Origin of the sequence: Lolliginicoccus lacisalsi (assembly GCF_014841105.1) — a bacterium.
Lineage (GTDB): Bacteria > Actinomycetota > Actinomycetes > Mycobacteriales > Mycobacteriaceae > Lolliginicoccus > Lolliginicoccus lacisalsi.
Genome location: NZ_JACYWE010000006.1, coordinates 57,672 through 152,008, shown reverse-complemented (window position 1 = coordinate 152,008; position 94,337 = coordinate 57,672). Strand labels below are relative to the sequence as shown.

Sequence of the window (94,337 nt, the reverse complement as noted above, 5' to 3'; positions counted from 1 at the left end):
CGCGCCCAGCTCGAGGACTTCATCAGCAACTGATGCCGCGCCGGCGCAAGCTGGCCCAGCATGATCAGTGCCCCGGGAACCTCCATGGTTCCCGGGGCACTGCCGTTCCAGGGCCCCGGAAGCATGTTTGGATCCTGGACCCGCGGGGCATACCTTTCCTGACTCGATCTCGAGCTCATGGGAAGGACGATCATGAACAAGGACGCTCCACGCGACCCCGCAGACATCACCGGTGGGGATCAGATCGCCACGACACCAGAGGACGCGCGAGAGAACGTGGAGGCCGAGAGGCTCGCCTCTGACGACAGCACCGTTCCCGGCGAGGAGCAGCCACCCGCGGGCAGCCCCGAGGCCGCCGGCCAGTCCGCGTCGCAGCCCGCGGAGAGCGACGAGGCCGCGGACGAGGACGAGGACAGCGATGCCGCGGAATCGGACGAAGATTCCGTGATGGGGCAGCCCAGCGTGATGCCTGGAACCAACGGCGCCGTGGCCGGCACCGCCTTCTCGGACTACGTCGAGAATGACGAGACAGCCAACCGCAACCCTGCCGTCGCGAAGCAGCGCGAGACGAAGAAAGAGGAGTTCCGGTAGGCCACGCCCCTTACTCCCCCGCTTGCTCGACCTCGGCCGACACGCGTAGGGCAGCCTCGTCGGCGACCTGGCGCGAGAGCATCCCGGACTGCGCCATGTGATGGAGCTCCTCCACGATAGCGATTCGGCTGAGGGCCTTGGCCTGCCGTCGGCGCAGCACCCGCTCGTCGAGCGCGCTGCTAGTGCCCATGTCCTCGAGGGTCTCGCTGGCCCGCTCCTCCCAGTGGATGAAGAGATCCTTGGCGGCGTCGACATTGGCGACCTCGACGTTGGGCAACGTCTTGAACAGCTCTAGCTCCTCTGCCGCCTTGTGGGCGGCGAGGCGGCGAGCAGAGATCTCGATGTAGCTCACCTCGTGGAGGTCCTCGCCGAGCGGGGGCGGGAGCTTGCCAAGAGACCAGCGGTGCAGGCGCGCGTACCACGGCAGGCGGGCGCGCCGCGCATCGTCGATGCGCAGGCTCCCGCTATCGCCCTCCTCGATCTCGTCGTCGATCTCCTGCATGAGAGTGCGGGTGGCGATGGGCGGGAGGAGGCCAGCGTCGCTGAGGTTCTGGTAGGTCTCGCGCTCGATATGCAGGCCACGCAGCATGAGCACGTTGATCTGTTCCTCCCCGCTGAGATCGGTGCGGTTGAGCTGATCGCGGGCATCGGCCTCGGCGACATCGAGGTGGGCGGCGACGAGATCATCGTGGAAGTTGAGGTCGTCGAGCTTGTCGCGGGCCGCGCGGACGCCCACCATGCGGCCGAGCGATTCGAGGTACTCGTCGGTGCGGCTGGGCTTGTCGAGGCCGAGCGCGTGCACGACGAACGAGATCGTTGTGGCGTTGACCAGCAGCGTGGCCAGGACCACGCCACCGGTCATGGCGATGAACTCATCGCGCCATTCGAGCTCTCCGGGCAACGAGAGGGCGAGCGCGAGAGCGACGCCACCGCGCAGCCCGCCCCAGACCACGACCGCGGAATTGCGGTTGCCGACCTTGGGGATGCGGGCGAGCCGCTCGAGGGTGATGACGACCGGGATGACCCCGAGGGGCCGGGAGATGAGCACGGCGGCGAGGCCGACGAGGATCGCTAGGAGGTTCTCGCGGAGGATGTCGAAGTCGAGAGCGATGCCAATGAAGAGGAAGAGCAGCGCGTTGGCCATGTACCCGAGCGATTCCCACAGCTCGCGGAGCAGATCGCGGGCGGCATGCTGGGCCCGGCTCTCCAGGAGTCCACCGACGGTGATTCCCGCGGCGACCGCCGCCATGACACCGGACGCCTCGAGAATGGCCTCGGCGAAGACGAAGGAGCCGTAGGCGACCGCGATGGACATGGCGGCCGCGGCAAGCCGGTCGAGGAAGGGCAGCAGCATCACCGCGAGCGTGCCGACGATGGCGCCGGTGAGGATGCCGCCAGCCACCACGATGACGAAGTCGGTGATACCGGCACCAACGGAGAGCGTGCCGGTTACCGCCGCCACGGCGAGGATGTTGTAGAGCACGATGGCGACGCCGTCGTTGAGCAGGCTCTCGCCCTCGACGAGGGTGAGCAGCCGCTTGGGGACGCCGAGCTCGCGGAAGATCGCGACGACCGCGACGGGATCCGTGGCGGAGATGAGCACGCCGAAGAGCAACGCGGCGAGGATCGGCGTGCCGAGCACCGCGGTGAGGCTGAGCCCGACCACCGTCGCGGAGATGACGAGCGCGGCCGAGGCGAGGGCACTGATCGCGAGCAGGTTTCGCATGAACTCGCGGGTGGAGAGCCCGAGCGCCGCCTCGAAGATCAGGATCGGCAGGAACAGGTTGATGAGCAGTTCCTTGAACCCATCGCCGGTGAGGAAGTCGGAGACTACCAGGTCGGCGCCCATCTCCGTGGCGAGGAGTCCCGCGACGGCGAGGACGATGGTGAGCTGGATATGCGCTCGCCGGGTGACCAGGCTGATCAGTACAGCGGCGCCGAGGAGGAGCGACACCTCAAGGAGCGCGGTGGGGAGATTCTCGACCAGCTCATGGGGCATGGTTCACCTCGGGTTACGCCGTTGTTGATCTAACGGTGCTCCTCAAGATCATCCGGTGTCAATACCGGAAGCTCTGGACGAGGTGCCATGGGCGCCGCCACGCCACCACGGCGAGGAACACCCCACAGCGGGCACCACGAACCAGGAGAATGCCACCATGGGGCTGCGCTACGGCGTGACCGCTGCCACACTAGATTCCATGCAGCGACCGATACGCATTGGCGTGCAGCTCCAGCCCCAGCACGCGCCCGATTACGCGCTCATCCGCGATGCCGTCCTGCGCGTGGAGGACGCCGGTGCCGACGTCGTGTTCAACTGGGACCACTTCTTCCCGCTCTACGGCGACCGCGATGGACCGCACTTCGAATGCTGGACCATGCTCGCCGCCTGGGCCGAGCAGACCGAGGCCATCGAGTTCGGCGCGCTAGTGACCTGCAACAGCTACCGCAACCCCGAGCTGCTCGCCGACATGGCTCGCACCGTCGATCACGTCTCGGGCGGGCGCCTCATCCTCGGCATCGGCTCCGGCTGGTTCGAGCGCGACTACACAGAGTACGGATACGACTTCGGCACCAAGGGGTCCCGCCTCAAGGACCTCGCGGCAAGCCTCCCGCGCATCGAGAAGCGCCTCGCCCGGCTCAATCCTGCGCCGACCCGCGACATCCCTATGCTGATCGGCGGCGGTGGAGTGCGCAAGACCCTTCGCCTCGTTGCCCAGCATGCGGGGATCTGGCACTCGTTCGGGGACGCCGAGACCTTCGCCCGCAAGTCGGGGGTGCTGGCCGAGCATTGCGCTGACGTCGGCCGCGACCCCGCCGAGATCGAGCGCTCCATCCAGCTGCCCGAGGACATCAACGATGCCCGCGAGTACGTCGACGCTGGCGCCTCGCTGTTCACCATCCCGGTCAACGGCCCCGACTATGACCTCACGCCCGTGATCAAGGCGATCGCCTGGCGGGACAGCATCAACGGCTAGCGGCCGAGGCCGGGGCACACGCGCGGCCGAGGCCGGGGCACGCTACCCGCGCGAACTGCCCTCGAGCAGGATCCTGCTGATCTCGCGGGGATCATCGATCATGGGAACGTGCCCCGCCCAGGGCAGCACGATGAGCCGCGCCTCGGGGAAGACCTTCCGCACGCCAGCTATCTCGTAGATCGGCAGCATGAGGTCCCCCCCGCCCCACTCCACGGTGATCGGGATGGCGTGATCCACCGGCGGGGTGATGCTCCAGTCCGCGCCCTGGATCGCATCGATCATGGTGTTGGTCTTCAGTGATTCCAGGTCCCGCGCCGCTTCCAGCGGGTTGATGCGCCAGGGCCTGCCGAAGAAGACCCCGAGCGCGGCGCTGCGGACAAGCGGGGTGCGCAGCGCCGGGGCGCCGACCGGGCCGATCACGCGGGCGGCGGCGCGGAGTCCGAGGAAAGTCCGCGTCGCGCGCTCCTGGTCGAGGTCGTTGACGAAGAACCCGCCGGGCGAGAGCGCGGTGGCGGAGGCCACGACACCCCGCGCGGCCAGCTCCAGCGAGAGCCATCCACCGAGGGAGTTGCCGGCCACGTGGACCTTCTCCCCCGCCGGGGCAATGGAGGGCAGGAAGTCCTCCACCACATCCGCGAGGGTCTGCAGAATGCGATCCGAGGCAGGGAGCTGCGGCGAATCGCCGTGGCTCGGCAGGTCCACGGTGACCACGCGGCGCTCGCGGGCGAGCCGGTCCACCAAGGGATTCCAGGCGCGCCGGTTGTGGACGATTCCGTGCAGGAGCACCAGGGTGGGGCCGGAACCTGTGACGCGATATGCGAGATCCATTTCTCGATTATCCCTGTGACGTGAAGGCAGCGGGCGCTGGGTCCGCGAGGCGGCGCCATTTCCGGTAGGCGGTGAGGAAAAGAGTGGCGCAGACGAGCAGGAGCAAGGACGGACCGAGCCCGGTCTCGCCCTGGACAATCCCGACGATAGTGCTGATCAGGGTGATGGCGGTGAAGAATCCGGTGAAGCCCAGCATGATCTCGAGGCGCTGGCGGAGGGCGATCGGGTGCATCAGTTCTTGACCCCGCCGGCGGTGAGGCCAGAGACGATGCGCCGCTGGAAGATCAGGACCATGATGACGAGCGGAATGGTCACGAGCGTTCCGGCGGCCATGATCGCGGCGTAGGGCTGCACGAAGGGATCGTCGCCGCCGAAGCGCGCGATCGCCACGGTGACAGGCTCGGTGGCGCGGTTGGAGAGCAGGCTGGCGAGGAGGAACTCGTTCCAGGTGATGATGAACGCGAGGATCGCCGAGGTGAATAGTGCTGGCGCGGCGAGCGGCAGGATGACGATGCGGAACGCTTGCGCGCGGGTGGCGCCGTCGACGCGCGCTGCTTCCTCGAGCTCCCAGGGCAGGTCCCCGAAGAACGAGGTGAGGGTGTAGACGGTGAGGGGCAGCACGAAGGAGATGTTGGGGATCACGAGCGCCTGGTAGGTGCCGATCCAACGGAGGTCCGTGAAGAGCTGGAACAGTGGTGTCACCAGCGCGACGACGGGAAACATGGAGGCGCCGAGGATGACCCCGGTGACGATGTACTTGCCGCGGAACTCGAGGCGGGCGAGCGCATAGGCGGTGAAGATGCCGAGCCCGAGGGCGATCAGCGTGGTGGCGGTGCCGATGATGAGGCTGTTGATGATCGCGCCAAGGAAGTCGTTGCCGGCCCGGGTGGAGAGCGCGTTGCGGAAGTTCTCGAGGGTCAGGTTCGTGGGCCACGGGGTGGTGCTGAAGGTGAACCGGAGGTCGCGGAAGGCGGTGACCATCATCCAGTAGAACGGCGCGAGCCCCCACACGAGGATGACAGCGACTCCGGCATAGGTGCGCAGGGACTGCGAGCGGCGCCGGCGCGCGGCTGTTGCCCGGGAGGACACGACGGCCTCGCTGGAGCGTGGCATCATGTCCCCTTCCGCTGGGTTTCCTGAGTGCGGATGGCATTGGCGCCCAGCCATTTCACCATGATGAACGCGACGGCGAAGATCATGAGGAACACGAGCGTGGATAGCGCGGAGGCACTGTTGAAGCTGCCTTGCCGGATGTCGGCCACCACCAGGATGGATACGGTGGTCGTCGGCGAGGCGCCGCCCGCGCCGTGGAGGATGGCAGGCAGGTCATACATGCGCAGGACGTCGAGCGTGCGGAAGAGGACCGCGACCATCAGCGCGGGCCTGACCAGGGGCAGCGTGATCTGGGTGAAGCGTTGCCAGGTGTTGGCGCCGTCGACCTTGGCTGCCTCGTAGACGTCCTTGGGGATCATCTGCAGGCCGGCGAGGATGAGCAACGCCACGAATGGGGTGGTCTTCCACACGTCGGAGATGATGACGGCGAAACGGGCGGGCCAGTCCTCGGTGAGCCAACCGATGCGGCGGCCCAGGATCTGGTTGGCGATGCCCTGGTCGGCGAAGATGAAGAACCAGAGCTTGGCGGTGACGGCGGTGGGGATGGCCCACGGGATGAGCACGCTGGCACGCAGGAGCGAGCGGCCCGCGAAGGTCCGCGCCATGATGATGGCCATCCAGAAGCCCAGCACCACCTCGATCGTCACTGTGACAATGGCGAAGAAGAAGGTGATGCCGACCGATTCCCAGAAGTTGGAGCACAGGGTGCCGGGCGGGCACGCGATCGTCTCGCCGAGGGAGTTGGTGGTCTGCTGCAGGATCCACTTCGTATAGTGCGCGAATCCCGCGAAGCCCCCATCGACGAAGCGGCCGGTCGCCTGATCGAATCCCTGGTCCGCCTGGAATGACAGGTAGATGGCCCGGATCACAGGGTAGGCGATGACGATGGCAAGGATCGCCATGGTGGGGGCGATCAGGTAGACCGGTCGCCAGTCCCGCTTCCTCCGTGCCGGCGCCCCCGGAGCAGGCTTGCTGCGCCGCGAACCAGCCAGCACGGGGCCGGGAACATCGTCCCCGGCCCCTGCTGATCGAGCCAATCCCTTGTCTCCTTGGGCGTCGGGGGTCAGCGGCCCGCGGCGTCGATCGCGGCCTGCATGTTGGCGATGGCCTCGTCGACGGTGGCGTCACCGTTGATCGCTGCATAGGCGTTGTCGCGCACTGCCTTCGAGATCGCCTCGTAGAACGGGGTCACCGGACGCGGCTTGGCGTTCTCGAGGGATTCCTTGAGCACCGGGAGGTAGGGGTACTCCTCGGCGAGCGCGGAATCATCGTAGATGGAAGCGAGCACTGGAGGGAACGCCGCCTCCATGAACTGCCGCTGGCTCTCCTCGTTCTGGATGTACGCGATGAAGTCCCGCGCGGTGGCCTTGTTCTCGGAGAACACGTTGATGGCGTTGTTGTAGCCACCGAGCGTCGAGGTGCCGATGCCATCCTCGCCGGGCAGCGGCGCGATGCCGAAGCTATCGGCGACGTTGGATTCTTCCGCGGCCGCGTTGGCATACATGTAGGGCCAGTTGCGGGCGTACAGGGCGTCGCCCTCGACGAAGTTGAGGTTGGTCTCTTCCTCGGTGAAGCCGGTGGCGCGCTTGGGGATCACGCCGTTGTTGAACGCGTCGACGAGGGTCTGGAGGGCGGCGCGCACCTCGGGAGTGTCCACTGCCGGGGTCTGGCCGTCGTCGCCAACGATGTCGCCACCGAAGGCGTTGATCGCCTCGGAAGCGTTGACCGTGAGCCCCTCGTAGTTGCTGAACTGGCCGATGTAGCAGTCGATGCCGGCGTCGAACGCGGCACCGCAGGAATCGGACATCTCGGCCCAGGTGGTGGGGGCCTGATCGACGAGGTCGGTGCGGTAGTACAGCAGCGCGCCGTTGGTGTTCTGCGGGCCAGCGTAGAGGGTATCGCGGTAGGTGGCGCTCTCCACCGTCGCGGGCAGCAGCCCGGAGGTGTCGAGCTCGAGCTCGTCCACGAGCGGCTGCGCCCAGCCGTTGGCAGCGAACTCGGCGGTCCACACCACATCGAGGGCCATCACGTCATACTGGCCGTCCTGCGCCTGGAGGCTCTGGACCAGGGCGTTGCGCTGATCGTCCGCGGAGCCGGGCAGTTCCGCGAAGGTCACTTCCTCCTCGGGGTTCTCGGCGTTCCAGCGCTCGATCACCTCGAGGACGACGGCGGCGTCGTGCTTGCCCATCGCGAAGGTGATCGGGCCACGCCCGTCGAGGTTCTGCTCCGCGGCCTGGTCCGCGCTCAATGGGTTGGAGCAACCGGTCAGCACCAAGGCTCCGGCCGCTGCGGCGGCAAGTAGCGCGCGCGGGATGTAGGACATCTACTACTCCAGTTCTGCGACGCCCGATCAGCGGGGCGTGTTCCGTCACGTTCGTGTTGCTGGCGCCCCACGTCGAAGGGGACCAGCACCGTCGGGAACAGTGTGCCTGCTCCTCGCGCGCAAACCTGGCATTTCGATCTCGAATCGGCGTCGATGCGGGTTGCGATTGCAACACGCGCCCCTTTCGCTCGACTTGCCCGAATAGCCCTTGCGAGCCGTTTACCTGCTGTTCCGGGGGCTTCGGCCGCCATGCAGCGATGCTTGGCCAGCGTTCGCCGGACGTTCATCGCCACCCTGCCTGCCGCTCACCTCGTGTCCCTAGCGTCCCAGTGGAGTAGCCCTCAGGAACGTCACGCCAGCCCTGCCTCAAGGAGACCCGTAGTGAAGCTCCAGCCCTTGTCCCTCTTCGTCAAGCATGATGGGCAGTCCGCCCGCTCCCACGCGACCTGCGTCTACCGGTGCGGTGACGCATGTTCCCAAGAGGTCCCCAACACCTCCGGCAACGAGTACTTCGGCGACGTGGTGCGCGCGGCGGTGACCCGCCGCCGGGTGCTGCACGGTGGCGCGGTCGCCGCCCTCGGCATCGGCGCCAGCACCGTCCTCGCCGCCTGCGGCACCAGTGATTCCGCGACGGGCGCGCAGGCCAGCGCCTCCCCCACCAGTAGCGGTGGCTCCGAGCTGCCGCCTCCGCCCCGCGGCCTCGACTTCGAGCCCGTGCCCCCGAACACCGAGGATGCGGTGCGCGTGCCCAGCGGATACTCCAGCGATGTGGTGATCCGCTGGGGCGATCCCGTGCTCGACGGCGCGCCCGCGTGGGACTTCTCCAACCAGAACGCCGAGGCGCAGGAGCAGCAGTTCGGCTACAACAACGATTTCGCTGGCCTGCTGCCCATCGAGGGCTCCCCCAACGACCATCTGCTCGTCGTCAGCCACGAGTACACCAACGAGCCGGCCATGTTCCCCGGCTACGACGAGGAGAACCCCACCGAGGAGCAGGTCCGCACCGCTTGGGCCGCGCACGGCATCTCTGTGGTCAAGGTCCGGGGCAACGCCGGCGACGGCCGCCTCGTCCCAGCTGGCTCGGAGTACAACCGGCGCCTGACCGTCACCTCCGAGTTCCGGCTCGTGGGTCCCGCAGCGGGCAGCGACCTCGTGCGCACCAGTGCCGACCCCTCCGGAACGATCGTGCGCGGCACGCTGAACAACTGCGCGGGCGGCGTCACCCCATGGGGCACCATCCTGTCCGGCGAGGAGAACTTCAACCAGTATTTTGGCAACTCCGACCAGGTAGCCGAGGAGCCCGCGGCAACTCGCCTCGCGCGCTACGGCATGCCCGAGGGCGCATCGCGCCGCGCCTGGGAGCGATTCGACTCGCGCTTCGATGTCCCCAGCGAGCCGAACGAGCCCAACCGCTTCGGCTACATCGTCGAGATCAACCCGTGGGATCCCGCGTCCACCCCGGTCAAGCACACCGCGATGGGCCGGTTCAAGCATGAGGGCGCCACCATCCATGTCACCGACGACGGCTCGGTGATCGCCTACATGGGCGATGACGAGCGCTTCGACTACATCTACAAGTTCGTCTCGGCGAAGAAGATCCAGCAGGGCAACGGCGCCGCAGCGATGCGCCACAACATGACCATCCTCGACGAGGGCACCCTCTACGTCGCTCGCTTCGACGGCAACTCCCCAGCCAGCGAGATCGACGGGTCCGGCTCGCTGCCCGGCGACGGCGCCTTCGACGGAACCGGCACCTGGATCCCGCTGCTCCGCGCCACTGCTGACGGTGCCGAATCGCTCATCGATGGCTTCACTGCCGACGAGGTCGCGGTGTTCACCCGCCTCGCCGCGGACGAGGCCGGCGCGACCAAGATGGACCGTCCCGAGGACATCGAGGCAAGCCCCCGCACTGGCAAGGTGTACTGCGCCCTGACGAACAACTCACGGCGCGGCGTCGATGACAATCCCCGTGTGGATGAGGCCAATCCGCGCAACGAGAACAAGAACGGCCAGATCATCGAGATCACCGACGACCACACCGGCACCAGCCTCACGTGGAACCTGCTGCTGGTGTGCGGCGATCCCGCGACCGCCGATACCTACTACGGTGGGTTCGACAAGGAGCAGGTCTCCCCCATCTCCTGCCCCGACAACGTCGCGTTCGATCCGGACGGCAACCTGTGGATCTCCACCGACGGCAACGCGCTCGGCGCCAACGACGGACTGTTCTCCGTGGTGCTCGATGGCCCGCGCCGCGGTGAGACGCGCCAGTTCCTGTCGGTGCCGGTCGGCGCGGAGACCTGCGGACCCATTATCACCGAGAACCGCTACATCGTGTGCGTGCAGCATCCCGGCGAGCTCGATGACGCGACGATCGAGAATCCCGCCTCGCACTGGCCCGAGGGCGGCGACGCGCAGCCTCGCTCGGCAGTCGTGGTGGCCTGGAAGGCCTAGCCGCTGTTCGTGGTGTGCCCGGGTGGCGAGTGTGCCTGGGTGGCGAGTGTGCGATATACGACAGCTTTCGTCGCTAGACCTGTCGTTCCTCGCACACTCGCCGGGCCGCTAGACCACGGGCCGCCTATTGCGGGCCCCGGGTCTCCGTGGCGAGCTGCTGGTGGATGGGCAGCCATCCGCTCTCCCCGAAGCAGGTGGCGAACGAGGGCATGCCCACGGGCATCCACGGCCCCTCCACCCGCACGGTGGTGAACCCGTGGCTGCTGCCACCGAACTGCGGGAACACCTCGCGCACGCAGTCCATGACGAGCCGGTGCTCACCGAACCCCTCGAAGCACAGCGACAGGCCCGCGACCCCCATGGGAAGCTGGTTGCAGTTCACGGGCTGGGCCGATGCCGTTCCCGCGCCAGCGGCTAGCGCGGCCGCAGTGAGGGCCGCACCGCATGTCGCGGTCGCGAGAACACGCTTGATCCCGTTCATCAGTATTCACACCTTCCGGGTGTCATCGAAGCTTTGGCGTCCCGCGCGATTTCCGGGGACGCGTTGATCGTGGCATACCACCTGCGCCCCGCCACCTGGGATTTGCCGGACTGTGACCTGCTGCCGGACTAGCTGCCGAGCACGAGCGGGGCGAGCTCGTCGAATACGTCGCCCGGGCCCGGATTGCCGGAGCAAGCACGGCCGCCGAGCTGCCGCTGCACGGCCCACACCGCATTCAGCGCGGTCGTGACGGCGCCCTCGGCCCACCCGGCGGTGAATGAGATGTCGTCCCCGGCCAAGTAGATGCCTCGATGCTGCGGCGCGATGGAGTCCTGCATGAAATGCGTGAACAACCGCTGCTGGTAGCGGTAGTGGCCGGGCAGGTTGTTCTTGAACGCTCCCATGAAGTTGGGGTCGCTCTCCCAGGAGACGGTGATCGGCTCTCCCCGGATGTGGGCGGCGATATCGACATCGGGATAGATCATGCGTAGCGAGTGCAGCATGAGGCGCACCCGCTCGGCCGGATCGAGCGCCAGCCACTTGAGCGCGTCATCGTTCCAGGTGTAGCTCAGGCAGATCGTGGCGGGACCGTTCGGCTGGTCCTCGAGGAGGGAGGTGGCGCGAGTGAGTCGATCGGTGAGGGTCATGCTCATCGCGTGCTGCCCCGTCCCCGGGTGGATGTCGCGCCAGAAGGGGCGATCGACGGTCACGAAGGTCTTGGAGGATTGCATGTAGTGGCTGCGTTCCATCGCGGACCACAAGTCGTGGTGGAAGAGGCCCTCGTCGCAGTCGATGCGCGCGGACAGCAGCCAGGTCTGGCAGGTCACGATCACGGCCGCGTAAGACGCTGTGTTGCCCAGCATGTCGGTGACAGCGATCTCGCCGCGCGCGTCGCGGTGGATGCGCCGTGCCCCCATCCGTGGTCCGCCGGGATGCACTGTCGCCACCGAGGTTCCCGCTGGCCAGTGGGCGGATTCGCCGAGCGGAAGCCGCCAGATGGCCCGGGGCAGCGCATCGGCTCCGGCGACTATGCGATGGTGGTCCTCGTCGGCCCCGGTGAGGACGACGCGCAGTACCTCGAGGATGGAGTTGGGGAAGTCGGTGTCCCATCCGCCGGTGCCGAATCCCACCTGGCCAAACATTTCCCGGTAGCGGAATGGCTGCTCGGCGAATCCTGGCGCGCGGGCGAGGAACCCGTAGAAGGACTCGTCGTCGAGCCGCGCCACCATCGGGTTCCACAGGTCCTTGATGGCGTGGTGGTCACGCTGCGCTATCGCCGCGCGCAGCGCGTCCCCATTGGCGGCGCGAAGGCATTGCTCCCAGCAGCGCGAGACCTCGTGGAACAGGGGCGGCAGGTCGGCGGCGGTCCGCGCATAGTGCCGCTCTCCCCCGAGCTCGATCACGGTGCTGGGCGTCGCGGGAGCGAGGGGGTTCGGAAAGGGTGCTGTGCGCAGTCCAGCTTGGTCGATGTAGTGGAACAGCGCACGACTGGACCGGGGGAAGCGCATGGCCCCGAGGTCCGCGGGCGGCGCTGGGGAGTCCGGGAACCGGGCGGTGCGCATGCGGCCCCCGAGGGCCGCGGACTCGTAGACCACAGGACGCGCGCCGAGCTTGAGCAGCTCGTGGGCACAGATGACTCCCGCGAGCCCGCCCCCGATGATCGCCACCGGCGTGCCGTGAGCGTCGGCAGGCAGGCTTCCGAGGCCTGCCGGGTGCGCAAGATAGGTGTCATACGAGAAGGGGAAGTCAGGCACCAGCATCGACATGCTCATGGGAGGTCCTGCAGGTAGGTGTTGATCGCGCGCCCAGCACGTGCCGCGGCGATGTCGATGGCGTGCACCGCGAGCACTGGCTCCGTCCCGGCACGCATCAGGGTGCCGAGCGGTCCGGTGACCGTGCTCTGCCCGATGTATTCGGGGCGGGCATAGTTCGCGTAGGCGATATGCATTTGATTCTCGATCGACCGGGCAGGAACGATCACCTTGGGCACCTGTTCGGACACCTGACCGGTCACTCCTTCGGTCAGGGCAGTGGGCACGCACATGAGGTCGGCTCCCGCGCGAGCTGCTGCGCGAGCGAGCGCGGGGAACTCGATCTCGTAGCAGAGGGCAAGCCCGATCCGCGCACCAGCGAGCTCTACCACGCCCGTGGGCTCGCTACCCGCCTCGAAGCTCGCCGCCTCTGCCGCGCCAAAGAGGATTCGCTTGCGGTGATGCATCAGGGCCTGGCCCCCAGCGAGCAATGTCACTGTGATGAATCGGCGTCCGTCCGCGAGCTCGGGCGTGGATACCACGAGCGCGACCCCAGCATCCGCGCTGATCCGGGCGGCGGCCTCCCTCAGCCACTCCCCCTCGGCCGCATGGCGCGCGGCCCACGCCGGCTCGTAACGGGTAAGCATCAGCTCGGGCGTCACCAGGATGTCCGCATGGAGGCGGGCAGCCTGCTCCGCCAGCGACCGAAGCATCGCGACATTCAGATCCAGCTCAGCGCTCAACGCCGACGCGGCAACCTGCGCGATCCCGACTCGCATGCGGCACCTCCCTATCTATTGTCGGTGATCCGCCCAGCGATCGCGCGGGAACCCGCCGTCATCATGCGCTCGAGCGGTCCCCTTCCCGCCCAGCGTGACCACGCGACTGCCACCACCACCGGCACGATCAGGAACAGTGCGAACTGGGTCATGTCCAGTGTCAGCACGCCCAGCACCATCAACAGACCGATAGCGAGGATATGCCCGACATAGATGGTCAACGGCATTCGCCCGACCGCCGCGATGGGCGCGACGACGCGCGGGAGCCAGCGGGCCACCAGCAAGGACGCCCCAATGAGCAGCACCGCCACTCCCCCGCTGCCGACGATCTCGAAGCTCGTGCCCGAGTGCGGATCGTCCACGAGCAGCCAGCGCCAATCAGTGGCGTAGACCGCGCCGGGAAAGCCAGTGCGCGCCAGCTCATCGAGCATGCCCGCGCCCATGCCCGGGCTCGTCTCCTCCATCGCAGCGATGAGCGCGTCACGCGCGCCCGCCGTCAGGGCGAGCGCCGAGCCTCCATAGCCGATCGTGGCGAGTGCAGCGCCCGCGAGGAAGAGCTTCCAGCCGGCATCCCGCCGATCCAATCCCCATCGACCCAATGCCAGGCCCAGCAGCAGGAAGGGGACCCACGTCAATACCGGGTAGGTGCCGTCGATGAATGTCATCCGCAGGCCCGCCACCAACGAGCCTGGATCAAGCAGATCCAGCGCGGTCAGGGTGCCGCCCAGCGTGTCGGTCTCTGGCAGGATAGCGCCACGCAGGACGAAGGAGATGACGGGCGCGACCAGCGCCCACGCCAGCGCGGTCCCGGCAAGGCGGCGCCAGCTCCACGCCAGCACGGGCAGCGCCAGCAGGAAAAGCACCGCGTAGGTGATCAGGATGACCAGGACGTGGCTCGGAACGACCGCGAGCAGCATGCCCAGAACCAGGAGCATCCCCCCGCGCACCGCGATCGATACCCGGTCGCGGCGCAATCGCGTGCCCACGTGGATCCGCTGGCCGCCCGAGAGCAGAGCCAGTGACACGCCCGCGAGTACCGCGAACAGGATCGATGACCTGCCACTGAACAACGCGTTCACGTCCGGGCTGACCGCGAACATGCCCGTATGCACCACGATCATGCCCAGGACGGCGAGGCCTCGCGCGAGATCGATCCCGGTCAGGCGCGGGAGGACATCACCACCTAATCCAGGTGGCACGGTGGGTTCTGGAGCGCGCGTCGGTGGCTCGTCATATCGGTAGCGTGGCATGCGTGCAACGCTAGGGAAAGTCGGACCTGGCCTCATCGGACCACGGACGGAATCCCGCATCAGACCACGGGAGGACATCTGTCCCGCTGGCCCCGCTGTGCTTGCTGGGCAATTCCAGCGGATAGCCTGTAGGCATGCCGACTGCATTGATCACTGGAGCGAGCCGTGGCCTTGGTGCCGCGATCGCCCAGGAGCTCGAGTCCACGCACCGGATCCTGCTGGGCGGTCGCGATGAGGCAGCACTACAGCCGCTCGCCGACCACCTGCCCGACGCGGACCCGTGGACCGTCGACCTCACCGACCGTGCCGCGGTCTCCGAGGCAGCGAGCACCGTGAAGTCGCTCGACGTGCTGGTGCACAACGCGGGCATGGCCGAGATCGGCAGCATCCGCGACACTCCCCTGTCGGTGTGGGAGAGCACGCTCGAGGTGAACCTGCTGGCGATCGTGCACCTGACGCGAGAGCTATTGCCAGCGCTACGGCTGGCTGGCGGGCATGTCGTGCTCATCAACTCGGGTGCTGGCCTGCGCGCCAATGCAGGCTGGTCCGCTTATGCCGCGTCCAAGTTCGCGCTGCGCGCCTTCGCTGATGCCTTGCGGCTCGAGGAGCCCGCGCTGCGGGTCACGTCCATCTTCCCCGGCCGGATCGATACCGATATGCAGCGGTCGATCGTCGCGACCGAGGGCCGCGAGTACGAGCCCGACGAGTTCCTCCGCCCCGCAACGGTCGCGCAGGCCGTGGCCCACGCGATCCGGATGCCTCGGGATGGTCATCCCACCGAGGTCGTGCTGCGGCCCAAGCGCACATAGGGCGCTGGCGGCACGGCGGGGTGCACGGGTCAGAAGAGCGGGGTCAGCCCGATCCCGCTGTGCACGTCGACGGGCCCGCTGGTCCCGGGCACGCACACGACCGTGACGCCACCCGCGCCCTCGATCAACGGTGGCAGCAGGATCTTCGGGATGATCGTCCACGGTCCTACCGGGAGTCCCTGCGGGGCCGTGCGGCAGAACTGGCCAGGCGCGTTGACCTCGACCGCGGTGGCAATTCCCAGGTCCCAGGCGGTGACCGCGGGGCTCGCGGTCGCGGCGGACGTGCCGAGCAGGGCCAGCGGGAGGGCGAGGGCCATCGTGCCGGCCGCGCGCGCGAGGATCGTTCTCATCGGGCTGCCATTCGCATGCGGGATGCCCTGGCGGCGCCGATGATTCGACGCGCACAGGGGTGACATGGATCACTCTATCCGACGGCGGTGGGCGGTCAGGACCACTCGGCCATCATGCTCCCGGCACCGATCCGGCTAGAGCACCACGTTGACCATCTTGCCGGGGATGACGATGACCTTCCTCGGTTGCTTGTCCTGCAGGGCAGCCACGATGCGTGGTGCGGCGAGGGCCGCCGCCTCCACCGTGGCGCGGTCAGCATCCGCGGCGACGGTGATGCGATCCCGGACCTTGCCGTTCACCTGGATGGGGTACTCGACTGAATCGTCGATCAACCACTGCTCATCGGCGACCGGGAACGGGCCATGCGCGAGCGAATCGCCATGGCCGAGCCGGTGCCAGAGCTCCTCCGCGACGTGCGGCGCGAGGGGGGCCAGCATCAGGACCAGGGGCTCGACGGCGGCGCGCGGCGGTGCATCCGGGCAGTGCTTGGTCAGATGGTTGGTGAGCTCGATGAGCTTCGCCCCAGCGGTGTTCATGCGCAGCGAGCCGTAGTCATCGGACACTCCCGCGATGGTGCGGTGCAGGATGCGCAAGGTCTCCTCGTCCGGCTCGGTGGCCGTCGTCTTGATGCCACCGGTGCTCTCGTCGATGACGAGCCGCCAGACACGCTGCAGGAACCGGTGCGCGCCCACGACATCCTTGGTCGCCCAGGGCCGCGATGCGTCGAGCGGACCCATCGACATCTCGTACATGCGGAGGGTGTCGGCGCCGAAGTCCTCGGCGATCTCATCCGGGGTGACGGAGTTGCGGAGGCTCTTGCCCATCTTGCCGTACTCCTGATGGACGGCAATGGTCTCGCCCGCCGGGTTGGTCCAGGAGAAGCCACCCTCTGATTCAGTGACCTCCTCGGCCGGCACATAGACGCCGCGATCATCGGTGTAGGCGAATGCCTGGATGTAGCCCTGGTTGAACAGTCTCCGGTACGGCTCGCTGGACGTGACGTGGCCGAGGTCATGGAGCACCTTGTGCCAGAAGCGCGCGTAGAGCAGGTGCAGCACCGCATGCTCGACACCACCGACGTAGAGATCCACGCCACCGGGATCGCGGGGCCCATGGTGCTCCGGCCGCGGACCAACCCAGTACTGCTCGTTGTCCTTCGCGCAGAACTCGACCTCGTTGGTGGGATCGATATAGCGCAGCTGGTACCAGGAGCTGCCCGCCCATTGCGGCATGACGTTGGTGTCCCGCCGGTAGCGCTTGGGGCCGTCGCCGAGGTCAAGCTCCACGTTGACCCAGTCGACAGCCTTGGCCAGCGGCGGCGACGGCTCGGAGCTGGCATCGTCGGGGTCGAAGGTGACGGGCGCGTAGTCAGTCAGGTCAGGCAGCTCGACAGGCAGCATCGACTCCGGCAGCGCATGGGTGACGCCATCCTCGTCATAGACGATGGGGAATGGCTCTCCCCAGTAGCGCTGCCGGGCGAAGAGCCAGTCACGCAGCTTGTACTGCACGGTGCCCCGGCCCATTCCCTTGGCCTCGAGCCATGTGATGGTGGCTGCCTTCGCGTCCGCGACGGCGAGGCCATTGATGTCGAGGCCGGAGTCGTTGGCCGAGTTGATCGCCTCGCCATCGCCGGTGAACGCTTCCCCCTCGGGGGCCTGCCCCTCCCCTCGCGGAGCGACCACGGGGATGATGTCGAGCCCGAGCACGGTCGCGAACTCGTGGTCGCGGTCATCGTGGGCGGGCACCGCCATGATCGCCCCGGTGCCGTAGCCGGTGAGCACGTAGTCGGCGATGAACACCGGGATGCGGTGGCCGTTGACGGGGTTGATCGCGTGGGCGCCGAGGAAGACGCCCGTCTTTTCCTTGCTCTCCTGGCGCTCGAGGTCGGACTTCGAGGCGATGGAGGCGCGGTACGCGTCGACGGCCTCGCGAGGGCTCCCCGCTCCCCCGGTCCAGCGCGGATCAGTACCGGCGGGCCAGGCATCGGCGACCAGGGCCTCGACGAGGGCATGCTCGGGCGCGAGCACCATGTAGGTCGCGCCGAACAGCGTGTCAGGCCGGGTGGTGAAGACCTCGATCGTGGCATCGCCCTCGGTGGCGAAGTGGACGCTGGCGCCGCGCGAGCGCCCGATCCAGTTGCGCTGCATCGTCTTGACCTTCTCGGGCCAGTCGAGGTCATCGAGGTCATCGAGCAGGCGGTCGGCGTAGGAGGTGATGCGCATCATCCACTGGCTGAGGTGCTTGCGGAACACGGGGTAGTTGCCGCGTTCGCTCCGGCCATCAGCGGTGACCTCCTCGTTGGCGAGGACGGTGCCCAGCCCGGGGCACCAGTTGACCATCGCGTTCGAGTGGTACACCAGCCGGTACTGCTCGAGCACCTGCTCGCGGTCACCCTGAGACATCTCTGACCAGGCCTGATCACCGGGCACCTGCCGGGCACCTGACTCGAACTCGGCGATCAGCTCGTCGATCCGGCGGGCGCGCCCGAGCTCGGGGTCGAACCAGGCGTTGTAGATCTGCAGGAAGATCCACTGGGTCCACTTGTAAAAGCTCGCATCGGTCGTCGCGACGCGTCGCCGCTCGTCGTGCCCGAGGCCGAGCCGACGGATCTGCGCGAGGTAGCGCTCGATGTTCGCCTCGGTGGTGGTGCGGGGGTGGGTGCCTGTTTGCACGGCGTACTGCTCGGCAGGCAGGCCGAAGCTGTCGAATCCCATGGTGTGCAGGACGTTATGCCCCTGCATGCGGTGGAACCGGGCGTAGACATCGGTGGCGATGAACCCGAGGGGGTGCCCTACGTGCAGGCCCGCGCCGGAGGGGTACGGGAACATGTCGAGGACGAAGAGCTTGTCATCGGGCACGTCGCCCGCGAGCGGACCCGGGGGGTTCGGTGCATCGAAGGTGCCCTTGGTGGTCCATTCGTTCTGCCAGCGGCGCTCTAGCTCGCCCGCGAGGTCCGCCGTGTAGCGGTGCTGGGGCGTCTTGTCTCCTGTGGCGGTGGACGACTGAGTCACGGTGGGCTTCTACCTCATTGTTCGACGTGAGTGCGAGATGGGTCGGCGCAGGGCGTCCCGGGGCGCGCCGACAGGTATCCAGGATAATTGCTACCGGGACCGATTCATCGGGGGCGCTCCACAAACGTATGCTAGTTACCGTGCTCGTAGTTGCCCTAATCCTGGTCATGTTCGCGGCGTTGCTCATGCTGGCGGGAATCGCTGGCGTGGCTGGCCGTCTCCCCCGCAACCGGTTCCTTGGCGTCCGGTCCCCGGAGACGCTCCGTGACGATGAGTCCTTCGCGCTCGCCAATCGCGTCGCGGGCCCGACGATGATCGCCGCGTCGGTGATCGTCCTTGCCGGGTCGGCCGCCGCGGCCGTGCTGGGCTGGTGGATCGGGGCCGCGGTTGCCGCGCTGACCGTGGTGGGCGCGATCCTGGTCGCGGGCATGGGTGCCTCGCTGGGGATCGAGGCGTCCGCGTCGCGCCCGGCCGCGGACGCCTGTTCCTCGTGCAGCGGATGCTCGCTCGCCCAGGCCTGCCAGCCGGAACCTGAGCACTGAAAGTGCTCATCCCCGGTCCTGCCCGGCCTGCTGACCGATGACCTGTCCGGACAGGTGATCGTCGCCTCGGTGTGGGTGATCACTGCTGGTAGCGGGGTGATCGCGGTCATGTTCGGTTGTAGCGCATAGCGGGCACCACCAGGCCAAGAAGACGGACGGCCTGGCATTTTCGTCAAGTGACGATAGTGCCGGCTGGTAGTCCCAGAACCCTAGCTTGAGGCATCCATTCATGAAGCGACTCGCGAGATACGGCATCGATGGCTTCATCATCGCGATCCTCATCGCAGCCGTCATCGGCGTCCTCGCCCCAGCCACCGGCGTCGGCGCAGAGATCATCACGTGGCTCACTCGCATTGGCATCGCCGTGCTGTTCTTCCTCTACGGCACCCGCATCACGCCGCAGGACGCGCTGCGCGGCCTCGCGCACTGGCGATTGCACCTGACCATCCTCACCATCACCTTCATCCTGTTCCCGGTCATCGGCCTCCTGATCGGACAGCTGCCCGGGCGCCTGCTCGCTCCCGAGCTCTACGCGGGAATCCTCTTCCTCACGCTGCTCCCCTCAACCGTGCAGGCCTCCATCGCATTCACGTCGATCGCTCGTGGCAACGTCGCTGCGGCCATCGTGAGCGCGTCGGCGTCCAACCTGCTCGGCGTACTGATCACCCCCCTGCTCGTGATCATGCTCATGAACTCGACCGGACATGCCCAGGTCGGTTCCGGCGCGATCCTCGCGATCTGCGTCCAGCTCCTGCTCCCGTTCATGCTCGGACAGCTTGCCCGCCGCTGGCTTGCGGTTTTCCTCGCCGAGCACCCCCGCACGACGCGGCTCGCCGACCGGGGCGCCATCGTCCTGGTGGTCTATGCCGCCTTCAGCGAGAGTGCCCGCGAGCATGTCTGGGACCGGGTGACCGCAGCAGACATAGCCGTGATCGTCGGGTTCAGCATCGTGCTGCTCGCGGTCGTCCTCGGTCTCAGCCACGGCATCGGCAGGGTGCTCGGATTCGACAACGCCGATCGATCGGTCATTCTTTTCGCCGGATCGAAGAAGTCTCTCGCTAGTGGCCTGCCCATGGCCGCGGTCATGTTCAGCGGTCCCTCGCTAGGCATGATCGTGCTGCCCGTAATGATCTTCCACCAGATCCAGTTGATCGTCTGCGCGATCATTGCCAATCGCCTTGGCCATGCTTATGAACAGCGGGAACCCCAAGCGAACAGGTGACGGTCACCCCCATGGCCATGTCCTCGGTCAGGTAGTGCCCGACAAATCGAGCACCTGTCCGATCCGTCCTACCATGGAGGGATGGTGGCCCCGCGGGAAGTCCATCGCATGCTCGGGCGGTCCATCCTCACCGACGGGCTCGACCTTGTCCTGGACCTCGAACGCTCGCACGGCACCTGGCTGGTCGACGCGCGCGACGGAACCACGTACCTCGACATGTTTGGCTTCTTCGCCTCGAGCACGCTCGGCATGAACCATCCGGGCCTCGTCCGTGACGAAGCCTTCCGGGAGCGCCTGCTCTCCGCGGCGATCAACAAGCCCACGAACTCGGATGTCTATACGACGGCCTACGCCGATTTCGTGGATACCTTCGCGCGCGTGCTCGGGGATCCCCGGCTACCGCACCTGTTCTTCATCGATGGGGGAGCCAACGCCGTGGAGAACGCGCTCAAGGCGGCTTTCGACTGGAAATCGCGGCACAACGAGCGGCATGGGCGGCGGCCCCAGCGGCCGCTATCGATCATGCACCTCACCGATGCGTTCCACGGCCGCACCGGCTACACGATGTCGCTCACCAACACCGATCCGATCAAGACCGCCAGGTTCCCGGTGTTCGACTGGCCTCGGATCCGTTCTCCCTACCCGGGCACAGACCGCATCGGGCATGCCCGGAACACCTCTGAACTGGTTCGACAGTCCCTCGGGCAGGCCCGGTCAGCGTTCCGCGAGCGCCCTCATTCCATTGCCGCGTTCATCGCGGAGCCCATCCAGGGGGAGGGGGGTGATCACCACCTGCCCGCAATCTTCCTCCAGCAGATGCAGCAGCTCTGCCACGCCCACGACGCCCTGCTCATCCTCGACGAGGTCCAGACCGGAGCGGGCGCGACCGGAACGCCCTGGGCATACCAGCAACTCGGGCTCGAGCCTGACATCGTCGCGTTCGGCAAGAAGACCCACGTCTGCGGGATCATGGCCGGCGGACGGATCGACGAGTTAACGCACAACGTCTTCACCGTTCCCTCCCGCATCAACTCCACCTTCGGGGGAAACCTCACCGACATGGTGCGGTGCCAGCGCATCCTGGAGATCGTCGAGGCCGAGGGCCTCATCGCAGCGGCCCGCGACAAGGGCAAGCTCCTCCTGGCCGAGCTCGAGGACCTCGCCACCCGCTGCTCAGCGATCACTGACCCCCGCGGGCGGGGGCTGATCTGTGCGGTCACCCTTCCGGGCACCCCGTTCAGGGATGCCACCATCGCGGCTCTCCGCGAGGACCGCCACGTTCTCGTTCTTGGCTGCGGAGAGCGATCATTGCGATTCCGCCCGCCGCTGACGGCCAGCATCGACGAGCTCCACGGGGCCGTAACCGCGCTCGGAGCAGTGGTCGACGATCAATTGCGATCCACGTCGATCGGATGAGTCGCCAGCATGGAATAGCGAGCCGACTGGCGCCGCAGCACCTGCCCCCATAAGTCGATGCGGGCAGGGGCGAGCACGTCCGCGGGCAGGCTCGGGAACATCATCCAGTCGTCGCGCGCAAGCTCGCTCCCGAGCTGCCCGCCGGACCAGCCCGCATAGCCGACGAACACCCGGATGCCAGCCAGCAGGGGAGCGAGGTACTCCGGATCGGCATCAAGATCGACCATCACGGTCCTGCCCTCGACCTGCTTGAGACCCTCCACACCATCAGCGGACAGCCCTGGCCGGACAGTGCCCAGGCATACCGCGGACTCCCGGCTGACGGGTCCGCCGATGAACAGCGCCTGCGGCTTGGCCACGAGGGGAGCCCACTGCGGGAACACGTCATGCACCGCCGTCTCGCTCGGACGATTGAGCACGACTCCCAGCGTGCCGGAGGCATCATGATCGATCAGGTACACCACGGTCCGGCGGAACGTGGGCTCGTAGAGCTCCGTCGAGGCAATCAGCAGCGCGCCCGGAAAGGGAGCACGAACAGACCGAGCGTGCTCCTCCTCGGGCTCATCCCAGGTCGACACACTCACTATCATGGCATCACACCACGCGAGGAACACCGTGATCGACTGGCTTCCCCGCGACCGTCCACGCGCGAACCACCGTAAGGATCCAGGTTGATAAGGCGCATCCGCGCATTCGCCGAGGCCGTGCGGGACCGGCCGCCTCTGCTGCGCCTCGCGGTCGTCAGGTGGCTCAACCAGTTCGCCGATGGGTTCTTCCAGGCAGCGCTCGGGGGCGCGATCCTGTTCAATCCCGAGCGCAACGCCGATCCGCGGGCGATCGCCGCAGGCTTCGTGCTGCTCCTCCTGCCGTACTCGATCATCGGTCCGTTCGTCGGGGTGCTCCTCGACCGCTGGGACCGGCGCTGGGTCCTCGTATGGGCGATGATCGCGCGCATGGTGCTCACCGTCGCCGCTGGCTACGTGCTGCTGGCGTCGATCCCGGGGCCCGCTTTGATCCTTATCGCGCTGGCTGCCATCGGCACGAGCCGGTTCATGTTCGCGGGCATGTCCGCGGCCCTGCCGAACACCATCCCGAGCACCATGCTGGTGCCCGTCAACTCGATCCTCGTGACCGTGGGAGCTGCCCTGGCGGCGCTGGGCGCCACGGCGTCGATCTCCATCGCGACCCTCGCGGGGGCGGGGGACCGGGGCTCTGGCACGACCGTGCTGATCACCTTCGCGCCCCTTGCTCTTGGGGTGTTCCTGGCGTGGGGGTTCCCGGCCCGGCTGCTCGGCCCGCATGGCGGTCGCGCGGGGGAGCGGGTGGGCGTCGTCCGAGAAGCGCGGGCGATAGCGTCAGGCCTCGCGACGAGCGCGCGTGCCGCCTGGCGCTCGAAAGGCGTGACGTCCGCGCTGCTGGCGCTCGCGGCCCACCGCGCTGTCTTTGGCATCAACACGTTGATCATGGTGCTGGTGCTCAGATCGCCCGACCCGGGATCGATGCTCCCCGGCGGGCTCGCCGGATTCGGCCTCGCCGTCGCGGTCACCGCCGGGGGCATGCTCGTCGGCGCGGTGCTCGCGCCGCTTATCGTGCCCTGGCTAGGGCGGACCCGGACCATCGTGGCAGCGGTGCTGCTCGCGGCGGTCACCCAGGTCATGATCGTGAGCATGCTCGGTCATGATGCGCTGGTCGTGGCGGCGTTCCTGCTGGGCGTGGCGGGGCAGATGATCAAGCTATCGGGCGACGCGGCGATGCAGATCGAGATCGCTGACCGGGAGCGGGGGAGCGTGTTCGCCCTCCAGGACATGCTGTTCAATGCGTTGTTCGTCGGAGCTATGGCTGCCGCATCCATCGGAATCGCTGCCGATGGGCGATCACTATCGATCGTGATGGTCGGCGCAGGAGCGTATGTGCTCGCGATAGCCCTGATCGCCCTCAACGAGACGCGGGCGACCCCTCCGCGCACCACCACCGAGCGCGCGCGGGAACTACTGCGCCTGTGGGCGAGGCGGCTACCCTTCCACTGAGCGCTGCTGCCACCATGCGAGCAGCGCGGCCCCGGCCTCGTCCCGATCCAGCGGCCCGCGGTCGAGTCGTAGCTCCTTGAGGAAGTTCCATGCCTGCCCGACCTCCGGGCCGGGCCGGATGCCGAGCAGCTCCATGATCGCGTTTCCATCGAGATCCGGGCGCACCCGCGCGAGGTCCTCCTGCTCCTGCAACTCGACGATCCGGCGCTCGAGATCGTCGTACGCGCGCTGCAGGGCGTTGGCCCTGCGCTTGTTGCGCGTGGTGCAGTCGGCGCGGACGAGCTTGTTCAGCCGGTCGAGCAGGGGACCGGCATCGGTGACGTAGCGGCGCACTGCCGAATCGGTCCACTGGCCCTTGCCGTAGCCGTGGAACCGCAGGTGCAGGTACACCAGCTTCGAGACGTCCTCGATCATGCTCTTCGAGTACTTGAGGGCGCGCATGCGGCGGCGGGTCATCTTGGCACCCACGACCTCGTGGTGGTGGAAGCTCACGCCACCGGCCGGCTCGTTGCGCTTGGTGGCGGGCTTGCCGATGTCATGGAGCAGCGCCGCCCACCGCAGGACGAGATCAGGACCGTCGTCCTCGCGGTCGATCGCCTGGCCGAGAACGGTGAGCGAGTGCCGGTAGACGTCCTTGTGCTGGTGATGCTCGTCGATCTCGAGCTGCATGGCGGGGATCTCGGGGAGCACATGGTCCGCGAGGCCCGTGGAGACCAGGATCTCGATGCCCGCGATGGGGTCGGCGCCGAGCATCAGCTTGTCGAGCTCGGTGCGTACTCGCTCAACGGTCACCCGCGCGATCTGGTCAGCCATGCCGCGCATCGCATCGACCACCCGGGGCGCGACCTCGACGCGCAACTGCGCGGCAAAGCGTGCCGCGCGCAGCATGCGCAAGGGGTCGTCATGGAACGATGTTTCCGGCGCGGCGGGGGTGTCGAGCCGCCGCGCCACGACATCGGCGAGGCCGTCGAGCGGATCGATGAACTCTCCGACTCCAGCGGGGGAGATCCGGACCGCCATCGCGTTGAGCCGGAAGTCCCGCCGTACGAGATCACCGTCGAGGCTCTCGCCGAAGACAACCTCAGGGTTGCGGGAGCTGCCATCGTAGGTATCGGAACGGAAGGTCGTGATCTCGATCTGCGTGCCATGCTTGACGGCGCTGATCGTCCCGAACTCGATACCGGTGTCCCACTGCCGCTCGACGCAGCCGCGCAGGATCGCTTGCACTGCTGCTGGCCGCGCGTCGGTGGTGAAGTCGAGGTCGTTGCCCAGCCTCCCGAGCACGGCATCGCGCACCGAGCCGCCCACGAGGTACAGCTCATGGCCTTGCGCATGGAATCGCGAGCCAAGCTCGCGCAGCATCGTATCGTGCGGTCGCAGGGCTATCACCGCGGCCGCGAGCGCGCGCGCGTGCTGGTCGTTCTGGGACTGTGGCACCACGGCATGACACCCTACCGGTCGGTGCGCTGTGCGCCGCATCCGTGCTACCGGCCCTGATCTGCTCCATAGTGCATGGCTGCGTCATGCCGGTGCACCCGGTGCTTACCGGTACCATGGCTAAGTGTCTCCTGACGAACGTGTACCACAGCGGCGCCGGCGCCCGCGGCCGCAAGGTGGTCAGCCACGCCAGGGGGGCGCGGCCCAGCCCCGGCCAGTGGACGGAGCACCCGCACCAATACAGCGGACCCCACGGGATGCCGCCCGCCAGCCGCACCACATCAAGCCAGCCCCGTCCCAGGACCGCCAGGACAACCACGATGGCCCGCGCTCCGGCCAAGGGCACGGCAGCACCAAGGACCAGGGACGATCAGCACGGGGCTCGGCACGGGGCGGACGGCGCAACCGCAACCAGGTCCAGGGCAATGAGAAGCTGCCCCGCAAGCGCCGGCTCCGCACCGTGCGGGAGACCTCGGCCGGAGGGCTTGTCATCACCGGATGGGAAGGTGGCCGCGAGATGCTGCGGGCAGCCCTGATCGGTCGGCTCGATCGGCGGGGCAGGTTGCTGTGGTCGCTGCCGAAGGGCCACATCGAGCTAGGGGAGACCGCCGAGGAGACGGCGATGCGCGAGGTCGCCGAGGAAACGGGCATCCAGGGTCGTGTCCTCGCGTCGCTCGGCAGCATCGACTACTGGTTCGTCACCGAGGGGCGCCGCGTGCACAAGACCGTGCATCACTACCTGCTGCGGTTCCTTGGCGGGGAGCTGTCCGATGCCGACATGGAAGTGACCGAGGTCGCCTGGGTTCCCTTGTCCGAGCTGGACTCGCGGCTCGCGTACGCTGATGAGCGCAAGCTCGCGCGCATGGCCAGCGAGCTGATCGCCAGCATGAAGGACTTCGTCGATGCCAGCATCGAGGCGGTCACCGAGGACAAGGCGGCGACTCCACAGCCCGGCAGCGCCCCGAGCAGCACAAGGGATTCCACGACGTCATGAGGTTCTGGCGCGCTGGCGCACCTGCCCGGATCCTGCTTGTCCTGCTCGCGAGCGCACTGGTGATGATCGTCGCGCCGCCCGTGATCAGCAGCGCGCAGCCAGCGCCCGATCAGGGCCCGGGCATGTCCGGGCCGCTCGCGGTGCGACTGGACTCGATCACCCCATCCGTCGTCACGGGAACTACCGGCCCCGACCTCACGGTGACCGGCACCATCACCAACACCTCGAGCTCGGCGGCAGCTGGGCTCGCCGTACGGCTCCAGCGCGCGGCGCGGGTGTCGACCGAATCGCAACTGCTGTCAACCGCGTTGCTCGCCGAGCCGGACTATCCGATCTTCACGCCGAGCATCCCGGTTGCGGACACGCTCGAGCCGGGGGAGAGCCAGTCATTCACCGCTTCGTTCCCGCTGCTACCCGAGGAGGGCGACTCCCTCTACGTGCGCGAGACTGGAATCTTCCCGATCCTCGTGAATGTCACCGCGCAGCATGAGGGCTTCGGCATCCGGGACCATTCAGCACGATTCCTTCTGCCGGTGCTCGAGCTCCCACCGGGCGAGGCGCCCGACGACGTGCCTGCCCGGAGCGGGGACGACGAGCGCGCGGAGGCCGGCACGGAAGCCCCCGCCCGTGATCCGGTTCCCCTCACCATGCTGTGGCCGCTAGTCGACGAGCCGAGCATCGCGCCCGGCAGCTCCGCGGGGGAGGACGGGCCCACCCTCTCCACCGATGCGCTCGCCGGAGCTCTCGCGCCGGGGGGACGGCTCGATGTCCTGCTAGCCGTGGCGGGGCGCGCGATCGCTCCCACGGCCCCGGGCAGCGCGCTCGTCTCTTCCTCGCTCTGCCTGCTCATCGATCCCGACCTTCTCTCGACGATCAACGCGATGGGATCCGGCTACCAGGTTTCCCTCGCCGGTGGCGGGACCGCGCCCGGGAACGGGGCAGGGATCGCGGGGCGATGGCTCGATCGGCTCCGTGCCCTCGCCCAGGAGGTGTGCATCGTTGCCGCGCCCGCCGCCCAGGCCGACCTCGAGGCCCTGGCCCGGCTGCAGCTCCCCGGCCTGACCGAGCGATCGCTCACCCGTGGCACGGATGTCCTCGCGACCATTCTCGGGGCGCAGCCCGTCCAAGGAGTCACCATTCCCGATGAGGCGGTCATCAGCGCTCAGGCCGCGGACATGCTCGCGGGCACCCCAGCGGACGCCGTGGTGATCAGCGACGATGCCGCGCTGGTCGATGCCCGGCCTCCGCGGGGGGAGCGGTTCGCCGCCCTGTCAACACCGGGAAGCGGCTCCCTGCCCGCGATGCTCCTCGATGGCGGCCAGGCCCAGCTCCTCGCGGCGATGGGGGAGGAGCCTTCGGTCCCGGTGTTCGCCGAGCAAGCGGGAACGGATCCCGCGAGCAAGGATCGGCTCGCCCGCCTCCAGGACACGATCGCAGCGGTCGCCTGGCCCAGCCTCGCCGAACGCGGCGACGGCGCCCCGGCAGCGCCCTCCGCGACCCTGCTGCTCCCGCCGCGCGAATGGACGATCAGTGCCGCGGAGGGCGATGCGCTGATGTCCTCCATAGCTACCTTGATGCTCACCAACAAGGCGATACCGGCCCCGTTCGGCGCGATCGCCGATGAGGCTCGCCAGCCCGGGGCGGGCCATCCCCCCGGGACCGTGCAGTACCCGCAGCGCCATGAGGATGTACGGGTACCCGATAGCGTGCTCGAGGACGTGCTGAGCGCCTCGCGCTCGGTAGAGCAGCTCGCCTCCGCGCTCGTGACCGACCCCACTCTTCCGCTGACCCCCGACGCGTTCCTCGCGCCCCTGCGCGACGATCTCGTCCGCGCGCTCACCACCGCCGGCAGGGCCGACCCCGGGACGGCCAGCCGTGCCGCCGCGCGGCGAGCCGAATCCGTCAGCCAGGCCATCGCGCGAATGCACGACCAGATCACGATCCTCAATCCCGGCGGCGTCCAGACCCTTGCCTCCGCTCAGAGCCCGCTGCTGCTCATTGCCCGCAATGACCTGCCGGTGCCCGTTCGCGTGCGCATCGTGGCAACGGCCCCGCCCGGCGTGGCCTTCGAGGAGCTCGGAACCCAGCAGCTGCCGCCGCGCGGGTCGCGGCAACTGTCGATCCCGACGAGGGTGACGAACAATCGCCCGTTCGCCGTGGATCTCCGGCTCAGCACGCCCGATGGCGATCTGCTCGGGGAGTCCATCCGCATTTCAGTCCGTTCGACTGCGTACGGGCGGATAATGACGATCCTCACCGGTACCGCTGGTGCCTTGCTGCTCCTCCTCGCGGGACGCCGGCTCTGGCACCGGTTCCGCGGACAACCCGATCCAGCTGACGAAGGCCACGAGCACACATGACGGATGGCACGCACCCCCCTGACGGATCCAGCCCCGGGCAGGAACGGCCCCGCTCGCCGCGGGCGCCGTGGGAGCGCTTTCCCGAATCGCTGCATCGCTCGCGAAGCACCAGCCCGCGAGGGTCCGCCGGGCGCCCCGCCGCGGCCGGGCGCAGCCTCCCGCCCCTGCCCGTGGACATGACCGGCAAATCCCCGATAGTGTCCGCAGCACCTGACCAAGCCGAATCCACGCAGGACAGCGGCATGTCCGCGAAGGTGACCGGTACCGAAGGCGGGCAGCCGGCCGGGCCCAGCAAGGAACCGTCGCGGCATGATCAGGCCGACACGACCATGATGCGCAATACCGGGTCGATGGCCGTGCCGACGATGATCAGCCGCGCCACCGGGTTCCTGCGCACCGTGCTGATCGCCGCGGTGCTCGGTACTTTTGTTGGTGACGCTTTCACCATCGCCAACGTGTTGCCGAACCTCGTCGAGCAGCTCGTGCTCGGCGCGGTGCTCGCCGCAGTGGTCGTGCCCATGCTCGTCCGGGCGGAGCACGAGGACAGCGATGGGGGAGAGCGGTTCACCCGGCAATTGCTGACCCTCGCTACGACGATCCTGCTCGGGGCAACGGTCGTCGCCATGGCCCCCGCGCCGTTCCTCGTCTCGCTCATGCTCAACCGCGGTGGCTCCGTCGTGGATCGTGGGCTGACCGAGGCGCTCGCGTACCTCTTGCTGCCGCAGATCCTCTTCTACGGCCTCACCGCCGTGTTCGCCGCGATGCTCAATACGCGCGGGGTCTTCGCGCCTGGCGCGTGGGCGCCGGTGGCCAACAACATCATCGCCATTGCGACCCTGGGGGGCTTCTACCTCATCTGGCGGGATCCGACCGATATGTCGACCGCTTCCGTCTTGTTCCTCGGCATTGGCACCACGCTGGGCGTGGTCGCCCAGGCAATGGTCCTCATCCCGAGCATTCGCCGCGCCAAGGTTCCCATCCGCCCGCTCTGGGGGCTGGATCCGCGGTTCAAGAAGTTCGGCAGCATGGCCGCGGCGATCGTCGTGTACGTGGCGATCAGCCAGATCGGCTTCGTGGTCACCTACAACGTGGCCTCCGGGTCGAGCGAGGGTGCCGCGCTGATCTACAACATCGTTTGGCTGCTGCTCCAGGTCCCCTACGGCGTGCTCGGGGTGGCCGTCCTCACGGCGATCATGCCCCGCATGAGCCGCAGCGCAGCCCAGCAGGACCACCAGGCGGTCATCTCCGACCTGACCATGGCCACCCGCATGACCATGGTCGCGATGATCCCGGTGATCGCCGTGATGACGGTGGCGAGCACGCCGATCTCCATCGTCCTGTTCCAGTACGGGAACTTCGGCACCGACGATGCCGCCATGCTGGCCGGCACCTTGTCCCTTGCCGCGTTCTCGCTCGTGCCGTACGCCCTGGTGCTGCTGCACCTGCGCGTCTTCTACGCCAGCAGCGACGGCTGGACGCCCACCTGGATCATCATCGGCATCACCACCGTCAAGGTCGTGCTCTCCCTGCTCGCGCCGCGCTTGGCGAACGATCCCAGCCAGGTCGTGGCATTCCTGCATTTCGCGAACGGGGCTGGATTCGTCGCGGGCGCCGTCGTCGGCGCGGTGCTGCTGCGCCGACGGCTCGGCCCGCTCCGCCTGCGCTACACCTTCAGCTCGATGTTCATGGTGTTCGCGGCATCGGTGGCCGGTGCCGCGGCGTACTTCGGGTACCTGATACTCCGTAGGTTCGTCGTTCCCCTGGAGTTCCTGGGGCGCTTCAACGCCTGGATCGATCTGCTCGCTGCCACCGTGCTGATCCTGGGCGTCTCCTACACGATCCTCTACAAGCTGGGCGTGCCCGAGGTTGCTGTGGTATTCGGCGCGCTCGGCCGGGTCGCGGGCAAGCTACAGCGGGGGAGGGGCACCGCGAAGGCCCTCCGCGGAGGCGCTACCGAGGAAGAATCGCCGGACGCTCCGCAGCAGCACGCCGGGATTGCCGCCAACCTGTCGTACTCTGGCCCTGAGCACTCTGTTTCGCATGGGCACCGCGACGCAACCGGCGACGTGTCACCTGGTGTGACTGAAGGAAAGAGAATGAACGACGCCTCGGAAACCTTGACCGATCCCGGGACCGGCAGTCACGACGATGCAGGATCCGGCCCCTCCCACGGCAGGCGGCCCCGGCTCACGCCCGGCACGATCGTCGCCGGTGGCCGATACCGGCTCATTGAGGAGCATGGCCGCGCGCGCGGCCTCTTCTTCTGGCAGGCGCAGGACCTCAAGCTCGAGCGTGATGTCGCGCTGACCTTTGTGATGGCTCCGTCTGCCGAGGAGGCGGGTGCCGACGAGGCCGAGAGCCATGACGCGCTGCTGGCACGCACGCTGCGCCTCGCGCGCATCGACTCGCCCGGCGTCGCCCGGGTGCTCGATGTGGTCAAGGGCCGGGCGGGTGGCATCGTCATCTCGGAATGGACACTGGGCCAGCCCCTGCGGGAGATCGCGGACAGCAAGCCTGCCGCTGTGGGTGCCGCGCGCGCGGTGCGCGCGCTCGCCTCCGCCGCGGAGGCGGCGCACCGATCAGGCACGGCGCTGTCCATCGATCATCCCGATCGCATCCGCATCAATACGGCGGGCGACGCCGTGCTCGCGTTCCCGGGCACGGCGGCCGATGCTGATCAGACGCGCGATGTCCATGGCCTCGGCGCTGCGCTGTACGCGCTCGTCACGGGGTTCTGGCCGCTCGCCGAGCCCGGCGATGCCCTGGTCGATCGCGGCCGTGCCACAGGGGCAGAATTCGCGCGGCCCGGCACGAGCATCGGCGGTCTCCCGGCGCCGGAGCTTGATAGCGAGGGGAACCCCACGGATCCGCGCAGCATCCGTGCAGGGGTTCCGTACGAGATCTCCGCGGTCGCGCTGCGGGCGCTGCACCCGAGCAGCGGGATCCGCACAGCCGCTACGGTGCACCAGATCCTTGACCAGGCAACCATGGCGGACCAATCCACCGACATGATCCCGGTCATCCGTGCCACGCAGGCCAACGTGCGGCCCCGCTCGGTCCGGATCAAGCCCCAGTCGATCCTGATGACCCCGGAAGAGCGGCGCAAGCGGTCCCGCCGCGTCGTGCTGGTGCTGTCGCTCCTCGCCATCGTGACCGTGGTGATCCTGTCGATCGCCGCGACGCAGCTGACCAAGGCGCTGATGGATGGCACCAACACGCCTGTCCAGCGCCAGCCGCTCGGGTTCACCGCCGAGCCACGCGTTCCCGGGCTGGACCAATCCGGCGGAGGGCGTGCTGTGGATTTCGCCGTCACGCCGAACGAAGCCACGGTGTACTCGCCGCAGCAGCAACCGGACAACCCCGGTACCGCGAGCAACGCCATCGACGGCGACCCGGGTACATCGTGGTCGACGTCCCAGTACTTCCAGCAGTTCCCGGCGTTCAAGAATGGCGTTGGCCTGATCCTGACGTTCAACGACGAGTATGGGTTCTCCGAGGTCGAGATCGAGACGACTCGTCCCGGGTCGCGGATCGAGATCCGGGTCGCGGACGAGCCGGAGCCCGCGCTCGATGACACCGTCGTCGTGGGCACCGCCGAGCTCGGGGATGGTTCGACCACGATCGCGCTCGATCCGGGCGCTCGCGGCCAGTACCTCCTGGTGTGGATCGATCAGCTCAGCGACGCCGAGGGACGTTTGCAAGCCGACATCAGCGAGATCGAAGTGACTGCGCAGCAATAGTTCACGCGAGTACTGCTCGGGCCCTTCCTCCGGGAGGGCCCGAGCGCGTTCCCGGGCCTGCCCTGCTCGACTCGTGCATGGCCCCGCTTCGCGATATCCTGGTGTGGTGCGACACACAAGGGGGGTCGCCACATCCGCGATGTCGGATAGGGAATTGATTGCCGCACACGTGTCGGGGGACACGCAGGCTTTCGCTGAACTTATCCATCGTCATCAGCGGTACTTGTGGCGAGTGGCAAAGAGAACCAGCTATTGCGACGAGGACGCGGCCGACGCGTTGCAGGAGGCCATGCTCTCGGCTTTCCGCATGGCCGAGGGGTACCGCGCCGACGCTGCCGTGCGCAGCTGGCTGCACCGCATCGTGGTCAATTCCTGCCTCGATCGGATGCGTCGGAACCGAGTACGTCCTGCGATCTCGCTGAACGCATCGATCGCGGAGCAGGTGGCATCGCTTGCCTGCCCGGATCCCGGTGATGACATCGCCGACGCGATCGACCGGGCGTTGATGCTGCTTCCGGCGGAGCAGCGCGCGGCGGTGGTCGCCGTGGACGTGGAGGGGTATCCGGTGGCCGAGGCCGCAGAGGTGCTCGGGGTCCCCGTGGGCACGGTGAAGAGCCGCTGCGCCCGTGGGAGGGTGAAGCTTGCGGAAATTCTTGCGGAGTTTCATCCGGGACGGAACCGATCGGCGTTCCCGCGCGTCATTACCTAGTGTGCTGAACAACAACCAGGCATGCCCAGCCTTGCCACCGGAAGGAGCCGCTGTGCCACCCCGGACACAACGGGAGCCAGCTCTTCCCGAGCCGCCCTATGACCGGCAGCTCCTCAGCGAGCTGCACGCGGGCACGTTGCCGGGCGCTACCGCGGCGCACATCCGGGACCGGCTGCACCTCGATTCCGCTGCCGGGGCTTTCCTCGGCGAGCTCGATGAAGTCCAGCGGAGGCTCGCCCGACTCTCGGCGGAGCACCCCGGGAACCAGGGGAGGGGCGACGACCTGCCCGTGCACCTGACCGAGCAGCTCGACGCGATGCTGGCCGGAGCAGCACGGGAGCGCGCTGAGGCAGCCTGGGATACCCGGCGCGCACGTCGCCGTGGTTCCCACCGCTATGTGGTCGCTGCGGTTGCTTGTGCCGCTGCGCTCGCGGGGCTGCTCGTTCTCTCGCCCCGGCTCGTGGATCTTGTTGGCGCTTCCAGCGACGCCTCGCTGCCGCCAGGCAGCGCCACGCAGCCCTGGGGGTTCGAGGCGGGACGGTCCGACGAGGGAGCCGGACCACTCGATCCGCAACGCCTGCAGGAGTGCCTGGATGCGGCGGGCATGCCCGGCGGGACCGAGATCATTGGTGTCGAGCCAATGCGCACCGAGGACCTGCCACGTGCCCGGTTCCGGGTGATCGTGGCCGCCCCCTCGGGCCCGGGCATGCTCGTCCTGACCATTGGCAATGGTTGCGGCCCCGGCGAGGCGGGCATCCTCGATAGGCGGGCGATCGGAGCACCAGGGGAGTAGCCGCGGGAAGCGGGACGCGAAATGTCCCCCGAACTGGGGGCACGCCTTCGGAACTTTCGGACTTGTCCGGTACTTTGTGAGGTGTGGCACAACACGCCGAGGAAAACGTTGGTCCAGTCCCGACGGAGCCGACCGCCGGTGGTCGCCGCCGGCGCGGACGCCCCGCAATGGTGACCAGCGAGCAGATCACCGCCGCCGCGCTGGAGCTAGGCGTTGCCACGATCACCATGACCTCCGTCGCCCAGCGCCTCGGTGTCAATCACGCCACCCTCTACCGATACGTCACCGGTCGCGACGATCTCGTCCGCAACGCCATCGACCGCGCCGTGATCCTGACAGAGTTCCCGCAGCCCAGAGATGACTGGCAATCCTTCCTCCGTGACACCGCGAATGCCTTGTTCGACATGTGCGACACCTACCCGGGCGTTGCCACCGAGCTCGCGGGCGGCACGTACTCGCCCATGATCCTGCAGCGCGGGGCCACCCTCATGGCCTGCCTCGCGAGGATGGACTTCGGCCCGACCGATGCCGTGCTCGCCCTCGATCTCGTGACAGGGCTGGTCATCGACCACTGCCGCCGCGCGGAGCAGATGGACGGCCGGGTGCCCTCGACCTCGATGCCGTCACGATCGGAGCTTGCGAGTTCCTGGCCGCGAGGGGAGCCGGAGAATACTGATTCCATGCAGGAAACGCTCGAGGCGGGGCAGCAGGCCATCGCGCAGGGTCCCCGCGACTGGTTCGATCGCAAGCTCAGGATCGCCCTCGCTGGCATTGCCGCCGAGCTAGCGCCCCATTGAAACGGCCAATGCTGCAGGTTGATGCCCTCATCCGGGAACAACCCCGATCAACCTTGTGTTGTCACACAGCAGAAGGGGTTCATCGTGGGCACGCCACGATGGACGCGATCAGGGAAGGCCCGAATGACTACAGCCGAAGCCAGCGCACAGACTACTGACAGCGACGTGCGGGACGTGATCATCGTCGGATCCGGACCAGCCGGATACACCGCTGCCGTCTACACCGCCCGGGCCCAGCTCGCGCCCCTGCAGTTCGAGGGCACCCAGTTCGGTGGCGCCCTGATGACCACCACCGAGGTCGAGAACTTCCCTGGGTTCCGCGACGGGATCATGGGACCCAGCCTGATGGACGAGATGCGTGAGCAGGCCAAGCGCTTTGGCACCGATATCCGCAGCGAGGACGTCTCGGAGATCGATCTCGACGGCGAGATCAAGACCGTCACCGCTGGGGGAGTGGAGTACAAGGCCCGCTCGATCATCCTCGCCATGGGGGCTGCTGCCCGCTATCTCGGCGTGCCCGGCGAGGAGCGGCTGCTCGGCCGAGGCGGCAGCTCCTGCGCGACATGCGACGGCTTCTTCTTCCGCGACCAGGACATCGCTGTCATCGGCGGAGGGGATTCCGCGATGGAGGAGGCCACCTTCCTCACGCGCTTCGCGCGGAGCGTGACCGTGGTGCACCGGCGCGAGGAATTCCGTGCCTCCCGGATCATGCTCGAGCGTGCCCGGGACAACGACAAGATCACCTTCGTCACCAATGCCCGCGTCGACGAGATGCTCGGGGACAAGAGCGTGAGCGGGCTGCGCCTGACGGATACCGTGACGGGCGAGCAGCGTGACCTGCCGGTCACCGGTGTCTTCGTCGCGATCGGGCATGATCCGCGCAGCGAGCTCGTGCGTGGGCAGGTCGCGCTCGACGACGCTGGCTATGTCTCCGTCTCGTACCCATCCACCGCGACCTCGGTCCCGGGCGTCTTCGCCGCCGGAGACCTCGTCGACCACACCTATCGGCAAGCGATCACCGCTGCGGGCACCGGATGCGCCGCTGCGATCGACGCCGAGCGCTGGCTTGCCGAGCATGCCCCATCCACCACTGCCTCCGCTGTCGCCGCCACGTAGGAACAGGAAAGGTCTTCCATGTCCACTATCACCGTCACTGACTCATCGTTCGCCGATGACGTCCTCAACAGCGACAAGCCTGTGCTCGTCGACTTCTGGGCAACCTGGTGCGGGCCCTGCCGAATGGTCGCGCCGGTCCTCGAAGAGATCTCCCGCGAGAAGGACGAGCAGCTCACGATCGCCAAGGTCGATATCGATGCGAACCAGGCCGTGGCACGCGACTTCCAGATCCTGTCGATTCCCACGATGATCCTGTTCAAGGATGGCAAGCCCGTCTCCACGATCGTGGGCGCGAAGTCAAAGGCCGCCCTGCTCAAGGAGATCGAAAACCACCTGTAGTTTCTCTGCCGGGAGCATTGACCAAGTAGGATGATTCGTGGGGGCGCTGCTGTGCCCCCACGAATCGCTGCTGACCGTGTGCTGGGTTGCCGCCGCGAGGACTCCCGTGCAATAGCCACTGGCCGTGGTGCCGGGCTTCGCGTCGCCGCCTAGCGCGCTCCCGAGAAAGAGGCCCGCGGTATGCACAATCTTCGGCTTGGAGATTCAGGTCCAGCTGTGGCCGAGGCTCGTTTGCGCCTGGTGAGCCTGGGCTTCCTGCACGATGATGGTGATCTGGAAGAGGCACGGTCGGTCTTCGATTCCGTACTCGATACCGCGGTCCGTGCGTTCCAGCAGCAACGCGGACTGCTTGTGGATGGGATCGTCGGCAAGGCGACCTCGCGAGCTCTCCAGGAGGCTGGCTACCGGCTCGGTGCGCGGATCCTCGCCTACCACGTCTCCGCTCCCCAGTTCGGCGATGACGTTGCCGCGCTTCAGACGCGCCTGCAGGATCTCGGCTTCTACACCGACATGATCGACGGCTACTTCGGACCAGGGACGCACAGCGCCCTGAGCTCCTACCAGCGGGAGTTCGGACTCGTTGTCGATGGCATCTGCGGGCCCGAGACGCTGCGCTCCCTCGAGATGCTCGGTGCTCGGGTTACGGGCGGCTCGCCGCACGCGATCCTCGCCGAGGAGGTCGTGCGGCAGTCGGGCCCGAAGCTGCGCAACAAGCGCATCATCATCGATCCAGGCCTCGGCGGCGAAACGACGGGCATCACAGTCGAGGGGCCCCGTGGCTCGCTGACGGAGGCGGAGATCCTCTGGGATCTCGCCAACCGGATCGAGGGCCGCATGGGCGCGACCGGCATGGAGACCTTCCTCAGCAGGCCGCGCGGCAAATGCCCGTCGGTGATGGACCGGGCGGAGATGGCGAACAGCTTGAACGCTGATCTGATCATCTCGCTGCAATGCGCCCACAGTGACTCCTCCACCGCAAAGGGCGTTGCCACGTTCCACTACGGGGTTCCCAATGGCTCGGAGTCAACGATCGGTGCGGTCCTGGCGGGCTTCCTGCAGCGCGAGATCGTGGCACGGACGGGGATGCTGGATTGCCGCTCGCACGGGCGGAGCTGGGACATCCTTCGCTTGACCCGCATGCCGGCCGTGCAGATCGATGTTGGCTATGTCACGAGCCCCGAGGATGTCGCGATGCTGGCCGATCCCCGGATGCGCGACGTCATCGCCGAGGCGGTGGTGGTCGCGGTCAAGCGGCTGTACCTGCTGGGCAAGGATGACCAACCGACAGGCACGTTTACTTTCGCCGAGCTTCTCGCGCACGAGCTCGCGGTGGAGGGCCGCAGCGAGTAGTCGTGGGCGGCTCCCGCTATGAATCGGGCGGGCTACTCCTGTTGCAGGGAGTAGCCCGCCCGATTCGTTCTCGGGCCCATCGGTCTAGGCGACGGGCGCAGGGGACGGAAACGTGATCGTCGAGGTCTCGATGAGCCGCATGAGGGCTGCCTCGACATCGGCCTTCCACCCCAGATCGCTGTCGAGCTCGTAGCGGAACCTGGGGTACTCCGGATGCGGAGCAACCTCGATGAAGCGTGACTCGCGCAGCAGCGAGGCAGGGATCATGCAGGTCGCGGGCAAGCAATCACCGGGCCGCTTGTGCACCTTGTGCTGCTCCTGCCAACTGATCGTTGCGGCGTGCTCGTGGCCGAATGCTTCGATGGCGCGCACGCCGCGGCGAACGAGCTCGCTGATCACCGCTTGCACCAGGGTCTCCTGATGGCCCTCGGTGAGCGCGAGCTCGCTGACATACAGCGTGGTGAGAAGCACTGCATCGGCGCTGACCGGCGATGTGGGGAACGAGGAGGCCCGTGGCACGCTGCTCGGGGGCGCGTAGAGCGCGCATCCCGCCACGTGCTCCTCCGATGAGCCGCCCGGGGCGGAGTAGAGCAGGAGTCCGCAGGAGCCCCAGCTCAGCGTGACGGAGGAGATCCATGCTTCCTTCTCGAACTCAGGATCACATTGGGCGTGCGCCGTCGTGGTTTCGCCTGGCTCCATCTCCCAGAACAAGCATCGGCGGGCATGATCGGGAAGATCAGCCAGGGATCCCAGGGTGAGGGGCTGGACCCGTGTCGTCACGTTGCTGGCCGTCCTCCGTGCCGGGACTTGCGCTGGATCGCAAGCGGTGATTGGGGAGTGCTTCCTCGTTCGTCTCGACCAGGATACCGGCTGGCCGCCTGCTCAGGATGGTGCCTGCATCAACCCGACGATGCGCTCGAGGTCCTCGACCGATCCGAACTCGACGACGAGCTTTCCTTTCCTCTTGCCGAGGCTGACCGTGACCTTGGTGTCGAAGTCATCGGAAAGCTTGTTGGCGAGGTCGGTGATCTGCGGTGGCGGGGGAGGGGTGGCGCGGCGGGCCTTGTTCTCCTGCGCGGCGGGCCCGGCCTGGTTGAGCATCGTCACGGCTTCCTCGGTTGCCCGCACCGACAGTCCTTCGGCCACGATGCGCGCCGCCAGTTGCTCCTGCGCTCCCGCGCCCACCGTCAGGGCGAGCAGTGCTCGTGCGTGCCCCGCGGAAAGCACGCCGGCTGCGACGCGCCGCTGGACGGCGATCGGAAGCTTGAGCAACCTGATCATGTTGGTCACCATCGGCCGCGATCGACCGATCCGTGCCGCTAGCTCGTCGTGGGTCACGCCGAACTCCTCGAGGAGCTGCTGGTATGCCGCCGCCTCCTCGAGCGGGTTGAGCTGCACGCGGTGGATGTTCTCGAGCAGCGCGTCGCGCAGCATCGCTTCATCAGCAGTCTGTCGCACGATCGCTGGGATGGCCTTCATGCCCAGGCCGAGCGCGGCACGCCACCGGCGCTCGCCCATGACGAGCTGGTACCGATCGTCGATCTCGCGCACGACGATCGGCTGCATCATGCCGAACTCTCGGATCGAGTGAACGAGCTCGTCCAGGGATTCATCATCGAATACCTGGCGTGGCTGCCGGGGATTCGCATCGATCGAGCTGGGATCGATCTCGCGGTACACCGCAGCGGCGTCATCCGTGGCCTGCCGTCGTGCAGCCTGCTCGACCGTCTCAGCCGCAGCCGGTGGCATGGTCCGTGTCGGCTCGTGCTCGACCGATGGATCGCGTCCGATCACGACGTCCGCAGCAGCCGATCCAAGCTGCGGAGCATTGGTCGGCCCGGTAGGAATGAGCGCCGCGAGCCCTCGCCCTAGTCCACCGCGCTTGTTCTGGTTCACCTGCGTTGCCCTATCCACGCGAACTCCTCACCGTATCCCGTACTCGGTTCGCGATCTCTCGCCCAGCATCAAGGTAGCTCATGGCACCGCGGGATCCAGCATCGTACTCAATGACACTCATTCCATAGCCGGGCGCCTCGGAGACCTTCACGCTACGCGGGATGACCGTTCGAAGAACTACCTCGCCGAAGTGCCCGCGAACCTCGTTGGCCACCTGCTCCGCGAGCTTGGTGCGTGCGTCGTACATCGTGAGCAGGATCGTGGAGATGCTCAGCCGCGGATTCAGGTGTGCTCGAACGAGCTCGATGTTGTTGAGCAGCTGGCCGACGCCTTCAAGCGCGTAGTACTCGCACTGGATGGGGATCAGCACCTCTGTCGCCGCCACCATAGCGTTGAGCGTAAGGAGTCCGAGCGACGGTGGGCAGTCGATGAAGATGTAGTCGAAGCCTCGCCGCTGGATCTGCGGAGAGGAGAGCACTTGCTTGAGCTTGTGCTCACGACCTTCGAGCATGACCAGCTCGATCTCGGCGCCCGCGAGGTCGATCGTCGCGGGAACGACATGCAGGTTCTCGCTCGCTGTTGCCCGCTGGATCGCCTCCGCCGGCTCGATGTCGCCGAGGATCAGTTCATAGCTCGAAGGGGTGCCCGATCCGTGTTCGGCGCCGAGGGCGGTGCTGGCGTTGCCCTGGGGGTCAAGGTCGATGACGAGCACATTCAAGCCATGGACCGCGAGGGCTACGGCGAGATTCACGGTCGTGGTCGTCTTGCCGACACCGCCCTTCTGGTTCGCGACGGTGAACACGCGGGGCTGAGGGGGTCGGGGGAGGGGATCGCCTGTGCGGTGATGAAAGCTCGTCGCGCGCTGAGCGGCGGCCGCGATGGGGGAGTCGGCGAGAATGCCCTCGATGAGTCCGTCCATCTCCGCGTCGGCAACTGACTTTGGCGTTGTCTCGCGTGAAGTTTCACGTGAAACACTGGTTCTCAGGTCGTCCGACATGATCAGTTCCTGTTCTGCTCGGTTCGACGCCGTTGTCGATTGGCCTTGCGGATGCGCACTACTGTCGTCGGAGTTTCCAGGATGTCGGAGCCGCACTGCTGGACCTCGCCATCGACGACTCCGAGCTTTTTGAATCCCTTTGCATCCCTTGCGATCTCATCATGGACACTAGCGCCCTTGATGGCAATGACCTCGCCGCCCGGGCGGACCAGCGGCAGGGACCATCGCAGTAGTTTCAGCAGGGGAGCCACCGCGCGCGAGGTAGCGACATCCGCCCCTCCGGCCTGCTTGAGCACGTTCGCGTCCTCCGCGCGGCCTCGCACGATCCGGATCGCGAGTCCTGATTCTTGCTGGCACTCCTCCATGAACTCGGTTCGTCTCAGCATCGGCTCGACAAGGGTGACCGACAGATCGGGGCGAGCGATCGCTAGCGGGATGCCCGGTAGTCCACCGCCACTGCCCACATCGACTACCGTCATGGAGTCATCGATCACGGATTCGATGGCCGCGCTATTGAGGATGTGTCGCTCCCAGAGCCGATCGACCTCGCGTGGTCCGACCACTCCACGCTCGACCCCGGCGGTCGCGAGGAAATCATGATACTGCTGAGCCAGGGGTTCCCTGACCGCAAATAGTGATTGAACAGCGTCGCGGAACTCATCCGGGACTTGTTTCACGTGAAACATCCACTTCTTCAGGGAGCTCGAACACAAGGCACCCAACGGCACTCGCACGGTGCGCTAGGACGCTCACTAGTATGACAAAAACGATCGCATGCCGGCCGACGACACCGCGAGGACCGACGCAACCGACCCAAAGTTCCGGGCCGAGGCCGGCAAGACGATGCACTAAACCCCGGTCGCTGTAACGTCATGTGACGAAATAGCGGCCGGGGTGTTCGTTCCACGCTCTCGCCGCAGCAGGAGCTCAACAGGGTCGGTTGCCAGGCAATGCCTCAGTCCGGGAGCACAACCACGTGACGGTCGGCGTCCTGGCCTTCGCTCTCGCTATGGACGCCCTCGATCGTAGCGACCGCATCATGCACGATCTTTCGCTCGAACGGGGTCATCGGCCTCAGCGACTCCGGCACGCCTGTGTTCTTGACGCGTTGCCCCACCTTGCTGCCAAGCGCCGAGAGCTCGCTGCGCCGTCCCGCGCGCCAGCCAGCGATATCCAGCATGAGCCGACTACGCGCTCCAGTGGACTGCTGGACCGCGAGCCGGGTGAGCTCCTGCAGCGCGTCCAGGACTTCACCATGCTTGCCCACGAGCTTGTTGAGGTCGTCGCCACCGTCAATGGCGACGATGGCACGATCGCCCTCTACATCGAGATCGATATCCCCGTCGTAGTCAAGGATGTCGAGCAACTGCTCCAGGTAGTCGCCAGCATGCTCGCCTTCTTCGACAAGGCGTTCTTCGAGATCGTCGGTCGACTGGTTTCCAGCCGGGTTTGCCACGGTCACGTCAATACTCTCCTAGCAATTGGACAGCGAGAAAGTCATCGGGGGAGCGGTCAGCGTCGCCGCTGCTTTCGCTTCTTCGCCTTGGAGTTGCGCGGACGGGCTGATCGCGCTGGTCGGGCTCCCGGCTGGGGCGAGGCAGGACGCGGGGGAGTGGGGGCGCCGCCAGCTTCCTCGCCGCTCTCTGGCTGCTCCGGATTTGCTCCGGAGCGCTTGTCCACAGCGGGCCGGGCACCCGGGCGCGGGGCGTAGCTGTCACGGCGCTCGATAGCCTCCAGCCGCTTCGCCTCTTCCTCCTTGTCGATCTGCGTGTAGACGAGCTTCTGCTGGAAGAGGGTCCAAGCGTTGTTGCTCACCCAGTACAGCAGCACCGCGACCGGGAGGAACGGACCACCAACCAGCACACCAAAGGGGAAGATGTAGAGGGCTAGGCGGTTCATCACCGCTGTCTGCGGCTGGTCCGCGATCTCCGCGGTCTGGCGCGAGATCGAATGACGCGCGTTCAGGTGGGTCGCGATCGAGGCGATGATCATCAGCGGAACCGAGATCAACGCGACAGCAGTCCGGCTAGGAATGCCGTTCTGGAGCTCAGGCACGTCGAAGGCGAGATACAGCTCCTCGGCGTGCGCGATCGCTGCGGAGAGAGGGGCACCAAAGAGCCGGGCGTCGAGGAAGGACTGGACGTCCTGGACGCTGAACACGTAGTTCGGCTCGTTGACGTTCTCCTCGGGAGTCATGCTGAGGCGTCCCGGGCCAATGCCACCGGTCCTGTTGAAGGACATCAGAACGTGGTAGAGACCAATGAACACGGGAACCTGCGCGAAGATCGGAAGGCATCCGAGCAAGGGGTTGAACCCGTGCTCGCGCTGCAGCTTCTGCATCTCGAGCGCCATGCGCTGCCGGTCCTTGGAGTACTTCTTGCGCAGCGCCTTGATCTGCGGCTGCAGCTCTTGCATCTTGCGCGTCGTGCGGACCTGCTTGACGAATGGCTTGTAGAGCAGCGCGCGAATGGTGAAGACGAGGAAGACCACTGACAGTGCCCAGGTCACGCCGTGATCTGGCCCGAGGAACGGCAGCAGCCCGAAGACCTTGTGCCAGAACCACAAGATTCCAGAGACCGGGTAGTAGATGAAGTTGAGCACAGCTCTAGGAACTCCTGTTCACATTGTCACTCGCCGTCGAGGCATTCTCGCACGCTTCGTCATGCCGATGCCGACGTTCCGGTACCGGATCCCAGCCCCCGGGGTGCCATGGCCCGCACTTGGCCAGCCTGATCAAGGCGAGAGCCACGCCCTTGGCCGCTCCGTGCTCCTGAACGGCCTCGGTCGCGTACTCGCTGCACGTGGGCATGAACCGGCAGGTCGGCAGCCGATAGGGCGAGATCCACGTGCGATAGAAGCGGACCAGCCCCAGCACCACCCGAGCCGGCATGGATCTGAGTGTTGCGACTGGTCCGCTGGTCATCGCAGGCTGCCTCGGTGGCTCACGATCGCGATCCCCCTGCGAATCTGCTCGGCTAGAGCGGCCGTGGTGGCTGAGCCCGCGCTGGGCAGAGCCCGGATAACGACGTCGGCATCAAGGTCAAGATTCGTGGTGTCAAAGAGAAAAGCGTGCCGCAACATGCGCGACACGCGATGCCTGCCCACAGCATTGCCCACGGACTTGCTAACGATCAAACCCACCCGAGGACCGTGGATCATGGTCGTCTCGCTGTCGCGGGGATGAGCGTAGAGAACGAGGTCACGCTGCTTGGTCTTGGTGCCGCGACGCACCACAACCGAGAAATCGTGGGAACTGCGAAGGCGATACCGCTGGGGCAGCACTCTTGATCAATCCGCCCGGCGCGTAGTTGCTAGGCGGAGAGCTCGCTGCGGCCCTTGCTACGGCGAGCGGAGATGATGCTCCGTCCGGCGCGGGTGCGCATACGGAGCCGGAAGCCGTGAACCCGCGCCCGGCGGCGATTGTTAGGCTGGAAAGTCCGCTTGCCCTTCGCCACGGTCAACACTCCTCAGATAATCGACGCACCCCTGCGTGGATGCGAATGCCGTGCATTCATTGGTGACTGCACGAGACTACTCAGGTTCGCGAGCGTGGTCAAACCAGGGCCCAGCCGCCAGTGATTGGCTCGCTCGCTGCGGCCCTCGACCGCGGCGGAGGGGGTGACTCAGGTCACTTGAGCTGGGACCTTTCCCAAAACGTTGCACGCCGCGCTGCTGGCTTGCTAGCGTCACTCAGCGCTTCTTCCGCGCCCACAAGTTGATCATGAGGCTCTGCTGCTGCTCGACAGCCAAGCTTGGCCGGCGAAACCTCCCCGACGGTGTACCGTCGTGGCTTCCACGCAGTTCTCCACACCTGTGGATAATTGTGTGGATAATTTGGTATCGCGTGCCAGCACCACTCTGATCAGCTATAACCCACGCTCCGATCATTCAACGTGCTCCGCGGTACCACAGGTCTGCATGCCCCATGCGCATCACCTGAGGACCATCGTGCAGGACGAGCAGCGGAAGGACTTGAGCGTGGTGGATGATCCACGAAACCTCACCGAGATCTGGATGAGCGTGGTCGAGGAACTCATCGAGGGCAGTGGCCCCGGATCGCGGCACATGATGCTCGGCCGAAAGGATCGCGCGCTGCTTCCCCTGGTGAAGCCGCTGGACATCTCCAATGGTTTCGCGCTGCTCGCCGCGCCGACCGCGTTCGCCAAGAAGGCGATCGAGAGCAACCTGCGGCACATCATCACCGAGACCCTGAGCCGGCATCTCGGGGGGCCCATAGAGCTCGCCGTCCGCATCGATGCGACCAGCGTCGACCCGGCGGCGATGCCCGAGCCAATCGACGAGGGCGGTGGCGACGAGGAGCCCGCGGCCCCGCCAGCACCGGACTCGGAGTACGCGCTCGGGGATATCGACGACGAGCCCCCGATGTCCGGGGAGACCTTCTTGCAGAGGGAGGACACCTCGCTGCGCGAGGAGCCGGGTGGATTCAGCAACGGGTCCGGGGAGTGGCCTGCCTCCTACGCGACCGGTGGCCCGAAACCACCCCGCCCCGTTTCGCCACGCTCGAGCCTGAACCCGAAATACACGTTCGATACCTTTGTCATCGGCGCATCGAACCGGTTCGCGCACGCCGCGGCCGTCGCGATCGCCGAGGCACCGGCACGCGCCTACAACCCCTTGTTCGTCTGGGGGGAGTCCGGCCTCGGCAAGACCCACCTGCTGCACGCGACCGGGCACTACGCGCAGAAGCTGTTCCCGGGCATGCGCGTCAAGTACGTATCCACGGAAGAGTTCACCAACGATTTCATCAATAGCTTGAGAGATGATCGCCGGGTGGCGTTCAAGCGGCGCTACCGGGATGTGGATCTGCTCCTCATCGATGACATCCAGTTCATCGAGAACAAGGAGGGAATCCAGGAGGAGTTCTTCCATACGTTCAATACGCTGCACAACGCGAACAAACAGATCCTCATCTCCTCCGATCGTCCGCCCAAGCAGCTGGCGACGCTTGAGGAGCGGCTCCGGACACGATTCGAATGGGGCCTGATCACCGACGTTCAGCCGCCCGAGCTCGAGACCCGTATCGCCATTCTCAGCAAGAAGGCGCAGATGGACCGCCTGCGGGTCCCGGACGATGTGCTCGCGTTCATCGCTAGCCGCGTCGAGCGCAACATCCGCGAGCTCGAGGGCGCCCTGATCCGGGTCACTGCCTATGCCTCGCTCAACCAGCAATTGATCGACCTGCGCCTCGCCGAGATCGTCCTGCGCGACCTCGCGCCGGATTCCCGCAGCCTGGAGATCACCGCGGCCACGATCATGACCACGGTCGCGGAGTACTTCGGCATCACGATGGACGAGCTGTGTGGCCCTGGACGCACACGGGCGGTCGCGCAGGCCCGCCAGATCGCGATGTACTTGTGCCGGGAGATGACGGACCTCTCGCTGCCCAAGATCGGCCAGGCGTTCGGCCGCGACCATACGACGGTGATGCACGCGGACAGGAAGGTCCGCTCGGGCATGAACAGCAACCGCAGCGTCTACGAGCAGGTGCAGGAGCTCACGGCTCGGATCCGGCAGCGCTCGAAGATCTAGGGACGGGGGCCTCGTGCCCGGCAGTCTGGTTCCGGGGTTGTGCACAGGGAACCGAAACCTGGGGATAACCTGTGGACTACACCGCCTCAGCCTTGTGCACAACTTGGGGATAAGCTGTGGACAACCTGTGTACAACTGGGCTGGTTACCCACAAGCCACCAAGTTGTACACATCTGTCCACACCAGCACCCCCGTCTATTAACACCCTTGTCCCCATCCCGAAACGAACGCTGACCAGGGCAGCCGGCACCTTATCCACACAATCCACAGGACCTATTACTACTACTAGTTCTTTACTAGAAGAAAAAGATAAAAGTAGGTGCTGTGCAAAACCCCGGCGCCCGAGGTGCTCGAGAGGCTCGTGGCACGCCCCCGACCACGGTGCCGCGGCGCGCGCAGCCACTCCGTCACGCACCGTCGTCGCGATGGACTAGTGTGGTGGAGCACAGCCGAGACCACCCCCACACCCGAGCACCAGCCGGGGCGTCGAGAGGACACGTCCGCACCATGGAACCTGGCAACCTCACCTTCCGCGTCCTGCGCGACGATTTCGCCGATGGGGTCACCTGGGTAGCACGCAACCTGCCTGGTCGTCCCGCGGTTCCTGTCCTGGGTGGAGTTCTTCTCGAGGCTTCCGAGACAGGGCTCGTGATCTCTGGCTTCGACTACGAGACGTCCGCCCAGATCACGATCTCCGCGGAAGTCGGAAATCCAGGTCGTGTGCTTGTATCCGGACGACTCCTCGCGGATATCACCAAAGCGCTCCCAGCGCGCCCCGTCGACGTCGCAGTGGATGGCACCAAGATGCGCATCGTCTGTGGCAACGCCCGGTTTAGCCTCCCCACTATGCCGGTCGAGGATTACCCGCAGTTGCCGGCAATTCCCGAGATCACGGGTTCCGTTGGTGGCGATGTATTCACCGAGGCCATTTCCCAGGTCGCCGTCGCTGCCGGCAAAGACGACACTCTGCCCATGCTGACCGGAATTCGCATGGAGATCGACGAGCAAGTTGTCGTTCTCGCGGCAACCGATCGTTTTCGTCTCGCGGTCCGGAGAATCGACTGGTCCCCCGAAGCCCCGGAGCCCCATGCGGCAGTTCTTGTGCCGGCCAAGACATTGTCCGAGGCCGGCAAGACAATTGGCGGGGCCCACAATTCCGTAGTCAAGATTGCGCTAGGAGCCGGCACCTCCCTGGGCAACGAAGGAATTCTCGGCGTCACCAGCTCGAGCCGGCGCACGACTTCTCGCCTTCTCGACGCCGAGTTCCCCAAGTTCCGCCAGCTGCTGCCCAAGAGTCACACCGCGGTAGCCGCTCTCGAGGTCGCTCCGCTGATCGAGGCCATCAAGCGCGTCGCTCTCCTCGCGGAGCGGGGTGCTCAGGTGCGAATGGAATTCTCCGAGGATGGCCTCCAGATCTCAGCCGGCGGGGATGATGCCGGCCAGGCCGACGAATCCTTGTCCGCGGATTTCAGCGGGGAACCACTAGTTATTGCGTTCAATCCCGGATACCTGATCGACGGCCTGAACGCTCTTCACACCGACAAGGTCATATTCGGCTTCACCCTGCCGAGCCGGCCGGCGGTTCTGCAACCCGCGCCGGCTGATGTTGTTCTTCCGGAACCAGATGGCAGCGCTTTTCCTGCCATTGATAGCGAATATACCTATCTGCTGATGCCCGTCCGGCTGCCTGGCTAGATATCGTGTTCCTGCGTCGGCTCGCCCTGCGGGACTTCAGGTCCTGGCGAGAGCTTGATATCGCTCTCGAGCCAGGATGCACGGTTTTTGTAGGACGGAATGGGCAAGGCAAGACCAACATCCTGGAAGCGGTGCGTTACCTGTCAATTCTGGGATCGCATCGTGCACCGACCGACCAAGCGCTGATCCGGCAAGGCACTAGCGAGGCGCACATATCCGGGATCGCAGTGAATGTCGGCCGGGAACTGGCGATCGATCTGGGATTGCGGCCAGGAAAGACAAACAAGGCCTGGATCAACCGTTCGCCGGCGCGCCGGCCCGCGGAAACACTGGGAATTGTGCACACCGTGATGTTCGCGCCCGAGGATTTATCGATCGTCAAGGGTGATCCCGCGGAGCGCCGGCGCTACATCGATGAACTCATGGTGTCCTTGCGCCCGAGATACGCGGCAGTGCGGTCGGAATACGAGAAGATCGTTCGGCAACGTTCAGCGCTTCTGAAGTCAATCAGCCATGGTGCGCGCTCGCGCAGGATTGATGAGAATGCCGCATTGACATTGGAGACCTGGGACAAGCATCTTGCTCGGGCCGGCGCGGAGTATCTCCAGGAGCGTTTTAGCATGGCCCGGCGGCTCGATCCCTTGTTCATGCGCGCCTATGCCGGCCTCGCGCCGGAATCCAGGCCGGCGCGAATGCGCTACCGTTGTTCGCTCACTGATATGCCCGAGGATGCTTGCTCGCTTTCCGCGGAGTCGATCGAGAATCTGTTCCTTGCGCAATTGCCGGCCATGCGTGACAAAGAGATCGAGCGGGGGGTCTGTCTTGTCGGCCCGCACCGCGACGATCTCGAACTGATGCTGGGCGATCAACCCGTGAAGGGATACGCGAGCCATGGCGAGAGCTGGTCCACAGCGCTCGCCCTGCGACTGGCCTCCCTCGCGATGCTGCGTGACGAGGGGTCGGAGCCGATCCTCTTGCTTGATGACGTGTTCGCCGAGCTCGACCGGAGGCGTCGCGAAGCGCTCGTGGCGATCGCGCTCGAGAGCGAGCAGGTGCTCGTCACCGCTGCGGTGCGCGAGGACGTCCCAGACTCCCTCAGGGGGCGGATGGTCGGCGTGCGGGCGATCCTGTCGGACCAGCCCGATAGCCTGGGCCAGCGAGTATCCGAGATCCAGCGATCACCGGTACTGGAGGATCAGGGCCATGAAGAAGCGATCGGCGAGCAACAGGGCGAAGGGGCAAGGGATGGCATCGGATAGCACCGGTAGCGATCACGAGGGCCCGTCGCGGGGCATGGACATGGTGGGCAAGGCGCTGGCCCGGGTCCGCGCGCGCTCCGCCCAGGGCGGGGGAGCGCCTGTTCCGGTGCGGTCGACGCGGTCCCGGTCCGCGCGGCCGATGAGAAGGGGCGGGTGGTCCTCGCCGCGGCCCGACTCCCGGGATCCCCAGGCGCTCGGCTCCCTGGCCAACCAGATCGCGAAGCAGCGTGGATGGTCGGGACCGATCTCCGGTGGTTCGGTGATCGGCCACTGGGCGCGAATCGTCGGCCCCGATATCGCCGAGCATGCGACTCCCGTGCGGCTCGAGAACGGTGTGCTCAGCATCGAGGCTGTATCGACCGCCTGGGCAACGCAATTGCGATACATGCAGTCGCAGGTGCTGGCCCGGATCGCGGCGTCCGTGGGGCATGGTGTGGTAACGACCTTGCGGATCCATGGGCCTGCGGTCGCGGACTGGCGCAAGGGCAAGCGGCATGTCCAGGGCCGTGGCCCACGGGACACGTTTGGCTAGACAACTTTGCAGGTCGCGCACCGCGCCGAGCCACGATGCAGCGGCAACGTGCTGGCGACGACTAAGATGAAGGACTGATCACCCGCTATTCCCGACCGGCCCGCTCGCGGGACGGTGCTGACTCTGTAGAAGGAGAGCTACCTGACCGTGGCTGCTCAAAAATCAGGAAAGACACGCGGCACAGAGGGAAACTACGACGCTTCCTCGATCACGGTGCTCGAGGGCCTCGAGGCCGTTCGAAAGCGCCCAGGCATGTACATCGGCTCGACCGGTGAGCGCGGCCTGCACCATTTGATCTGGGAGGTGGTGGATAACTCCGTCGATGAAGCGATGGCAGGCTACGCCAGCGAGGTGAGCGTGCGCCTGCTCGCGGACGGTGGCGTCGAGGTTCGCGACGATGGCCGCGGCATTCCTGTGCAGATGCATGCGATGGGGCGCCCCACCGTCGAGGTCGTCATGACGCAGCTCCACGCCGGTGGCAAGTTCGATTCCGATTCCTACGCGGTCTCCAGTGGACTCCACGGCGTGGGCATCTCCGTGGTCAACGCTCTCTCGACGCGGGTCGAGGTCGAGATCGACCGGGACGGGCACCATTGGACGCAGCAGTACAACTATTCAGTGCCCGGCGAGCTGGTGAAGGGGGAGCCTCCCGATCGCCGGGGCACCGTCGTGACCTTCTGGGCCGATCCGGGGATCTTCGAGACCACCGAGTACAACTTCGAGACGGTCTCCCGCCGGCTGCAGGAGATGGCCTTCCTCAACAAGGGCCTGACTATCAGCCTGGCTGACGAGCGGGTCTCCGATGCCGAGGTAGTCGACGAGGTCGTTAGCGATACCGCCGAGCCGGTCCGCCACCACGAGGACGAGGCTGGCAAGCCCGCCGTCGAGCACAAGGTCAAGAAGCGTGTCTACCACTATCCCGGTGGCCTCGAGGACTTCGTCAAGCACCTCAACCGCACGAAGCAGCCGATCCACAGCAGCGTTGTCGGATTCAGCGCGCAGGGCTCGGGCCATGAGCTCGAGATCGCGATGCAATGGAACAACGGGTACTCCGAATACGTCCATACCTTCGCCAACACGATCAACACCCACGAGGGCGGCACGCACGAGGAAGGCTTCCGCGCGGCGCTGACCGGCGTTGTCAACAAGTACGCGCGCGACAAGAAGCTCCTCAAGGAGAAGGAAGGCAACCTCACCGGCGACGACATCCGCGAGGGCCTGGCCGCCATCGTCAGCGTCAAGGTGGGGGAGCCACAGTTCGAGGGCCAGACCAAGACGAAGCTGGGCAATACCGAGGTCCGGTCGTTCGTCCAGAAGACCTGCAACGAGCACCTGGCGCACTGGTTCGAGTCGAACCCCGCGGAATCCAAGATCATTGTCACCAAGGCGGTTTCCTCCGCCCAAGCGCGCATGGCTGCGCGCAAGGCGCGCGAGCTCGTCCGGCGCAAGAGCGCCACCGATCTTGGTGGATTGCCGGGCAAGCTCGCCGACTGCCGGTCCAAGGAACCCGCGAAGTCCGAGATCTACATCGTGGAGGGCGACTCGGCCGGCGGCTCGGCGAAGTCCGGCCGCGATTCCATGTACCAGGCGATCCTGCCTATCCGCGGCAAGATCATCAATGTCGAGAAAGCCCGCATCGACAAGGTCCTCAAGAACAACGAGGTCCAGTCGATCATCACGGCGTTCGGTACCGGCATCCACGATGAGTTCGACCTGGCCAAGCTGCGCTACCACAAGATCGTCCTGATGGCCGATGCCGATGTGGATGGCCAGCACATCGCCACGTTGCTGCTCACGTTGCTCTTCCGCTTCATGCGGCCACTCGTCGAGCACGGTCACGTGTATCTCGCGCAGCCACCGCTGTACAAGCTGAAGTGGCAGCGCGCTGAGCCTGATTTCGCGTACTCCGACCGGGAGCGCGACGGCCTGCTCGAGGCCGGGCTCGCGTCCGGCAAGAAGATCAACAAGGATGACGGCATCCAGCGCTACAAGGGCCTCGGCGAGATGAACCCGAAGGAGCTCTGGGAAACCACGATGGATCCGTCCGTCCGGGTCCTGCGCCAGGTCACCCTCGACGACGCGGCGGCCGCGGACGAGCTGTTCTCGATCCTCATGGGCGAGGATGTCGCGGCCCGGCGCAGCTTCATCACCCGCAACGCAAAGGATGTCCGGTTCCTCGACGTATAGCGCGATGAGGCCGCAGCGCCTCCCGTCCGCGCGCGGAACGCATCGATAGGGTAGACACCATAGGCCGGGTGCCAGGCTGAACGCAGGCTGCCACCTTGTGCACGGAGACAAAGAAGGATCTGATGACGGACACCACGTTGCCGCCCGAGGGCGGCGCCGGCGATCGCATCGAGCCTGTTGATATTCAGCAGGAAATGCAGCGCAGCTACATCGACTACGCGATGAGCGTGATCGTGGGGCGCGCGCTACCCGAGGTCCGGGACGGGCTCAAGCCCGTGCATCGCCGCATCCTGTACGCCATGCACGACAACGGGTATCGCCCCGAGCGAAGCTACGTCAAGTCCGCCCGGCCGGTGTCGGACACGATGGGCAACTTCCACCCCCACGGCGACTCGGCGATCTACGACACGCTGGTGCGCATGGCGCAGCCCTGGTCGATGCGCTACCCCCTCGTCGACGGACAGGGCAACTTCGGCAGCCGCGGCAACGATGGCGCCGCCGCGATGCGCTACACCGAGTGCAAGCTCACGCCGCTCGCGATGGAGATGCTCCGGGACATCGAGAAGAACACCGTCGATTTCATCCCGAACTATGACGGCAAGTCGCAGGAGCCCGTAGTCCTGCCCGCCCGGGTGCCCAACCTGCTGATGAACGGCTCGGGCGGCATCGCGGTCGGCATGGCCACCAACATCCCGCCGCATAACCTCCGCGAGGTCGCGGAAGCCATCGTCTGGTGCCTCGACAACCACGAGGCCGACGAGGAAGCCACCCTCGAAGCGGTCATGGAACGCATCAAGGGCCCGGATTTCCCCACGTCGGGCTTGATCGTTGGCACCCAGGGAATCCAGGATGCCTACACCACCGGCCGTGGCTCGATCAAGATGCGTGGCGTTACCGAGATCGAGGAGGACAGCCGCGGCCGCACCACCATCGTCATCACCGAGCTGCCCTACCAGGTCAATACGGATAACTTCATCAACGGGATCGCCGACCAGGTCAAGGACGGCAGGATCGGTGGAGTAGCGGACATCCACGATGAATCGTCCGACCGTGTCGGGCTGCGCATCGTTGTCACCGTCAAGCGCGACGCGGTGGCCAAGGTAGTCCTGAACAACCTCTACAAGCACACGCAGCTGCAGACGAGCTTCGGCGCGAACATGCTCTCCATCGTTGATGGCGTGCCCCGCACCCTCCGCCTCGACCAGATGGTGCGCTTCTACGTCGATCACCAGATCATCGTCATCCGGCGCAGGACCGAGTACCTGCTCAAGAAGGCCGAGGAGCGCGCGCACATCCTGCGCGGACTGGTCAAGGCTCTTGATGCGCTCGATGAGGTGATCGCGCTCATCCGTCGCTCACCGACGGTGGATATCGCTCGCGAGGGGCTCATGGACCTCCTCGACGTCGACGAGATCCAGGCCGATGCGATCCTCGCGATGCAGCTCCGGCGGCTCGCGGCGCTCGAGCGCCAGAAGATCGTCGATGAGCTCGCCGAGATCGAGATCGAGATCGCGGACCTCAAGGACATCCTCGCGCGGCCCGAGCGGCAGAGGCAGATCGTCAAGGATGAGCTCGCTGAGGTCGTGGAGAAGTTCGGCGACGAGCGACGCACCAAGATCATCGCGGGTAGCGGCGAGGTGTCCGACGAGGACCTGATCGCTCGCGAGTTCGTGGTGGTCACCATCACCGAGACCGGCTACGCCAAGCGCACCAAGACCGATCTCTACCGGAGCCAGCGGCGTGGTGGCAAGGGCGTCAAGGGCGCGGACCTGAAGCAGGACGACATGGTCCGCCACTTCTTCGTCACCTCCACCCATGACTGGATCCTGTTCTTCACCAACCTTGGACGCGTGTACCGGGTCAAGGCCTACGAGCTTCCCGAGATGAGCAGGACCGCCCGGGGGCAGCACGTCGCCAACCTCCTCGCGTTCCAGCCGGGCGAGAAGATCGCCCAGGTCATCGCGATCAAGAGCTACCAGGATGCTCCGTACCTCGTGCTCGCCACGAAGAACGGCCTGGTCAAGAAGTCCCGCCTCGAGGATTTTGACTCCAACCGCAGTGGCGGCATCGTCGCGGTCAACCTCCGCGAGAGCGACGAGCTCGTCGGAGCGGTGCTGTGCTCCGCCGAAGAAGACCTCATCCTCGTGTCCAAGCTCGGCCAGGCGATCAGGTTCTCCGCCACCAATGACGCCTTGCGTCCCATGGGCCGGGCCACCTCGGGCGTGCAAGGCATGCGGTTCAATGCCGAGGATGAGCTGCTTTCGCTCAATGTCGTGCAGGACAACATGTTCCTGCTCGTGGGAACTTCCGGTGGATACGCGAAGCGGACCCCGCTCGACGAGTACCCCGTGCAGAACCGTGGCGGCAAGGGCGTGCTGACCCTTATGTACGATCCGCGCCGCGGCAATCTGGTCGGCGCGGAGATCGTGGACATGAAGGACGAGCTGTATGCGATAACCTCCGGGGGAGGAGTGATTCGTACCGCAGCGAGCCAGGTGCGCAAGGCAGGTCGCCAGACCAAGGGCGTGCGCCTGATGAACCTCGGGGAAGGCGACAGCCTCCTCGCCATCGCCCGGTACGCGGACGAGCCAGAAGAGATCGAGACCAAGACAGAGGAGTCCTAGGTGGCAGCCTCCAGCAAGAGCCCTGAAACCGGCAGCGCCGGGACGGGGCAATCAACGGCGAGCCCCGAGCCGGCCAAGAAGGCGGGGCCTGCCCCAGCACCCCCGACGCGCCGGTCGCCGGTCACGATGACGGCGAAGCAGGCGCAAGCGGGACTGCGGGCCAGCGTGCAGATCCGCGAGATCGACCCATGGTCCACCCTGAAGCTCTCGTCGATCATCTCGCTCGTGCTATTCCTCGTCTGGATGATCGCGGTGGGGATGCTCTACCTCGTCCTGGACTTCATGAATGTGTGGGAACGGCTGAACAGCGCGTTCACCGACATGCTGAACGAGGGCGCGACCGGGGAGATCATCAGCGCGAGCCAGATCTTTGGCTGGGCCGCAGCGATCGGGTTCATCAATATGATCTTGCTCACCGCATTGCTCACGCTGGCGTCGTTCATCTACAACCTCACCGCGGACCTCGTGGGCGGAGTGGAAGTGACGCTGGCTGATCGCGACTAGTAGACAACCGAGAACGCCACTACCTGCTGTTTTGCATCATCTCTCCTCGGTAGGGTAATGTCGCTTCTCGGTTCACGGGCCTATAGCTCAGGCGGTTAGAGCGCTTCCCTGATAAGGAAGAGGTCGGAGGTTCAAGTCCTCCTAGGCCCACTCCGGTAAGGTCATGCAGCATGAAGTTGCTCAGGATCCTTGCCACAGCCGGATTGGGAATCGCTCTTGGCGTTGCAGCCATGCGATACCTCGAGTCCCGTGACGCCGGCTATCCAGCCGAGGTGTGGCACAATCTGAAGTAGTGCCACCCAGAGGCATGATCTCCGGGGCCATAGCTCAATTGGTAGAGCACCGCCTTTGCAAGGCGGGGGTTAGGGGTTCGATTCCCCTTGGCTCCACCCACAGAACAAGGCTCGAACCTTTCGCCAAAGGTTCGAGCCTTGTTCTGTTGCTTACGCACCGATCAGTAGATCGATCGACCCGGGGCGCATGCCTGGTGGCTTCTCACTGACCATGCGCGACATTGCGCCGACTGGCTTGCTGCGCGGCGGCGGCCGCGAGCCCTATTCCGAGGACTGCCGCGAGCGACACCGACGCCACCGCGACGAGGGTGGGCCCGCTCTCGAAGCCATGCAGCAGCGGATTCGACCATTCGAACACATACGACGGTGGCCACCAGGTGTTGAGCGCGCGGGCGAGCGGCGGCAGGGCCGATACCGAGATGAATCCACCACTGGCGAAGTAGCTGCCGAGCGCCAGCAGGATCAGCACCGGCTGGATGACGCGGTGGGTTCGCAGGCGCACCGCGATCAGCACGCCCACCCCGGCCGCTGCTGCGATGGCAGGCAGGACGATGACGGCGGTCTGCACTATTTCCCCAGGTCCTGCTCGTGTCCCGAAGGCCAGCGCCACGAGCACGGTGGGGACCGCAGCCACGAAGGCCAGGATCCACCCCGCTGCTGCCGCGCCCAGTCCCGCGATGTAGCTCCCCAGGGGAGTGAGGGCGATCTCCTTCTCCGTGCGATGCTCGCTGTCGATGGCGTAGAGGTTCGCCGAGATCAACGCGGCGCCCAGGAGCAGGGCGAGGATGATCGCTGATCCACCCATGAACGCCGTGCGTGGCACGTCCTCCGCTCTCTCCTTGTCGATGAGCGCCACGATCTGGTCCGCGCTGGTGGCGCTGTCGTACAGGTTCGCGGCCGTGGTCACGCGCAGCCGGACGTTCTTCATGGCGTCGGTGTTGATGTTGTAGGTCGCTATCTCGACGATCCCGGTGTCCTCGAACCCGGGTGGGATCGTGATCACCAGGTGCAGCCTGCCGTCCTCGAGCAGTTCGGCCGCGTCGGTCCCATCGGTCTCGATGATGTCGAAGTAGGGGCCGGTCGGGCCCTGGGTAGCGTTGATGGCCTGGGCGAACTGGCGTGACTCGGTGCTGCTGGCCTGATCGACGACAGCGATCGGCCAGGCGTTGCTCGCCCCGAAGATAACCGAGGCCAGGGCGACGACAACGACAGGAACGGCCATCGTCTGCACGAGCAGCTCGGGGCGGCGCAGGGCGATGCGCAGGTTGCGGGTGATCATGGCGGCGAGCGCGCGTAGGGCAGTCATCATCATTGTCCTTGGGTGAAGCGGAGTGCACGGGTGAGCCGCCAGGCGGCGAGGGCGACAAGCGCGGCAGCGAGGAGAAGGCTTCCGAACACGCCCGCCGCGGCATTGCCGGGCTGCGGGAGCGAAGCGACCTCGAAGCGCAGGATGTCGAACAATGGCGCGAGCGGGATCCAGTGGGTCGCGGCCCAGAGCGGCTCGATGACGCCGCCGTGCGCGAATCCCCGGATGTAGGATTCGTATCCGCTGACCAGGAAGTGCGTGACAGCGATAATGACGGCGATCGGGACCAGCGGCAGCGATCTGCGCAGCGCGACCCCGAGGAGGGTGCCCAGGGCGGCTCCGTATATCCAGATGATCGCGAGCACGCCCGCGGATCTCCAGCCGAGCTGTGCCAACGGGTAGTCCAGCACCCAGCTGATTCCGGCCAGCGTTGCCGCGATCGTGATGAGGGAGGTCACCGCGCCGGCCGCCCATTTGCCCGCGATGAGCGACAGTCGGCCGCTCGGCGAGAGCACCAGACCCTTAGCTGTGCGTTCTTCCCACTCCCGGGCGATGCCGACGCCGATATTGACGATGCCGGCATACAGCACCGCGAAGATGATCAGGGCCGAGCCGAGGTACAGCGTGACCGGGATGTCGTGATCGAGGATCGTTGTCTCGGTGATGCTCAACTGGCTGGGCGGCGCGCCGGGCTGTTCCTGCTGGAACTGCCGGAGAGCTTCCTCGATGCGCAGGTGCTGGTTCTTCGTGCCGTCGGCGTCGATGTTGATCAGCGATAGCGTTACAGCCGGGCTGTCGCCGGTATCCACTGCTTGCGCGAATCCCGCGGGAATCGTCAGCATCGCGCCCACGTCCCTGGCCTCGTACATCTCGACGGCCCGGCCTGGGTCGGTGGTGAGGATCTCGTAGTAGTTGCCGTCGCTGTTGCGCATCTCCTCCATCACCTCGATGAATTCCGCCGAGCGCGGCGTGCCGTCCTCATCGGCGATAGCGATAGTGGCGGTCGTCGAGACGTGGATGACGATCGCGTAGAGGAAGGTGAACGCGACCGGCACGAGGATGCTGATCAGCGCGAGGAGCGGCGCGCGGCGCGTGATGAGCAGGTCTTTTCTGGCAAGAGCGATTGCCGCATTCATGATGGGCGCCTCAGTTCCGTAGTCCGCTACCGGTGAAGTGCAGGAAGACGTCTTGCAGGCTGACCGGTGGCACCTCGGCCCGCTTGGTCTCCGGGAGCTGCGAGGTGAGCTCGGTGAGGCTGCCGCGAACGACGTTCGCGCCCCGGTCGATGATGGTGATGTGATCACCGAGCCGCTGCGCCTCCTCCATGTAGTTCGTGGTCAGCAGGACCGCGCGTCCTTCCTCGGCCACCTCCTCGATGCGTTGCCAGATGGCCTCGCGGGATTGCACGTCCACGCCGAGCGTCGGCTCGTCGAGCAGGAGGAGATCGGGCTTCATCATCAGTGCCTTGCCGAGCGCGAGCCTGCGCTGCATGCCGCCGGAGAAGGTTCCGGCCCGATCGCTGGCGCGGCTGCCGAGCTGCACCAGATCAAGCGTCTCCTCGATGCGCGCGCGCTGGTCGCGAACGGGCATCCCGTAGTAGCGAGCATGGAACACGAGGTTCTCGCGCGCGGTCAGCTCCGGGTAGAGCGAGGTCTCCTGGGGCACGAGCGCGATCCGGCGCAGGAGCTCGCGGCGCTGCGTGGCCGGGTCGAGGCCGAGCACCCGCAGGTGCCCCGAGCTCGGTGCGAGCAGTCCGGTCAGGACGTTCATCAGCGTGGTCTTGCCGGATCCGTTGGGCCCGAGCAGGCACGTCACCTCGCCGGGGCGCGCTTCAAGATCAACGTTGTCGAGGGCCCGGAACGGGGCCTGCTTGCTGCGTCCACGGGCGAACTCCACCGTGACGCCTGTCGCTTCTACCGTCGCCTGCGAATGCCTCACAGTGCCTCCTCTGGTCCGTGCTGGTCACCATGAGCGTGGGGGAGGACCACTGCTAGGCTCAACAGTGATGAATAAAGGGCGAGGCCGTCCCCGCACGGGTGATGATGACGGCCGGGACCGCCTCCTGGCGGCGGCGCGCGATCTGTTCGCGGCCCGCGGCTACAACGGAGCGACGCTGCGCATGATCGCCGGGCAGGCTGGTTGTGATCCTGCCCTGATCGCGTACCACTTCGGGTCGAAGAAGGAACTGTTCGCTCGCGCGATGGCGCTCTCCCTGGGGCCTTCGATGGTGCTGGAGAAGGCGCTCGCTGGTGACCCCGCGACCGCGCCCGAGCGGCTCGCTGCGCTGGTCGTCCGCGCCTGGGAGGCCCCCGATGTTCAACGCTCGCTCATGCAGCTCGTGGCGACGGGGATGCGGCATCCCGAAGTGCTGCAGGCGTTCCGGGAATACATCGAGCGCGAGATCGTCAGTCAGCTCGTTGAATATTTTGGAGGCACGGCGGCGACCGAGCGCGCCGGTGCCACCCTCACGATCATCATCGGCATCATCTTCGGCCGCTACGTGATCGGGGTGGAGCCGTTGCGGTCGGCATCCCCCGACCGGCTCGTTGGCCTCTTGACGCCGAGCCTCCGCGCGATCTCAGCGCCCCTCCCGCGCGGGAGGCGAGCCTCCTGAGATCGGCCGCGCTGTTTCACGTGGAACCATGCCCTGCCATGCTGGAGGAATGGAAACCACCCGGCAATGGTCCGTCTCCAGATCCACGACCGTCCAGGCTCCGCCCGAACTGGCATACTCGCTGATCAGTGACCCCACGCGGACAGGGGAATGGAGCCCGGAGAACACCGGCGCGAGCCTGCGAGCGCGCGGCTCGGGACCGCTGCGCGAGGGCGACGAGTTCGATGGCACGAACAAGCGCGGGCCATTCCGGTGGATAACCCGGTGCACGGTGACGCATGCTGTTGCCGGGCAACGCTTCCGGTTCAAGGTCCGCCGCTGGGGAGTGGGGCTGCCGTTGCTCAGGGTCCCGGTTGCGACCTGGGACTTCGAGCTCGAGGCCACTGACGGCGGCACGCGGATCACTGAGACCTGGACGGATGATCGCCGAGCGTGGCCCGATTCGCTATGCCGCATCGTTGATCCCATGCTCACGGGGAAGGACTCGTTCGCCGAGTTCAACGCCCGAAATATCGAGATCTCGCTCGCGCGCATGAAGAAGCGGCTCGAGGATGGGGGCCGCGATCGCTAGCCGTTCATCCTCGAGCCGCTGGGTTCTTGAGCCCTAGCTAGCGGCTATCGCGGCGCGGTGCGGCGCCGACGGGGCTCCTGTGGCCTGTCCGGGCCGGCCCGCCACGACGCGGGCTCGCGCCATTGTTGTGCGCGGGGTTGGCGGACCTTCCCCGTCCTGCTCCGCCACGGCTCGCGCCACCGCGGCCGGACCCGCCCTGTCGCGACGGGCCATGGCTCGGTCGGCCGTGGGCCTGGCGCGGGGCGCGCTCCGGCTCGGTGCGGATCACCATCGGCACGATGGCGGCCTTGTCGCCGACGAGCGCGTTGACCGACGCGTCACCGGGGGTGACACGGATCGGCTTGGCCGCGATCTCCGCCTTGCGGAGCAGCTTGCGCAGATCCGAGCGCTGCTCGGGCAGCACGATTGTCACGACGTCGCCCTGCTTGCCGGCGCGAGCGGTACGGCCCGAGCGGTGCAGGTAGGCCTTGTGCTCGACGGGCGGATCGACATGGACGACAAGCTCGACATCGTCGACGTGCACGCCGCGCGCCGCGACATCCGTGGCCACGAGGACCCGAACGTTGCCCTTGCCGAACGCAGCGAGGTTCCGGTCGCGCTGGGCCTGGGAGAGGTTGCCGTGGAGATCGACCGCGGGGATGCCGTTCTCGCTCAGCTGGCGCGCCAGTCGCTTCGCGTGATGCTTGGTACGCATGAACAGGATTCGCCGGCCCGTGCCACTGGCGAGCTCGGAGATGAGGTCGCGCTTGGAGCTCGCGTTATCAACCTCGAAGATGTGGTGCGTCATCGCGGCTACGGGGGAGTGCTCCTCGTCGACGGAGTGCATCATGGGGCTGTTCAGGAACTGCTTGGCGAGGCTGTCGATGCCATTGTCGAGAGTGGCCGAGAAGAACAACCGCTGCCCGTTGCGGGGGGTAGCGGAGAGGATCCGGCGCACGCCGGGCAGGAACCCGAGGTCAGCCATGTGATCAGCCTCGTCGAGGACGGTGACCTTGACCTCGTCGAGCGAGATGAGGCGTTGCTTCATGAGGTCCTCGAGCCGGCCCGGGCATGCGACGACGATGTGCGCGCCGCGCTTCAGTGCGTTGACCTGCTTGGACTGTGGAACGCCGCCGAAGACGGTGGTGACCCGCATGCCGCTAGAGGCGGCGAGCGGAGTGATGACGGCGGCGATCTGCGTAGCGAGCTCGCGGGTGGGGGCGAGGACCAGGCCGCGCGGCATGGAGGGGCGGATCTGAGGCGCATCGGCGATCCGTGCGACCAGGGGGATGGCAAACGCGAGGGTCTTGCCGGATCCCGTGCGTCCGCGCCCGAGGATGTCGCGACCGCCCAGCGAATCGGCGAGCGTATCGATCTGGATCGGGAACGCGGAGGTCTTGCCGTCATTGGCCAGTGCCTTGCAAATGTTCGCGGGCACGCCAAGATCGGTGAATGTAGTGGTGCTCATGGTGCCTTTCCGGCATCGGGCCCCGGCCTCGCTCCAAGCCGCGTCAGCCATCGTCTCGATGCTGTGGCGCGGGGGCGGGCAGGGTGCTGTGGGCGAACACGCCACTGAGCGCATCCGTTCGCCGTATGAAGAATCGTCGACCCGCTGGGATTCCGCGTGCTCGCGGGGCAGGGGGGAGAGAGGAAGCCGTCTACGACGCGAGCCGGGCGGACTGCCAGTCCGTTCCCAGCTTCTGAAACCGAGTGTAGCCGGCTCGCGCGGCAATCGCGCATGCCCGGGTCGGCTCATTGAGTGCCGTGGCTCACTCCGCGCGCCGACCGAGCGCGTGGTGCCAGAAGGTTCAGGCTTGGTCCTCGACCACGATCCGGGACGTCGCGGCGCCGTTCCCGGCAGGGGGCTCGTGTCGCCGGTCGTCCCACCATTCCCGGAGCGTGCGGCGCCGCGGCGGGCGGCTGCGCTGCTGCGTGCCCGCGGCCGGAGAGGCGGCTGGGGCGGCTGCATCGCTGGTGCCGACGGGCTTGGCCGCCTCGAGCATGCGCAGCGCGGTGCGCAGGTCAGAGACTCGGTCGAGGCGCTCCTGGGCAAGGATCTCCGCCGCCGCGCGCAGAGCCGCCTCGCTCTCGGCCCGGGACTTGATCGAGAGGAGCTCGGTCTCGAGCTCCTTGACCCGGCCCTCGAGCTTCGCGAGCTCGGGGACCTCGGGCTTGTCGGAGCCGCGGGCTGCCTCGGCCTTGGCTGGCGCGTCCTCGGGGGGAGCCGGACGGTCCGGCTTGAACCCGGCGGCGAGCAGGTCCTCGAGGGGGATCTGCCAGCCGTCCTCGGTCTTGACCGCTCCGGGCAGCTTGCCGCCATCGAGAGCACGCTGGATCGTGGCGCGCCCCACGTTGCAGCGTCGCGCCGCCTCGGCTGCCGACCACCGTGGCCGAGTGGACGTCATTGCTTGATCGGTCATGCCCGCAATACTGCCCGGTTGCCTGCCCGCGTGGTAACCGGACACGCCCGGCGGAACGGAATTTCACGCAGATGTCACGGGATCGTCCCTGCAAGAGGCTGTTTCGCCGGGGTGGTCACCGGTGGTGACCGCTTGCCTGCCCGCAGCTGTATGCTGCATTCTGGCAGGCTCGATCAGCCCGTGCGGTAATGTGATGTGGATCACGGAAGTGCTGGACCTCGTGAACAGATCGCGCCCGCGAGGATCGAGCCGAGCAGCTATAGCGTGGTCGTGAGCCGTGTGATCATCGTGCGTGCCACGTCCGTCCTAGCGAGGGGGTGAGGTCCGGTTAGCGCGGAACGAATGCCTCAGTTGGAAAGCCCTGTGCAGCGCAGTCACGCACGCCGGCGCGAGGGCTACGTCGTCATCGACGGCAAGCGCGTAGGCATTACCGAGTTCGGGGCGGGGGGCCGGCTGGTCATCCTCGCGCCGTCATTGATGCTCTCCCGTCGCATGCACGAGCCCTTGGCGCAGGAGCTCGCGCGCCGCGGCTTCCACGTCGTATGCGTCAACAACGTGCTGGCCGCGAAGCACGAGCCGGGCGATCCGGACGACTACAGCGCCGAGGCGCTCGGACGCCGGATGGTCGGCCTGCTCGATGCGCTAGGCGGCGAGGTCGCCGTCTTCGGCGGAACCTCCATCGGCGCGAGCGCGGCGCTCGAGGCTGCTGTCCTCGAGCCGAACCGCACTGTCGGGATCATCGTGGAAGCCCCCTTGCTCGACCGTGGCGCGCTTCGCCTCGCACCGATCCTGACCATCGCCCACGAGGTCCTCTCGCGTGGCCACGTGTTGTTCTGGCTGGCGCGGCGCTTCGCTGGAGTCCTCCCTGCCGAGTCGCTGGCCACCCGGTTGTGGTGGGATTTCCTGTCCGCCTCCCGGACCGAGCAGGCAGCCATGATGCAGGGCCTCATGCTGGGCCGCATCGCTCCGCCCCGGCGCGAGCGGCGCCGCATCTCGGTGCCCGTCCTTGTCTTGAGATCACGCCGGGATCCGTTGCATGCCGCGGCGGACTCGGATCGTCTCGCCGGGGACATCCCGGACACCCAGCTCCACGACATCGAGTCGCCCACCACGTTGCGCGGCAATGTCCGCATGGTCTCGCCGGCCATCGTGAGCTACCTCAGCGAGGCCTTCGCCGCGCCGTGGGTGATCGCGCGCACGATCTATACGCCCAATATCGGGGACTCGTATTTGAACTAGCCGCAGGGCGCGCAGCGAATCCGCGGCAGCCACGGCGCGGCGCGGTAGCGTGTTGTCCGTGTTGTCGAGCAGAACAGGCGAGGAACTCACCGTCCACGGGCATGCCGATGAGCGGTTCGCGCCCGTCGTTGAGGCATTCACGCGCAACTTCACCCACCATCACGAGATCGGTGCGGCGCTGGCCATCTACGAGCATGGCAAGCCTGTCGTCGACGTGTGGGCGGGCTACCGGGACCTCGGCCGCGGGCTGCCCTGGCAGCGGGACACCCGTGCCCCGGTGTTCTCGACCACCAAGGGCATCACCGCTCTCGTCATCGCTAGCGCGGTGAGCCGCGGCGTCCTCGACTACGACACCGCGGTGACGGAGTGGTGGCCCGAGTTCGGGCAGCACGGCAAGCGATCCGTGACGCTGCGGCAGCTCCTCGACCACCAGGCGGGGCTCCCGGTGATCAGCGCGCCCCTGCGCACCGCCGACCTGCATGATCTCGATGCCCTCGCTGGGATCCTCGCCGCGGAGCAGCCACGGTGGGAGCCCGGCACGCGGCATGGCTATCATCCGACCTCGCTTGGCTTCTACCTCAACGAGCTATTCCGCCGGGCCGATCCGGGGCACCGCACGATCGGGCAGTACCTCGCCGAGGAGATCGCGGGACCGCGGGGCCTGCTCGTGAGCATCGGCACAGCGGTCGGCAGCGCAGCGGTCGGCAGCGCAGCGGTCGGCAGCACAGGCAGCGATGGTGCAGGAACCCCCGGCCAGCGCTCTATCGGAACGGAGGAGCTCGCCGTGCTGCGCGGCACCACTCGCGGAGTCCTCGTGGACAACGCGCGCGACATCCCGTGGCGCATGGTGCTCGATATCGCCCGGCACGCGGCGCTCAAGCAGCCGCGCATCGCGGCCGAGGCATTGGCCAACCCGCGGGTCGGCCTGCCGCAGCACGCGAGCCGCGCGAGCTTCCTGGCCCCGGAGATGCCGTCCTCGAACGCGGTGGCGACAGCGCGCGCGATCGCGGCGCTATATTCCGATGCGGCCACGCCGGGCGCGAGCGAGATGATCTCGGACGAACTGCGCGCGGAGCTCGCCGCGCCGTCGGTCCCGGGCGCGATTCCGGATCATGACATGGTGCTGAACGTCCCCAGCCGGTACCACCTGGGCTTCCGCAAGCCGCACCCGACCTTCCCCTTCGGCCGTCCCCCCGGTCCGACGGAGGGCGACGGCCGCGCGTTCGGCACAACAGGCATCGGTGGCTCGTTCGGCTACGCCGATCCCACGGCCGGCATCGGCTTCGGCTATGTCATGAACCAGCTCGGCGTCGCCATGCTCGATGATCCACGGCCCCGTCGGATCCGTGCGGCGCTCGACGAGGTCCTCGCGAAGGACTAGCGGCGGAAATACTTCTCCGTGTCCTTGACGAGCGAGCCGAACGCGGCCTTGAGCGCGGGCCCGGCCAGCTTGAGCCCTGGCGCGAGGAGTAGCTGGCCCTCGATGGCGAAGCGCCAGGTGAAGCGCGTGCCCGACGGGATGGCCTCGAGCCGGGTGTACTCGCCGAACCGGCGCAGCCCCGGGGCGGTGGAGGACACCACGGAGAAAGCGTTCTCGTAGCGCTTGCCGGGTTCCTCCTCCCAATGGAAGTAGCGTTCCTCAACGGTGACCAGGCCCGGCATGAGTGTGATGCGGCGGCGCGTGCCCAGGCCGAACGGCCGCTCGGTGAGGTAGGCGCCATCCTTGACGAGCGTGCACCAGGACAACGGCGAATCACCATTGAGGGCCGCCCACATCTCGTCGATATCGACGGGGATGTCGGAGGTGAACGACGCGCGCGTGGGCGCGGTGTCGAAGAACCCGCGATCGAACTCCTCGAGCGGGAATCGCGGCAGGAGCTGCGTCATCTCAGGACACCGCCCCGGGGAACGGCTCGTCGTCGTAGTCGGCGATCCGCGGGGGACGGGGAGCGGGCTCGTCGACGATCTCGCCTCGCGCCATGAACATCCGTACACCGCTGACAACGCCAGCGAGGATGGCCGTACCGGCGATGGCCTGGAACAACACCCGGTTGCGCGACTTCTTGGCGGCAGCCATGGACCCTCCTTGGGATCGAGGACAGTGTTCGCGGAGCCCTACCGGGGTCCGTTGCCCCAACCCTAGTGCGCGGGCAGGGTTCGTGGGTACCTCACGGGTCCATCGCCCGGAGCGGCTCCAGGGATGGCACCATGGGAGCGTGAACTCACCCCAGCAGACCGCCGTTGCCACGCTCCATACCAACCACGGCGATATCAAGATCTCCCTCTTTGGAAACCACGCCCCTAAGACGGTCGCGAACTTCGTCGGCCTGGCGACCGGGTCCGCGGACTACTCCCGCGCGAACGCGTCCGGGGGCTCCGACGGCCCGTTCTACGACGGCTCGATCTTCCACCGCATCATCGATGGCTTCATGATCCAGGGCGGCGACCCCACCGGCACGGGCCGCGGCGGGCCCGGCTACCAGTTCGGCGACGAGTTCCACCCCGAGCTCAGCTTCGATCGCCCCTACCTGCTTGCCATGGCCAATGCCGGGCCCGGCACGAACGGCTCGCAGTTCTTCATCACGGTGACCCGCACGCCGCATCTCAACATGCGCCACACCATCTTCGGAGAGGTCGTGGACGCCGATAGCCGCGCGGTCGTCGATTCCATCGCCAACACGCGCACCGATCGCTCCGACCGTCCTGTCGACGATGTGGTGATCTCCAGCGTCACCATCGACGAGCAGTAGGCCGCGCCCGCATGTCCCATCCTGGCGGGGTGCCCCCCGAGCAGCCCTCGTTGCCGGGGTGCACCCGCCACCCGGACCGGCCGACGGGCTTGCGCTGCAACCGGTGCGGGCGGCCTTACTGCCCCGCGTGCCTTCGCGAGGCGGCAGTGGGCTACCAGTGCGCCTCCTGCGTATCGGACGGCGCGCGCACCATCCGGCAGGCCCGCAATGTCGCCGGGGCGCCGCTCGACTCGACAGGTGGCCGGCCGGTGGCCACGCTGTCGCTGATCGCGCTCAACACGCTGCTGTACCTGCTCACCGCGGCGCAGTCGGCGAGCTTGGTCTCGAACTTTCGCGACTCGGCCCTGTTCGAGTCGTGGGCCCTGGTCCCGCTCTACGTCGCGGCCGGGGAGTACGAGCGCCTGATCGGATCGGGCTTCCTGCACTACGGTCCGCTGCACCTGCTGGTGAACATGTTCGTCCTCTACATCGTGGGCCGCGAGGTGGAGGCCGTGCTCGGTCGGGGCCGGTACCTCGCTGTGTACGCGGTGTCCCTGCTCGGTGGCTCCGTGGCGGCGATGTGGTTCGAGAACGCGCTGGCCGCCACGGTTGGCGCCTCGGGTGCCGTCTATGGCTTGTTCGGCGCGATCGCGGTGATCCTGGTGCGGCTGCGCCAGAACGCGACGGGCATATTCGTGATCATCGGCATCAATGTGGTCATCAGCGTCACCATCCCGGGGATCTCGCTGTGGGGCCATCTCGGCGGGCTCGTCGCTGGCGCGGCAGCAGCGGCCATGCTGCTCTATGTGCCGATGCTGCTCTCTCGACCTAAGGGGGGGACAGCGGCGGGCCGGCGGGCGGGCATCATCGCGCTCGCGGCGCTCGCTGCCACGCTCGTGGTGGCCACGCTGATCCGCGTCGTGGAGCTGCGCTCGATCATCCTGGGCGCCTGAGCTAGGTCCTGGCGGAAGGGACCGCTGCCCGGGTTGCGGGGGACTGGTCAGCTCGGGAAGCCGTGGCTCCAGAGCTGCTCGGCAACGCGCCGGGGATCCTCATCGAGCTCCCACCTGCCCCGGAGCACCAGCTTGTCCTCGGGCTGGCGGAGCTCGAGCACGAGCACCCAGGAGCTCCGCGAGCGGTGTCGTGGCTGCACGCCGACCGCGACGACGTCCTCGGCCCGTAGCGTGCGTGCCGTGCCAAGCAGGCCACGGACGTGCAGCTGGTGGTGTCCCTCGTCCTCGGCGAGCCAGATCGCGGACCGCGCCAGCCACGCGGCAATGCCGAGCAGCACGAGCGCGGCCACGCACGCGAGAAGGACGGCGATCGGGTCCTGCCGGCCAAGGAACGCGGCGAGCACGAGCACCACGGTGCCCGCCGCGAGCGCGATGACGGTGCCTGGCGCGGCGGACCACCGGGCGATCACGTTGTCGTGGCGATGACCAGGCACGTTATCCACATGACTTATCCACAGGTGGGGAAAATGATACGTGTGTGATTTGGCGCACTGCGAATCGAGCTCGCTTGCCGCGATTCGTTCATCGCCAGCGCAGGGTCATCAACAGGCCGACGATCCACAGCCCGAAGCCAATCAGGAAGTTCCAGGCCCCCAACCCGTCGAGCCATGCGATCTGTGGCCCAGCCAGGTAATACACCACCAGCCATACCAGGCCAGCCAGCATGAACCCCAGCATCACGACGACATACCAGTTGCTCGAGGGGCCCTTCACCTTCACCGGGGTACGGCTGACCGAGCCCGACGGCGCTGCCGCTGGGGAAGCGGCGCTCCGGTCCTTCTTGCGAACACGTGACTTCGGCATTCCAACCTCGCCTCTCGATTGCGTCGCCCGATCCGCGTTCGACCGGCCCATAGCTCCTCCGCGGCCGCTGCCGCGTGCTTCCCCTACACGCTAACCTAGGCCTACCGGCGCAAGCACTATCGAACAGGCGATCACCCGGCAGCCGATCCAGCACCAGTAGGGACACCATGCGCGGCACCCGCACCCGAGACCTCCAGCAGAGTGCTCCGTGGCGATGGAGCGTCCCCCTCGTCTGCCTGCTCGCTGGACTCATGCTCGCCACAACGCATCAGTCCTCCCTGGGCGAGAAGGCACCGGGGAGCGGCCCGTCGCGATTGTCGACCCTCGTGCGCGAGGCCGAGCGCAGCAACGCCGAATCCGGAAAGCGCGCGGCGGACATCGCCGCCGAGATCGCCCTCCGCCAGGCCACGATCGGATCCACGGACGCCCGCGTCGCCACGACCCTCGAGTCGATCGCCGGGCTCACCGAAGCGAGCGACTTGGGCCGGGCCGAGGGCGAGGGAGTGACCGTGACCCTCACCGACGCCGCCCGCGACCAGCAGGGCAACTATCCGAGCGGAGCAGCCCCGGACGATCTCGTCGTGCACCAGCAGGACCTGCAGAGCGTCCTCAACGCGCTGTGGGCAGGGGGTGCCCGGGCGATCCAGGTGCAGGACCAGCGCATCACCACCCTCAGCGCGCCACGGTGCATCGGCAACACGTTGCTGCTGCATGGCCGCGCCTACAGCCCGCCCTACGTGATCACCGCGATAGGTCCTCCGGACGACCTGGTCAACGAGCTCGATGAAGCCCCCGGCGTCCGCCTCTACCAGCAGTACGCAGCACGCTATGGCCTGGGCTACGAGGTGGTCGAGCACGAGGATATCGCCGTGGTGGCGGCGGATGACGCGCCCAGGCTCAGGCACGCGACACCACTGGGCTGATCACCAGCGGCTAACCTGGATCCATGCGGATCCTGGTCGTCGACAACTATGACAGCTTCGTCTTCAATCTTGTCCAGTACCTCGGGCAGCTCGGGGCGGAAGCGGATGTCTGGCGCAACGACGACCCCCGCTTCGGCAGCCGCGAGCTCTTGCGCGAGCATGCCCGCGACTATGACGGGATCCTGCTGAGCCCGGGACCAGGCACGCCGCAGCGCGCCGGCGCCACCATTCCGTTCGTCGAGGTCGCCGCCGCGGAAGGCACGCCGCTGCTCGGCGTGTGCCTCGGGCACCAGGCCATCGGGGCCGCCTTCGGTGGGATCGTGGAACGCGCCCCGGAGCTGCTGCATGGCAAGACGTCGCTGGTGCGCCACGATTCCCGCGGCGTGCTCGCCGGCCTGCCCGATCCGTTCACGGCCACGCGCTACCACTCGTTGTCCGTGCGTCCGAGCAGCATGCCCACCGTGCTCGAGGCGACCGGCCACACCGACAGCGGCATCATCATGGCGATGCAGCACCGGGAGCTGCCGATCCATGGCGTGCAGTTCCATCCCGAGTCAGTGCTCACGCAGGGGGGCCACCGCATGCTCGCCAACTGGCTGGAGATGTGCGGGCAGCGCCCCGACGAGTCCGTCATCAGTCGCCTGGAGGACGAGATGTCCGCAGCGCTGGGCGTCGCGCTCGAGCCTCGCTAGCGAGGGATGCCGAGCTCGCCGACATCCACCGCGATAGCATCCTGCCGCCCGATCTCGGTGCCGGCGGGAAGCTGCTGCGAGATGATGCGCCCCACCTCGGCGGGGTTGAGCGTGGGCTGCCGGGACTCGCCCAGGCCGCTGCCGGACCAGCCGAGCGAGCGCAGCGTCTGCAGCGCGTCGGCCGGCCGCAGCCCGACCAGGTTCGGCATCACCATGCGCGTGCCATTGGATGCCCGCAGCGCGATCACGGTCCCCGCGGTGGCCTGCGTGCCGCCCGATGGCGTCTGCCCGACCACCGTGTTCACCGGTTCCGTGGAATCGACCTCCTCGCTGCGAACGTCGAACCCCGAGGCACGAAGGTTCGCCTCCGCGACCGTGATCTCCTGTCCGGTCACATCGGGAATACGGATCAGCGCCGGCCCCGTTCCCACCGCCACCTGCACGGTCGTGCCCACAGTGACGCTCACGCCCGAGGACGGGTTCTGCCGCACGATCAGGTCGCGCTCCTCGAGCGTGGAGGGTGCCTCCTCCACGGTGGAGGCCAGTTCCAGGCCTGCCTCGTCGAGCAGGCCGCCGGCCTCCTCGACGGTGCGGCCCGAGAGGTCGGGCACGGAGACCCGGCCCGGCCCGCTCGACACATAGAGCGCGACTGTGCTGCCCGGATCGACCCGCTCGCCCGATTCGGGGGAGGTGCCGATCACATCACCCTCCGGCACCGCCGGATCGGATCGGGGCTCGATGTAGATGTCGAAGCCAAGCTCGCGCAACTGTCGCTGCGCCTCCGCCGAGGACTGGCTGACCACTGACGGCACGGTGACCAGCTCGGTGACCGGTTCCCGGTCGGGCAGCGGGGCGATGAGCGCCGCCGAGCCCAGCATGAGCAGCAGCACGAGAACGGCGATCCACCGCAGGGGCCGGCGGCGGCGCCGGTACGAAACGGGCTCATCGTCGTCATGCCGCTGCTCCGGCGCGCCAATGATGGTCGTCAGCTCGTCATCGGTGAGGATGGTCGGCGCGCTCGGCTTCTGCCCGCCGAGCGCCGCGACGATGTCCTCGCGCATCTCCACAGCGGTTTGGTAGCGGTTCGCGGGATTCTTGCTCATCGCCTTGAGCACGATCGAGTCCAGCACCCGCGGCACCGTTGGCTCAATCCGCGACGGCGGGATCGGATCCTCCTTCACCTGCTGGTAGGCGACAGCAACGGGGCTATCGCCGGTGAACGGGGGTTGCCCGGTCAGGATCTCGTAGAACACGCAGCCGAGGGAGTACACATCGGAGCGCTCATCCACCTTGTGGCCCTGTGCCTGCTCGGGTGACAAGTACTGCGCGGTACCGATGACGGTCGCCGTCTGGGTGACCGAGTTCGTCGTATCGGCGATGGTGCGGGAGATGCCAAAATCCATCACCTTGACCGCGCCATCGCCGGTCACCATGATATTGGCGGGCTTCACATCGCGATGGATGATGCCGCTGGCGTGGCTGAACTCGAGCGCGGTGCACACGTCCGCGGTGATCGCCATCGCCCGCTCGGCGGGAAAGGGTCCCTCGTTGTGGAGGATGTCCCGCAGGGTCTCGCCCTCGACGTACTCCATGACGATGTAGGGCAGCGGGCCGGTGTCGGTCTCGGCGATGCCGGTGTCATACACCGCCACGATGGTGGGATTGTTCAGCGCTGCGGCGTTGTGTGCCTCGCGACGGAAACGCAGGTAGAAGGTGGGGTCGCGGGCGAGGTCCTGGCGGAGGACCTTGATCGCGACATCGCGCTGGAGCCGGAGGTCGCGCGCGCGATGCACCTCGGACATGCCACCGAAGCCGATCGTCTCGCCGAGCACGTACCGGCCAGACAACTCCTGCGGAGCGATCATGGCGCTGGATCTCCAGTCGGTTCGCTAGGTGCCGTATCGGTATCGGTGTCCGGCGGTTCCGTGGTCTCGCTCGGTTCGCTGGTCTCCGGCTCGGTGGTCGTTTCCTCGGTGGTGGCCGGAGGCTCGGTCGTCTCCTCAGTGGCTGGCGGCTCGGTGGTCACTGGCGCGGTGGGCTCTGGCTCGACGAGCGTGGGCGGCACCGGGGCCGGTGGCGGCACGCGGCTATCGAGCATGTCGCTGATCATCATGATCGCGGCGGTGATGCCGACCAGCACGAACATCGCGGCAGCGCCCCAGGCGAGGGCCTTCTGGCTGTTGGACATGCCGTCGTCACGAGGCTGCTGGTAGTACGCCGGCTGGTGGGCCGCAGCCCCTGTCGCGCTGCCCGCGACACCATGGCGGCCAGTGCGCGGCGCGGCCATGATCCGTGTCGCGTCCACCTGGCGGTGCGCGGCGGCCGCGGCAACAGGCAGGTCGCCGGTGATCGCGCGCCGTGGGTCATCGGGCGCGTTGCCCGCGCGCGCCGCAGCGATCGCTTTCGCGAACGATCCACCGTCCTGGTAGCGGGCCCGGGGATCCTTCGAGAGCGCTGCCTCGATCACGGTGCGGGCCTCGGGCGGGATGTCGGTGGGCAGCGGCGGGGGAGTCTCGTGGATGTGCTTCATCGCCACGGTGAGGGCGCCCTCGCCGGTGAACGGACGCGTGCCGGTGAGCGCCTCGTAGCCGACGATGCCGAGCGAGTACACGTCGCTGGCGGCGGTGGCGGGCTGCCCGGAAGCTTGCTCCGGCGAGATGTACTGGGCGGTGCCCATGACATGCCCGGTGCGGGTGATCGGCGCGGCATCGACTGCCTTGGCGATGCCGAAGTCGGTGATCTTGACCTGGCCGTCGGGCGTGATCAGGATGTTTCCGGGCTTGACGTCGCGGTGGACGAGGCCCGCATCGTGGGCCACCTGCAGAGCGCGGCCCGTCTGCTCGAGCATGTCGAGGGCGAGCGGCAGGGGGATGCTGCCCATGCGGGAGAGCACCTTGTTCAAGGGTTCCCCGTTGACGAACTCCATCACGAGGTAGGCCAGTGGCGCGCCGGTGGCGTCGTCGGTGGACTCGCCGTAGTCGAAGATGCTCGCGATGCTCGGATGATGCAACTGCGCGGTCGTGCGTGCCTCCGTGCGGAACCGGGAGAGGAACTCGTCGCTCGAGGACAGTTCCGGCTTGAGGATCTTCACGCCCACGCGGCGATCGAGGCGGGTATCGCGCGCCTCCCAGTCCTCGCCCATGCCGCCGCTCGCGATGAATCGCTGCAAGCGGAAGCGGTCGGCGATGATGCTGCCATTATGCAAGACCACGGCTATCCCCCCTGCAGCGCGGCCTGGATGACGGCGCGGCCGATGGGGGCCGCTACCGAGCCACCCGTGGCCGAGAGCGATCCATCCCCACCTTCCTCCACGATCACCGCTACGGCAACACGGGGCGCCTGGGCGGGGGCGAACGCGATGTACCAGGTGTGCGGGGCGGTGTTGGAGGGGTCCGCGCCATGCTCGGCTGTGCCGGTCTTCGAGGCGATCTGCACGCCTCCGCCACCACTGGTGGACTGCTCGGAGGCGATCATGAGATCGGTGAGGGTCCGTGCGACGCTCGAGGGGATCGCCTGCTCGGCGGCCTCCGGCTCGCTCGACGACAGCACCGACAGGTTCGGGCCCTGCAACTGATGGATGAGCTGCGGCTCCATGCGCGTGCCACCGTTGGCGATGGTCGCGGCGATGACCGCGTTCTGCAATGGCGTGAGGGCCACGTCGCGCTGGCCGATGCTGCTCTGGCCGAGCGCCGCGTCGTCGGCGATCTCGCCAACGGTGGACGCGGCGACGGGGAGAGGGATGTTCTCCTGCTCGCCGTCGATGCCGAACGCGAGCGCGGTCTCCCGGAGCGCATCGGCACCGGTCTCGATGCCCATCTCGACGAAGGCCGTGTTGCAGGACAGCCGGAAGGCGTTGAGCAGGGTGGTGGTCTCCCCGCTTCCGCAGCGTGAACCGCCGTAGTTCTGCAGCGTGGTACTGGTGCCTGGCAGCGTGTACTGGGGCGCCGCCGTGAACGTGTCGCCCTGTGTGACGCCGCTGGCGAGGGCCGCTGCGGTAGTGATGACCTTGAACGTCGAGCCCGGCGGGTAGGTGTTCTGGGTAGCACGGTTGAGCATCGGCTGGTCCGGGTCGCGGGAGAGCTCGTCCCAGGCGGCGTTGCTCGCGGCCGGATCGTGATCAGCGATGCGATTGGGGTCGTACGACGGCGTGCTGGCCATGGCCAGTATCTCTCCGGTGCCAGGCTCGATCGCAACCACGGAGCCGGTGTATCCGCGACGGGCGAGCTCGTTGTAGGCGACCTGCTGGACGTACGGATCGATCGTCGTGACGACGTTGCCGCCGCGCGGGTCGCGGCCGGTGACCATGTCCACCAGGCGACGGGCGAAGAAGCGGTCGTCCGAGCCATTGAGGATGTCGTCCTCGGTGTTCTCGAGCCCAGTGGTGCTGTGATTGAGCGAATAGAACCCGGTGATGGGCGCGTACGCCTCGGCACTGCTGGGGTAGGCGGGGTCGACCGGGTACGTGCGCTGGTAGCGGAAGCGCGTATCGGTCGGCACCGACGAGGCCAGGACCTGCCCCGCTGCGGAGATCTGGCCACGGTGGCGGGAGAACTCGTCGAGGAGCACCCGGGTGTTCAGCGGGTTCGAGCGCAACTCGCTAGCCCGGATGACCTGCACGTACGCCGAGCTTCCGATGAGGATGACCATCATCGTCATCATGGCGATCGCGACGCGTCGCAGCGGTGTGTTCATGGGCGCCTCACCATCGCGGTCGGGGCATCCGAGATCGGTGGTGGCGGGGTCCGTCGTGGACTCGGATCATGGGGTGACCGGGCCTCGTGGGAGATCAGCAGCAGGATCGCCACGAGGATGTAGTTCGCGAGCAGCGACGAGCCGCCGTAGGACAGGAACGGGGTGGTCAGGCCGGTCAGGGGGATGAGCTTGGTGACGCCGCCGATCACGACGAACACCTGGATCGTCAGGATGAATGACAGCCCGGCGGCAAGGAGCTTGCCGAAGCTATCGCGCACTGCCAGCGCGGTCCGCACGCCACGGACGACGATGATCAGGTACAGCAGGAGAACGATGGCCAGCCCGAACAGTCCCAGCTCCTCGCCGATAGCGGCGGTGATGAAGTCGGTCTTGGCGAACGGCACATCATTGGGCCTGCCGCTGCCGAGCCCCGTGCCCCCGATGCCGCCCGTGGCGAGGCCGAACAGCGAGTTCGAGATCTGGTACCCGGTGCCGTAGTAATCGTCGAAGGGGTCCAGCCACGTGCTGACACGGATGCGGACATGCCCGAACAGGAAGTAAGCGGCGGTGGCTCCGACCAAGAAGATCGACGCACCGATGACTATCCAGCCGACCCTCGCCGTCGCCACATACATCAGGACGAGCACGGTCGAGTAGAGCAGCAGCGACATGCCGAGATCGGTCTGGAACACCAGGATGGCGAGCGCGATCCCTGCCGCGGCGAGGACGGGTGCAAGGTCGCGCATGCGGGGGAAGTCCATGCCCAGCACATGCTTGCCCGCGGAGGTGAAGAGCTCGCGCTTGGCCACCAGCAATCCGCAGATGAAGACGATGATCAGGATCTTGGAGAACTCAGCGGGCTGGATGCTGATGAAGGGCAGCCGGATCCAGATCTTCGCGCCATTGACCTCGGAGACGCTGGCGGGAAGGAATGCCGGGATCGCGAGGAAGACCAGTCCGGCGAGGCCGACGGTGTAGGAGTATCGGGCGAGCCGGCGGTGATCGCGCAGGAGGAACAGGACGGTGATGAACACCACGATGCTCACGGTGGTCCACAGGATCTGCTTGGCCGCGTCCGGGGCGGGAATCGCCCGCCCAGCAGTGCGCGCGAGCTCCTCGTCCGCGAGATCGAGCCGATGGATGATGACGAGGCCCAGGCCGTTGAGCAGCGCAACGATCGGCAGGATCACGGGGTCAGCGAAGGGCACGAACATCCGGGCAGCGAGGTGCGCGATCGTGACCAGCACGAGGAACGCGATGCCGTATTGCACGAAGTCCGAGGTCAGGGCCTGCTCCATGGAGGCCTGCACCAGCACGAGCGCGACGGCGACGATCGAGACCGCGAGGAGCAGCAGGCCCAGCTCGGCATTGCGCGCCGCGCGGCCAAGCCGGGAGGAGGCTTCCTCCGGGGGGATGCCAGGGGCTGGAGCTGGGTAGCGCACGCTCATGAGGGACCGGTCCGGCATGTCGATCCGGGGATCTGCAGCTGCCGCAGCGCGGGGGTGCTCGCCTCCTCCGGTTCCTCATCGGATGCCTCGGGCGGAAGTGGCTCGCACACCGGCAGGAGCTCGTTGGTGAGCAACTGCACGAGCTGGTCCTCGGCCTCGTTGAGCGACCCGACGGGAAGCCCGAGCCGGACCTGCTCGCGGGCGGAGGGAACGAGGTCCTGGACCGCGAGGATCGTGCACCCCGCCTCGTCGGACGTGGTGCCGACGTCGACGGTCGTCACGCTGCCATCGGCTCCCACGCACCCGATGCTATCCGCGGATTGCAGCGGCACCCCGAGGAACGAGCCGGTGAGGCCCCGCAGGATCGCGATCTGCCCGTCGGATTCGCCCACGTAGTAGTTCGATCGGATCACCGTCCGGGCGACGAGCGCGCTGCCGACAAGGAGCACGAGGATCACTGCGATGGCGATGAGGGTCCAGTGCCGGCGTGGACGGCGGGCCGAGGCATCCGACGCAGTGCTAGCGGTGGAAACGGGGCGGCTCGGTTCCACCCGCGGTGGTCGCATCGCGGCGGCGCGCCCCGCGGAGGTATTGGGCAGGGGAGTGTCCTCGACCTTCCCCGAGACCGCGCCAGCGAGGATGGGACGGCTCTGTCCGAAGTCGATGTCGAGGACGTCGGCGACGATTACGGTGACATTGTCGGGGCCGCCGCTGCGCAGCGCTAGCTCGATCAGTCTGTCGGCCGCCTTGTCGTGGTCGCCCTCGCTGAGCGTGCTGGCGATCGTCTCAGCGCTCACCACGTCGGAAAGGCCATCGGAGCACAGCAGGTACCGGTCACCCACGCGGACCTCGCGCACGGTGAGGGTCAGTTCCACGTCGTTGCCGGTCAGGGCCCGCATGATCAGCGAGCGCTGGGGATGGTTGTGGGCGTCCTCGGCGCTGATCTTGCCGGCATCGACGAGGGATTGCACATAGGTATCGTCGCGGGTGATCTGCGTCAGCGTGCCGTCGCGCATCAAGTAGGCGCGCGAGGCGCCGACATGGACGAGGCCAAGCTTCGAGCCGCCGAACAGGATGGCCGTGAGCGTGGTGCCCATGCCCTCGAGCGCGGGCTCCTCCTCCACTTGCTCGCCGATGATCCGGTTGCCCGCGTAGGTGGCTTCCTCGAGCTTTCCGAGCAGGTTTCCACCGGGCTCGTCGTCATCAAGGTGCGCGAGGGTGGATATCACGAGCTGGGAGGCGATCTCGCCGGCCGCGTGCCCGCCCATCCCGTCGGCGAGCGCGAGCAACCGTGCGCCCGCGTAGACCGAGTCCTCGTTGTTGGTGCGCACCAGCCCGCGGTCACTGCGCGCGGCGTATCTCAGGACGAGTGTCACGGTCTCAACTCGATTACGGTCTTGCCCACGCGGACGGGCGTCCTGAGCGGCACGCGCACGGCAGTGGTGACCTTCTCCCGGTCCAGGAAAGTCCCGTTGGTCGATCCGAGATCCTCGAGATACCAGTCGCCCCCGCGCGGTGATATTCGCGCATGGCGGTTGGAGGCATAGTCATCGGTGAGCACCAGGGTGGAATCATCCGCGCGACCGATGAGGATCGGCGAGGTGTCCAGCGCGATGCGCGTGCCCGCGAGCGCCCCCTGCGTCACCACGAGGGTACGAGCGGTCCGGCCGAGGCCCAGCATGCCGAGCGATCGTGCCCCGGCGCGCTCGCGGCGTGGCGCGCGCAGGCCCGACTCCGCATAGATGTCGGTGCGCAGCACCCGCAGGACGGCAAGGACGAACAGCACCAGAAGGAGCAGGAAGCCGGCCCGGGTCAGCTGCAGGATGAGACCCTGCATCAGCGCGCACCTCCTCTTTTAGCGTCGCGGTCCCCGCATGGTGATCCGATGCGGCACACTCTACCGGCGACCGGGGGCGCGGATGGGTGGTATCCGGGGCCGGGCGCTCGCCGTACACGGTACCTGGCTCCCGCTCGGGCGTGGCTCACCCGAATCGCACGATCATCTCGGAATGGCCCACCCGGATCACATCCCCATCGGCGAGCTGCCACACCGTGCTGGGCGATCCGTTGACCGTGGTGCCGTTCGTCGAGCGCAGGTCCGAGACGAGGGCGAGCTGGCCATCCCAGCGGATCTCCGCGTGCCGCCGCGAGACCCCGGTGTCGGGCACGCGGAACTGCGCTTCCTGGCCGCGGCCGATCACGGTCGCGCCAGGGCGCAGGGTGAGGCTGCGCCCGCTGCCATCAGAGAGCTCGAGCACCGCGGTGAGCGTCCGGTGCGAATAGGCTGCCCGGGAGCGCGGCGGCTGGGCGATCGCGGTCTGGTCGAAGTAGGTCTCCTCGGCGAAGTCCGCGTCGTCATAGCTCGAGTCGTCGTAGCTCGAGTCGTCGTAGCTCGAGTCGTCGAAGCCGGTTGCCTCGTTCCCCGGTGACGGATACATGTCGCTCGCGGCCTGGTCGGAAGAGCGCCGATAGGACGAGGGAACGCCCGTGTCCTTGTGCGGGCGGCCACGCCGCGTGCCGAACAGATTGCGGCCGAGGCCGCGCATGACGTCGCTCTGGGGTGACATCGATTCCCCTCCTGGTTCCTGCTCATCGTGGGTAGGTTCTGCTGCTGGCATTGGCCACACCGAGCCGTGTGCCTCGGGCGAGTCGATATCGGGGTCGGTATGGCCCGCTGCCCGGAACTGTCCGGTGTGCATCTCCTCGGAGGGGCTGAACCGGACCCGGACGCCAGCGCACGTCTGCCAGCCCTGCTCGGTGATGTACTCGCCGAGGTGGCGGGCGAAGACGCGCTCGGTGAGCTCGCGGTCCGCGATGAGCCGCTCATGGTCCGAGGCGCCGATGGTGACGGTGAAGCTGTTCGGGGCGAGGAGGTAGCCGCCCTCGAGCTCGGTGACTCCATCCTCTGCTGCCCGGCGCAGCGCAGCCTGGATCTCCTGCGGCACGACCGCGCTGCGGAAGAGCCGGGCGAAGGCATCGCCCACGGCTTCCTCGAGCCGACGTTCGAAGCGGTCGAGCATGCCCACGTCGTATCTCCTCTCGAGGCGTTGGCGCGGCAAGGGCGGGGCGCCGGGCGCGCGAGATCCCGGCGGGGCATGGCGGACGGCGCGGGAGGGCGCCCGCCGACATGGACTGGTGCTGATGCCATCGTAGGTGCAACGAGCACCATGGCGGGGCGCCGAACGCAGGTCTTGGCCGAGCCGTGACACGCGGGATCCCTATCGTGATCTGCTGTTTATCCTTTGGTGTTGAATCGTGCTACTGTGTTCCGGTCGCTCGGGCGAGTGGCGGAATAGGCAGACGCGCTGGCTTCAGGTGCCAGTGTCCGAAAGGACGTGGGGGTTCAAGTCCCCCCTCGCCCACATCGTTGGCCGCAGCTGATCATGATCGCTGCGGCCAACACCTATTTCTGGTCCTTGCTGATATGCCGCCGGTCCGGTGGATGCTTGGGTTGGCTGGTGCCCCGCTCCCTTATTGCGGCATACTGGACAACGGTGAGGTGCCACAGGCAAACGATGCAGATCGGGCTGTGCCGCATCTCATAGCATTACCGATCAAGATCCGAATATGCACTGGTCAGGCGAGTAATTAAGCTATCCTAACTTGCCCTGACCATGGCCTCCTGCCTTATCGTGGGGGCTTGAGCTGAGCGCAACGGAGCAAACAGTTCGACGGACGAGCGCGCAAGCACAGGCTGCGGATCATCGCCACCTGACGCCTTCGGTCCACAATCGCCGTAGCGTGAGCGTCCGTCCCACTCGGGTACCTGGTCCTACCGGATCCTGCACCGCGAGACATTGACCGTCATCCCAGCCGCGAAAGCGGCCTATGAAGCAGATGCCCGGCCGGAACGGCCTCTATAACCCCGCTCATGAGCGCGACTCGTGTGGCGTGGCGTTCGTCGTCGACATGCACGGTCGGCGCAGCCGCGACATTGTCGACAAGGCGATCACTGCCCTGCTCAACCTCGAGCATCGCGGTGCCGCTGGCTCCGAGCCCAACAGTGGCGATGGAGCGGGCATCCTCATCCAGGTTCCCGACCGCTTCTACCGCGAGGTCGTTGAGTTCGAGCTGCCCGAGGAAGGCGCCTACGCCACCGGCGTCGGCTTCTTCCCGCAGGGCGCATGGGCCGCGAAGAAAGCGCGGACCGCGTTCGAGAAGCTCGCGACCAGCGAGGGCCTGAAGGTGCTGGGATGGCGCGAGGTCCCCGTCGATGCCTCCGGCCTCGGCCGCATGGCGCGCGATGCGATGCCGAGCTTCTGGCAGCCCTTCATCAGCTCCCCCGACGCTTCGCTCATGGGCCTCGACCTCGAGCGCCGTGTCTACGTGCTGCGCAAGCGCGCCGAGCACGAGCTGGGCCAGGAGGGGCCCGGCGAGGACGGCCCCGGCCAGGAGACGGTGTACTTCCCGAGCCTGTCCCCGCGCACCATCGTCTACAAGGGCATGCTCACCACCCCGCAGCTCAAGGAGCTCTACCTCGACCTGCAGGACGATCGCGTCGAGAGCGCGCTCGGAATCGTGCACTCCCGCTTCTCCACGAACACGTTCCCCTCGTGGCCGCTCGCGCATCCCTTCCGGCTCGTCGCCCACAACGGTGAGATCAACACCGTCAACGGCAACGAGAACTGGATGCGTGCCCGCGAGGCCCTCATCAAGACCGACATCTTCGGCGAGGGCGCGCTCGAGAAGATCTTCCCCGTCGCCACGCGCGGAGCCTCCGATACGGCCCGCTTCGACGAGGTCCTCGAGCTGCTGCACCTCGGCGGGCGCGAGCTTCCGCACGCCGTGCTCATGATGATCCCCGAGGCGTGGGAGCATCACGAGACCATGGATCCCGCGCGCCGCGCGTTCTACCGGTACCACTCCTCGCTCATGGAGCCATGGGACGGCCCGGCGTCGGTGTGCTTCACCGACGGCACCCTCGTGGGCGCCGTGCTCGACCGCAACGGCCTGCGCCCCTCCCGGATCTGGGTCACCGATGACGGCCTCGCCGTCATGGCCTCCGAGGTCGGCGTGCTCGACATCGACCCCTCCAAGGTGGTCAAGCGCATGCGCCTGCAGCCAGGCCGCATGTTCCTCGTCGACACCAGCGAGGGCCGCATCGTCAGCGATGACGAGATCAAGTCCGAGCTCGCCGCCCAGCAGCCCTACCAGGAATGGCTCGACAAGGGCCTCCTGCCGCTCGACAAGCTCCCCAAGCGGGTGCACGTGCACATGCCGCACAAGCGGGTGCTGCTGCGCCAGCGGGTCTTCGGCTACACCCAGGAGGAAGTGAACATCCTCCTCTCGCCGATGGCGCGCACCGGCGCGGAAGCGATCGGCTCCATGGGCACCGACACCCCCATCGCTGTGCTCTCGGCGCGACCACGGTTGATCTACGACTACTTCCAGCAGTTGTTCGCGCAGGTCACCAACCCGCCGCTCGACGCGATCCGCGAGGAGCTCGTCACCAGCCTCGGCGGGACCATCGGCCCCGAGGGCGACCTACTCAACCCCACCGCGGCATCCTGCCGGCACATCCTGCTGCCGCAGCCGATCCTCGACAACGATGACCTAGCCCAGCTCATCCACGCCAACGACGACGGCACCCTGCCCGAGTTCCGCTCCGTGGTGATCTCCGGCCTGTTCAAGGTCTCCGAGGGCGGCGAGGGCCTGCGCAAGGCGCTCGCGGAGATGCGTCGCCAGGCATCCGACGCCATCGAGGGCGGCGCGCGCATCATCGTGCTGTCGGACCGCAACTCCAACGAGTACTACGCGCCCATCCCGGCGCTGCTGATGACCTCGGCGATCCACCACCACCTCGTCCGCGAGAAGACCCGCACCAAGATCGGCCTGATCGTCGAGACCGGTGACGCCCGCGAGGTCCACCACATGGCGCTGCTCATCGGCTATGGCGCCGCGGCGATCAACCCCTACATGGCCTTCGAGACCATCGAGGACCTCGTCGAGCGCCGCCAGCTCAACGGCCTCGACTTCGACACCGCGGTGAAGAACTACATGAAGGCCGCCGGCAAGGGCGTGCTCAAGGTGATGTCCAAGATGGGCATCTCCACGCTGTCGTCCTACACCGGCGCGCAGCTGTTCGACTGCATCGGCATGTCGCAGGAGCTTCTCGACGAGTACTTCACCGGCACTACCTGTGCCATCGAGGGAATCGGTCTCGACGAGATCGCCGAGAGCGTCAGCCGTCGCCACGCCATGGCCTACCTCGACCGCCCCGAGGAGCGCGCGCACCGCGAGCTCGAGATCGGCGGCGAGTACCAGTGGCGGCGCGAGGGCGAGTACCACCTGTTCAACCCAGACACGGTGTTCAAGCTCCAGCACGCCACCCGCACGGGCCAGTACAAGGTCTTCAAGGAGTACACCAGCCTCGTTGACGATCAGTCCGCGCGGCTCGCCTCCCTGCGCGGCCTGTTCAAGCTGCGCGAGGGCGTCCGCGAGCCGGTCCCGCTCGACGAGGTCGAGTCAGTCGAGGACATCGTCAAGCGCTTCTCCACCGGCGCGATGAGCTACGGCTCCATCTCCGCCGAGGCCCACGAGACCCTGGCCATCGCCATGAACCGTCTCGGCGGCCGTTCCAACTCCGGCGAGGGTGGCGAGGACGTCAGCCGCTTCACCCCGGACGAGAACGGTGACTGGCGCCGCTCGGCGATCAAGCAGGTCGCCTCGGGCCGCTTCGGCGTGACCTCGCACTACCTGACCAACTGCTCCGACATCCAGATCAAGATGGCCCAGGGCGCCAAGCCTGGCGAGGGCGGGCAGCTGCCCGGCCACAAGGTGTACCCCTGGGTCGCCGAGGTGCGTCACTCCACCCCGGGCGTCGGTCTGATCTCGCCGCCCCCGCACCACGACATCTACTCGATCGAGGATCTCGCGCAGCTCATCCACGATCTGAAGAACGCCAACCCGGGCGCGCGCATCCACGTCAAGCTCGTCTCGGAGATCGGTGTCGGCACCATCGCCGCCGGCGTCTCCAAGGCCCACGCGGACGTCGTGCTCATCTCCGGCCATGACGGTGGCACCGGCGCTTCGCCGCTGACCTCCCTCAAGCATGCCGGGGCCCCGTGGGAGCTCGGCCTCGCCGAGACGCAGCAGACCCTCATCATGAACGGCCTGCGCGACCGCATCGTCGTCCAGGTCGACGGCCAGATGAAGACCGGCCGCGACGTCATCATCGCCACCCTCCTCGGTGCCGAGGAGTATGGCTTCGCCACCGCGCCGCTCGTCGTGTCCGGCTGCATCATGATGCGCGTCTGCCACCTCGACACCTGCCCGGTAGGCATCGCCACCCAGAACCCAGCCCTGCGCAAGAAGTTCGTGGGCAAGGCCGAGTTCGTCGAGAACTTCTTCCGCTACGTCGCCGAGGAAGTTCGCGAGTACCTCGCCGCGCTCGGGTTCCGCAGCATCGACGAGGCCGTCGGCCAGGTCCAGATGCTCGACCTCACCCAGGCGATCGATCACTGGAAGGCCAACAAGCTCGATCTCAGCCCGATCCTCGTCCAGGCAGAGTCGTTCTTCGAGGGCCAGGCCCTGCACCAGACGCAGATCCAGGATCATGGCCTCGACAAGGCGCTCGACAACACCCTGATCGAGCAGGCCAAGGCCGCGCTCAAGGATGGCACCCCGGTCACGATCGACACCAAGATCACCAACGTCAACCGCACCGTCGGCACCATGCTCGGCCACGAGGTCACCAAGCGGTACGGCGGCGAGGGCCTGCCCGATGACACCATCTCGATCACCCTCACCGGCTCGGCCGGCAACAGCTTCGGCGCCTTCGTGCCCAAGGGCATCACGCTCAAGCTCAACGGTGACTCCAACGATTACATCGGCAAGGGCCTTTCCGGTGGAAAGATCATCGTGCGGCCCAGTGCGCAGGCTCCCTCCGACTTTGTTGCCGAGCAGAACATCATCGGCGGCAACGTCATCCTCTACGGCGCCACCAAGGGCGAGGTGTACCTCCGTGGCATCGTGGGCGAGCGCTTCTGCGTCCGCAACTCCGGCGCCACCGCCGTCGTCGAGGGCGTCGGCGATCATGCCTGCGAGTACATGACCGGCGGCCATGCCGTGATCCTCGGCAAGACCGGGCGCAACTTCGGAGCAGGAATGTCCGGCGGTGTTGCCTACGTCTACAACCCCGAGAAGTTGTTCGAGGACGACGTTAACCCGGAGATGGTCGATGTCGAGGATCTCGATGCCGATGACGTCAAGTGGCTGTACGACTCCATCGAGCGGCACCACGAATACACCGGCTCCACGGTTGCCGAGGGAATCCTGAAGAACTGGTCGCAGGAGGTCACCCACTTCGTGAAGGTGATGCCACGCGACTACAAGAAGGTCCTTCAGGCAATCGAGACCGCCAAGAGGATGGGACATGACGTGAACGAAGCAATCATGGAGGCCGCTCGTGGGTGATCCAAGAGGCTTCCTCAAGCACGGCCGGGAACTCCCCGTCCGGCGGCCAGTCGCGCTTCGCCTGCTGGACTGGCACGAGGTATACGAGCCATTCGACAAGAACCTCCTGCAGACGCAGGCCGGCCGCTGCATGGACTGTGGCATCCCCTTCTGCCACGAGGGCTGCCCGCTCGGGAACATCATCCCCGAGTGGAACGACCTCGTGTACAAGGACCGGTGGAGGGAAGCGATCGACCGCCTCCACGCCACCAACAACTTCCCGGAGTTCACCGGGCGCCTGTGCCCCGCGCCCTGCGAGGCCGCCTGCGTGCTCGGCATCAACGAGCCACCTGTCACCATCAAGCAGGTCGAGGTCGAGATCATCGACCACGCCTTCGAGCAGGGCTGGGTCGAGCCAGTGCACCCGCGCCACACCACCGGCAAGTACGTGGCAGTGGTCGGCTCCGGGCCCGCCGGCCTCGCCGCGGCGCAGCAGCTCACCCGCGCCGGGCACGCGGTGACGGTGTACGAGCGCGCTGACCGCATCGGTGGCCTGCTGCGCTACGGCATTCCCGAGTTCAAGATGGAGAAGCGCCACATCGATCGGCGCATCGCCCAGATGGAGTCCGAAGGCACCATCTTCCGCACCGGGGTCAACGTCGGCGTGGACCTGCCCATCGAGCAGCTGCACAGCGACTTCGACGCGGTCGTGCTCGCCGGTGGCGCCACCATGTGGCGCGACCTCCCCATCCCCGGGCGCGAGTACGAGGGCATCTACCAGGCGATGGAGTACCTCCCCATCTCCAACCGGGTGCAGTTTGGTGATATCGATGAGCCCACCATCTCCGCCAAGGGCAAGAAGGTCGTCATCATCGGTGGCGGCGATACCGGCGCGGACTGCCTCGGCACCTCGCTCCGCCAGGGCGCCGAGGTCGTGCACCAGTTCGAGATCATGCCGCGGCCCCCGGAGGAGCGTCCCGACGCCAACCCGTGGCCGACGTACCCGATGATCTACCGGGTGTCCTCCGCGCACGAGGAAGGCGGCGAGCGCGTCTACTCCGTCAACACCGAGGAATTCCTCGGCAAGGACGGCAAGCTCACGGGCCTGCGCGCGCACGAGGTGAAGATGGTCGACGGCCGGTTCCAGAAGGTCGAGGACAGCGACTTCGAGCTCGAGGCGGATCTCGTTTTCCTCGCGATGGGCTTCGTCGGCCCCGAGAAGAACGACCTGCTCGACAAGCTCGGCGTCGAGTACACCGATCGTGGCAACGTCGCGCGCGACGCCAACTGGGGCTCCACCGTTCCTGGCGTGTTCGTTGCTGGGGACATGGGTCGTGGCCAGTCCCTCATCGTCTGGGCGATCGCCGAGGGCCGCGCCTGCGCTGCCGCGGTCGACCAGTACCTCGAGGGCAGCACCGCGCTCCCCGCACCGGTGAAGACAACCACCATGCCGATGCGCTGACGCGCGAAGCAACCACGAGGGCCCCGGGCACACCCTGTCCGGGGCCCTCGTTCGTGCTTGGCGTCGGCGCGGGCGCTCGGTGCGGGTGCTCGGTGCGGGTGCTCGGTGCGCCAAACGCACCGGATACCGTCAAACGCGATAGAAATGGAGCGGGTTTTCGCGCCGTTTCTATCGCGTTTGCGGCTCGGCCCAGCGGCCCGGCGGCTCGGCCCGGCGGCCCGGCGATGGGGCACTACGGCTGCATCGAGTGATCCGCCGGATCCCGGCCCTCGGGCCCGAGCTCGCGCGGATCCTCCTCCAGCAGCTCCCGCGCCTCCACGGCCTTCTTCACGATCCGCCGGATCACGCTGATCGCGTTGAGCGCCGCATCCATGTCAGCCACCTCCACCGAACCGCCCGCGCCCGCGGCGAGCAAGCTCGCGCGCAGCTCGCGATAGCATTCGTCGGCATGAGCAGCGGAGGGCGGCTCGCTCGCTCCGGTGAACGGATGCGACGCCCGTATCGCGTCGCGAGCAGCCTCGATGTAGGGATCATCCCGGCCCAGCACGGCAGGCCATTGCGCGAGCGGCTCGACGAGCAGCGCGATCGTCTCGTAGCTGCGCTTTGCCCGGAGCACATCGGCAAGCCTCCGCGAGGTGTCCTCCGCGACATCCTCCCGGTTCATGCGAACAACGAACTCGTTGACCGCCGCTGATAGGCCGAGCACGTCCTCGCGGACCAGGCGCGCCCTCTCCGCCGGGAGCTCGCCCGTGAGCGCGTGCAGCACCCCATCGACAGCGGTGGTCCCGAGGCGCCGGGTCTCCTTGCGCATCGCGTGCACGGCGAGCTCCGGGATTGCCGCGACCGTGTCATCGAGGTATCGGGTATGGATTCGCTCATCGCGCGCCATGAAGCGCGATTCCAGCCATCGTGCCATCCGTCGCGCGAGCGGCACCATCAGAAGCACGCCGAGCGCGTTGAAGCTGGTATGGAACAGGGCCAGCGTCACGGCGGGGGAGTCATCACCGAGCACGCCCTCCTGGAACGCGAGCAGCGCTGGCAGCAGCACCGGCAGCAGGAGCAACGCCGCGGCCCCGGTGATCAGGTTGAACAGGATGTGCGCGCCGGCTGCCCGCTTGGCATTGCTGGTCGCGGCGAGCGCCGCGAGCACTGCTGTCGCGGTGGTCCCCACGTTCACCCCGATGGTGATGATCGCCGCGCCGTAGATGCTGATCACCCCGGTCTGCGCCGCGGTGAGGGTGATGGCGAGCGCCGCGCTCGACGACTGCATCAGCACCGTTAGCCCGAACCCCATCAGCAGCAGGAGCAGGATGCTCAGCGGATCGCTGCCTGAGGGGAGCTCCACGGCATCAGCGACACCGGCGAAGGCGGACTGCAACAGGTCGAGGCCAAGGAACAGCACGCCGAAGCCCGTGAGCGCGGTGCCCAGGCCTCCCCGGCGCCCACGACCGCCGGTGAGGTAGAGGACCATGCCGATTGCCACGACGGGCAGCGCGAACGCCTCGATCTTGAGCTTGAACCCGATGATCGCCACCAGCCAGCCTGTCATCGACGTCCCCAGGTTGGCGCCGAAGATGACCCACAATGCCTGCCCGAACGTGAGGAGGCCAGCATTGATGAAGCCGATCAGCGCGACGGTGACCGCCGTGGAGCTCTGCACCAGCGCGGTCACGAGCACGCCGGAGGCAAGGGCGCGCGGGGGATTGCGCGTGAAGCGCCGCAGGATGTCTTGCAGCAGGCTGCCCGCAGCGAGCTTCAACCCGTCGGTGAGCATCACCATGCCGAGGAGGAACAGGCCCAGGCCCCCCGCGAAGGCTCCTGCTGATTCGAGTGACATCCGGCCTCCTGCCTGCCGCTAAGCCTGGGGCACGATCGCCTCGGACGTGATCTCGCTGATGGTCCGCAGGCCGCTGAGGCCCATGGTCAGATCAAGCTCGGCCCGGAGGTTGGCGATCACCTCGGAGACGCCTTCGCTGCCCGCGAGCGCGAGGCCCCAGGCGTAGGGCCTACCGATGAGCACGAGGTCCGCGCCGAGCGCGATGGCCTTGAGGATGTCCGCTCCGGTTCGCACGCCGCTATCGAGCATGACCCGCATGTCGCCCGCGGCGGCCTTCACCGCCGGCAAGGCATCGAGGCTCGCGATCCCGCCGTCGATCTGCCGCCCGCCATGATTGCTGACGACGACGCCATCGATGCCCAGATCAGCAGCCCGGCGCGCATCATCGGGATGCAGGACGCCCTTCAGCACGATCGGCAGGCGCGTCAGGTCGCGCGCTGTGGCGATATCGTCCCACGTCAGCGACGGCCGGGAGTAGATGCGCAGGAAGGTCTCCACGGCGGCGCGGGGCTGCGCGGACAGCAGGTTGGGCAGGAACCGGCCCGGGTAGTGCTGCGTCATGCTGACGAGCGTGCGCACAGTGTCGCGGGTGAGCCGCACATCCGGCTTGCCGACGGGCTCGTGGAGGATGCGGTTGCGCACGATCCGGGCGAAAACGGGATCGCTGGTGTACTGCGCGATGCCCTGGCCCTGGCTGAAAGGCAGCGAGCCCCGGTTCAGGTCACGGGGGCGCCATCCCAGCATCGTGGTATCGAGCGTGATGACCAGCGCCTCGGCACCGCAATCCTCGGCCCGGCGGATGAAGCTGTGCACGAGCTCATCCTCGGTGCTCCAGTAGAGCTGGAACCAGCGCGGCGAGCTGCCCATCGCAGCGGCGCAGTCCTCCATCGGCACCGATGCCTGGTTGGAGAAGATGAATGGCACCCCGGCCTCGGCGGCGGCGCGCGCCACGGCCAGGTCTGCTTCCTCGTGGGCGAGCTCGAGCACCCCGCTCGGTGCGAGAGCTATGGGTGCGGGCAGCTTCTGGCCAAACAGCTCCACGGAGAGATCCCGCGCCGACACATCCCGCAGCACGCGTGGCACGATCGACCATCGATCGAACGCGGCCCGGTTGGCGCGCATGGTGGCCTCGGATCCCGCTCCTCCGGCGAGGTACGCGGCGGCCTTGCCGGGCAGGACGGCCATCGCCGCTTCCTCGAGGCCGGCGGGATCGGTCGGCACGGCGGGCGCGCGACCGCTCACCCCGTCGCGGTAGATCCGGTCCTGGCGCTGCCGTCCCGCGTTGATGCTGTCAGGGCTCTCCGACTTGCTCACAGCACGAGTCTAGGCATGCGCCCGGGCTAGTGGCCGAAGCGACGCTTGTACTCGGCGCGTTCCCGGTCCTTGCGCTCCTGCTCCCGGCGCGACATCAGGCCGGGGTCGAGGTCATGGCTGATCAAGCGGTGCCGCCGGTAGACGTAGGTCAGGGCGATCAGGAAGTAGACGTACGGGATGAGCAGCAGCATCATCATCGAGCCGATCACCCACAGCGGGCCCGGGATGAGCAGGAACAGCGCGAGCAGCGGGATCAGCGGCAGGAGACCGCGAACGATGTAGCGGCGGGTCGCTCCCGGGCCGGTCAGGTCATGCTCCACCCAGTCATGCAGATGAGGAGGCAGCACCCGGCCGAACGCATAGCCGATGCGCTCGCGCGGGGTGGGCCGCGCCATCGGTGTCACGATCCGCGGATCTCCGACGGGGGAGGCCTGGTCGCCCGGGGGAGGCGAGACAAACCGTGCTCGCCTCCCGCGACGGTGTCGTGTCATGGCGTCACGACGACCACGCCATCGTCATCGCTGTAGACGACGTCACCGGGGTTGAACGTCACGCCACCGATGGTGACTGGCACATCCCGCTCGCCAGCGTTGGTCTTGGTGGACTTGCGCGGATTCGTGCCGAGCGCCTTGACGCCGATGTCCATGGTGCGCAGCATCGCCGCGTCGCGCACCGCGCCGTTGATGATGATCCCCGACCAGCCATTGCCACGTCCGAGCTCAGCGATCACATCGCCGACGAGAGCGGTGTGCACGCTGGCGTCACCATCGATCACCAGCACGTTGCCATTGCCTGGCTCGCCGAGCACGGACTTCAGTAAGGCATTGTCCTGGAAGCACTTGACGGTGGACACGGTGCCGGAGAACTTGGGGCGGCCACCGAGCTGGATGAACTGGGTATCGCAGCTTCGAATGCCGGGACCGATCTCATCGGCGAGATCGGCGGTCGAGGAGAATTCCACACTGCTCACGAGCATCCCTTCGCGGTTGGGGCAGGACTATTCCATCAACGGTAGTACAGGCCACCCCGCGCATCGCGTCGAGCATGCCGGGCTGGGTCCGATTCCGGACATGGGCGAGTAACCTGGAGTTGATCCGACAAGTCCATCTCCGACCCAAGGAGAAAGTAGATGCCTGCTCCGTCAGCCGAGACGTTCGCGCGCCTCGCAAAGCTCGTGGCGATTCCCGATGCGGCCAACCGGGAGACCCGTCCAGTGACCGAGACGTTCACCGGTCGCGAGCTCGCGACGATCCCGGTCGGCACGGCCGAGGATGCGGTCGCTGCCGTCGAGCGGGCCCGCGCCGCGCAGAAGGAATGGGCGAAGGTCCCGGTCGCCGAGCGCGTCAAGATCTTTCACCGCTATCACGATCTCGTGCTCAGCCGTCGCGATTCGCTGCTCGATCTCGCCCAGGCCGAGACCGGCAAGTCCCGCGCCGCGGCCCTCGAGGAGGTCCTCGATATCGCGATGACGGCCCGCTACTACGCGCGCAATGCCGTGAAGCTGCTGCAGAAGAAGAGCGTTCAGGGCCTTTTCCCCGCATTGACCAAGACGTCGGTCAACTATCGCCCCAAGGGCGTCGTGGGGATGATCACGCCGTGGAACTATCCGATGACGCTCGCCGTGTCGGACGCGATCCCGGCGATCATCGCCGGCAACGCCGTGGTGATCAAGCCGGATAGCCAGACCCCCTACTGCGCGCTCGGTGTCGCGGAGCTGCTGTACGAGGCGGGCCTGCCAAAGGACCTGTTCGCGGTCGTGCCGGGTCCGGGGTCCGTCGTGGGCACCGCGCTCGTCGAGAGCACGGACTACATCATGTTCACCGGCTCCACGGCCACGGGCCGGCTCCTCGCGGAGCAGTGCGGGCGGCGTCTCATCGGATTCTCCGCCGAGCTTGGTGGCAAGAACCCGATGGTCGTCACCAAGGGCGCCAACCTCAATCACGTCACCGAGGCGGCGCTGCGCGCGTGCTTCTCCAACTCGGGCCAGCTGTGCATCTCGATCGAGCGCATCTATGTCGAGGAGGCCGTGGCGGATGACTTCGTCAAGACGTTCGGCGAGAAGGTCAGCAACCTTGCCCTCAGCAATGACTACACCATCAGCTCGGCGATGGGCAGCCTGATCTCCGAGTCGCAGGTGCAGAACGTGCAGGCGCACGTGGATGATGCGGTAGCGAAGGGCGCGACGGTCGTGGCCGGCGGCACGGCTCGCCCGGATCTCGGTCCGCTGTTCTTCGAGCCGACGGTGCTGACGGGCGTCACCCCGGACATGGATGTATTTCGCGCGGAGACCTTTGGCCCGCTCGTATCGATCTATCCCGTCAAGGACGTCGAGGAGGCCATCGAGATGGCCAACGACACCGAGTACGGGCTCAATGCAAGCGTGTGGGCATCGAGCGACAGCGAGGGCGAGAAGATCGCCGAGCGCATCAACACCGGCACCGCGAACGTCAACGAGGGCTATGGCCCGGCCTGGGGGAGCCTGGGCGCACCGATGGGTGGCATGGGCGTCTCCGGCATGGGACGCCGCCACGGTCCCGAGGGCCTGCTCAAGTACACCGAGCCCCAGACCGTGGCGGTCCAGCGCATCCTGGACCTCGGTGGTCCGAGCTGGCTGGACTCGAAGTACTTCTCGCAGGCACTGCCCTACGGCGTGAAGGTGATGAAGTACATCCCGGGACGCTAGAGCGTACTGCGGCATGCATGGCATTGGCCCCCTCTGCACTTGCAGAGGGGGCCAATGCTTCCTAGCTCACCGGGCGGGCAGGTTTCCTGCCGCTGGCGCGTGGCTCAGCGATTGCGGATCGCCCGCACCACGAAGAACAACACGATGGCAGCGACCACGGCGGCAGCGGCGGCCCCTGCCTTGCGGGTATCGGCCTCATCAAGCTCGGAGAGCGAATCGAACGTGGCGCGCCGCAGCTCAGCGACCTTGTCCTCGACCGAGGTGCGTGCCTCGGTGGCAGCGGCACGGCCACTCGTGAGGGCCTCGTTGGTCTTGTCCTTGACCGATGCGGACACCTCGGAGGCCCGTGCGGCAGCATCGTTGGCCTTGGCGCGCGCGGCTTCGGAAGCGTTCTTCACGGAATCCTTGGCGTTCGCCGCGGCCTGCTCGGTCTGGCCCTCGGCCTTGAGGGACTTATCTCCGGCGACGGACCCGGTGGCTTCCTTCGCCGCGCCCGTGATCTTGTCAGTGGTGTTCTCGAGGTCTGCCATGCGTCGCTCCTTCACGGGACTGTTGTTCAGTCCGTCATTGTGTTGGGTACCGGTGTGACTCGACTCTATCGCGTAATCAGCCTTCGCGTCCCGCCACATCGGTGATGCTCCTGGCGCCCACCCGTGATCAACGCGTGATTGGCGGATCAGGATCGGCTGGCATCATTCCAGTCACCGTCATCGTCACCGTCATGGTCCGCGGTGCGCTCCGCTTCCCGCTCCGGCTCGCGGCCCGAGCGCACGCCCAGCGCGATACCGCCGATCAGCACGAGGATCCCGGCACCGCCCAGCAGCCAGGGCAGCGGCAGCGGCCCGGTCTTGAGCTGCACGAGATCCTTGGTGGCGGTGGCATCGGCGACGCGACTCTCCACGGTCGCGTCGGTGAGCTCGGCGGCATAGCTCAGGACGGTCATGGCCCGGTCGTCGGGTCCGGTGCCGAAGTACTGGCGCAGTTGCTCCTGGCCATCGACGATCGTGCCGGTGACGGGCTCGACGAAGATATCCCGGATGTTCGAGTAGTAGCGGTTCATGAACACGACATCGCCGGCGTCGTCGCTGCCCTCTTCGGCGAGCCCCCATGCGGCACGGGGCAGCCCGACCCTATTGGAGGTATCGCGGGTGGTGCGGAAAAGGTCCACGGGCTCGATCTCGTGCCGGAAATGGTAGACATCGAGCCCATTGATCGTGGTTTCCTCGACGAAGTCGATATCGAAGGTCTGGCGCGCCGTCAGGTCGAAGTAGGGGTAGGACTGCTGCTGCACGTCGAACGGGAACTTGTACTGGAGCCCATCGCGGGGCAATTCGATCGGCGCGCCCTCGCGGGTGAGCTGCAACGACGCCGGCGGATCGTCCACGGGCATCGAGGTGACCCGATCGAGCGTCACCCGATCGATCGTGGCGTTGAGCAGGCCGCGCGGTCCCTGCACATCCGTGCGCGAGAGCGTGAAGCCAGCCTGCAGGGTCACGAGGTCCTCGCCCGACGGCTCCTCCACCGTGGTGTGGCGCTGCGCGCGCACGGGGACGTCCTCCTCGACGGCATCGGGATCGCCCCCGAGGAACCTAGCCGAGTTCAGGATCGACGCGGTCCCCTCCGAGATCGTCGTGATCTCGAGATCGAGCGGGGTCTTCTTCAGCTTGGGCACCGCATATAGCGGCAGCAGCAAGGCAGTGACGAGCAGGAGCGCCCCGAGCCCCACCAGCACGACCGCCGTGACGCGCCGCGAGCCTTGTGATGCTGATGCCATGAACTGTCCTTACATCGTCCTGGAAGTGCCGAACCGGTTCCCGCCTGGCCTGGCCCCCGGCTGGCCGGGCGGAGCCTGGTAGCTCGACGATAACAGCCAGCAACAGCTCCGCGACGCCAAGGCAGCACCTCACGCCGGCGATTCACGGCAGATGGCCCGCCTATGGCAGCGGTGTGGCCGCGAGCGTCGCCGCGAGCCCCAGGGCCAGTGCCATCACGCCTACCTCGAGCACTGATCGCCGCAGCGAGCTCTGGGCCGCATGCTGCTGCCTGGCGGCCGGCCCGACCCAGTTTGCCCGCGCCCACCAGCCCAGCCCCGCCAGGACCAGCAGCAGGGCCGTCTTCGCGAGCAGTATCCGGCCATAGCCCGTATCGGGCAGTGCCCCGGGGCCAGGCAGGACCAGCCATGCCGCCACCACGCCACTGCCGGCGAGAACGAGGACGCACCATCCAGCCAGCCGCGAGAACATCGGCAGCGCTTCGGCCCATTCGGATCGCGAGCGGGCAGTCAGGGCGATAGCCACCAGCGCGCCGCACCACAAGCCCGCGGCCAATACATGCACTGCCACGAGCAGCCCGCTCGCCGAGCTGTGCGTCGCATGCCCGGACACGGGACCGCACACCAGGGCTAGAGCCGCGATCGAGCACGCGGGAGCGTCCCAGGCGCCAGCGGGACCCCGCTCGGCGACGATTGCTATCCCGGCGAGCACCGCGATGCAGGCGAGCACCACGAGCGATATCCGTCCCGCCGTGATGCCGACCGCGTACTCGCCGAGCCGTGCCAGCGACAAGCCCAGCACCGGCACGCCGAGCAGGTCCGCCGCGCTCGCCACCGCGTGCGCGGCGACCAGCGCCATCCAGGCCAGCGCCACCGCCAGGAGCAGGCGCCACTGCCTGCGGTGCAGGCTGGCGGCTCGCGCCTTGCCATGGCCGGCCCCGCTGCCCGAGCGATGCAGGATGCCCACGGCGGCCAGGCCGAGAGCGGCGACTCCCGCTCCAAGGGAAGCCGCGCGCGTGCCGACAGCTACGACCGCCGGGGAGGGGGCAGCGAGCAGCAGGGCCAGGCATGCGCCCGCGACCGCGACCGCGGCGAGACCCACGAGGAGCGGTGCTGCCCGCGCGGGAGCGTGCGTCACCAGTGCTCGATCGGGCCCAGCGCCATCAAGCTAGCGCCGCCGTGCCATCGAGATCACCGTGACGGCAACGCCGATCAGCAGGACCAGGACCGCGCCGATCAGGAACGGCCACACCGGCATGGCGGAATCGTCGGCATCAGGGTCGCCACTGGCGGGCAACCCGCTGGTGGTATCGCCCCCCTCCGGCGACGGTGTCGATTCGGTTCCGTTGCC

The 94,337-nt window shown here is 67.1% G+C and carries 82 protein-coding genes and 3 tRNA genes (1 of these 85 only partly in view); 38 read left to right on the top strand and 47 right to left on the bottom strand.

Annotated elements, in window-relative coordinates; translation table 11 throughout:
• The first annotated feature begins 192 nt into the window (after positions 1-192).
• On the top strand, positions 193-591 hold the full coding sequence (locus tag HT102_RS11230; RefSeq protein WP_192039517.1) for a prolipoprotein diacylglyceryl transferase: 399 nt from the start codon (positions 193-195) through the stop codon (positions 589-591).
• Between the two features lie 10 nt (positions 592-601).
• On the opposite strand, the gene HT102_RS11225 is transcribed toward HT102_RS11230, so the two are convergent.
• Complete coding sequence (locus tag HT102_RS11225; protein WP_192039516.1) at positions 602-2,590, bottom strand: cation:proton antiporter; 1,989 nt, start codon at positions 2,588-2,590, stop codon at positions 602-604.
• Between the two features lie 199 nt (positions 2,591-2,789).
• Here HT102_RS11225 and HT102_RS11220 point away from each other — a divergent pair, with 199 nt between their 5' ends.
• The gene (locus tag HT102_RS11220; RefSeq protein WP_192039515.1) at positions 2,790-3,566 is read left to right on the top strand and encodes an LLM class F420-dependent oxidoreductase; all 777 of its coding nucleotides are present in this window, start codon (positions 2,790-2,792) and stop codon (positions 3,564-3,566) included.
• Between the two features lie 42 nt (positions 3,567-3,608).
• On the opposite strand, the gene HT102_RS11215 is transcribed toward HT102_RS11220, so the two are convergent.
• Genes HT102_RS11215 through HT102_RS11195 form a run of 5 tightly spaced genes read right to left on the bottom strand, consistent with a single transcriptional unit; the run spans position 3,609 to position 7,830 of the window.
• Positions 3,609-4,394 (bottom strand): alpha/beta fold hydrolase, encoded by a 786-nt coding sequence (locus HT102_RS11215; RefSeq protein WP_192039514.1) that lies wholly within the window; start codon positions 4,392-4,394, stop codon positions 3,609-3,611.
• Between the two features lie 7 nt (positions 4,395-4,401).
• Complete coding sequence (locus HT102_RS11210; protein WP_192039513.1) at positions 4,402-4,626, bottom strand: hypothetical protein; 225 nt, start codon at positions 4,624-4,626, stop codon at positions 4,402-4,404.
• On the bottom strand, positions 4,626-5,510 hold the full coding sequence (locus HT102_RS11205) for a carbohydrate ABC transporter permease (protein WP_192039512.1): 885 nt from the start codon (positions 5,508-5,510) through the stop codon (positions 4,626-4,628). Before HT102_RS11205 ends, HT102_RS11210 begins: the two co-directional genes overlap by 1 nt.
• Positions 5,507-6,544, bottom strand: a complete 1,038-nt coding sequence (locus HT102_RS11200) for a carbohydrate ABC transporter permease (RefSeq protein ID WP_408611350.1) — start codon at positions 6,542-6,544, stop codon at positions 5,507-5,509. The genes HT102_RS11205 and HT102_RS11200 overlap by 4 nt, the downstream gene beginning before the upstream one ends.
• Before the next feature lie 26 nt (positions 6,545-6,570).
• On the bottom strand, positions 6,571-7,830 hold the full coding sequence (locus HT102_RS11195; protein WP_192039511.1) for an ABC transporter substrate-binding protein: 1,260 nt from the start codon (positions 7,828-7,830) through the stop codon (positions 6,571-6,573).
• Between the two features lie 381 nt (positions 7,831-8,211).
• Here HT102_RS11195 and HT102_RS11190 point away from each other — a divergent pair, with 381 nt between their 5' ends.
• The gene (locus HT102_RS11190; RefSeq protein WP_192039510.1) at positions 8,212-10,284 is read left to right on the top strand and encodes a PhoX family protein; all 2,073 of its coding nucleotides are present in this window, start codon (positions 8,212-8,214) and stop codon (positions 10,282-10,284) included.
• A 124-nt stretch (positions 10,285-10,408) separates the two neighbouring features.
• Here HT102_RS11190 and HT102_RS11185 read toward each other — a convergent pair whose 3' ends face one another.
• The 4 genes from HT102_RS11185 to HT102_RS11170 form a co-directional block, all read right to left on the bottom strand.
• Positions 10,409-10,765, bottom strand: a complete 357-nt coding sequence (locus HT102_RS11185) for a hypothetical protein (RefSeq protein WP_192039509.1) — start codon at positions 10,763-10,765, stop codon at positions 10,409-10,411.
• Positions 10,766-10,893: 128 nt separating this feature from the next.
• The gene (locus HT102_RS11180) at positions 10,894-12,537 is read right to left on the bottom strand and encodes a flavin monoamine oxidase family protein (protein WP_192039508.1); all 1,644 of its coding nucleotides are present in this window, start codon (positions 12,535-12,537) and stop codon (positions 10,894-10,896) included.
• The gene (locus HT102_RS11175) at positions 12,534-13,295 is read right to left on the bottom strand and encodes a nitrilase-related carbon-nitrogen hydrolase (protein ID WP_192039507.1); all 762 of its coding nucleotides are present in this window, start codon (positions 13,293-13,295) and stop codon (positions 12,534-12,536) included. Before HT102_RS11175 ends, HT102_RS11180 begins: the two co-directional genes overlap by 4 nt.
• Before the next feature lie 11 nt (positions 13,296-13,306).
• Positions 13,307-14,545 carry a heparan-alpha-glucosaminide N-acetyltransferase domain-containing protein gene (locus HT102_RS11170; protein WP_192039506.1) on the bottom strand — a complete coding sequence of 413 codons (1,239 nt, stop codon included), beginning with the start codon at positions 14,543-14,545 and terminating at the stop codon, positions 13,307-13,309.
• 134 nt (positions 14,546-14,679) lie between these two features.
• Between HT102_RS11170 and HT102_RS11165 the strand changes: the two genes are divergently transcribed.
• Complete coding sequence (locus HT102_RS11165) at positions 14,680-15,354, top strand: SDR family oxidoreductase (protein WP_192039505.1); 675 nt, start codon at positions 14,680-14,682, stop codon at positions 15,352-15,354.
• Positions 15,355-15,383: 29 nt separating this feature from the next.
• Here the strand turns inward: HT102_RS11165 and HT102_RS11160 are convergent, their stop codons facing one another.
• Both HT102_RS11160 and leuS read right to left on the bottom strand, forming a co-directional pair.
• Positions 15,384-15,704, bottom strand: a complete 321-nt coding sequence (locus HT102_RS11160; protein ID WP_192039504.1) for a hypothetical protein — start codon at positions 15,702-15,704, stop codon at positions 15,384-15,386.
• Positions 15,705-15,839: 135 nt separating this feature from the next.
• Positions 15,840-18,716: a leucine--tRNA ligase gene (gene leuS / locus HT102_RS11155; protein ID WP_192039503.1), complete on the bottom strand. Its 2,877-nt coding sequence runs from the start codon at positions 18,714-18,716 to the stop codon at positions 15,840-15,842.
• Between the two features lie 140 nt (positions 18,717-18,856).
• Between leuS and HT102_RS11150 the strand changes: the two genes are divergently transcribed.
• The 3 genes from HT102_RS11150 (at position 18,857) to lat (ending at position 21,896) form a co-directional block, all read left to right on the top strand.
• Entirely contained in the window at positions 18,857-19,258 is a 402-nt protein-coding gene (locus HT102_RS11150) for an SdpI family protein (protein WP_333473399.1), read from the top strand.
• A gap of 229 nt (positions 19,259-19,487) precedes the next feature.
• The gene (locus HT102_RS11145) at positions 19,488-20,480 is read left to right on the top strand and encodes a bile acid:sodium symporter family protein (RefSeq protein WP_192039501.1); all 993 of its coding nucleotides are present in this window, start codon (positions 19,488-19,490) and stop codon (positions 20,478-20,480) included.
• 81 nt (positions 20,481-20,561) lie between these two features.
• Positions 20,562-21,896: an L-lysine 6-transaminase gene (lat, locus tag HT102_RS11140; protein ID WP_192039500.1), complete on the top strand. Its 1,335-nt coding sequence runs from the start codon at positions 20,562-20,564 to the stop codon at positions 21,894-21,896.
• Here lat and HT102_RS11135 read toward each other — a convergent pair.
• Positions 21,869-22,474, bottom strand: coding sequence for a YqgE/AlgH family protein (locus HT102_RS11135; RefSeq protein WP_333473398.1), 606 nt, complete (start codon positions 22,472-22,474; stop codon positions 21,869-21,871). The genes lat and HT102_RS11135 overlap by 28 nt on opposite strands.
• A gap of 93 nt (positions 22,475-22,567) precedes the next feature.
• Between HT102_RS11135 and HT102_RS11130 the strand changes: the two genes are divergently transcribed.
• Positions 22,568-23,923, top strand: coding sequence for an MFS transporter (locus HT102_RS11130; protein WP_225443549.1), 1,356 nt, complete (start codon positions 22,568-22,570; stop codon positions 23,921-23,923).
• On the opposite strand, the gene HT102_RS11125 is transcribed toward HT102_RS11130, so the two are convergent.
• The gene (locus HT102_RS11125; RefSeq protein WP_408611353.1) at positions 23,909-25,360 is read right to left on the bottom strand and encodes a CCA tRNA nucleotidyltransferase; all 1,452 of its coding nucleotides are present in this window, start codon (positions 25,358-25,360) and stop codon (positions 23,909-23,911) included. The two genes, HT102_RS11130 and HT102_RS11125, sit on opposite strands and share 15 nt — an antisense overlap.
• Before the next feature lie 124 nt (positions 25,361-25,484).
• Between HT102_RS11125 and HT102_RS11120 the strand changes: the two genes are divergently transcribed.
• The 9 genes from HT102_RS11120 to HT102_RS11080 all read left to right on the top strand — a co-directional run bounded on the left by HT102_RS11120 (position 25,485) and on the right by HT102_RS11080 (position 37,558).
• Positions 25,485-26,354, top strand: a complete 870-nt coding sequence (locus HT102_RS11120) for an NUDIX hydrolase (protein WP_408611349.1) — start codon at positions 25,485-25,487, stop codon at positions 26,352-26,354.
• On the top strand, positions 26,351-28,714 hold the full coding sequence (locus HT102_RS11115; RefSeq protein WP_192039497.1) for a DUF6049 family protein: 2,364 nt from the start codon (positions 26,351-26,353) through the stop codon (positions 28,712-28,714). The genes HT102_RS11120 and HT102_RS11115 overlap by 4 nt, the downstream gene beginning before the upstream one ends.
• A gap of 242 nt (positions 28,715-28,956) precedes the next feature.
• The gene (gene murJ / locus HT102_RS11110) at positions 28,957-32,454 is read left to right on the top strand and encodes a murein biosynthesis integral membrane protein MurJ (RefSeq protein ID WP_192039496.1); all 3,498 of its coding nucleotides are present in this window, start codon (positions 28,957-28,959) and stop codon (positions 32,452-32,454) included.
• Positions 32,455-32,593: 139 nt separating this feature from the next.
• Positions 32,594-33,163, top strand: a complete 570-nt coding sequence (gene sigM / locus HT102_RS11105; protein ID WP_225443580.1) for an RNA polymerase sigma factor SigM — start codon at positions 32,594-32,596, stop codon at positions 33,161-33,163.
• Positions 33,164-33,215: 52 nt separating this feature from the next.
• Complete coding sequence (locus tag HT102_RS11100; RefSeq protein ID WP_192039494.1) at positions 33,216-33,956, top strand: hypothetical protein; 741 nt, start codon at positions 33,216-33,218, stop codon at positions 33,954-33,956.
• A gap of 167 nt (positions 33,957-34,123) precedes the next feature.
• Positions 34,124-34,753 carry a TetR/AcrR family transcriptional regulator gene (locus tag HT102_RS11095; protein WP_192039493.1) on the top strand — a complete coding sequence of 210 codons (630 nt, stop codon included), beginning with the start codon at positions 34,124-34,126 and terminating at the stop codon, positions 34,751-34,753.
• Between the two features lie 123 nt (positions 34,754-34,876).
• Positions 34,877-35,869 carry a thioredoxin-disulfide reductase gene (gene trxB, locus HT102_RS11090; RefSeq protein ID WP_192039492.1) on the top strand — a complete coding sequence of 331 codons (993 nt, stop codon included), beginning with the start codon at positions 34,877-34,879 and terminating at the stop codon, positions 35,867-35,869.
• 18 nt (positions 35,870-35,887) lie between these two features.
• Positions 35,888-36,208 carry a thioredoxin gene (trxA, locus tag HT102_RS11085; RefSeq protein WP_192039491.1) on the top strand — a complete coding sequence of 107 codons (321 nt, stop codon included), beginning with the start codon at positions 35,888-35,890 and terminating at the stop codon, positions 36,206-36,208.
• A gap of 180 nt (positions 36,209-36,388) precedes the next feature.
• On the top strand, positions 36,389-37,558 hold the full coding sequence (locus HT102_RS11080; protein ID WP_192039490.1) for an N-acetylmuramoyl-L-alanine amidase: 1,170 nt from the start codon (positions 36,389-36,391) through the stop codon (positions 37,556-37,558).
• Positions 37,559-37,642: 84 nt separating this feature from the next.
• On the opposite strand, the gene HT102_RS11075 is transcribed toward HT102_RS11080, so the two are convergent.
• The 9 genes from HT102_RS11075 to rpmH all read right to left on the bottom strand — a co-directional run bounded on the left by HT102_RS11075 (position 37,643) and on the right by rpmH (position 43,906).
• The gene (locus HT102_RS11075; protein WP_192039489.1) at positions 37,643-38,338 is read right to left on the bottom strand and encodes a GNAT family N-acetyltransferase; all 696 of its coding nucleotides are present in this window, start codon (positions 38,336-38,338) and stop codon (positions 37,643-37,645) included.
• A gap of 102 nt (positions 38,339-38,440) precedes the next feature.
• A complete protein-coding gene (locus HT102_RS11070; RefSeq protein ID WP_192039601.1) occupies positions 38,441-39,454 on the bottom strand; it encodes a ParB/RepB/Spo0J family partition protein in 1,014 nt (337 codons plus the stop codon).
• Positions 39,455-39,464: 10 nt separating this feature from the next.
• On the bottom strand, positions 39,465-40,451 hold the full coding sequence (locus HT102_RS11065) for a ParA family protein (protein WP_192039488.1): 987 nt from the start codon (positions 40,449-40,451) through the stop codon (positions 39,465-39,467).
• A gap of 2 nt (positions 40,452-40,453) precedes the next feature.
• Positions 40,454-41,137: a 16S rRNA (guanine(527)-N(7))-methyltransferase RsmG gene (rsmG, locus tag HT102_RS11060; protein ID WP_192039600.1), complete on the bottom strand. Its 684-nt coding sequence runs from the start codon at positions 41,135-41,137 to the stop codon at positions 40,454-40,456.
• A 269-nt stretch (positions 41,138-41,406) separates the two neighbouring features.
• Positions 41,407-41,913, bottom strand: a complete 507-nt coding sequence (locus HT102_RS11055) for a Jag family protein (protein WP_333473395.1) — start codon at positions 41,911-41,913, stop codon at positions 41,407-41,409.
• Between the two features lie 50 nt (positions 41,914-41,963).
• On the bottom strand, positions 41,964-43,052 hold the full coding sequence (yidC, locus tag HT102_RS11050) for a membrane protein insertase YidC (protein ID WP_192039487.1): 1,089 nt from the start codon (positions 43,050-43,052) through the stop codon (positions 41,964-41,966).
• A gap of 4 nt (positions 43,053-43,056) precedes the next feature.
• Positions 43,057-43,374, bottom strand: a complete 318-nt coding sequence (yidD, locus tag HT102_RS11045; protein ID WP_192039486.1) for a membrane protein insertion efficiency factor YidD — start codon at positions 43,372-43,374, stop codon at positions 43,057-43,059.
• A complete protein-coding gene (rnpA, locus tag HT102_RS11040) occupies positions 43,371-43,733 on the bottom strand; it encodes a ribonuclease P protein component (protein ID WP_192039485.1) in 363 nt (120 codons plus the stop codon). The genes yidD and rnpA overlap by 4 nt, the downstream gene beginning before the upstream one ends.
• A 29-nt stretch (positions 43,734-43,762) precedes the next feature.
• Positions 43,763-43,906, bottom strand: coding sequence for a 50S ribosomal protein L34 (rpmH, locus tag HT102_RS11035; RefSeq protein ID WP_149360249.1), 144 nt, complete (start codon positions 43,904-43,906; stop codon positions 43,763-43,765).
• Positions 43,907-44,465: 559 nt separating this feature from the next.
• Between rpmH and dnaA the strand changes: the two genes are divergently transcribed.
• The 9 genes from dnaA (at position 44,466) to HT102_RS10990 (ending at position 55,191) form a co-directional block, all read left to right on the top strand.
• Positions 44,466-46,001, top strand: a complete 1,536-nt coding sequence (dnaA, locus tag HT102_RS11030) for a chromosomal replication initiator protein DnaA (protein ID WP_408611352.1) — start codon at positions 44,466-44,468, stop codon at positions 45,999-46,001.
• 507 nt (positions 46,002-46,508) lie between these two features.
• On the top strand, positions 46,509-47,696 hold the full coding sequence (dnaN, locus tag HT102_RS11025; protein WP_192039484.1) for a DNA polymerase III subunit beta: 1,188 nt from the start codon (positions 46,509-46,511) through the stop codon (positions 47,694-47,696).
• A 5-nt stretch (positions 47,697-47,701) separates the two neighbouring features.
• Positions 47,702-48,955 carry a DNA replication/repair protein RecF gene (gene recF, locus HT102_RS11020; RefSeq protein ID WP_192039483.1) on the top strand — a complete coding sequence of 418 codons (1,254 nt, stop codon included), beginning with the start codon at positions 47,702-47,704 and terminating at the stop codon, positions 48,953-48,955.
• Entirely contained in the window at positions 48,942-49,487 is a 546-nt protein-coding gene (locus tag HT102_RS11015; RefSeq protein ID WP_192039482.1) for a DciA family protein, read from the top strand. Before recF ends, HT102_RS11015 begins: the two co-directional genes overlap by 14 nt.
• 147 nt (positions 49,488-49,634) lie before the next feature.
• The gene (gene gyrB / locus HT102_RS11010; protein WP_192039481.1) at positions 49,635-51,674 is read left to right on the top strand and encodes a DNA topoisomerase (ATP-hydrolyzing) subunit B; all 2,040 of its coding nucleotides are present in this window, start codon (positions 49,635-49,637) and stop codon (positions 51,672-51,674) included.
• Between the two features lie 122 nt (positions 51,675-51,796).
• Positions 51,797-54,298 carry a DNA gyrase subunit A gene (gyrA, locus tag HT102_RS11005; RefSeq protein ID WP_192039480.1) on the top strand — a complete coding sequence of 834 codons (2,502 nt, stop codon included), beginning with the start codon at positions 51,797-51,799 and terminating at the stop codon, positions 54,296-54,298.
• Positions 54,299-54,802, top strand: a complete 504-nt coding sequence (locus HT102_RS11000; protein ID WP_333473394.1) for a DUF3566 domain-containing protein — start codon at positions 54,299-54,301, stop codon at positions 54,800-54,802. It abuts the gene before it with no gap.
• A 76-nt stretch (positions 54,803-54,878) separates the two neighbouring features.
• Positions 54,879-54,952: transfer RNA gene (locus HT102_RS10995), tRNA-Ile, on the top strand.
• A gap of 166 nt (positions 54,953-55,118) precedes the next feature.
• Positions 55,119-55,191: transfer RNA gene (locus HT102_RS10990), tRNA-Ala, on the top strand.
• A 106-nt stretch (positions 55,192-55,297) separates the two neighbouring features.
• Here HT102_RS10990 and HT102_RS10985 read toward each other — a convergent pair.
• Genes HT102_RS10985 through HT102_RS10975 form a run of 3 tightly spaced genes read right to left on the bottom strand, consistent with a single transcriptional unit; the run spans position 55,298 to position 58,339 of the window.
• Positions 55,298-56,401: an ABC transporter permease gene (locus HT102_RS10985; RefSeq protein WP_192039479.1), complete on the bottom strand. Its 1,104-nt coding sequence runs from the start codon at positions 56,399-56,401 to the stop codon at positions 55,298-55,300.
• Positions 56,402-56,403: 2 nt separating this feature from the next.
• The gene (locus tag HT102_RS10980; RefSeq protein ID WP_192039478.1) at positions 56,404-57,537 is read right to left on the bottom strand and encodes an ABC transporter permease; all 1,134 of its coding nucleotides are present in this window, start codon (positions 57,535-57,537) and stop codon (positions 56,404-56,406) included.
• Positions 57,538-57,547: 10 nt separating this feature from the next.
• Entirely contained in the window at positions 57,548-58,339 is a 792-nt protein-coding gene (locus tag HT102_RS10975) for an ABC transporter ATP-binding protein (RefSeq protein WP_192039477.1), read from the bottom strand.
• Between the two features lie 67 nt (positions 58,340-58,406).
• Between HT102_RS10975 and HT102_RS10970 the strand changes: the two genes are divergently transcribed.
• Both HT102_RS10970 and HT102_RS10965 read left to right on the top strand, forming a co-directional pair.
• A complete protein-coding gene (locus HT102_RS10970; RefSeq protein WP_192039476.1) occupies positions 58,407-59,015 on the top strand; it encodes a TetR/AcrR family transcriptional regulator in 609 nt (202 codons plus the stop codon).
• Positions 59,016-59,064: 49 nt separating this feature from the next.
• Positions 59,065-59,586: an SRPBCC family protein gene (locus tag HT102_RS10965; protein ID WP_192039475.1), complete on the top strand. Its 522-nt coding sequence runs from the start codon at positions 59,065-59,067 to the stop codon at positions 59,584-59,586.
• Between the two features lie 37 nt (positions 59,587-59,623).
• On the opposite strand, the gene HT102_RS10960 is transcribed toward HT102_RS10965, so the two are convergent.
• Both HT102_RS10960 and HT102_RS10955 read right to left on the bottom strand, forming a co-directional pair.
• The gene (locus tag HT102_RS10960; RefSeq protein ID WP_225443546.1) at positions 59,624-61,033 is read right to left on the bottom strand and encodes a DEAD/DEAH box helicase; all 1,410 of its coding nucleotides are present in this window, start codon (positions 61,031-61,033) and stop codon (positions 59,624-59,626) included.
• A gap of 340 nt (positions 61,034-61,373) precedes the next feature.
• On the bottom strand, positions 61,374-61,985 hold the full coding sequence (locus tag HT102_RS10955; protein ID WP_192039473.1) for a helix-turn-helix domain-containing protein: 612 nt from the start codon (positions 61,983-61,985) through the stop codon (positions 61,374-61,376).
• A 363-nt stretch (positions 61,986-62,348) separates the two neighbouring features.
• Between HT102_RS10955 and HT102_RS10950 the strand changes: the two genes are divergently transcribed.
• Both HT102_RS10950 and HT102_RS10945 read left to right on the top strand, forming a co-directional pair.
• On the top strand, positions 62,349-63,224 hold the full coding sequence (locus tag HT102_RS10950) for an alpha/beta fold hydrolase (RefSeq protein WP_192039472.1): 876 nt from the start codon (positions 62,349-62,351) through the stop codon (positions 63,222-63,224).
• A 58-nt stretch (positions 63,225-63,282) separates the two neighbouring features.
• Positions 63,283-64,605, top strand: coding sequence for a serine hydrolase domain-containing protein (locus tag HT102_RS10945; RefSeq protein ID WP_333473393.1), 1,323 nt, complete (start codon positions 63,283-63,285; stop codon positions 64,603-64,605).
• Here the strand turns inward: HT102_RS10945 and HT102_RS10940 are convergent.
• A complete protein-coding gene (locus HT102_RS10940) occupies positions 64,602-65,111 on the bottom strand; it encodes an SRPBCC family protein (protein ID WP_192039471.1) in 510 nt (169 codons plus the stop codon). The genes HT102_RS10945 and HT102_RS10940 overlap by 4 nt on opposite strands.
• A 1-nt stretch (position 65,112) precedes the next feature.
• Complete coding sequence (locus HT102_RS10935) at positions 65,113-65,301, bottom strand: hypothetical protein (RefSeq protein ID WP_192039470.1); 189 nt, start codon at positions 65,299-65,301, stop codon at positions 65,113-65,115.
• Between the two features lie 139 nt (positions 65,302-65,440).
• On the opposite strand from HT102_RS10935, the gene HT102_RS10930 reads away from it, so the two are divergent.
• Both HT102_RS10930 and HT102_RS10925 read left to right on the top strand, forming a co-directional pair.
• Positions 65,441-65,974: a peptidylprolyl isomerase gene (locus tag HT102_RS10930; protein ID WP_333473392.1), complete on the top strand. Its 534-nt coding sequence runs from the start codon at positions 65,441-65,443 to the stop codon at positions 65,972-65,974.
• 11 nt (positions 65,975-65,985) lie between these two features.
• Positions 65,986-66,906 (top strand): rhomboid family intramembrane serine protease, encoded by a 921-nt coding sequence (locus tag HT102_RS10925; RefSeq protein ID WP_192039468.1) that lies wholly within the window; start codon positions 65,986-65,988, stop codon positions 66,904-66,906.
• A 47-nt stretch (positions 66,907-66,953) separates the two neighbouring features.
• Here the strand turns inward: HT102_RS10925 and HT102_RS16325 are convergent, their stop codons facing one another.
• Both HT102_RS16325 and crgA read right to left on the bottom strand, forming a co-directional pair.
• On the bottom strand, positions 66,954-67,409 hold the full coding sequence (locus HT102_RS16325; protein ID WP_192039467.1) for a PH domain-containing protein: 456 nt from the start codon (positions 67,407-67,409) through the stop codon (positions 66,954-66,956).
• A 79-nt stretch (positions 67,410-67,488) separates the two neighbouring features.
• Positions 67,489-67,770, bottom strand: coding sequence for a cell division protein CrgA (gene crgA / locus HT102_RS10915; protein ID WP_192039466.1), 282 nt, complete (start codon positions 67,768-67,770; stop codon positions 67,489-67,491).
• A gap of 251 nt (positions 67,771-68,021) precedes the next feature.
• Between crgA and HT102_RS10910 the strand changes: the two genes are divergently transcribed.
• The gene (locus HT102_RS10910; protein ID WP_225443545.1) at positions 68,022-68,693 is read left to right on the top strand and encodes a DUF881 domain-containing protein; all 672 of its coding nucleotides are present in this window, start codon (positions 68,022-68,024) and stop codon (positions 68,691-68,693) included.
• Between the two features lie 23 nt (positions 68,694-68,716).
• On the top strand, positions 68,717-69,385 hold the full coding sequence (locus tag HT102_RS10905) for an aminodeoxychorismate/anthranilate synthase component II (RefSeq protein WP_192039464.1): 669 nt from the start codon (positions 68,717-68,719) through the stop codon (positions 69,383-69,385).
• Here the strand turns inward: HT102_RS10905 and pknB are convergent.
• The 7 genes from pknB to HT102_RS10870 form a co-directional block, all read right to left on the bottom strand.
• Positions 69,382-71,250, bottom strand: coding sequence for a Stk1 family PASTA domain-containing Ser/Thr kinase (gene pknB, locus HT102_RS10900; RefSeq protein WP_192039463.1), 1,869 nt, complete (start codon positions 71,248-71,250; stop codon positions 69,382-69,384). The genes HT102_RS10905 and pknB overlap by 4 nt on opposite strands.
• Positions 71,247-72,596 (bottom strand): protein kinase domain-containing protein, encoded by a 1,350-nt coding sequence (locus HT102_RS10895; protein ID WP_192039462.1) that lies wholly within the window; start codon positions 72,594-72,596, stop codon positions 71,247-71,249. The genes pknB and HT102_RS10895 overlap by 4 nt, the downstream gene beginning before the upstream one ends.
• Positions 72,597-72,598: 2 nt before the next feature.
• Positions 72,599-74,077, bottom strand: coding sequence for a peptidoglycan D,D-transpeptidase FtsI family protein (locus HT102_RS10890; protein WP_192039461.1), 1,479 nt, complete (start codon positions 74,075-74,077; stop codon positions 72,599-72,601).
• Positions 74,074-75,543, bottom strand: a complete 1,470-nt coding sequence (locus HT102_RS10885) for an FtsW/RodA/SpoVE family cell cycle protein (RefSeq protein ID WP_225443544.1) — start codon at positions 75,541-75,543, stop codon at positions 74,074-74,076. The genes HT102_RS10890 and HT102_RS10885 overlap by 4 nt, the downstream gene beginning before the upstream one ends.
• Positions 75,522-76,901, bottom strand: a complete 1,380-nt coding sequence (locus HT102_RS10880) for a PP2C family protein-serine/threonine phosphatase (RefSeq protein ID WP_192039460.1) — start codon at positions 76,899-76,901, stop codon at positions 75,522-75,524. The genes HT102_RS10885 and HT102_RS10880 overlap by 22 nt, the downstream gene beginning before the upstream one ends.
• Positions 76,898-77,362, bottom strand: coding sequence for an FHA domain-containing protein FhaB/FipA (locus HT102_RS10875; RefSeq protein WP_192039459.1), 465 nt, complete (start codon positions 77,360-77,362; stop codon positions 76,898-76,900). The genes HT102_RS10880 and HT102_RS10875 overlap by 4 nt, the downstream gene beginning before the upstream one ends.
• A 145-nt stretch (positions 77,363-77,507) precedes the next feature.
• Positions 77,508-78,551, bottom strand: a complete 1,044-nt coding sequence (locus HT102_RS10870) for a DUF3662 and FHA domain-containing protein (RefSeq protein WP_192039458.1) — start codon at positions 78,549-78,551, stop codon at positions 77,508-77,510.
• Positions 78,552-78,803: 252 nt separating this feature from the next.
• Here HT102_RS10870 and HT102_RS10865 point away from each other — a divergent pair.
• From HT102_RS10865 to HT102_RS10855, 3 genes are all read left to right on the top strand, one after another.
• Positions 78,804-78,887 (top strand) — tRNA-Leu (locus tag HT102_RS10865).
• 466 nt (positions 78,888-79,353) lie between these two features.
• A complete protein-coding gene (gene gltB / locus HT102_RS10860; protein ID WP_192039457.1) occupies positions 79,354-83,940 on the top strand; it encodes a glutamate synthase large subunit in 4,587 nt (1,528 codons plus the stop codon).
• A complete protein-coding gene (locus tag HT102_RS10855) occupies positions 83,933-85,381 on the top strand; it encodes a glutamate synthase subunit beta (protein ID WP_192039456.1) in 1,449 nt (482 codons plus the stop codon). Before gltB ends, HT102_RS10855 begins: the two co-directional genes overlap by 8 nt.
• A 232-nt stretch (positions 85,382-85,613) precedes the next feature.
• On the opposite strand, the gene HT102_RS10850 is transcribed toward HT102_RS10855, so the two are convergent.
• The 4 genes from HT102_RS10850 to rraA form a co-directional block, all read right to left on the bottom strand.
• Positions 85,614-87,218 (bottom strand): Na/Pi cotransporter family protein, encoded by a 1,605-nt coding sequence (locus tag HT102_RS10850; protein ID WP_192039455.1) that lies wholly within the window; start codon positions 87,216-87,218, stop codon positions 85,614-85,616.
• 18 nt (positions 87,219-87,236) lie between these two features.
• On the bottom strand, positions 87,237-88,532 hold the full coding sequence (locus HT102_RS10845; RefSeq protein WP_192039454.1) for an alpha-hydroxy-acid oxidizing protein: 1,296 nt from the start codon (positions 88,530-88,532) through the stop codon (positions 87,237-87,239).
• Between the two features lie 26 nt (positions 88,533-88,558).
• On the bottom strand, positions 88,559-88,927 hold the full coding sequence (locus HT102_RS10840) for a DUF5313 family protein (RefSeq protein ID WP_225443543.1): 369 nt from the start codon (positions 88,925-88,927) through the stop codon (positions 88,559-88,561).
• Between the two features lie 92 nt (positions 88,928-89,019).
• Entirely contained in the window at positions 89,020-89,502 is a 483-nt protein-coding gene (gene rraA, locus HT102_RS10835) for a ribonuclease E activity regulator RraA (protein ID WP_408611347.1), read from the bottom strand.
• A 159-nt stretch (positions 89,503-89,661) separates the two neighbouring features.
• Between rraA and HT102_RS10830 the strand changes: the two genes are divergently transcribed.
• The gene (locus HT102_RS10830) at positions 89,662-91,215 is read left to right on the top strand and encodes a succinic semialdehyde dehydrogenase (RefSeq protein ID WP_192039452.1); all 1,554 of its coding nucleotides are present in this window, start codon (positions 89,662-89,664) and stop codon (positions 91,213-91,215) included.
• Between the two features lie 104 nt (positions 91,216-91,319).
• Here HT102_RS10830 and HT102_RS10825 read toward each other — a convergent pair whose 3' ends face one another.
• From HT102_RS10825 to HT102_RS10810, 4 genes are all read right to left on the bottom strand, one after another.
• Positions 91,320-91,745, bottom strand: a complete 426-nt coding sequence (locus tag HT102_RS10825; protein ID WP_192039451.1) for a CsbD family protein — start codon at positions 91,743-91,745, stop codon at positions 91,320-91,322.
• A gap of 146 nt (positions 91,746-91,891) precedes the next feature.
• A complete protein-coding gene (locus tag HT102_RS10820) occupies positions 91,892-92,989 on the bottom strand; it encodes a DUF3068 domain-containing protein (protein WP_192039450.1) in 1,098 nt (365 codons plus the stop codon).
• A 160-nt stretch (positions 92,990-93,149) separates the two neighbouring features.
• Complete coding sequence (locus HT102_RS16320; RefSeq protein WP_192039449.1) at positions 93,150-94,124, bottom strand: copper resistance D family protein; 975 nt, start codon at positions 94,122-94,124, stop codon at positions 93,150-93,152.
• A 30-nt stretch (positions 94,125-94,154) separates the two neighbouring features.
• Positions 94,155-94,337: the final stretch of a copper resistance CopC family protein gene (locus HT102_RS10810; RefSeq protein WP_192039448.1), read on the bottom strand. The gene runs 384 nt beyond the window's last position; the window shows 183 of its 567 coding nt (coding positions 385-567); its start codon lies off the right edge, out of view — the gene reads right to left on this strand; it ends in the stop codon at positions 94,155-94,157.

Bases quoted from the DNA above. Each gene is read 5' to 3' on its own strand.
- HT102_RS11230 (WP_192039517.1), top strand. From the start codon at position 193: ATGAACAAGGACGCTCCACGCGACCCCGCAGACATCACCGGTGGGGAT.
- HT102_RS11225 (WP_192039516.1), bottom strand. From the start codon at position 2,590: ATGCCCCATGAGCTGGTCGAGAATCTCCCCACCGCGCTCCTTGAGGTG.
- HT102_RS11220 (WP_192039515.1), top strand. From the start codon at position 2,790: ATGCAGCGACCGATACGCATTGGCGTGCAGCTCCAGCCCCAGCACGCG.
- HT102_RS11215 (WP_192039514.1), bottom strand. From the start codon at position 4,394: ATGGATCTCGCATATCGCGTCACAGGTTCCGGCCCCACCCTGGTGCTC.
- HT102_RS11210 (WP_192039513.1), bottom strand. From the start codon at position 4,626: ATGCACCCGATCGCCCTCCGCCAGCGCCTCGAGATCATGCTGGGCTTC.
- HT102_RS11205 (WP_192039512.1), bottom strand. From the start codon at position 5,510: ATGATGCCACGCTCCAGCGAGGCCGTCGTGTCCTCCCGGGCAACAGCC.
- HT102_RS11195 (WP_192039511.1), bottom strand. From the start codon at position 7,830: ATGTCCTACATCCCGCGCGCGCTACTTGCCGCCGCAGCGGCCGGAGCC.
- HT102_RS11185 (WP_192039509.1), bottom strand. From the start codon at position 10,765: ATGAACGGGATCAAGCGTGTTCTCGCGACCGCGACATGCGGTGCGGCC.
- HT102_RS11180 (WP_192039508.1), bottom strand. From the start codon at position 12,537: ATGAGCATGTCGATGCTGGTGCCTGACTTCCCCTTCTCGTATGACACC.
- HT102_RS11175 (WP_192039507.1), bottom strand. From the start codon at position 13,295: ATGCGAGTCGGGATCGCGCAGGTTGCCGCGTCGGCGTTGAGCGCTGAG.
- HT102_RS11170 (WP_192039506.1), bottom strand. From the start codon at position 14,545: ATGCCACGCTACCGATATGACGAGCCACCGACGCGCGCTCCAGAACCC.
- HT102_RS11165 (WP_192039505.1), top strand. From the start codon at position 14,680: ATGCCGACTGCATTGATCACTGGAGCGAGCCGTGGCCTTGGTGCCGCG.
- HT102_RS11160 (WP_192039504.1), bottom strand. From the start codon at position 15,704: ATGAGAACGATCCTCGCGCGCGCGGCCGGCACGATGGCCCTCGCCCTC.
- HT102_RS11145 (WP_192039501.1), top strand. From the start codon at position 19,488: ATGAAGCGACTCGCGAGATACGGCATCGATGGCTTCATCATCGCGATC.
- lat (WP_192039500.1), top strand. From the start codon at position 20,562: ATGGTGGCCCCGCGGGAAGTCCATCGCATGCTCGGGCGGTCCATCCTC.
- HT102_RS11115 (WP_192039497.1), top strand. From the start codon at position 26,351: ATGAGGTTCTGGCGCGCTGGCGCACCTGCCCGGATCCTGCTTGTCCTG.
- murJ (WP_192039496.1), top strand. From the start codon at position 28,957: ATGTCCGCGAAGGTGACCGGTACCGAAGGCGGGCAGCCGGCCGGGCCC.
- sigM (WP_225443580.1), top strand. From the start codon at position 32,594: ATGTCGGATAGGGAATTGATTGCCGCACACGTGTCGGGGGACACGCAG.
- HT102_RS11095 (WP_192039493.1), top strand. From the start codon at position 34,124: ATGGTGACCAGCGAGCAGATCACCGCCGCCGCGCTGGAGCTAGGCGTT.
- trxB (WP_192039492.1), top strand. From the start codon at position 34,877: ATGACTACAGCCGAAGCCAGCGCACAGACTACTGACAGCGACGTGCGG.
- trxA (WP_192039491.1), top strand. From the start codon at position 35,888: ATGTCCACTATCACCGTCACTGACTCATCGTTCGCCGATGACGTCCTC.
- HT102_RS11080 (WP_192039490.1), top strand. From the start codon at position 36,389: ATGCACAATCTTCGGCTTGGAGATTCAGGTCCAGCTGTGGCCGAGGCT.
- HT102_RS11065 (WP_192039488.1), bottom strand. From the start codon at position 40,451: ATGTCGGACGACCTGAGAACCAGTGTTTCACGTGAAACTTCACGCGAG.
- rsmG (WP_192039600.1), bottom strand. From the start codon at position 41,137: ATGTTTCACGTGAAACAAGTCCCGGATGAGTTCCGCGACGCTGTTCAA.
- yidD (WP_192039486.1), bottom strand. From the start codon at position 43,374: ATGACCAGCGGACCAGTCGCAACACTCAGATCCATGCCGGCTCGGGTG.
- dnaA (WP_408611352.1), top strand. From the start codon at position 44,466: ATGAGCGTGGTCGAGGAACTCATCGAGGGCAGTGGCCCCGGATCGCGG.
- dnaN (WP_192039484.1), top strand. From the start codon at position 46,509: ATGGAACCTGGCAACCTCACCTTCCGCGTCCTGCGCGACGATTTCGCC.
- HT102_RS11015 (WP_192039482.1), top strand. From the start codon at position 48,942: ATGGCATCGGATAGCACCGGTAGCGATCACGAGGGCCCGTCGCGGGGC.
- gyrA (WP_192039480.1), top strand. From the start codon at position 51,797: ATGACGGACACCACGTTGCCGCCCGAGGGCGGCGCCGGCGATCGCATC.
- HT102_RS10985 (WP_192039479.1), bottom strand. From the start codon at position 56,401: ATGACTGCCCTACGCGCGCTCGCCGCCATGATCACCCGCAACCTGCGC.
- HT102_RS10980 (WP_192039478.1), bottom strand. From the start codon at position 57,537: ATGAATGCGGCAATCGCTCTTGCCAGAAAAGACCTGCTCATCACGCGC.
- HT102_RS10970 (WP_192039476.1), top strand. From the start codon at position 58,407: ATGAATAAAGGGCGAGGCCGTCCCCGCACGGGTGATGATGACGGCCGG.
- HT102_RS10965 (WP_192039475.1), top strand. From the start codon at position 59,065: ATGGAAACCACCCGGCAATGGTCCGTCTCCAGATCCACGACCGTCCAG.
- HT102_RS10960 (WP_225443546.1), bottom strand. From the start codon at position 61,033: ATGAGCACCACTACATTCACCGATCTTGGCGTGCCCGCGAACATTTGC.
- HT102_RS10955 (WP_192039473.1), bottom strand. From the start codon at position 61,985: ATGACCGATCAAGCAATGACGTCCACTCGGCCACGGTGGTCGGCAGCC.
- HT102_RS10940 (WP_192039471.1), bottom strand. From the start codon at position 65,111: ATGACGCAGCTCCTGCCGCGATTCCCGCTCGAGGAGTTCGATCGCGGG.
- HT102_RS10935 (WP_192039470.1), bottom strand. From the start codon at position 65,301: ATGGCTGCCGCCAAGAAGTCGCGCAACCGGGTGTTGTTCCAGGCCATC.
- HT102_RS10925 (WP_192039468.1), top strand. From the start codon at position 65,986: ATGTCCCATCCTGGCGGGGTGCCCCCCGAGCAGCCCTCGTTGCCGGGG.
- crgA (WP_192039466.1), bottom strand. From the start codon at position 67,770: ATGCCGAAGTCACGTGTTCGCAAGAAGGACCGGAGCGCCGCTTCCCCA.
- HT102_RS10910 (WP_225443545.1), top strand. From the start codon at position 68,022: ATGCTCGCCACAACGCATCAGTCCTCCCTGGGCGAGAAGGCACCGGGG.
- HT102_RS10905 (WP_192039464.1), top strand. From the start codon at position 68,717: ATGCGGATCCTGGTCGTCGACAACTATGACAGCTTCGTCTTCAATCTT.
- pknB (WP_192039463.1), bottom strand. From the start codon at position 71,250: ATGATCGCTCCGCAGGAGTTGTCTGGCCGGTACGTGCTCGGCGAGACG.
- HT102_RS10890 (WP_192039461.1), bottom strand. From the start codon at position 74,077: ATGAACACACCGCTGCGACGCGTCGCGATCGCCATGATGACGATGATG.
- HT102_RS10885 (WP_225443544.1), bottom strand. From the start codon at position 75,543: ATGCCGGACCGGTCCCTCATGAGCGTGCGCTACCCAGCTCCAGCCCCT.
- HT102_RS10875 (WP_192039459.1), bottom strand. From the start codon at position 77,362: ATGCAGGGTCTCATCCTGCAGCTGACCCGGGCCGGCTTCCTGCTCCTT.
- gltB (WP_192039457.1), top strand. From the start codon at position 79,354: ATGAAGCAGATGCCCGGCCGGAACGGCCTCTATAACCCCGCTCATGAG.
- HT102_RS10850 (WP_192039455.1), bottom strand. From the start codon at position 87,218: ATGTCACTCGAATCAGCAGGAGCCTTCGCGGGGGGCCTGGGCCTGTTC.
- HT102_RS10840 (WP_225443543.1), bottom strand. From the start codon at position 88,927: ATGGCGCGGCCCACCCCGCGCGAGCGCATCGGCTATGCGTTCGGCCGG.
- HT102_RS10830 (WP_192039452.1), top strand. From the start codon at position 89,662: ATGCCTGCTCCGTCAGCCGAGACGTTCGCGCGCCTCGCAAAGCTCGTG.
- HT102_RS10825 (WP_192039451.1), bottom strand. From the start codon at position 91,745: ATGGCAGACCTCGAGAACACCACTGACAAGATCACGGGCGCGGCGAAG.
- HT102_RS10820 (WP_192039450.1), bottom strand. From the start codon at position 92,989: ATGGCATCAGCATCACAAGGCTCGCGGCGCGTCACGGCGGTCGTGCTG.